Genomic DNA, 115,343 nt, shown 5'->3' with positions numbered 1-115,343 from the left:
ATTAGCAACAAGTGCGGTCAGGATTTCTCTTGATTCAACAAATAATATGGCTGAAGTTGAACAATTTTTGACTGTTTTTCGACAAATTTATCAAGAATTAGAAAAAGTAAGTGGTTAAATATTTTATAAAAGTGATTTGAAGATAATTTCAAACCACTTTTCTTATCCAAATCTTAAATTGTTCTTATTAAGTTATCATTAAACTTGGAGTGGTATAACTAGATATGGAAAAAAGAACAAGAGATTATAAAAAAAATGGCTCTAAAAAAATGAGTAAACAAGGGAAAGTACTTATTCTAGCTTTATTAGCATTTCTAATTTTCTTTGTTGGCTTTAAAATATATCATAGTAAAGATGTTCAGGCTTCAACGATTAAATTGGTTAATAAATCAAATGAGACTTATGCTTACTCTGGGTCAAAAAAATTAACGGGTCTTCAAAAAATTAATGGGAATAATTATTATTTTGATTCAACAACAGGTGTGATGAAGACAGGTTTGATGACTTTGGATGGTGGAACGGTTTATTTCAGTCCACAAACGGGGAAAATGGTTTATGGATTACAAAAAATTAATGGTTATTATTACTATTTTACAAAAAAGACGGGTAAAGATGATGTGGTTAAAGCTTATGAAGCGGTGGCCAGCCAATTGAAATCTGATAATTCAGTGATTGAAAAAACAATTTCATCAGGAATGAAACTGGTTGGGAAAAGTCCATATGTTTATGGTGGAGGGCGTACTGATGATTCGGTAGCTGCCAATGAATTTGATTGTTCGAGTTTTATTGCTCAAATGTTCCGGTTAGGCGGTCAATCTTTGGTTTATCAATTTGCGGCTTCAACCTCCTTGCTAGCTCAAACTGGCGAGGCTGAAGATTGGTCAGATAAGGCGCGTGGTGATTTATTAATTACAGCTGACGATGCAAGTGAGGATGAGCAACATGCGGCTATCTATCTTGGCGGAGGATTTATTCTACATGACTCAACAAGTACTAATGGAGTGAGCATTAGTCGTTTAAATCAGGTCATCAATAAGAAAGTTTTAGGAACAATGACTTGGGGACAACTTTTTGAGCCAGGACATGTTCGTCGTGAAGTTTAAAATTTACTGACAGAATAAAAAAATTACTGACAAAAATCTGTCAGTAAATTTTTTTATTATTTAGCGATTTCAGCATGACGTAAATCAAAAATCATGGCTGAATTATAAGTTGAAATTCCTTTAAGTTTTGGATTTAATAATAAAGAAACAGATTCAGTGGCTAATGGATTGACATTAGCGGCCTCATATAGTGCATTCTCAGCATCTTTATAATGAGCATAACGTTTATCAGCTGACAGAACGTCAGGAGCTGTAGTCGCTGCTTGATAGGCTTTATCAAAGTTAGGGTTTTTGACTAATCCATGATTCATTGTACTTCCTGATACAAAATTCATCAAGAAATCAGAGGGTTCATTGTAATCTGCACCCCAACTTGTCAGCAGAATTTGAAAATTATTATTTTGAGCATCTTTTTGACGTTGAGCTGAAGAAACGAGTTTCTCATTAATGGTTAAACCTGGTAAATCTTTTTCGAGATTGCCTTTAAGATAGTCAACCGCTGCCTTGGCAAAGGAATTGTCATTTGCTCCTTCAAGTTCAAGAGTAATTGATGTTTTTCCTAATTCTTTTAGACCTTCTTTAAAAAGTTCAGCGGCTTTTGTGGCATCATATTTATAAGGTTGGGCAGCGTAAGTTGCGAAATCTTCTCCATTTGGTGCTTGATCTAATTTTTTAGGAGTCACAGTATTCGTAATTGAAAAACTTGGCGCCGCAATTTCTAACAAGTTTTTTCTATTTGTTGCTAAGTTTAAAGCTTGACGAATTTTTAAGTTTGAAAGTTCGGGAACTTTACCAGATTGATTGTATTCTAAAACATCAATTCTTGGTGAAGTTAGTGCTTTATAATCTTTATTTTTCTTATTTGCAGAAACTAATTCCGGAGTGGCCAAATTAGCGACATCAAGTTTTCCAGATTTGAAAAGATTAACAGCGGTGTTAGGATTATTTACAATTTGATAAGTTGCTCCAGAAAGCTTAACATTTTTGGCGTCATAGAATTGATCATTTTTTACAATTGAAAAAGTTTCATTTGAACCAGTCCAATTATTTTTTCCTTTGACAAATTTGAAAGCACCATTATAAAGACTGGTGTCTGAACTTGTTCCATATTTATTTCCCATTTTTTTAACGAAAGCTTCATTGACAGGATAATAAGCTGGAAGTGTCAGCAATTTATTGAAGTAAGGAGTAGGTGTTGCTAAAGTGATGACTAATTTCGTATCAGATTCAGCTTTAATTCCAAGGGTATCAACTGGTTTTTTGCCAGTCATTATTTCGCTGGCATTAGCAACAGGTGTTAAGGCATATGCGTATTGTGAACCAGTTTTTGGGTCAACGGTTCTTTGCCAACCATAAACAAAATCAGCAGCTCTTAATTTAGCACCGTTTGACCACTTTAAACCGTCACGCAAAGTTACATTATAAGTTTTGCCATCTTTTGAAATGTCAATTGATTTTGCCAAATCGTTGACAACTTGCGCTTTGGGATTCCAACGGACAAGTCCAGCATCAACATTGAGAAGAACATCAATGGAATTGACGTCAGCAGCCATGCTAGTGTCAAGGGTTAAAATATTGCTTGCAAAGCTGTATTTGGCTTCCTGAGCGGAATCTTCAGATTTACTGACAGAATTTCCACAGGCTGTCAGTAAAAGGGCAGCAGAAAGTGAAAATGCAGAGAAAGCAAAAATTTTTGATTTATTCATGAAATTGTTTTTTCCTTATTAAAATTTTCCAAGAGCAAAGCGCTCCCAAAATAACTTTACCCTAAAATAGTGAAATATAAAAATATGTTGTTTGGATTTTAGATAAAAAATACTGACAGGAAAATCAGAAAATTTTGTCAACCTTTTTAGCTGATTTATCTTCTCAAATTTCTGTCAGTAACTTTTTTACTTTCTGTCAGTGAAAATTATTTATTTTTCAGACTCAAAATCATAAAGAGCCGTTGATAAGTAGCGTTCTCCATTATCAGGAGCAATCGCTAACACTTTTTTACCCTTACCTAATTTTTTAGCTACTTCAAGGGCAGCATAAATGGCTGCGCCCGAAGAAATTCCAACTAAAAATCCTTCTTTTCCTCCAAGATGACGAGCCGTTAAAATGGCATCATCTCCTTTGACCCGAATGATTTCATCATAAGATTTAGTGTCAAGATTCCCAGGAATAAAACCAGCAGAAATACCTTGGATTTTATGTGGGCCAGCAGCCTCACCCGAGAGAATAGCAGATTCATCAGCTTCGACAACATAAGTTTTGATAGTTGGATTTGCTTTTTTGAGGGCATGCGAAACTCCTGTTATCGTTCCACCAGTCCCTGCACCTGCCACAAAGGCATCAAGTCCAGTTGGCCCAAAAGCATCAATAATCTCAGCTCCTGTTGTTTTTTCATGAATTTCAGGATTTGCGGGATTTTCAAATTGCATGGCAAGAAAATAACCTTCTGTTTCTGAGAGTTCTTTTGCCTTAGCAATTGCTGCTTTCATTCCACCACTAGCGGGTGTTAAAACTAATTGAGCCCCGTAAGCTTGAATCAATTTGCGACGTTCAAGTGAGAATGACTCTGGCATGACAATGACAACTTTGTAACCCAAAGCAGAGCCAACGAAGGCGAGTCCAATTCCTGTATTTCCAGAAGTCGGTTCAACGATTGTTCCACCAGGTTTTAAACGTCCATCGGCCTCAGCCGCCCGAATCATTGCAAGGGCAATCCGATCTTTCACAGAACCACCAGGATTGAAAGCTTCAAGTTTGACATAGACATCAGCACTCTCTGCTGGAACATGTTGAAGTTTAACAATTGGAGTTTGTCCGATTAATTCAGTAATGTTATCATAAATTTTAGTCATTTTTTCGCTCCTTTTACTTTATTATAGCTCAAATAAAAAGATTTGCCTCCTAATATTATAATCATGGCTCTAAAAAAAATTTATGATGTGAAATTTAAAAAATAATAAAGAAAAGACTTTACAAATCGCCAGAAAATTTTTATACTAGTAAGTAACAATAAAAATACAATTGGCATATTTTAGTCAAAAAATTATCTAATATTAAAGAGGAGACTCGATGAAACAGAAACATAAATTAGCGCTTGGTGCGTCAATTGTTGCTTTGGCAAGTCTTGGTGGGATTAAAGCACAAGCTTCATTTGTTCAAGAAATTATTAACGCTGCGGTACCAGTGGCAAATGACTACGGACTTTATCCATCAGTAATGATTGCCCAAGGGATTTTAGAATCAAGTGGTGGACAAAGTGCCTTAGCAAGCAATTATAATAATATTTTTGGAGTTAAATACACTTCTGGTACACCTGTTTATCTACCAACACAAGAGTATTTGAATGGAACAATGACAAATGTTGTTGAACCCTTCCAAGCTTATAGCTCAGTTTATGACGCATGTGTTGCCCAAGCTAAAATGTTACGTGCTTCATCATATTATTCTGGGGCTTGGCGTGAAAATACAAGTTCTTACTTAGATGCGACAGCTTGGCTTGAAGGACGTTATGCCACGGATCCAACTTATGCTTCTAAATTGAATAGCGTGATTTCTGAACTTGGTTTAAGTGTTTATGACCAAGGAGGAGAAATATCAGGAGGAACTGCTGTTACAACTAGTTCATCAGCCTCAACAAATTCAGCTGGCACATACAAAGTACAAGAGGGTGATTCATTATCAGCAATCGCTGCTCAATATGGTACAACTGTTGATGCACTTGTGTCAGCAAATAGTTTAGAAAATGCGAACGATATTCATGTAGGAGAAGTTTTGCAAGTTGCTGGTGCTAGCACAACTACAACAAGTACCAATACAACTTCCAATGTATCGTCAAGTTCTACTTATACCGTCAAATCAGGAGATAGTTTATATTCGATTGCGGAACAATATGGAATGACTGTTTCATCACTGATGTCAGCCAATGGAATTTATGATGTTAATTCAATGCTTCAAGTAGGACAAGTATTGCAAGTAACTGTAAGTACTAGTGCAACAACTTCAAACACAACGACTTCAAACAGTTGTACAATTCAAAATGGTGACAGCATTTATTCAATTGCCACAGCAAATGGTATGACAGCTGACCAATTAGCAGCCCTCAATGGATTTGGAATTAATGACATGATTCATCCAGGACAAACAATTAGAATCTAAATAAAAAAGTTACTGACAATAGAATCAGTAACTTTTTTTTATTGGAAAAAAGGATTATTTTGTTTTTCAGTACCAATACTTGTTTTGGGACCATGACCAGGAAAGACTTGAGTATTTTCATCAAGTGTGAAGAGCTGCTCACGAATTGATTTTAAAAGTTGCGCTTGATTTCCAGTAGGTAAATCCCAGCGTCCTATAGCATTCTTAAAAAGTGCGTCTCCACTAAATACAAAAGACTCATTTTCCAATTTAAAAAGCAGACTTACTCCACCAATAGAATGTCCCGGCGTTTCGAGCACTTGAAACTTGAAAGCATCAATATCGTAAAACTGATTAATTTCATAAAAATAATCAGCTTCAGGGCCAGTCACAGCAGTTCCTAGGAAAAAGAATGATGCATTTAATTTAGGATTTTTCATCCATTCTTTTTCAGCTGAATGAAGATAAATAGGAACATCAGGAAAATGTTTCCTTAGTTCATTCAGCCCTATAATGTGGTCGAAATGAGCGTGTGTCAGTAAAATAGCGGAGATTGTTTTGTCAGTAATTTTAAGACGTTCAAGAAGTGCTGACGAATCACTTCCAGGATCAATAATGAGATGTGAAGTAGAATTGCTCAGGAGATATGTATTCTCCTGAGCAATTTTATTAACAATTTTTTCAATTTTCATTTAACTACCATTAGCGGAGGATTGACTTATTGTTTGACCAGAACTATCTGTTTTAACAAGAGCAGTTCCTTCTTGACTAACACCCTCAGGCATTGTCCATGTCGCAACAGATGAAGGATCAGGAGTAAGTTGAGTCATCATAGATGAGAAAACTTTGGTTGCAATCTGAGTACTTGTACCATAAATTGGCGTCATTCGATTTGAATAACCGGTCCAAACAGCCATTGAATACTGAGGAGTATAACCAACAAAGTTTTCGTCTGGAGAAACCATACCTGGAAGGGAACCGTATTTCTCAGTGATTTGATCCATTTCACTATCTGTATAGTTAGATGTACCAGTTTTACCAGCGGCTGCTAAGCCGGGAACAGCAGCGTAAGAACCAACAGATTCAGAAAGTGGCAATGTTAAAACACTTTGAAGAATATTGGTCATGATATAAGCGGTTGAGGCTTGCATTGCTCGTGAGCGGTCCGGTTTGTATTCAACTGTACGACCATCGGGGAAGACAACTTTGGAAACATAATAAGGTTTAGTGTAAATCCCACCATTTGAGAAGGCAGCATAAGCAGCAGCCATTTTTTCAGAACTTGCTCCACCATTTTTAGAGTTACTAGAGATGGCATTAGAGTATTCCAGAGGATCTAAAGTAATTCCTAGACCATTAACAAATTTGCTAGAATTATCTAGTCCAACATTGATTAAAGTTTTAACAGCTGGGATGTTACGTGAAAGTGCTAAGGCACTTTTGACAGTCATTGAACCAAAATAAGTATTATCCCAGTTTTTTAAAGGCGTTCCATTTGGATAAGTAGTTGGGGAATCGGAAACATAATTATTAGTTGAAGTATAAATATTATTTTCAAAAGCTGGACCGTAGTCGACAATTGGCTTCATGGTCGAACCCCAATCTCGGTCTGTTTGCACGGCTTGGTTAAAGCCAAAAGTAACATTGCTTGGTTGATTACGACCACCAATTTGTGCAATTACAGCACCTGTTTTGACATCAGTAACAGTTGAAGCAACTTGCATTGTATCATCTGGATAAGTGATATAGTTGCCAGTGTTAACAATATTATATAGATTTTGTTGGGCTGTTGTATCAAGAGTAGTATAAATTTTAGCTCCCTCAGTCAAAATATCATCTCCAGCCAAAGTTTTAGCTTGAGCAATTGCCTGTTTGAGGAAATTATCAGCATAACTTGGAATAGTTACACTTTGTTTTAAAGGTTGAAGTCCATCATCAATTGGGGTAGCCAGTGCTTTCTTTTCTTCTTCAGCTGTAATTTTATCGTAACGACGCATTGCACGGATAACCATATCACGGCGCCATTTAGCAGAAGTAGGGTTAGTATATGGATTATAAGTATTAGGAGCTTGAGGCATTCCAGCAAGTAGGGCAAGTTGAGCGATTGAAAGCTGAGTTAAATCTTTGCCATAATAGGCTTGGGAAGCAGTTCCCATTCCATAATAACCATTTGCCATATTAACCTTATTAACATAAGCTGTAAAAATTTGCTCCTTGGTCCATTTTTGGTCTAATTTTAAGGCCATCCAAGCTTCTTGAATTTTAACACTCAAAGTTTGGTCTGATTCATCGGTTGAGAAGAATGAAAGCTTAATGAGCTGCATATCAAGTGTAGAACCACCGTTTAAAGAACCACCTTTTAAATTATTAACAAAAGCTCCAGCAATCCGAATGGGGTCAATTCCACGAGTATTGAAGAAACGATGGTCTTCAATAGAAGTAACCGCATTAACCAACATTACTGGAATATTATCAGTTTTAACCAGATTTCTTTGTTCAGCTCCTAAAGTTGCCACCACTTTTTCGCTAGAGTCATAAACTTTAGTAGAAGGTTTAGATTCAAGTTTGTCCAAAGTGAGTGCAGGTGCATCCTTAGCATAATAAACGAAAACGGCGCCCCCAGCGGCTAAGGCTAGGATAATTAAAGAAAAGAAAGCAATTAAAAATAATTTTACTGCCGTCCACATTTTAGATTTGGCGGAACCGCGTTTCGTACGTTTTTTTTGTTTATTTTTCTTAGATTTAGTAGAAATTTTACTGTACCTCACAAAGTTTATTCACAATTTCTAGATAAGGAATTCTAGGAATGTGGTTCGTTTCAATTTTATAGCCATTTTCGCGAATATGAGAAAGCGGAATTGACTTTAAACCGCCTTTTTCGTAATAAAAAGTAATCAAACACGAAGATGGAAGAAGATATGTTTCATTTAACCTTGCAAAGTGCAAGAGGACAAAAGCAATTCCCCCTTGAGCGAGAACATTACTCATGTGAACAATTTGATGCTCATGGAAATTTTTTAGAGGGAAAACAGTTTTTTGCTGTGTTTCCTTTGCTTCAAAGTCGATGTAGTGACCTTTATAGACTCCAGAGTAGTCAGTAGTAGATGCTTGCCTGAAGTAAGCTTCTGTAATTTTTGCACGACTCCTTTGTGGATAATCTACTTTAACGATTTGAATTGGTGTTGGCTTTTTGTGAATAACTGCAAGTCCACGAGAAAGATAATACTCATTTGTTGCATTAATTTCAGCTTCAAAATTCATTCCCCGCTTCCCGAAGGCAACCATCCCTTTGGTTTTTGAGGTGCTTTTTTTAGTTACTGACAGCTCTGTCAGTGATTTTTTTTTCTTAGGAACAGTGCTGTAAGCTCGCGACCTTCCATTAGGATAATTAACCATTCTGTTTTCTACCTTTATAAAATTCTCAGTTAGTTATATAATGTCTATTATAACATAAATTTTACAAGGGGAAAATATTTATGAATTCACTACTAATCATGGGTTATACAAGTTTTGACCTAGGTATTTTCAATGAAAAAGACATAAAAGTATCAATAATAAAAAAAACAATTAGAAGAAAATTAATTAACTTTTTGGAGGAAGGCCTTCGTTGGATTATTTTTACAGGTAATTTGGGTTTTGAATACTGGGCGTTGGAAGTAGCAAAGGAACTTCAGACAGATTATGACTTTCAAATTGGGACAATTTTTTCTTTTGAAACACATGGCCAAAATTGGAACGAAAGTAATCAAGTTAAGTTGGCAGCTTTCAAACAAGTAGATTTTGTGAAATATGCTTTTGAAACTTATGAAAGTCCAAGCCAATTCCGCCAGTACAATGATTTTATACTGGAAAATACCGAGGGAGCTTTTGTTTTTTACGATGAAGAAAATGAGACAAAATTAAAATATATGGTTGAAAAAATGAAACAAAACACTAATTATGAAGTTTATTTGCTTGATTTTGAAGATTTACAAGAAACTTTTGAAGAAATGAATGAGTGATTTCGTAATTTTTAGAAGAAAATAATTACTAAAAATCATAACGTCACTTTTTTTGCGATATTAATTTTGATATAATACTTAGCAGATGTAAATTAGTTTTTATCCAATGAGGAGAAAAATAAACTTACTGATAATTTTAAAAGGATGGGAAATAGGACTGTGATTGATTTATATTTGTCGCCATCATGTACCAGTTGCCGTAAAGCGCGCGCTTGGTTGCAAAGCCATAAGGTTCCCTTTGTAGAGCACAACATTTTGACACAACCGATGACAACAAACGATTTGCGTCATATCTTGACGAAAACGGAAAATGGAACAGAAGATATTATTTCGACACGGTCAAAAGTTTTTCAAAAATTGGCTGTGGATGTTGATAATTTGACTATTAATGAATTATTAGACTTGGTAACAGAATTTCCAAATCTATTAAGACGTCCAATTATTACTGACTCAAAACACCTACAAATTGGCTTTAACGAGGATGAAATTCGTGCATTTTTGCCACGTGAATATCGTCGAGCAGAAATGTTAAGTACAATAGATTAAGATTTAGGCAGCAAAATTTACTGACAACAATTCTGTCAGTAAATTTTTGCTGAATTTTATAGATTTTTTAGCCTGAACGGGCAGGAGAAGCATGAAAGAAAATTATAATTATCCTCTTGATTTAAGTTGGAGTACTACTGAAATGACAGAAGTGCTCTCTTTTTTCAATCAAGTTGAAAAATTTTATGAAAGCAAAGTTGAAAAAGAAGTTTTTTTAGAATCCTATAATGCTTTCAAAAAGATTGTTCCCTCAAAAATGCAAGAAAAACAGCTTGGGCGTGATTTTGAACTAAGCAGTGGTTACTCACTTTATCATGCAGTCAAGGAGGTAAAAGCTAGTGGAAAACGATTTGTCAGTGCTGACAAGGCTTGAATTAGCTAAAGATTGGGTAAGAGATGCTGGAAATTTCTTAAAAGAAAATATAGCTGCTCCGTTGGAAATTACTGAAAAGACTCGCTATGATGACTTAGTGACAAATTTTGACAAAGAAGTCCAAGAGCAAATAGTAGCCAATATTCTCCATCATTTCCCGGAAGATAAAATTTTAGCCGAAGAAGACGAAGAAAAAATAAAGTTCGATTCAGAAATTCCGCATCTCTGGGTCTTAGACCCCATTGATGGAACAACAAATTTTATTGTTCAAAAAGATAATTTTGCCGTGATGCTTGCTTATTATGAGTATGGTGTTGGTAAATTTGGTCTGATACTAGATGTAATGAAGGATAAACTTTATTGGTGTGATAGCCACAAAGCCTTTTGTAATCAAAAAGAATTGGAACTCAAAGAAAGACCTTTGGCTCAAAGTTTACTTGGAGTGAATAGTTACATGTATAGATCTAATAGTGGAGGCTTGTTAGATTTAAGCCATCAAACTTTAGGGGTTCGTATCATTGGCAGTGCAGGTATCAGCTATGGTCAGCTTCTGGAAGGAAAAATAATTGGGTATTTCAGTAGTCTTCAACCTTGGGATTATGCAGCCGGAAGTATTATTGCTGAAAGAATTGGCTATGTTACATTGACCATATCGGGTGAAAGTCCCCATTTTAACTGTAGAGAGCGAGTGTTCACTGCTCCCTCATACTTAATTTCTGAAATACAAAAATACATCAAAAAATAAACAGAGTGAAATATTTCAGAAAAATGGAAGGTACTTTTGTGTTATAATCTAAAAATATAAAATAAAATTTAGAGGAAAAATAGGATTTAAATGATGGATAAAATAATTGTAAAAGGTGGGCAAACAAAACTTCAAGGTGAAGTTGAAATTGAAGGAGCAAAGAACGCCGTTCTTCCTCTTCTTGCAGCAACATTACTCGCTAGTGAGGGTGAAGTTGTACTTACTAATGTCCCTATTTTAAGCGACGTTTTTATGATGAATAATTTGGTAAATCATCTTGGAACTGCGATTAGCTTTGACCAAGAAGCAAAGAAAATTATTGCTAAATCAAATTCAGAAATAAAAACAACTGCACCATATGAGTATGTCAGCAAAATGCGTGCCTCAATCGTTGTTATGGGACCAATCTTAGCCCGCAACGGACAAGCACGTGTATCAATGCCAGGTGGATGTTCCATTGGATCTCGACCAATTGATTTACATTTACGCGGTTTTGAACAAATGGGAGCAACAATCACTCAAAATGCTGGTTATATTGAAGCTAAGGCTGATAAATTAAAAGGAGCTCATATTTATCTTGACTTTCCATCAGTAGGAGCTACTCAAAATCTTATTCTTGCTGCGACACTAGCTGACGGGACAACGACACTTGAAAATGCAGCACGTGAACCAGAAATTGTTGACTTAGCAAACCTCCTAAATAAAATGGGAGCAAATGTTAAGGGGGCCGGAACAGATACAATTATTATTAAAGGTGTTGAAAAAATGCATGGGGCAAACCATTCAGTTGTTCAAGACCGAATTGAAGCAGGAACTTTCATGGTTGCGGCCGCAATGACACAAGGTGATGTTTTAATCAAAGATGCGATTGCTGAACATAACCGTCCATTGATTTCAAAACTTAGCGAAATGGGTGTTAATTTTACCCAAGAAGAATCTGGACTTCGAGTTGTTGGGCCTGAAAAACTAAAAGCAACAAGCGTTAAGACTTTACCACACCCAGGATTTCCTACAGATATGCAATCACAAATGACAGCTGCTCAGGCCGTTGCCGTGGGAGAATCAGTGATGGTAGAGACAGTATTTGAAAATCGTTTCCAACATTTGAAAGAAATGCGTCGTATGGGATTGGAAGTTGACATTACTAGAAATACAGCGCTTATTCAAGGAAATTCAAATTTACAAGGCGCTGCGGTAAAATCAACAGATTTACGGGCAAGTGCCGCATTGATTCTTTTGGGATTGGTTGCCAAAGGGCAAACAACTGTTAGAAGATTAAGTCATTTAGACCGAGGTTACTATAAATTCCATGAAAAATTAAAAGCTCTGGGAGCTGATATTATTCGTGTAGAAGACGAAGACGGAGAAGGCTAATGTTTAAGAAAACCATAAAATTTTTAGGACTAAGACTCTCTATTATTATTTTTGTTATAGTTCTACTAGTTCTTGCCGCCGTTTTAGGACTTATGGTTGGTTATGGTTTTCTAGGTGGAGGAAATCCTTCCAACGTTTTCAACCATAATTTATGGAAAGAAGTTATGGATAAACTTAGCCCTGCAAAATAATAAAAGACTTGATTCGGAAAAATCAGGCCTTTTATTTTGCTAAGAAATTACATTTTATAAGTCAAAAAAGCTAGTCTTTCTTGAAATATAGCGGATTTTATGCTATTCTTGAAATGTATGAATTTCTGAGCTCAGGCTCAAAATAAGGAGAAAAAAATGACTGTAAGTTTTGAAAAAACTAGTGATACTAAAGGTACACTCTCATTTTCAATTGACCAAGAAACAATTAAAACTGGGCTTGACAAAGCCTTTAATAAAGTAAAAGCTAACATTAGCGTTCCTGGTTTCCGTAAAGGTAAAATCAGCCGTCAAATGTTTAATAAAATGTACGGTGAAGAAGCACTTTTTGAAGAAGCTTTAAACGCTGTTCTTCCAACTGCTTATGATGCAGCTGTAAAAGAAGCTGGTATCGAACCAGTTGCACAACCAAAAATTGATGTTGCAAAAATGGAAAAAGGTTCTGACTGGGAATTGACTGCAGAAGTTGTTGTAAAACCAACCGTTTCACTTGGTGACTACAAAGACCTTACAGTTGAAGTAGAAGCAACAAAAGAAGTTTCTGACGAAGAAGTTGAAACACGCTTGACTAACTCTCAAAACAAATTAGCTGAACTTGTAGTAAAAGAAACTGCTGCTGAAAATGGTGATACTGTTGTTATTGACTTCGTTGGTTCAGTTGATGGTGTTGAATTTGAAGGTGGAAAAGGTTCTAACCACAGTCTTGAACTTGGTTCAGGTCAATTCATTCCAGGATTTGAAGAACAACTTGTTGGAACTAAAGCTGGTGAAACTGTAGAAGTTAAAGTTACATTCCCAGAAAACTATCAAGCTGAAGACCTTGCTGGTAAAGAAGCACTCTTTGTTACAACTGTTAATGAAGTAAAAGCAAAAGAATTACCAGAACTTGATGATGAACTTGCTAAAGATATTGACGAAGAAGTTGAAACTTTGGATGAGCTTAAAGCTAAATTCCGTAAAGAACTTGAAGAATCAAAAGCAGAAGCTTATAATGATGCTGTAGAAACTGCTGCAATCGAAGCTGCTGTTGCCAATGCTGAAATCAAAGAAATTCCAGAAGAAATGATTCACGAAGAAGTTCATCGCGCTATGAACGAATTTCTTGGTGGAATGCAACAACAAGGAATCTCTCCAGAAATGTACTTCCAAATTACTGGAACTTCTGAAGATGATCTTCATAAACAATATGAAGCAGACGCTGACAAACGCGTGCGTACAAACTTGGTAATCGAAGCAATTGCTGCTGCTGAAAACTTTACAACTTCAGATGAAGAAGTTAAAGCAGAAATTGAAGATCTTGCTGGTCAATACAACATGCCTGTTGAACAAGTTGAAAAACTTCTTCCAGTTGATATGCTTAAACATGATATTGCAATGAAAAAAGCAGTGGAAGTTATTGCAACAACAGCAAAAGTAAAATAATTTCATATAATAATGATAAAAAAATAAGTGTCAGTAACTACTGGTACTTATTTTTTTATTATTAATTCGAATTTTGAGTGAGATTTAGTTCATGGATTTATCATAATAAGTGAAAAATCGATCCGATTATGAGTATAAGTTATAAAAAGTATACATGATAAAACATGACAACCGTGGGATTTTCCGGATGTAAGATAAAAAAAGGTATAAAAGTCACAGTTAATTCTTGACAAGTTTAGTTAGGTTTGATAGAATATAATAGTTGTCGCAAGAGACGAGAGTCTTGAAGCGATAAGCTAGACCATTGAAAACTGAATAAAGAAGAATGACTCATGTGATGTAGTAAGATACATCAAAAATCTGTCAATCAATAATGAAAGACAAGCCAGTCACTAAGGTGACTTAAATACTTTATTTGAGAGTTTGATCCTGGCTCAGGACGAACGCTGGCGGCGTGCCTAATACATGCAAGTTGAGCGCTGAAGGTTGGTACTTGTACCAACTGGATGAGCAGCGAACGGGTGAGTAACGCGTGGGGAATCTGCCTTTGAGCGGGGGACAACATTTGGAAACGAATGCTAATACCGCATAAAAACTTTAAACACAAGTTTTAAGTTTGAAAGATGCAATTGCATCACTCAAAGATGATCCCGCGTTGTATTAGCTAGTTGGTGAGGTAAAGGCTCACCAAGGCGATGATACATAGCCGACCTGAGAGGGTGATCGGCCACATTGGGACTGAGACACGGCCCAAACTCCTACGGGAGGCAGCAGTAGGGAATCTTCGGCAATGGACGAAAGTCTGACCGAGCAACGCCGCGTGAGTGAAGAAGGTTTTCGGATCGTAAAACTCTGTTGGTAGAGAAGAACGTTGGTGAGAGTGGAAAGCTCATCAAGTGACGGTAACTACCCAGAAAGGGACGGCTAACTACGTGCCAGCAGCCGCGGTAATACGTAGGTCCCGAGCGTTGTCCGGATTTATTGGGCGTAAAGCGAGCGCAGGTGGTTTATTAAGTCTGGTGTAAAAGGCAGTGGCTCAACCATTGTATGCATTGGAAACTGGTAGACTTGAGTGCAGGAGAGGAGAGTGGAATTCCATGTGTAGCGGTGAAATGCGTAGATATATGGAGGAACACCGGTGGCGAAAGCGGCTCTCTGGCCTGTAACTGACACTGAGGCTCGAAAGCGTGGGGAGCAAACAGGATTAGATACCCTGGTAGTCCACGCCGTAAACGATGAGTGCTAGATGTAGGGAGCTATAAGTTCTCTGTATCGCAGCTAACGCAATAAGCACTCCGCCTGGGGAGTACGACCGCAAGGTTGAAACTCAAAGGAATTGACGGGGGCCCGCACAAGCGGTGGAGCATGTGGTTTAATTCGAAGCAACGCGAAGAACCTTACCAGGTCTTGACATACTCGTGCTATTCCTAGAGATAGGAAGTTCCTTCGGGACACGGGATACAGGTGGTGCATGGTTGTCGTCAGCTCGTGTCGTGAGATGTTGGGTTAAGTCCCGCAACGAGCGCAACCCCTATTGTTAGTTGCCATCATTAAGTTGGGCACTCTAACGAGACTGCCGGTGATAAACCGGAGGAAGGTGGGGATGACGTCAAATCATCATGCCCCTTATGACCTGGGCTACACACGTGCTACAATGGATGGTACAACGAGTCGCGAGACAGTGATGTTTAGCTAATCTCTTAAAACCATTCTCAGTTCGGATTGTAGGCTGCAACTCGCCTACATGAAGTCGGAATCGCTAGTAATCGCGGATCAGCACGCCGCGGTGAATACGTTCCCGGGCCTTGTACACACCGCCCGTCACACCACGGGAGTTGGGAGTACCCGAAGTAGGTTGCCTAACCGCAAGGAGGGCGCTTCCTAAGGTAAGACCGATGACTGGGGTGAAGTCGTAACAAGGTAGCCGTATCGGAAGGTGCGGCTGGATCACCTCCTTTCTAAGGAATATATACAAAGACATGAGCATTCAACTTTATTCAGTTTTGAGGGGTTTAGTGATAAACCTAAGCAAGAATCAAATTCTTGATTGTGGGGCCTTAGCTCAGCTGGGAGAGCGCCTGCTTTGCACGCAGGAGGTCAGCGGTTCGATCCCGCTAGGCTCCATTGTCAGACAAGACGTTAAAATCACTTGAACATTGAAAACTAAATAACAATATCTAATAACGATAAATAAACCAAAAGCTGTGAATTTTAAAGAATTTACAAACTTATACTTGAAAAACGATGATTATAAATCATCATGGCAAAGTTAATAAGGGCGCACGGTGGATGCCTTGGCACTAAGAGCCGATGAAGGACGTGACTAACGACGATATTCTAGGGGGAGCAGTAAGTACGCATTGATCCCTAGGTCTCCGAATGGGGAAACCCAGCTGCTACTAGCAGTTATTCATGAGTGAATACATAGCTCATGTAAAGGTAACGCAGAGAACTGAAACATCTAAGTACCTGCAGGAAGAGAAAGTAAAAACGATTTCGTAAGTAGCGGCGAGCGAACGCGAAGAAGGGCAAACCAAGAAGCTTGCTTCTTGGGGTTGTAGGACTGCAACGTGGACTTAAGCATTATAGTCGAATAACCTGGGAAGGTTAATCAAAGAGGGTAATAATCCCGTAGACGAAATAGCGCTTATACCTAGCAGTATCCTGAGTAGGGCTGGACACGCGAAATCCAGTTTGAATCCGGGAGGACCATCTCCCAACCCTAAATACTCCTTAGTGACCGATAGTGAACCAGTACCGTGAGGGAAAGGTGAAAAGAACCCCGAGAGGGGAGTGAAATAGCACCTGAAACCGTGTGCCTACAAGAAGTTCGAGCCCGTTAATGGGTGAGAGCGTGCCTTTTGTAGAATGAACCGGCGAGTTACGTTATGATGCGAGGTTAAGTTGAAGAGACGGAGCCGTAGGGAAACCGAGTCTGAATAGGGCGACTTAGTATCATGATGTAGACCCGAAACCTAGTGACCTATCCATGAGCAGGGTGAAGGTGTGGTAAGACGCACTGGAGGCCCGAACCAGGACACGTTGAAAAGTGTTTGGATGACTTGTGGATAGCGGAGAAATTCCAAACGAACTGGGAGATAGCTGGTTCTCTCCGAAATAGCTTTAGGGCTAGCGTCGAAATGTAAGTGTATTGGAGGTAGAGCACTGTTTGGGTGAGGGGTCCGTCTAGGATTACCAATCTCAGATAAACTCCGAATGCTAATACACATGTTCGGCAGTCAGACTGCGAGTGCTAAGATCCGTAGTCGAAAGGGAAACAGCCCAGACCAACAGCTAAGGTCCCAAAATATATGTTAAGTGGAAAAGGATGTGGGGTTGCACAGACAACTAGGATGTTAGCTCAGAAGCAGCTATCATTCAAAGAGTGCGTAATAGCTCACTAGTCGAGTGACCCTGCGCCGAAAATGTACCGGGGCTAAACATATTACCGAAGCTTTGGATTGATATTTTATCAATGGTAGGAGAGCGTTCTTAACCGCGATGAAGGTATACCGTGAGGAGTGCTGGAGCGTTAAGAAGTGAGAATGCCGGTATGAGTAGCGCAAGATAAGTGAGAATCTTATCCACCGTAAGACTAAGGTTTCCAGGGGAAGGCTCGTCCGCCCTGGGTTAGTCGGGACCTAAGGCGAGGCCGAAAGGCGTAGTCGATGGACAACTGGTTGATATTCCAGTACTAGATATGATCGTGATGGAGGGACGCAGTAGGCTAAGAGATGCCAGTTAATGGATTCTGGTCTAAGCAGTGAGGTGTGAGATGTGTCAAATGCATTTCTCTTTAACATTGAGCTGTGATGGGGAAGCAACTACGGTTGCGAACTCTCTGATGTCACACTGCCAAGAAAAGCTTCTAGCGTAAAGTCATATCTACCCGTACCGCAAACCGACACAGGTAGTCGAGGCGAGTAGCCTCAGGTGATCGAGAGAACTCTCGTTAAGGAACTCGGCAAAATAGCCCCGTAACTTCGGGAGAAGGGGTGCTGGTGTAAAAGCCAGCCGCAGTGAATAGGCCCAAGCAACTGTTTATCAAAAACACAGCTCTCTGCTAAACCGCAAGGTGATGTATAGGGGGTGACGCCTGCCCGGTGCTGGAAGGTTAAGAGGAGTGCTTAGACGTAAGTCGAAGGTATGAATTGAAGCCCCAGTAAACGGCGGCCGTAACTATAACGGTCCTAAGGTAGCGAAATTCCTTGTCGGGTAAGTTCCGACCCGCACGAAAGGCGTAATGATTTGGGCACTGTCTCAACGAGAGACTCGGTGAAATTTTAGTACCTGTGAAGATGCAGGTTACCCGCGACAGGACGGAAAGACCCCATGGAGCTTTACTGTAGTTTGATATTGAGTACCTGTAAGTCATGTACAGGATAGGTAGGAGCCATTGAAATAGGGACGCTAGTTTCTATTGAGGCGTTGTTGGGATACTACCCTTGACTTATGGTTACTCTAACCCGCTGGCATAATCGGCCAGGGAGACAGTGTCTGACGGACAGTTTGACTGGGGCGGTCGCCTCCTAAAGAGTAACGGAGGCGCTCAAAGGTTGGCTCAGATTGGTTGGAAATCAATCGTAGAGTGTAAAGGTAAAAGCCAGCTTGACTGCGAGAGCTACAACTCGAGCAGGTAGGAAACTAGGACTTAGTGATCCGGTGGTACCGCATGGAAGGGCCATCGCTCAACGGATAAAAGCTACCCTGGGGATAACAGGCTTATCTCCCCCAAGAGTTCACATCGACGGGGAGGTTTGGCACCTCGATGTCGGCTCGTCGCATCCTGGGGCTGTAGTCGGTCCCAAGGGTTGGGCTGTTCGCCCATTAAAGCGGCACGCGAGCTGGGTTCAGAACGTCGTGAGACAGTTCGGTCCCTATCCGTCGCGGGCGTAGGTAATTTGAGAGGATCTGTCCTTAGTACGAGAGGACCGGGATGGACTTACCGCTGGTGTACCAGTTGTTCCGCCAGGAGCACGGCTGGATAGCTATGTAGGGAAGGGATAAGCGCTGAAAGCATCTAAGTGCGAAGCCCACCTCAAGATGAGATTACCCATTCGTAAGAATTAAGAGCCCAGAGAGATGATCTGGTAGATAGGCTGGAAGTGGAAGAGTTGCGAGACTTGGAGCGGACCAGTACTAATCGCTCGAGGACTTTACCAAAAGAGTCAAATATAATATGCTTATGGTTTAAAAGTTAGAAGAATTGTTATTTAGTTTTGAATGTTCAAGGTAACATTTAATGATTTGGTCATCATTGCGATGGAGATACACCTGTTCCCATGTCGAACACAGAAGTTAAGTCCATCTACGGCGGAAGTACTTGGGGGTTGCCCCCTGGGAGATAGGCGAGTGGCCAAGTTTTGGGAGTTTAGCTCAGCTGGGAGAGCATCTGCCTTACAAGCAGAGGGTCAGCGGTTCGATCCCGTTAACTCCCATTGGTTGTTTCAGCCATTAAGTGAATAAAGGTTCTGTAGTGTAGCGGTTATCACGTCGCCCTGTCACGGCGAAGATCGCGGGTTCGATTCCCGTCAGAACCGTTAGTAGAAATACTAATGACTCGTTAGCTCAGTTGGTAGAGCATTTGACTTTTAATCAAAGGGTCGCTGGTTCGAGCCCAGCACGGGTCATAATCCTAGCGGATGTGGCGGAATTGGCAGACGCACTAGATTTAGGATCTAGCGCTTAACGGCGTGGGGGTTCAAGTCCCTTCATCCGCATACTAGGTATTAGCCGACTTAGCTCAGTTGGTAGAGCATCTGATTTGTAATCAGAGGGTCGCGTGTTCGAATCATGTAGTCGGCATTGTCGTAAGACACAAAGTTTAAGTGCGAACGTAGTTCAGGGGTAGAACACAACCTTGCCATGGTTGGGGTCGCGAGTTCGAATCTCGTCGTTCGCTTACTAGTATCCTTACTAGTTGTTTATATAATGTTATTTGCAGGCGTGGCTCAACTGGATAGAGTACCTGACTACGAATCAGGCGGTTGTAGGTTCGAATCCTACCGCTTGCATATAACGGGAAGTAGCTCAGCTTGGTAGAGTACTTGGTTTGGGACCAAGGTGTCGCAGGTTCGAATCCTGTCTTCCCGATTGATGTTTTTACATCAATTTGACTTATGTCAAAAATGGCGGTGTAGCTCAGCTGGCTAGAGCGTTCGGTTCATACCCGAGAGGTCGGGGGTTCGATCCCCTTCGCCGCTATATTTATCAGCTGGATCTTTAGCTCAGTTGGTTAGAGCTATCGGCTCATAACCGATCGGTCGCTGGTTCGAATCCAGCAAGATCCATATCTTTGGCTCGGTAGCTCAGTTGGTAGAGCAATGGATTGAAGCTCCATGTGTCGGCGGTTCGATTCCGTCTCGCGCCATTCTTTGTTAGCGGATGTAGTTTAATGGTAGAACCCCAGCCTTCCAAGCTGGCTACGCGAGTTCGATTCTCGTCATCCGCTTAGTTTTCAATTGAAAACAATAAATTGGGAGTTTAGCTCAGTTGGTTAGAGCACTGTGTTGATAACGCAGGGGTCCCAGGTTCGAATCCTGGAATTCCCATAATGGATATGTAAGGTATCTATTCATTGTTAATAAGCCTATGGGGGGTTACTCAAGAGGCTGAAGAGGACGGTTTGCTAAATCGTTAGGTCGGGAAACCGGCGCGAGGGTTCGAATCCCTTACCCCCCTTTGTTCGACGTCTATTCTTTAATAGGCGTCTTTTAGACTTTAAAGCCATAAAATCAGTAAGATTTCGTAAGTTATATTTATTTTAGAAAATGAATGATGATTAAGAACCTTTCTGAAGTGTTATACTTATTTTATGAGATTACTTTTATGATTAATCGTAGGGAAGAAGGGGGAGATTATGGTTTCACTTGACACTGAGGTTGTTAATGATTTAAAGTCAAAAGTTAATATTGCTGATTTAATTTCACAGTATGTTGCTTTAAGTCGTACAGGTAAGAATTATATTGGTTTATGCCCTTTTCATGGTGAGAAAACTCCTTCCTTTAATGTAAATGCTGAAAAAGGTTTTTATCATTGTTTTGGTTGTGGGCGCTCTGGTGATGCGATTGAGTTTTTAAAAGAATACAATCAAGTTGGATTCGTTGATGCTGTTAAGGAACTGGCTGATTTTGCAGGAGTTACTCTTAACATTTCTGATGATAGAGAAGAAAAAAATAATCCAAATGCACCATTGTTTGAAATCAATAACCAGGCTGCTCGTTTATACAATATTCTATTGATGTCAACGGAGTTGGGTGAACGGGCTAGGAAATATCTTGAGGAGCGGGGGATTACTGATGATGTAATCAAGAGATTTAATATTGGTTTAGCTCCTGAAGAAAATGATTTTATTTTTAAAAATTTATCAAATAAGTTTGATGAAGAAATTATGGCAAAGTCTGGTTTATTTCATTTCTCAAATAATAACGTTTTTGATGCTTTTACGAATCGAATCATGTTTCCAATCACCAACGAATATGGACATACAATTGGTTTTTCTGGACGTAAATGGCAGGAAAATGATGATTCTAAAGCCAAATATATTAATACTTCAGCAACAACTATATTTGATAAATCTTATGAACTTTGGAATTTAGATAAAGCAAAACCAACAATTTCAAAGCAGCATGAAGTCTATTTAATGGAAGGTTTTATGGATGTTATTGCGGCTTATAAAGCTGGAATAAATAATGTTGTTGCCTCAATGGGGACGGCTTTAACCGAAAAACACATCCGTCGTTTGAAACAAATGGCAAAAAAATTCGTATTAGTTTATGATGGAGATTCTGCTGGGCAAAATGCAATTTATAAGGCCATTGATTTGATTGGTGAATCTGCTGTGCAGATTGTAAAGGTTCCGGAAGGACTTGATCCAGATGAGTATTCTAAAAATTATGGTTTGAAGGGATTATCTGCCTTAATGGAAACGGGGCGTATTCAACCCATTGAATTTTTAATTGATTATTTGAGACCTGAAAACCTTGCTAATTTACAAACGCAACTTGATTTTATTGAACAGATTTCACCAATGATTGCAAAGCTTCCATCGATTACGGCTCAGGATGCCTATATAAGAAAATTAGTTGAGATTTTGCCTGATTTCGAGTATAATCAAGTGGAGCAGGCTGTAAATTTACGGCGTGAAAATATGACAATTACTGACCATCCTGTCAGTAATTTAGATGCTTCAAGTTTGACCGAAAGTTTTACTGACGAAAATGATTATTCTAGTCTTGAATCAGTCATGCCTGTAGATTTTGAGGAGGCTTATTATGAGAATAATGTTAAAACTCAACAAACTTACAGAAGAAGTGAATCGGCTCAAGTTGTTCAACCATCTGTTCAGGTTCCTAAGTTGTCACGTTCGGAAAAAGCCGAAGAAATGCTACTCCATCGAATGATTTATCATTCATCAGTTTTGAAAAAATTTTCTCAAGATGAAAATTTTAGATTCGTCCATAAACGTTATCAGGATTTATTTGATAAAATCTTGCTTGAAGCAATGGTTTATGAACAAATTGATGAATCACACTTAGCAAGTGAGCTGTCAGACGAAGAACGTAGTCTGTTTTACCAGATTATAAGTTTAGATTTGCCTGATACAGCATCAAGTCAGGAAATCAAAGACTTAGTTTCCATTTTTTCTAATGAAATGGAACAAATAAAATTTGAAGAACTCATTCAACAGTTGGCAACTGCTGAGAAAGCAGGAAACAAAGAACGTGTCTTAGAGTTAACCCTTCAGATTATTAACCAAAAGAAAAAATTATGATAATTTTTTACTGACAATTGGCTAGTCTATTTAATGACAGTTTTGTCAGTAGTTTTACCCAAAGAGGAGGAGCGAATTGGCAGCAAATAAAAAAAGAATAAGTCAAATTTCAAAAGAAACTGGCGTTCAAAACCGTGTTTTGGTTGAGAAGGCTCAAGAAATTGGCTTACTTGTAAAATCACATTCAAGTTCAGTTGGACCTGGTGAAGAACGTCGTCTTCTTGAAGCATTAAATGTTAAACCTGTTGTTGTTGAAAAGATGGATAGTCCTAAAACATTAGCAAGAGTTGAAGTCAAAGAAAATGGTGATACTTTTAACGTAAAAGCTTATGAAAAAGCAGTTAAAAGCTATATTACCAAACGTAAACCTTTGGGCGAAGCACTTGATGAAGAAATCATGGATGAACTTTCTGTTAAATTTGGGATTGTTGATGATGCGCTTGAAGACTTGTTTAAACAAATTCAAGATGCAGGAATTTCAATTGTGGATAAAGATGGAAATCCAAGTCCTTTGGCTCTTGTCACTGATGAAATTGAAAAAGAAGAAGTTTCAGATACTGCAATGGATGAAATTGTTACGAATGTTCGTATCGATGATCCTGTTCGCATGTATCTTAAAGAAATCGGTCGTTATCCATTGATTTCTCTTGATGAAGAAACAAAACTTGCTGAAGCAATTATTGCTGGTGGTGAAGGGGCAGAATTTGCGAAACAAATGCTTGCCGAAGCCAACTTGCGTTTGGTTGTTTCAATTGCAAAACGTTATTCTGGACGTGGAATGCAATTTTTGGACTTGATTCAAGAAGGAAATATGGGCTTGATGAAGGCTGTGGATAAATTTGACCATACAAAAGGATTCAAGTTCTCGACTTATGCCACATGGTGGATTCGCCAAGCAATTACACGTGCGATTGCTGACCAAGCCCGCACGATTCGTATTCCAGTGCATATGGTTGAAACAATCAATAAATTGATTCGTGTTCAACGTAATCTTTTGCAAGAACTCGGACGCGATCCTTCACCAGAAGAAATTGGTAAAGAGTTGCACATGGCGCCAGATAAAGTTCGTGAAGTTCTGAAAATTGCTCAAGAACCAGTCTCACTCGAAACACCTATCGGTGAAGAAGATGATTCACATCTTGGTGACTTCATTGAAGATGATGTAATCGAATCACCTGTTGATTATACAAACCGTATTCTTTTACGTGAACAGTTAGATGAAGTCATGGATACTTTGACTGACCGTGAAGAAAATGTTTTGAGAATGCGTTTTGGTCTTGATGATGGACGCATGCATACTTTGGAAGATGTTGGTAAACAATTCAAAGTGACACGTGAACGTATTCGTCAGATTGAAGCAAAAGCAATCAAAAAACTTCGTCACCCACGTCGTTCTAAACCGTTGCGTGACTTTATGTAATTTAAAAACTTACTGATGAAACTGTCAGTAAGTTTTTTTATATTTTTTAGAGATAGTATGTATTATGATTCAGTTTGTATTATATAAAATTATTTTTTATTCAGAGGAGTTTTATGAACCATTTAACTAGTGTCGAAATTTATATTTGGAATTATTTAGAAGAAAATAAAGCAAAAATAATTCAAATGACGGTTGCTCAAATTGCTGAATCTGCCCATGTCAGTCCTTCATCAATTATTCGAACTTTGAAAAAGAAAAATTTTTCTGGTTTTTCTGAATACAAAAATATGGAAAAACAAAAATTAAATAGACATGATTGGATTTATGGGCTGACAAAAGATGCAAATCAAGTTGTCTCTGAAAATATTGAAGAATTATTAATGACAGTAAGGCTGCTAGAGAGTGAAAACTTAGCTAAAGTTGTTGAAAATATTTTTCATGCAGCTTCAGTCGTGATTATTTCAAGAGGATTATCTGTTCGGATAGCTGACTCATTTGCGAGAGATTTGCAATTTTTAGATGTTAAAGCTGTCAGCTTATATCAAGATAATATGCAAGCATATCTTGAAAAATTGCCTAGAAATACATTTGTAATTGGTCTTAGCTTATCAGGTGAAACAGATTTGATTGTGGCAACAGCACAGAAGGCCAAAAGAGATGGAAAAAAGGTTTTAGCTATTACTGGTAACTATAGGAGTAGGCTGGTTGAACAAAGTGATTTGCTTTTGCTTGCTTATCAAAAGAACATGTCAGGGAAAATCCTTGTTGATTATAATAATATGCTCCCCTTAGAATTAATTATTCACCTTTTAATCCAACTTTACAAACAGTATAAAGAATATGGTGCAATTGTTTGAGTGCTAGAGATTTACTGACAGATTGTAATGTAAGCTGACGATTATATTCTGTCAGTAAATTTTTTTGATTTAAAAATAAATTCCTGAAATTATGGCTTAATCAGGAATTTATTTCAAATAGGAGTGGGTTATAATTAATTCATCAAAATGAAAGGGGATTCGAAATGTTTGGATTCTTAAAACCCGCTCCAGATGCGGAGCAAAAAATATCAGAGGAAAAAGTTCCCCGATTGTATAAAATGTGGCAAACTCGAGTTTTAATTTCGACGGCATTCGTTTATATTGGTTATTATATTATTCGATTGATCTTTACCGTTCAACAAAATGATATTTCCAAGGCTTATGGTTTTTCGATGGGACAAATTGGGACAATTCTCTCCATGTTTGGGATTGGCTATGGAATTTCAAAGCTTATTATGGGAACATTAGCTGACCGGGCCAATCCAAACCGTTATGTGGCAACAGGATTGATTGTGTCAGCGATTATCAATGCGCTTTATGGAACAACCCAAAGTTTTGGGATGATAGTCTTTCTGATGTTGCTTAACTCGGTTATGCAAGGTATGGGAGCTGCGGCTTGTCAGCGTTTAGTCGGTTTATGGTTTGGCCGAAAAGCAAAAGGTTCGATTATGGCGCGTGGGACAGCATTTTCAATCTGGTCATCAGCTCATAATGCTGGAGCTTTCATGTGTGTGGCTGTCATTAATTTATCTGCTTTCTTTTTCGGCGCTTCGCTTCAATGGAGTTTTTGGACAGCATCAATTGTTTCGATTGTCATTGCTATTATCGTTTTATTTCTGGGTTCTGACCGTCCAACGACGAAAGGATTACCGACAATTGAAGAATATTCTGGCGACAAAGTGGTCATTAAAGACGGAGAAATTGTTGAAGGCGATGTTTCTAATGACAATGTTTTTAAAATATTTTTTGAATACATTGTCAAAAATAAACTCGTGTGGGCGGTCATTTTGACCTCATTGTCAATCTATGTCGTTCGTTATGGAATTATGAGTTGGATTCCAAACTATCTGGTTAATATCAAAGGATTTGATAATTCAACAGCAAAATGGCTGACAGGAATTTTTGAACTTGCAGCTGTACCTGGGGTTATTATCATCGGATTTATCACTGATTTACTTAAAGGTCGTCGGGCCATTATGGTTTTGGTTTCATTGATTGCAATGCTTGCCTGTCTGATTACTTATTTTGCAGCGACCAATCATACTATGATTATTATTGTGTTATTAATTATGGGAACTTTCATTTATGCTCCAGCAACAATTGTCGGGCTGATGGTCAATGAAGCTGTCCCAAAATTTGCCAATGGAATGTCAACGGGTACGATGGGGTTCTGTCAGTACATTATTGGTGAAGTGACAGCAACTCTGGTTATTGGTTGGCTTGTTCAAGCATACGGCTGGTCAGCAGGAAATATCATTGTTTATATTTTTGCCGGCATTGCCATTCTTGCTTCAATTTATATCTTGGTTCATCAAAATCGATTATATAAGAAAATTGATGATGCAGGCTAGCTGACAAAATAAAAAATTACTGACAAACCTAGAAGGAAAAGCTAAATTTTTTATATTATATTTTGGCTCTACTGACAGCTTTGTCAGTATTTTTTATTAAAAATTTATTTATAAAGTTCAAAAGACTTGCTAAATTTTCCTAAAATGATTATAATAAATTTATCAATGGTCAAATATGGTCAAACTTTTTATTTTAAAAGGGAGAAATGATTTATTGATTTTTTAAATTTGATGTAAAATAAAAGTAACCGTTATCACTTAGATTATAAATAAGGAGAGAAAATGACGACTACTGTCTATTTTGAAAAAAATGGTGGCATTGATATTGAACTTAGAGGAGCAAGAAAAGTTCTTTCTTTAAGAAAACATATCAAGATTGACCCGGAAAATTTGGAATCTGTTCAACTTGTATCTGATATGAAAAAACCAAAATTCTATAAAAAAGTAGCAGGAACTAACGCTTGGTACTATGGCGGTTGGTTCAGAGAAAACGGTGAAAATGAGTTTTGGGATGTCCGAAATAATGAGCGAGTTCTAGTCATCACCACAAAAAATTTCAAATATAAAAAACTTTACATCGAAGTTGGTCCTGATTTTAGATTGAATCCTTCCAAACTGTGAAGGGAAAATTAGTTTAAAATTAATTACTGAGAATTAAGAGGAGGAAAGCGATGCTTTGTCAAAATTGTAATATTAATGAAGCGACGATTCACCTTTACACAAGTGTAAATGGTCAGAAAAAACAAATTGATTTGTGCCAAAACTGTTATCAAATTATGAAATCTGGCGGTCAAGAAGCTTTATTTGGCGCAGGAAATGCCTCAAATGGAAATTCTGATGAACCATTTAATCCATTTAATGATATCTTTAGTGCTTTGCACGGTCAAGATTTTAATGGAGCAGCAAGCACTCAAACTCCACCAACACAAACAGGTGGACGTGGTCCGCGCGGTCCACAAAATCCTCGGGCAAAACAACCTAAAGGAATGTTAGAAGAATTTGGAATTAACATCACAGAGTCAGCTCGTCGTGGCGAAATTGACCCAGTGATTGGGCGTGATGAAGAAATTAAACGTGTCATTGAGATTTTAAATCGTAGGACTAAGAATAATCCTGTATTAATTGGTGAACCTGGTGTTGGTAAAACAGCAGTTGTTGAAGGTTTAGCGCAAAAAATTGTGGACGGAGATGTGCCGCAAAAACTACAAAATAAAGAAGTGATTCGTCTTGATGTTGTTTCTCTTGTTCAAGGAACAGGAATTCGTGGACAATTTGAAGAACGGATGCAAAAATTAATGGATGAAATCAGAAAACGTAATGATGTGATTATGTTTATTGATGAAATTCATGAAATTGTTGGTGCTGGTTCTGCCGGTGATGGCAATATGGATGCAGGAAATATCCTAAAACCTGCGCTTGCGCGTGGTGAGCTTCAATTGGTCGGAGCAACAACGCTCAATGAATATCGCATCATTGAAAAAGATGCTGCGCTTGAACGCCGGATGCAACCAGTTAAAGTCGATGAACCATCAGTTGATGAAACAATTACTATTTTGCGAGGCATTCAAGCACGTTATGAAGATTATCATCACGTGAAATACACTGATGAGGCTATTGAAGCAGCCGCTCATTTGTCAAATCGTTACATTCAAGACCGTTTCTTACCAGATAAAGCCATTGACCTTTTGGATGAGTCTGGTTCTAAGAAAAATCTAACCTTGAAATTTGTTGATCCTGAAGATATTAATCGTCGGATTGCGGATGCAGAAACGAAGAAAAATGAAGCAACACAGGCTGAAGATTTTGAAAAAGCCGCTCATTTCCGTGACCAAATCACTAAACTTCGTGAATTACAAAATCATGAAGTTTCAGATGATGAAATTCCTGTCATCACTGAAAAAGATATTGAACAAATTGTTGAGCAAAAAACACATATTCCAGTTGGTGATTTGAAAGAAAAAGAACAAACCCAATTGATTAATTTGGCTGATGATTTGAAAGCACATGTGATTGGTCAGGATGAAGCAGTGGATAAGATTGCTAAAGCTATCCGTCGTTCTCGTGTGGGACTTGGTAAACCTAATCGTCCAATTGGTTCTTTCCTTTTCGTTGGTCCAACAGGTGTTGGTAAAACAGAACTTGCTAAACAATTGGCTAAAGAATTATTTGGCTCAAGTGAAAGTATGATTCGTTTTGACATGTCGGAATACATGGAAAAACATTCGGTGGCCAAATTGATTGGAGCCCCTCCAGGATATGTGGGTTATGAAGAAGCTGGTCAATTGACTGAACGTGTTCGTCGTAATCCCTACAGTTTGATTTTATTAGATGAAATCGAAAAAGCACATCCAGATGTGATGCACATGTTCTTGCAAATTCTTGAAGATGGACGTCTGACAGACGCACAAGGACGGACAGTATCCTTTAAAGATAGTTTGATTATTATGACTTCTAATGCCGGAACTGGTAAAGTTGAAGCCTCTGTCGGATTTGGTGCTGCTCGTGAGGGACGAACTAAATCAGTGCTTGGTCAGCTTGGCGATTTCTTTAGCCCTGAATTCATGAACCGTTTTGACGGAATAATTGAATTCTCTGCTTTGAGCAAAGAAAATCTCCTTAAAATTGTTGATTTGATGCTTGATGAAGTCAACGAACAAATTGGACGTAATGATATTCATCTTAGTGTCACTCAAGCAGCAAAAGAAAAATTAGTTGATTTAGGTTACAATCCAGCAATGGGTGCTAGACCACTTCGTAGAACAATTCAAGAAAATATCGAAGATTCAATTGCTGACTTCTATATTGAACACCCTGAATACAAAGAATTGGTTGCTGATTTGATTGATGATAAAATTGTTATCTCTAATCAAGCTCAAGAAACAGCAGAAACGACTGATGAAGAAGTTCCTGCTGAATAAAAAATGTCTGTCAGTAAAATTTTTAGTGATAGAAAAAATAAAATAATGAAATAAAGAAATAATGAAATAATGAAAAATTGCTGACATGAATCTTGTCAGCAATTTTTCTATCTACAACTTCAATGCTCTCCGTAGTCGCATTGAACTGACATGAATCTTGTCAGCAATTTTTTCTATCCCCAACTTCAATGCTCCCCTTGGTCGCATTGAACTGACGTGAATCTCGTCAGCAATTTTTCTATCTACAACTTCAATGCTCCCCGTAGTCGCATTGAACTGACATGAATCTTGTCAGCAATTTTTTTTATCCCCAACTTCAATGCTCCCCTTGGTCGCATTGAACTGACGTGAATCTCGTCAGTAATTTTTCTATTTGTAACTTCATTGTTCGTAATGAATTGCAGCTCTGTCAGTAAATTCTTTAATCCATTTCATCAATCCACTCATCAAGATAACCAAGATTATAATTATATTGAGTTTCGTCAGCAACTTGGGCTAGTGAAACATTTGATAGTGTTCTGACAAGTGTATTTTCAATTTCATCAAGAGCGCTTGTAATGGCACAACGCTTTGCTTTGCCAGACTCTGAACCAATAAAATTTTGCAAAAGACCTTGACTTTGAAAAATTCGACCCCGTCCTTCTATGGCCAAAAAGACATCGTAAAAACTAATATCATGAAGGTCTTTATTGAGTGAAAAACCGCCATTTTTCCCTGGAGTAGAGCGTAAAAGGCCCTCATCAACTAAAGATTTAATAATTTTTTTGAGATATGAAGGCGAAACTTTGAGACGATTGGCAAGTGCAATTGATGACATGGTCCGATTTTCAGGAAGTCGTGCCAAAATAAGTAATACATAAACAGATTGTTCCCAACCAGATGATAATTTCATGATGAAGCTCCTTAAACATTTTAAATTAAAAAAGATTGACACTAGGGTAAAAAAGTAGTATCATTTATATTAGAGATAAGAGATATCTCTAATAGCTATAATTATTTATTTCTATTATAGCAAAAAAAGAGAAGAATCTCATCATCTAAATAAAAAAACGGAGGACTACATCATGGTAGTTAAAGTTGGTATTAACGGTTTTGGTCGTATTGGACGTTTGGCATTACGTCGAATTCAAGAAGTCGAAGGAGTTGAAGTTGCGCATATCAACGATTTGACAGACCCAGCAATGCTTGCACATTTGCTAAAATATGATACAACTCAAGGTCGTTTTAAAGGGACTGTTGAAGTCAAAGAAGATGGTTTTGATGTCAACGGAAAATTTGTGAAAGTTACGGCTGAACGTAATCCGGAAGACATTCAATGGGCTGATTCTGGTGTTGAAATTGTGCTTGAAGCCACAGGTTTCTTTGCGACTAAAGAAAAAGCTGAAAAACATTTGCATCCTGGTGGAGCTAAGAAAGTTTTGATTACGGCACCTGGTGGAAATGATGTTAAAACTGTTGTCTTCAATACAAACCACACAATTCTTGACGGAACTGAAACAGTTATTTCTGCCGGTTCTTGTACTACAAATAGTTTAGCACCAATGGCCGATGCCTTAAATAAAAACTTTGGTGTTAAAGGTGGAACAATGACTACTGTTCACTCTTATACTGGTGACCAAATGACCCTTGATGGTCCACATCGTGGCGGAGACTTCCATCGTGCGCGTGCTGCTGCCGAAAACATTGTTCCAGCATCAAGTGGAGCGGCTAAAGCAATTGGTCTTGTTTTGCCTGAACTTTCTGGTTTGATGAAAGGTCATGCTCAACGTGTTTCAACTCCAACAGGCTCAATTACCGAACTTGTTACTGTACTTGAAAAACACGTTACAGTTGACGAAATCAATGAAGCAATGAAAGCTGCCGCTGATGAAAGCTTTGGCTATAATGTTGATGAAATTGTTTCATCTGATATTATTGGTATGGCTTACGGTTCACTTTTTGATGCTACATTAACTGAAGTGACTGACCTAAAAGACGGTGGACAATTAGTTAAAACAGCTGCTTGGTATGATAATGAAATGAGTTTCACTGCTCAATTAATTCGTACTCTTGAATATTTTGCAAAAATTGCTAAATAATAATTTACTTTTATCATTTTCTAAAAACTTGTCAGTAACTTTTACTGACAAGAATTAAAAAGTAGAAAATGAAATAAAAAATTACTGACGGAAATTCTGTCAGTAATTTTTCTATTCATAAATTCATCAGTAAATTTGGCGATTATTTAACAATAATCATACCGTCTTTAATTTCCCAAGGGTCATTCATATTGATGTGGTCATAGAACATAACACCATTAGTGTGATCAATCTCATGTTGAACACAAATTGCTGGGAAATCTTTTAAGCGAATTTTTTTCTTTTCGCCTTCCTTGTTGTAGTATTCCACAGTTACACGAGCATGGCGAACGACGTAACCTGGAACTTCACGGTCAACAGAAAGACAACCTTCGCCACCTTCAACAGCCGCATCTTGAACAGAGTGACTAACCACTTTTGCATTATACATGATTTCGCGCATTTTGTAAGCTTCTTTAGGTGGAATTTCATTTCCATCTTCATCAACTTCAGGTTCATTTGGAATCAAAACGGCAATGACTTTTTTGAGCAAGCCAAGTTGGTTTGCTGCAAGTCCAACTCCACCACGGAGTCCCATTTTTTCAGCCATGACAGGATCTTGAGAATTATGTAAGAATTGCAACATTTTTTCTCCTAAGATAATGTCTTCATCTGACAATGGCAAGGTTACATCATTTGCCACTTCACGTAAAGTTGGATAACCTTCACGAATAATATCGTCCATGCTAATCATGTGACTTGCTTTGATTAAATTTGCTTGAATTTCATCACGATTCATTATTAATAAAACTTCCTTATCTTTTTTTGAATATAGATTAATTATAGCATATTTTTAGCGATGAAAATGGTAAAATTGTATTAGAAGATTAATAATAAGACAAATTTTACATCTATAGAATTCAGTAAACCTAATACTAAAAAGAGGATAAAAATGAAAGAATACAGACAAAATGTTGCAGCCATTATTCTCAATAAAGAAAACAAAATTTGGCTAGGTAAACGAGCAGATGGGATGAGCTGGGGCTTCCCACAAGGTGGAATTGAAGCTGGTGAAAAACCAGAGACAGCCATTATTCGAGAACTCTCAGAAGAAATTGGCACAAAAGAGTTTGAAATCATTGGACAATATCCAGGAACTTTAAAATATGATTTTCCTAAAGAGATGAAATTTCCAACTTGGACTTATGCTGGCCAAGAACAACATTATTTTCTTGTCCGATTGCATGAAGAAGCAAAAATTAATCTTGAAAGCCATCCTGAAGAAATTGAATTTTCAACTTATCAATTTTTAGGACTTTCTGAAATTCGTAAAATGGATTTTGGCTTTAAAAATGATGTTTATCATCAAGCATTAGATTATTTTTCAAAGATAATAGAAAAGAATTAAAGGAAAAAGAATGGCTATAGAAAGAATAACAGATAATAAATTTGAACTTGTTTCAAAATATGAGCCAGCCGGTGACCAAGGTGAGGCGATTGCTGAGTTAGTAGATAATATTGAGAATGGGGAAAAAGCTCAAATTTTACGTGGAGCAACAGGAACAGGGAAAACTTACACCATGAGTCAAGTGATTGCACGGACAGGTAAACCTACTCTTGTTATGGCTCATAATAAAACACTGGCTGGTCAATTATACAGTGAATTTAAAGAGTTTTTTCCAAATAATGCAGTCGAGTATTTCGTATCCTACTATGATTATTATCAACCCGAAGCCTATGTTCCAAGTTCTGACACCTATATTGAAAAAGACAGTTCGGTCAATGATGAAATTGATAAATTGCGTCATAGTGCGACCTCAAGCTTATTGGAACGTAATGATGTGATTGTTGTGGCCTCAGTTTCTTGTATTTATGGATTGGGTTCACCCAAAGAGTATCAAGATTCGGTGGTTTCATTGCGCCCAGGTCAAGAAATTTCTCGTGACCAACTTTTAAATGATTTGGTAGGAATTCAATTTGAGCGAAATGATATTGACTTTCAACGGGGCTGTTTCCGAGTTCGCGGGGATGTTGTAGAAGTTTTTCCAGCCTCTCGTGATGAACATGCCTTTCGTGTTGAATTTTTCGGTGATGAAATTGACCGTATCCGTGAAATTGAAGTTTTGACCGGACAAGTTTTAGGTGAAGTAGACCATTTGGCAATTTTCCCAGCGACACATTTCATGACAAATGATGACCGTATGGAAGAATCAATTGCCAAGATAGAAGCAGAATTAGAAGAACAATTAAAAGTTTTCCGCTCAGAAGGAAAACTTCTTGAGGCTCAACGTTTAGAACAAAGAACCAACTACGATATCGAAATGCTCCGTGAAATGGGTTATTGTAATGGGGTCGAAAACTATTCACGTCATATGGATGGGCGCGAGGAAGGCGAACCTCCGTATACTTTACTTGATTTCTTTCCTGATGATTTCATGATTATGATTGATGAATCACACATGACAATGGGGCAAGTAAAAGGAATGTATAACGGTGACAGAGCCCGTAAAGAAATGCTTTGTAATTATGGATTCCGCCTGCCTTCAGCCCTCGATAACCGTCCTTTAAAAAGAGAAGAATTTGAAAGTCATGTGCATCAAATTGTTTATGTTTCAGCAACCCCTGGGGATTATGAGATGGAGCAGACCGATACCATTGTTGAACAAATTATTCGTCCAACAGGTCTATTAGATCCTGTCGTAGAAGTTCGACCAATGATGGGACAAATCGATGATTTAGTTGGTGAAATTCATAAACGAGCTGAGAAAAACGAACGAGTATTCGTCACGACTTTGACTAAAAAGATGTCAGAAGATTTAACTGCCTATTTCAAGGAAATGGGGATAAAAGTTAAATATATGCACTCGGATATCAAAACATTAGAACGAACCGAAATTATTCGGGATTTGCGTTTAGGAGTCTTTGATGTTCTGGTGGGAATAAATCTGCTTCGCGAAGGGATTGACGTGCCAGAAGTTTCTTTAGTCGCGATTTTGGATGCTGATAAAGAAGGATTTTTACGTAATGAGCGTGGCTTGATTCAGACCATTGGTCGTGCAGCACGTAATAGTGAAGGTCATGTTATTCTTTATTCTGATATGGCTAAAGCCCTTGATGAAAATGATCCTGTGGATAAAGAAATCTTAGATAGTGGTTATTATACAGAATACGAGGGTCAAAAGTATAAAATAACGCGTTCAATGAAACATGCGATGGATGAAACAGCCCGTCGGCGTGAAATTCAAATGGCTTATAATGAAGAACATGGAATCACACCTCAAACGATCAAAAAAGAAATTCGTGATTTGATTGCCATTACTAAGAAAACTGATTCTGGTGAGATTGAAGAAGTTGATGCAAGTGCGATGACTAAGAAAGAACGTAAAGCATTAGTCAAAAAACTTGAAAAAGAAATGCAACAAGCGGCTAGCGCCCTCGACTTTGAAGGAGCTGCTCAGTTACGTGATATGGTATTAGAATTACGTGCAATGGATTGATTAATAATTAATAAAAATTCACTCATTGAGTGAATTTTTATTTTGAATCAAGTATAAAAGTACAGTTTTTATCTAAAAATCTTTGTTTATTAAATAATTATAATATAAATATGCAAAAATTCTTGACAAAATAATTTTAAAATGTATAATTATACTTATTCTATTTATAAAAGAGGTTTAAGGATGAACAAGAAGATGAAAAAATTAGCATTGGGAATGGTCGGTTTGGCCGCAGTAGCAACATTAGCAGCTTGTGGAAATGGAAAATCGGCTACTAATCAAGTGGATAAAGTAAAAAAAGCTGGCGTATTGAAAGTTGCTTTATCTCCAGATTATCCACCCTTTGAATTCCAAATTATTAAAGATGGTAAGAATACAGTCGTGGGTTCTGATGTTGATTTGGCCAATGCTATTGGTAAAAAACTAGGGGTTAAAGTGAAAATTGAAAGCATGGACTTTAACAATGTTTTAGCTAGTTTAAATACAGGAAAAGCAGATATTGCGATTTCGGGCATTTCAAAAGAACCTAGTCGTGAAAAATCTGTCAATTTCTCAGATGTATATTATACAGCAAGTAATTATTTAGTTGTAAAAAAATCTGATTTAAGTAAATATCGTTCAGTAGATGATTTCAAAGGTAAAAAAGTAGCGGCACAAAAAGGGTCAACTCAAGAAGGAATTGTAACCAGTCAATTCAAAGGAGCAACAGAGATTGCCTTGCCACAAATTGGCGATGAAATCAATGAAGTCAAAGGAGGACAAGTACAAGGAGCCGTGATTGAAAACCTTATTGCTAAGAGTTATGTCGCAGCTAATTCAGATTTAGCGATTGCTAATGTGGATGTAAAAACGCCAAAAGATAGTTATGGTTCAGCGGTTGCACTTCCTAAAGGTTCAGATGAATTAACAAAGGTTGTCAATTCTGTCATTAAAGAAGAATTGAAGAACGGACAAATTAATAAAGATATTCAAAAGAACTACACGCTTTCTGAAAATAATAAATAGTTTGGTGGAAATTTATGGAAAAAGCTGTAGACTTATTAAAAAGTTTGGTTAATATTCCGTCAAGTTCAGGAAATGAAGAAGAGATTTTAATATTTCTTGAAAAATGGTTTATTGAGAAGCAATTTGATTTTGTTATTCGCAAAGAAACTTTTGTCGCCGGACAAATTAAAGCAAAAGGTAAAAAAGAACAAAAAAAAGAAGCCATTATCTTAACTGGGCATGTTGATACTGTCGTTTCAGGTCATTTAGCTGACTGGAAATTTTCGCCTACCGATGCAAGAGTAGAAGAGGGAAAACTCTTTGGACTTGGTGCGAGTGATATGAAAGGTGGCGATGTTGGAAACTTACTTGCTGCTGCAAGTTTTATTGGTAAAGATTTAAGTCAAGATATTTGGGTCGTGGGGACGGCTAACGAAGAACTTGATGGTAAGGGTTCAGAAGATTTTGCTCGTTATTTTAGTGAAAATTGGAGCTATGACTCAGCTTGTTGCATTATTGCAGAACCAACTGATTTAGAGAAGATTTATATTGGGCAACGTGGAAGTCATTTTATGAAGCTACATTTTTCTGGGAAGGCTGGTCATGCTTCGGTACAAGAACATTTTCAGCAAAGCGCTTTAGGGGCGGTTACTTATTTTCTAGAAAATATTGAGCAAATCGTTGAAGACTTGAAAATTTACAAAAATAGTCAGCTTGGTTTGCCAACTTTTGTAGTGACATCAATTCTCTCTGGGGATGAAAATTCTCCTAATAAAACAGCCGACTTCGCTGAACTCGTGGTTGACTGTCGTTTAACTCCTGAATTGGAAGAGGTATTTGAGCAAGTCATGAGTGAGTTAGCTGTGCAGTATCATTTTACTCATGAAGATATTGTGACACCTGTTTTATCAACTTTGACCGATAATCAAGCTCCATTCATTCAGTTACTGACAAACTTATCTGGCGCGAAAACAACGGCAGCTTCGGGTTCTAATGATCAAGGATTTTTTGAAAATGTTGGGATTAGAACGGTTGTTTTTGGACCAGGACAGCATGAACAATGCCACATTGCAAATGAATCTATTATTCTTGAAAAGTTGGAAGAACATATTGAAATTTTACAATCCTTTATTAAAAAAATGCAGGAGAGTTAAGATATTTACTGACAAATCCTGTATATAATAAAAAAATTTACTGACAAAGACTGTCAGTAAATTTTTTTTAGTTTGTTTGTTCAGCTGCTTCATCAACGATGAAAGTGAACTGACAAGTGGTTACTTTTTTACCATCAACATAAGCTGCGGCATCAGCAGTTCCTACTTTTCCACGGAATTTTGTAATTTCAAATTCAAGTTTCATTACATCACCAGGAGTGACTTTTTGACGGAATTTTGCTTTATCAATTCCACCAATATAAGCCATTTTTCCTTGAAATTCTTCTTTTTTGAGAATCAAAATTGAACCAGCTTGAGCGAGTGATTCAAGAATCAAAACACCAGGGAAAGTTGGATTACCAGGGAAATGTCCATTAAAAACTTCTTCGTTAATCGTTACATTTTTCGTTGCAACAATTTTATTTTCAGAAATTTCATCAACGTAGTCAATAAACATGATAGGATAGCGGTTCGGAATAACTTCCATCACTTCTGTAGCAGTCATAGCGTATTTTTTAGTCATTTTTTATTCCTTTTCTTATTAAAAATTAATGAAAAGCCCGAGTAATCAGGGAAAAAGAGCCATCACTCTAACTTGACAGTTCAACATTTTTAAGTTAAAATTTTATGTATCAAGTATTTTGATATACAAAACCTTTTACAATTAATATTATCAATTTCTTGTGAGAGTGTCAACTTTTTTATATGACTTGTAAAGGTAAAGTGATTAAATTTATTTTTTTTTATTTGCTAGTCGCTTAAACCTGATTATTTTAAAGAAAAGGACTTATTTTATTTATGTTTTTAGAAGGTAAAAAAATTGTTATCATGGGTGTTGCTAACAATAAATCTATTGCTTGGGGCTGTGCTAAAGCAATGAAAGATCAAGGTGCAACATTAATTTATACTTACCAAAATGAACGAATGGAAAAACAATTAGCTAAATTGGCTGAACCAGAAGATTTGCTCATTGAATGTGATGTAACTTCTGATGAATCTATTCGCCGTGCTTTTGGTACAATTGAGGCACGTGTCGGTAAAATTGACGGACTTGTTCATGCCATTGCTTACTCTAAAAAAGAAGAGCTTGGTGGGAATGTTACAGATATCTCTCGCGATGGTTATGCCCTTGCTCAAGATATTTCAGCTTACAGCTTGCTTGCTGTTGCTAAAGCAGCAAAACCATTGCTTAAAAAAGGTTCTGGTATCGTAACTTTGACTTACATGGGTTCAGTTCGTGCCATTCCTAACTACAATGTTATGGGAATTGCTAAAGCAGCTCTTGAATCTACAGTTCGTTATCTTGCTGCTGAAATGGCACATGTAGGTGTTCATGTGAACGGAATTTCTGCAGGAGCAATTAAAACACTTGCGGTTTCTGGAGTTTCAGGTTACAAAGATTTGATTAAAGAATCTGACAGCCGTACAGCTGATGGTGTTGGTGTAACAATTGATGAAGTGGGTCAAACTGCCGCTTTCCTTGTTAGCCCACTTGCCTCAGGTGTCATTGGTGATATCGTTTATGTTGATAAAGGTGTTCATTTAACATAAGAATAAAGAGAAAAATACTGATTATTTTTATCGAGATTGATAAAAATAATCAGTATTTTTTTGACTTCAAGTAACACAAAAGAAACTTAATGTTAACAAAAAATATATTGAAGCAAATCATTTAAAGCGCTATCATTGTTTTGACGAATGATTGTTATTATCCAGAATATTTTTGAATATAGTGGATTATCTCTTGCTTTTGTAGAAAAATTGGATTAAAGAAGAAATGTCAATTTAATTATTTAATATGAAGGTATAAATATGAAACTCATGAAGAAAACTCTTGTAACTCTCGCAGTCACCCTGGGAATATCAGGTGCTCTAAGTCCGGCTGTAAATGCGGCAACTAAAACAACTAATGCTTCTATTTCTGTTTTAAATATTATCACAATGGCGGATCGTGTCTATTTTCAGTATAATGGAAAAGCGATTAGTACAGCTACAGCTTTTCAGAGTGCTCATAGCTTTACTCCGACAAACTGGGTCACTCAAAATGGAATTTCACTTATTAATAAAAATGGTTCTTGGGGACGAATTTATCAAGGAAAATATACTGTGGGCTCAGGTATAAATGCTGGAAAATTTGGACATGTGGGAGTTAGTTTTAATAAGTATATACGGACAACTATTCTTGGAAATGGTCAATGGACCTATTCTACATTTAATTGATAATATTAGTGAAAATATGTACATGATTAAAATTTAGTTGTGTACATATTTTTTATAAAGGAGAATAAATGGAAATTGACATTCAAAATTTATCTTTTAATTTCAAAACACAAAATATTTTTGAGAATACAACGGTTTCTTTCGCAGAGGGTAAAATCTCGTTTATTATGGCACCAAACGGTAGAGGGAAGACAACACTATTGAAACTTATTTTAGGAAGTCTGCATGCGAGCCAAGGCCTTATAAATAATTCAGCTAAAAATAATGATACATATGTCCTATTTGATAATTTAGAACTCTATAAAAATCTAACTGGAATGGACAATATTCTTTTTTTTACAAATTTTAGATATTCTAAATTGACAATTAAAAAGAGAGCTCAACGGTATCTTTCAGAAGAAAGACTGTCAAAACGGGTATCAACCTATTCTCTTGGTGAAGGGAAAAGATTATCATTGATTATATGGAACTTATTAGAACCTTCTTTAACGATGATGGATGAAGTGACAAACGGATTGGATTATGAGAGTTTAAATATTCTTAAGGAAGACCTTATCAGGTCAAAAAACGAGAAAATTATTTTATTAACAGGTCATCAATTTGAGTTTTATGAAGAGATTATTGATGATTTATATGTGATAAAAAATAAAAAAATTTTAAAGGTGGATAAAGGAGGTTTGAAAAAAATTTATGAAAGTAACTTTAATTAAAGAACTTTTCTATCTTACCAAATCCAAAATTTATCTAGTAATTTCTGGAATAATAATCGGTTTATTGATCGCAAATTGCAAGTCCAAGTTAGCCAGCCAAGCTCATCTCATATGAACTCTTATAGTTGAACATTTTTCTTGGATAATGGTTCATCCAATACTCGATAGCGGCGACTTCTTCAGGGGTCGTCTTTGTTGTGCCTTTTGGCAGATGCCTACGAATCATTCGGTTATGGTTTTCATTCGTCCCTCGCTCAAAGCTCGCGTAGGCGTGTGCATAGTAAACTGGACAGCTTACGACCTCAGAGAGCCTTGCAAATTCATGGCCATTGTCAGGGGTAATGGATTTGAAGTCATAACTTTTTTGAAGTTCCACCAGCTCATCATTGACCGCCTGTGCTGTTTTCCCATCAATCAAGCGAATGATCTCCGTGCGGTATTTTCGCTCTGTGAGCGTCAAAAGCACCTTGTTCTTAGCTCTCGTAAGAATGACCGTGTCAATCTCGTAATGCCCCACTTCTAAGCGATTGTTAATGAACTCAGGCCGTTCTTCAATAGACTTGCCAAAAGGATGCTTTGGCGCACGAGGTTTGATTTTCTTTGCCGCCTTATACTGCGGATAGAAAAGATGATGACGCTTGGCTTCTAACCAGCCCCAGTTGACCCAATTGTAGAGGCTGCTCAGAGAAACTCCTTTTAGAGCCTGATGAATGACTTCCAAAGAGTCCTTGTCTTCTTTAAGACGTGTACTCACATAACAATCAATCTCAGTCGTGAGTTTACTCGGACGAACACTGTGAGCCCTCAATCCTTCATAATTTTCTTGAGCCTTTTTAGCAGAGTATTTTACCTTCCGCTTGAGCTGGATTTCCCCTCGCTTCATCTCTCTGTCAATCGTCCCATGAGCTTTATTCAATAAGCGCGCAATCTCACGGTTGCTCAGTCCTTCTTTATTGTGCCAACGTTCAATGTTTAAACGGTCTTGATTGGTCAGGTGTTTCCCTTTGCTCTGGCTTGTGATAGAATAGTCTTGCATCTGAATTTCCTTTTTATACTATTTGGTCGAACTTCTAGTATAAGAGATTCAGATGTTTTTTGCTTGACTCAAGGTGGCTAACTTCATTTTACAATTTGCGATCGGTTTATTGATTTTAGGCACATTCCAAGCAAGCCTTAATTTAAAAGGAGCTGAGAGTCTTTTTGTGGAGGACAAACAATCAGATATTAATTTTCAAAAAAATATCCATAAAGATTATTCTATTTCTAATAATGGCAATCAATCTATACTTAATAATGCCACTCGCTATGATTATGAGCAATTAAATCAAGCCAACCAAGCAATCAGTTTTGTGGGATTTCCACAATTCATATTTAAATCTTATGGTATGACAATTATTTCTTTACTTGCTGGTTTCTTTGGAGTACTTGTTGCAAACTATGATTATAAATTTGGAACCTTCAAAAGGAGACTTGGGCAACAGAGTTGGAAGATAATTTTATTAGGAAAATCTGTTGGATTAGTTGTATCATTAATTGTAATGTATTTGCTTATTTTTAGTTTGGCAGCTTGTTCTGGTGAAATTTTACACTTATTCTTTAAGTCTGAAAATGCTGGAGAATATGGGCAATCATTGTATCCCCTTATTAATTCAGATAGTTTTTATTTACTATTTTTTAGCTTTATGATTGGATTAGCATTAGCAATGATGTGTTTTGCGTTAACTTTAGCCAGTAAACGAGCAAACCTGATAGGGAGTGCTTTTATGATTTATTTATTTATCTTACCAAATACTGGTTGCTTCGATTGGAGTAATATGACATTAAATATTTTTGCACCATTTGGTAATCATCTAGGTGTGCCACCTCTTTCAATGACCCAAATCTCTCCTTTATTTATTTTAGTGCTATTTGTGACTTATCTTTTAATTATTCTTACTGGAGGAATGTTGATATTTTTTAAGCATACACGCTATAATATATAAGAAAAGTTACTGACAGAACTCTCATTTTAATCTGAACTAGAAATTATAGATTCAATAAATAAAAAAATCACTGACAGAAATTTTATCAGTGACTTTTTATTTTTTTATATCTTGTCAGTAAAAATTACTTACGATTTTGTTTACCAGCATTTCGTCCGCCAGATTTACGTTCCTTTTCATTGCGTTCACTTGTGATTTCTTTGAAATTTTCTTGAACAGAAGTAGGTGTAACATCTTTGAGACCTTCATTATTGATTTTTGGAGGATTTTTTGTAAATTCTTCATCAATACGACGGCGCATTCTTGGTTTCATGATGAAGGTAATGATGATTTGTTGGATAACAATAACAAAACCACCAACTGCCCAATAAAGTGCTACTCCAGCAGGTGACATGAATGAGAAGACAACAATCATTGCCGGACTCATAATCAACATTGCCATTCCTGATTTCTTTTGTTCAGGGGTCATTGACAAAGTTGAAATCCAGGTTTGGATGAAGTAAAGCACCCCAGAGATAATAACCAAGACCACACTTGGATGTCCTAAAGGAATCCCATAAAATGTTGAACTTGAAATTCCCGTTGTATAGGCTGCAGCATTATAAAGAGCGATAAAGAAAGGCCATTGAATCAACATTGGTAAGCAACCAATTGATGAAAGCATGTTAATTCCATTATCTTTTTGGGCTGCCATCAATGCTTGTTGAGCTGCCATTTTTTCTTCAGGAGTTTGTGCTTTTTTGAGTCGTTCTTGCAAAGGAGCAAATACAGGAGCAAGATAAGCCATTTTTTCTTGCATATAAGTTGATTTGTAGGCTTGATTCAAACCTAAAGGCAAGATGAGAAAACGGATAATCAGAGTAACAAAAATAATTCCCCAACCATAACCCATGTGCAAGTTATTAGCGAATAAGTCAACAAAAGCAGACATTGGACGAACCAAAAAATTATAGGTAATTCCATGAGTAGCTGCTTCGGTTGGAACGCGGACTCCATCAACAACGTGTGTTTGAACACAGCCAGATAGGAATAACAATCCGGCTGTCATTAAACCAGTCAATGTTAATTTCTTTTTCAAATTTTTCAATATAAGTTCACCTTCTATAAATTAAACATACTCATCTATTCTACCTAAAATTCAGATGAATTTCAATAGGACTAAAGGATGAAAAGCCATTCTGTAGTTTAAAATCTTCAATAATATTTTCTGTCAGCAAAAGAAAAAAGCTGTCAGTAGTGACAGCTTTTTATCAGTGGAAAATTAAGCTTCTTCCATCGCAATAATTGCTTTTAGAATAGCTGCAGTTTCTTTCCAGTCACGAACAGTGATTGTTTCAATTCCCATTTGAACAACAGGGTAATCATTTCCGCCAGGTTGAGTCATGTCACCAAAGTAAAGAATTTCTTCTTTAGTAACATTAAGTTCTTCCATCAAATGATTCATCCCAAATTCTTTATTTTGACCTGGAACAAAACCGTTAATAGTTGTTGTTCCAGCAACTTCAAATTCAAATTCTGGAGCATATTGGCTAGCCAATTTAGCAATTTCATTACGTTTTGTCATGTCTGGGTCCCAAGCTTGTTTAGCTTCAACACCAGCTTTTTGACCGATTGCTGAGTAAGCAATCATCGATTCACGATTTTCATTAATTTCATCACCAGGGGCAAGAACAGATTCATCCCAATGTCCAAGCTCTTTAGCAGCTTTTTCAAGTGCACCCATAATTGCGTTAGCTTGTTCATCAGTCAAAGCGTAATTGAAGACCTGTTTCCATTCGCCATCTTTGTGAGCATAATATTGAGTCCCTTGGGCAACAAACAAATGGAAATTATCCAGATTTGCAGATTCAGGCAAATTATTAATAATTTGAATCAAAAATTGATCATATTTTTGACCAGAAATTGGTGCAATGATATATTTTTGAGACAAAGTAGCCAACAATTCAGCCATCTCAGGGAAAATCGGCATTTTTGGTTCATTGAGTGTGTTGTCAATGTCGAAACTTAATATTTTTTTCATAAGTTTTCTCCTATTTTTTTCTTATCAACGCTTACATTATAACATTTTTTTAATAAAAAAAACAATCTAATAAAAATAGATTGTTTTTTTTCAATTATGAATTGCCTCTTGCTTTACTTAAAGCAGGGACAATTGCCATTGTTAAAATCACAGCGATGATCACTTCTGCAATAGAATTTCCTGTGATAATTGAAGCAAGCAAAGCTCCGAAGGTTTGTTTGGTTACATCATGAAAGAAGAGGAAGATGAAACTTAAAACCAAAAGTGTATTAGTTGCTGTTCCAACAAAAGCGGCTAAACCAGCTCCAAAACGATTTTGTGCCAAACGATAAACGAGGGCAGGAAGAATTCCGACTAGAACACGCGGAACGATGGCAATAACCAATGCCCAGATAGAACCATGATTTGTTCCAGGAACAGGCTGTAAGGGACTAAACATAAAGCTAGAAGGTAGGGTCACGATTGTTGAATTAATAACACTAATCAATCCCATCACTAGACCCAGAAATGCTCCTTTACGAACTCCAAGAACAATTGAACCAATGATTACTGGAATATGGAGCAAAGTTGGAACGATTGGTAAAGGCCAAACGCTATAGATAATTTGACTCAAAAGTTGGACAACGACCATAATTGCGATAAAAATGGACAAGATTGCCACATCAGACGCTTTTGATTTTTTCATAAATACCTCATTTATTTTATAAAGAATTTTTTAAATCCGATAGAATATCAGGTAAGTCGGCGAGTGCTCCCTCACCAAAATCTCCACAAGCGAGCAAAGATTTTTTCGGTTGAATCATATTATAATCTATTTTCTTAAGAATCTCAATGTTTTTTTGCGTCAAAGGATGTTGATACATTTTAGTATTCATTGCAGGGGCAAAATATTTTGGTACAGAAGGTTCAAGAGCAAGGGCTACAGAAGTGACAATATCATCAGCTCGGCCTTGCGCCAAACGGCTAATTGTATCAGCAGTTGCAGGTGCAACAAGGAAAAGCTCAGTATTTTTAGCTAAATCAATATGATTAACCAATTCAGGACGTTCTTCGTCCATAATATCCAAGTGAACCTTATTTTTGGACAAAACTTGTAGAGTTAAAGGAGTGATGAACTGAGTAGCGCTTTTTGTCATTAAAACTGTCACATCATGTCCCTCTTTTGTCAGTAAAGAAGTTAAATCTGCTGCTTTGTAAGCTGCAATTGAACCTGTTACCGCAAGTGTAATTTTAGTCATTTTTTAATTCCTCCGAGGTTTTTAAAAGTCTGTCAGCAATTTCAGCCTTTGTTTTTAAAGTAATTTCATGATTTTTACTGACCAAAAATGCTTGATGGTCATTTCCATGAATATTTTCTAAATCATTCGCTAAAATAAAATCAGCATGATTTGTCAGTAATTTTTCTCTGGCCACAGAAAGAAGCTCAGATTTTTCTACACCAACCAATAATTTAAAACCAAAAAGTAAAACATTTGGATTCCATTCTTTAATATAAGAAATAATTTTTGGTGTTTTTTCTAGGAGCATGATTTGATAATCAGATTTTGAAGAAATTTTCCCAACTTTTTCAGGACGAAAATTTAAAAGCTCCTCTTTAGAAAACTTGTCAGTAAAATTTTCAAGACCTGTCATATAAATAGGACGATAATCACTGACAGCCATACTATGGATAACAACATCCATGTCAGGGACTAAGTTTTTCATCTGTTCATAAAGGTCATGAGTTCCTTCAATCGGAATATAGGTCAGTCTGTCAGTAAATTCAGGAAGTTTAGCCTGAAGTCCAGCTAATAAATAGACTTCATGACCAGCATTTAAAAAATTTTCAGCAGTCACTTTTCCGAGACTTCCTGTTGCAAAATTACTGATGCCACGAACGTTGTCAATAGGTTCCGTTGTTCCACCAGAAGTAATCAAAACTTTCATTTTTCACCAGTTTCTTTTAGAGTTGCTTTCATTTTATCCTAATAAAAATATTTTTTCAAGAGAAGTTTATTTACTAAAAATTTACTGACAGCTTAAATAAAAAAGCCATCAATTACTGACAGCTTTGATTGGCTCAAATGAAAACTTATTTCTTCTTTTTCATTTCTCCGCCTTGATAGAGCATTCCTTCTGGAAGGTCATTAAAGATGACATGAATTGCTGAAGTAGGTGCTCCAGCATGTTTAGAAATTGATTCAGTAATTTCTTTAGCAATTATAGCTTTTTGCTCAACTGTACGACCTTCAAAAAGTTCAACATGGACATATGGCATAATAAATTCTCTTTTCTATATGATTATGAGCATATTTTATCATATTTAAATAGAAAAAAGTTTAACGAATCAAAAATAACATTTTTACCGTTTGCAGGACTTCTCAGAACTATGTTAAGATAGAACAAAGTATTCTTAAAAATACTATATAATTGAAATCAAAAATTGAAATTGAGAAGAAATAGAGAGTAAAAAATATGTCTTTAAAAGGATTAACAAGTTTTGAGGTTGAAGAACGGATTCGCCAAGGGAAGATAAATAAAAATATAGATGAGACGGATCGTCCTGTTTGGGAAATTGTAAAACGAAATACTTTTACATTTTTCAACTTAATATTTGCAGTCATTGCGATTCTAATCAGTTTAGTTCAAGCATGGAATCAGCTTATTTTCCTTCCAATAATTGTCATTAATACAATTGTCGGAATTTATCAAGAAATCAAAGCCAAACGATATTTGGACCAAATGACTCTCCTGCACGCTCCGCAATCCACAGTGATAAGGAATGGTCAACAAGAAAAAATTGCTTCAGATGATTTGGTTGAAGAAGATATTATTATTCTTAAAACAGGAAATCAAATTGTCGCTGACGCTCGCATTGTCGAAGGAAGTATTTTTGTCAATGAATCACTTTTGACAGGTGAAGCTGACGAAATTGAAAAAAATGTTGATAACAAACTTCTGTCAGGAAGTTTTGTTGTGTCAGGAGAAGCCAAAGTCATTTTGGAAAAAGTCGGAAAAGATTCCTACATTTCCAAATTAACAGAACAAGCCAAATTAGTTGACCATGGTGAAGACTCTGAGATGTTACGTGCCCTCAATAAATTATTAAAGTGGGTCAGCTTTATTATTCTTCCGATAGCAGTCATTTTATTTACCCAAAATTACTTTGTCAATCATAATACACTTCAAACCAGTGTTGTAGCAATGGTGGCAGCGGTTATTGGAATGATTCCAGAGGGGTTGTATCTTTTAACAACCATTGCCTTAACCCTCAGTAGTGTAAAATTGGCTCGTAATCAAGTGCTATTGCACAATATGAAAAGTATTGAGTCCTTAGCGCGTGTAGACGTTCTATGTGTTGATAAAACAGGAACAATCACAGAACCCAGAATGTCAGTTGAGCAAGTATTTGTTAGCCCAAGTAGTAACATAAGCGAAGCGAAATTTATGTCTCTTTTATCTGACTACATCTCAGCAAATACTGATGACAATGATACCATGAAGGCAATTCGAGAGTTTATGCTTGCAAAAGGTGACCTTCAAAATAAAATGACCGGCGTTAAAAAAATTATTCCATTTTCATCAAAAGTAAAATATAGTGCTGTTTGTTTTGAAAATGAAAGTTATCTTTTAGGAGCACCAGAAATTGTTTTAGGGAAAACTTATGAAAAAGTTAGCTCTGAAATCAATCATCTCTTAGAAGAAGGCTTTCGTGTCCTAGTTTTAGCGGGAACAAAAGAAAAAATTTATGACCAACTTAATTTGGGGGCTTACGCACTTGGCTACGTTGTGTTAGCCAATCCCATCAGAGAAAATGCTAAATCGACCTTTAACTACTTTGCAGAGCAAGGAGTCAATATCAAAGTTATTTCAGGTGATAACCCTCAAACCGTGTCGGCAGTTGCAAAAAGAGCAGGAATTACTGGAGCTGAACGTTTCATTGATGCAAATTTATTGAAAACGAAAGAAGATTTAGACCAAGCGGTTGAATCATATACCGTTTTTGGACGTGTGACACCTGACCAAAAACGCCGTCTCGTTCAAGCCCTTAAACGTAAAGATCATACTGTCGCAATGACCGGAGATGGTGTTAATGATATTTTAGCCATGAAAAGTGCTGATTGTAGCATTGCCATGGCTTCCGGAAGTGATGCCGCGACCCAAGTTGCACAAGTTGTCTTATTAGATTCAGATTTTGGACATATGACACAAGTAGTCACAGAAGGACGTCGAGTCGTCAATAACGTCCAACGTTCAGCCATTCTTTTCCTTGTAAAAAATCTCTTTTCAATCATCTTGGCAATTATCTCAGCAATCTTTGTCTTCACCTATCCCTTACAAGCTTCACAACTTTCACTTATCAGTTTATTCACCATTGGGATTCCGGGATTCTTACTCTCTTTAGAAGAAAATGACAAACGAATTGAAAAAGATTTTATTAAAAATGTTATCTTAAAAGCATTACCAGCCAGCTTGACTGAAATTACGGCCGTTTTAGGAGTCGTTATTGCTGGAGCTGCCTTCAAATTGACGGCATCAGAAATTTCAACTTCAGCAGTTATCTTACTAGCTGTTGTTGGATTTATGATTTTAACTAAAATCAGTGCACCACTCAACCGTTTTAAAATGGGAATTATCATTTTTAATATTGTTGGGATAATTATCTCAGGTTTCATGTTCAATTCCCTCTTCTCTATCAGCAAAATTTCTTTGGATAGTTTTGTTCTGGTCGCCTTACTCTCACTATTTTCAGAATCACTATTTAGAAATTTTGATTCACTATTAAAAAAGTTTTTCAAATAAGAAAGGATTAAAATGAAAGAAATAAATAAAGATATGAGAAATAATGAACTCATAGAAGAATTGATAAGTTTATGGGAAAATTCAGTTAAAGAAACACATTCTTTTCTGTCAGTTAAAGAAATTGAAGATATAAAACAATATGTCCCGCAAGCCCTTAAAGCTATCGAACATTTAATTGTGGAATTTGACGATAATGAAAAACCAATTGCTTTTATGGGAATTGTTGGTGAGAAACTTGAAATGTTGTTTATTAGCCCTAATCGCATGAAAAAAGGACTCGGTAGAAAGTTGCTTGAAGAAGCAATAAAAAACTATTCGGTAAATGAACTTGTAGTGAATGAGCAAAATCCGCAAGCCAAAGGATTTTATGAGCATTTGGGCTTTAAAGTTTATAAAAGAAATCCAATTGACGAACAAGGAAATCAATATCCAATTCTTTTTATGCATTTGGGTTAATAATCAAAAATCTCACATTTGAACAGTGGGATTTTTTTAATACATGCAAAGAGATTAGGATAGAAGGCTATGTTATAATGGAATAGATTAAACACAAGGAGTTTGAATGGCTTTTTTAATAATATCCCTGATTATCATGCTAATTGGCCTGCTAAGATTAAAAATCAATAAACGAAGTATAATAGGAGGAATTTTTCTAGCCTCAGGTCTGATATTGAGCCTAGCCTCTCTGTTTTTTGAATTATTAAACCTTATTTATCTTTATCTTCCGTCGGGTGATTTTGCAACCTTGATCATTGCTTATGGAATCCTTCCCTTAATATTTTTATTGGTCTGTGGATATTTCATTTTTAACTCAAAAACAATGAGAACTAAAGAAGGTAAAAGTGCCACTGCAAAATTATCTGCTCTATTTGGCTTAAATTTACTTATTGCCTTTCCAGCACTCTTTATGTTATTCACATTTTCAACAAAAACAATACCACAAATAATCTGGTATATTCTTCTTTATATTTTACTTATTGATATAATTCTCTGTTTTTTGTTTGCAGCCTATATTTTATATTCATGGATGAGCCAAATGATTCCTTTACAAAAAAAGATAGATTATATTATCATTTTGGGTTCAGGTGTTAGAAGTGAAGAAGTTCCACCCTTGTTAAAGAGTCGATTGGACAAAGGAATTGAATATTACCAGAAAAATCCTACAGCCAAATTTGTTGTTAGTGGCGGACAGGGGGCGGATGAGCCTGTATCAGAAGCCTTCGCCATGCGAAAATACCTCCACTCACAAAACATTCCTAATCATCAAATTCTTTTTGAAGATAAATCCACCACTACTTATGAGAACATGTTATTTTCTAAAAGGATAATTAATGAGGATTGGTCAGATAAAGAAATGCTCCCTTCAATCATTTTTTCAACCAATAATTATCATGTTCTCAGAGGAAGTTTATATGCGCAAAGAGTAAAATTAAAAGCCCAAGGAGTAGGGGCACCCACAGCACTTTATTTCTTACCTACGGCCTTAATTCGTGAATATATCGCATTACTTCTACATAGAAAAATTATTCTTTTTAGTGTATTGGGAGGTGTCTTACTATTCATCATTATTTCCCTTCTTCCTATTTAAAAAAGTTAGCAAACCTCAAGAAAGAATCTCTTTCTTGAGGTTTTTAGTACTCATTTTTTCATTACAAAAATGTAAGAAGGAGGCATCGGACTTGATGTTAGAATGAAAGAGTAGCTAAATTGTAAAAAGAAAAAAAGGAAAGATATAGAATGAAGAAAATACTAATAGCGCTAATTATCATAGTACCAATTGCCATTACCGGATTTCTCGGTTATGACTTTTTCAAAAAAATTTTGCTCATGTTCACGGTATAATCATGTATAGTGATAATAAGGATGAAGCAGACACTATATTAGAAAATAATAAAAAATATATTGATAAAAGTTTAACTGTAGAAGGTAAATACAGTTCAAAATCAGATGTCTTAGTCTTGAATACTCAAGCTGCTAATAAATTAATAAATGAAAAAGTTTTTAATAACGTAACCAAAAAAGGAGACAAGTTTAAATTTAAGACAGTAGAAAACTTATCAGCCGAGCCAGCTTTGTGGACAGGAAAGGAAGATAAAACAATAACTGATGATAAAGGACAGTCAGTGAAACCTAAAAGTACAAAATATATTGTTCTAGGAGAATACAGTGCTACTTCTAAGCTATTGATTCTTAATGATGAAGATTATCAAAAATTTGATGCAAAAGCTAAATTTGTAAGTGTAATAAAAGAAAAACGAGATGCTGATAAAGTCCTTAAAAGCTACATTACGAGTGGTTCAATTCCCTCACAGATATTCCCTTACAAATAATAAAAACTACTAAAAATAACTCTTATAAAATGTTACTGGAAATTTTTCCAGTGACATTTTTATTTTTTAACAAATTAAAGATGATTATACTAAGTTATAAGGTTATCAAGCGAATAAGACAGCTTGACTCACTATTTATGTAATAATATAAGTATAGTAATCAAAAGAACTCATGTATATTAAAAGGGAGAGAAATTATGACTAGTAAAAAACTAAAAGCATTGGGACAACTAATATTATTTATTGTAGGAATTGAACTAATTGGTGGCCTATCTGGCCTCTTGGCGGGGGATATTAAGGGGATTTATAATAATCTTAAACTCCCACCCCTAGCTCCACCAGACTATCTTTTTGGGATTGTTTGGCCTGTATTATATGCTCTTATCGCCATTTCCGCCTATTTGATTTTTTATAAGCTGAAAACTCAAAGAAGTGAGGGACAAAATGCTTTATTCTATTTTGGAATACAACTTATCTTAAACTTTATTTGGAGTATTATTTTTTTCAAAGGCTATTTTTGGTTAGGAGTTATTATTATTCTCTTACTAGATTTTATTGTTTATCTCTGCATCATTAAATTTTCAAAAATTAATAAGTGGTCTGCATTCCTTCTAATTCCTTATTTTATTTGGATTATTTTCGCAACATATTTGAGTATATCAGTTGCTATCTTGAACTAAATAATTTGAGGAGAATCTGATGGTTTGGGCAATAAATAATGATTATATAACATAAAAATTTTGATATTTATAAGTATATACATCTGTAAAACTGAAAGCTATAGATTGGAGAAGAATAATGAATTTTATTAAACCCTTTATTATAAGTGGAGTAATTTTTTTAATTTTAGATATTTGCTGGCTCTTTTTTGCAAATAAAAAAATCTATCAGCCAAATATTGGTAACTTGATGGGAGATTTTAAAGTTATTCCGGCCATTATCTTCTATATTATTTATCTAGGAGCACTAACATTTTTTGTATTAATGCCCGGACTTGAAAAAAATAGTATAACTTACGTCTTACTGAGTGGTGCTCTACTAGGATTAGTATGTTATTCTACATACGATTTAACAAATTTGGCATCAATTAAAGACTGGTCACTAATGGTAACAATAATTGATATTATTTGGGGGACTTTTGTAAGCTCTTTGAGTGCAAGTCTTTCATTTCTTGTGATTACAAAGTTTATGGAAGGATAAAGAATGGAAAAGGTAAAATCTGAAGACCGTCTACTAGAAAGTATCATAGCAGGAGCGCAAAAGGTTATTAACGGAAAGGATGAACTAAACAAAATAAATGTATTCCCAGTTGCCGATGGGGATACAGGGAGTAATTTAGCATCTTTAATGCAAACAATTATTGATAATTTATCTAATAATAATTATTCAACGAACCTTTTATTTGATGAAGTAGCTTCGGCAGCGCTCATTGGGGCTCGGGGAAATTCTGGAATTATTTTTGCCCAGTACTTAAATGCCGTTTCAGATTATTATAGTGTATATGAAACTAACTTAGAGATACTTGTTTTAGCTTTCAACAGAGCAGTAAAGAGCGCCTATGATTCTTTGATTGAGCCCAAAGAAGGAACGATTTTATCAGTTATGAAAAGATGGGCAGAAGTATTACTGATTACTTTTAAAGAAAGTACATCTTTTGAAAAAGCCTTGCTAGAAGCAAAAGGAGAAGCTTGGAAAGCTCTTAAGGAAACACAATTTCAGATGTCAATTTTAAAAAAGAATAAACTCGTTGACTCTGGAGCGAAAGGTTTTTACTACTTTATATCTGGTTTTACTGACGCTTACTGTGGAGAAAAAGTAAGTAAGATACAAGAAGGACTTATCCCCAGCATAAAAGAATTAAATACAGAAGATATTAAAGAACACTTTATATCTGAAGCACCTAAAAATAGGTATTGTTCAGAATTTATTATCAAAGAACCCCTAAAACAAGAAAAGGACTTAAAAGAATCACTAAGGAGATGGGGAGATTCTTTAGTTATTGCTGGAAATAAAAAACAAATAAAGATTCATATCCATACTAACCATCCGGAAAATATATTAGCACTGTTAGAAAAAACAGGAACGATTATCTATCAAAAAGTTGATGATATGCAATTACAATATGAAATATCACAAAATAGAAAATCATCCATTGCTATTGTCACAGATTCTGTTGCCGATCTATCTGCTGATTTTATACTTGAAAATCAAATTTTTGTTTTACCTTTGAATGTTTCAGTAGGTGAGCAAGCCTTTTTAGATAAACTTACAATCAATCCTCAAATTTTTTCAGAAAAGTATAATAAGAATTTAAAAATGACAACTTCTCAACCAAGCATTCAATCTGTTGATTCACTTTTCTCCTTTTTAGAAGGAAAATATGAACATATCATCGTGATTTCAGTTTCTTCAAAACTAAGTGGCACTTATCAACTTCTCAACCAAAGAATTACAGCAAAGAAATCCTTAGAAAACCGAGTACATCTTATAGATTCCAAATTAAATTCAGTGGCTCAAGGACTACTAGTTAAACAAGTTGCCAAATTGATTAGTGAAGAGCGTTCTATTGAATCAGTACTTAATGAAACAGAAAAAATAACTGACCGGATATTTATTTATGTGGTAGTAGAAGATTTATCGCCAATGATAAATTCGGGAAGAATTCCAAAAATTTTGGGAGAAACCGCACAAAAACTTTCAATGCATCCAATTATTAGTCTTGATAAAAGAGGAAACGGAAAGCTGATTGGTGCTTCTTTTAGTCAAAATAAGAGTATGGATAAAATTTTGAAAAAAATTAACCTATTGTCAAAAGAAGGACAAATCGAAGAATTAGCTTTGACACATGTTTTATCCGAAGAATCAGCCTTAAAGATAAATGAACTATTGAAAGAAAAAACTACTAAAAACTGTGAAATTATAGACAGTTCAGCAGCAATTGGAATTTCTGCAGGGATTGGAAGTTTAGCAATTGCCGGACTATTAAAGGAGGTCAAATGAATTATATAGCCGTTTTGGTAACTTTATTACTTTATTTCATCTGTTGGTTTCTTATTGCGACATCTAAGAAGAATTACGGATTGATAGATATTGCTTGGGGCGGAGGATTTGTTCTTACAGCTGTGGTCTCTTATTTATTTTCTCCGAGAATTACGATTCAAAATAGCCTAATCTTAGTATTAGTCATATTATGGGGAGTACGTTTAGCAATTCATTTAGGAAGACGAAATTGGAATAAACCCGAGGATTATCGCTATACAAATATGCGTAAGAGGTGGGGCAATAATTTTCCAAAATTGAAAGCTTTTCTAACGGTATTTATGGTGCAATATCTTTTGTTAATCATTATTTCACTCCCAATTATTCAAGTCAATTCAAATGTTAATTCTCAATTTTATTGGTGGCAAATTTTAGGTATAATAATTTGGATATTTGGCTTTATCTTTGAAGTTTTTGGAGATCGTCAGTTAGAAGTCTTTAAAAAACTACCCCAAAATAAAGGAAAACTATTGACTAGTGGCCTGTGGTCACTAACACGACATCCTAATTATTTTGGCGAGTCAATGTGTTGGTGGGGAATATTCTTAATCTCTTTGACGACTTTATCAACGCTTTGGTTGGTTATTAGTCCACTATTGATTACTAGTCTCCTTTTATTTGTATCTGGTGTACCAATTCTTGAAAAAAAATATAAGAATCGTGAAGATTTTAAAGAATATGCAAAAACTACCCCGAAGTTTGTTCCTTTTATTGGTAAAAAGGGCTTGTAGACTAAGTTCTCAATCATAAAGGCCCATAATTTTAGTAATTTCCTTTTTATTCTTATATAAAACAACATTCGTATGCTTTCAAAATTGTAAGCTTATTAATCCAGCTCCTTGATATAATAAGGGTATAAAATAAAGGAGAATATATTGTGAAGAAAGTATTAGTAGGATTGTTAGCTATTATGGTTATGATAATCGCTTCTGGATATACATATTATAAAATGAATTATGGTGGGGAAAGTTACTATGTTCAAATATTAGTTAATGGTGAGCGGGAAGAGACGACTGCTGATGATCATACACCAATGGTAATTTATCACTACAAACTTGATTCTTTCAATTCAAAAGGAGATAAAAAGTTAGTAAAGTTTATGGCTAGTCATAATTTAAGAAACCAAGCCTATTTAGAACTGACTTATAACAAGCATAAAGGTGTAACAAACTGGAATGAGGTCCAAGAGAAAGAAATACCAAAACCTGCATTAAAAGAGCTACAAAGCTTAGAAAACTAATTTCTATTTTCCTTATCTAGATAAAGAATTTGTAAGCTAGGGAGCTAAAAGAAGTTAGTGGATAGATTAAATATTTTAGCGATATAATGATAGTGTGAAAGGAAAAAAGGAAAATAAATATGGCTTTTAATATCTGTGTAAATCTTTATGTAAAAGAAGTAGATTTTTTCAGGTCAATCGGTTTTTTAGAAATTGAAAGACATAAGATGGAAAACTCAGATTCAGTTGTAATTTCACCGCTATCAGATGGCAATGCTTTTTTACAAATTTGGGATATCGAGTTTATAAAAAAAGTCTCACCCGAAGTTGCGAATGATAAACCTTCATTACTATTCACAGTATATAATATAGAAGAGATGAATGAAAAATTAAAGAAGATTACTCCTACAACAAGCGACTTGATGGATGCTAACGGGAAAAAAGCATTTAATTTCCAAAGCCCTTCGGGTAACTATTATGCTTTTATGGAAATTTAATCATATCTAATTTTATAATAGTACTTAAAAACTGTCATTAAAGGCAGTTCTTTTTATTTAAATGAGAAAATGAAGAAATCATATAAATTTTTATTCTGTGTAATCTAAAATATTTGCAAAAACAAGTAAAATATTTTATTATATGACTTATCAATCATTGACTCGTCAAGTATTTATTTTTCCAAAAATTGAAAAATAAACATTAATAAATAAAAAGGAATAAAAATTATGATTATTGTAAATGCTAAATTTTATATTAAAGAAGATAAAAAATCTCAATTCTTAAAAGAGATAGAAGGTCTGATTTCAGCTTCCAAAAAGGATGAAGGATGTCTGGAATACTCTCTTTATGAATCTACGGATAATCAGCTAGAATTTGTGATGATAGAAAATTGGGAATCACAGGAAGCTATCGAAAAACATAACACTAATCCCCTTTTGCTAGCATTCGCTAAGAACTTGAGCACTTATAGTTCAAAAAAACCAGTTCTACAAATTGCGGAAACAAAGTAAAAAATAATTAACAATATAAAAAGATAGAGCAAGAAAAGTATTGCTCTATCTTTTTATATTATAGGGAAAGAAATTAGTGAAGAATTGATGTTATCCTTAAATCTTAGAGTCACTATTGTATAATTTAGACAAAGGACAAAAACATGCAAAAACGCTACTCAAAAGAATTTAAAGAAACCCTTATCGCTTTCTATCATTCTGGTCAATCCGTCACCCAGCTGTCTAAAGAATACGACGTGGCCCCTGCAACAATTTATAAATGGATAGACCTCTACTCTAAATCTAATGAAAGCTCCGTCTCTAAAGCTGATTTTCTAGAATTAAAAAGACAACTGGCTAAAGTTAAGGAAGAACGAGACATCTTAAAAAAAGTATTGACCATATTCGCCGAGAAAAAGAAGTGAGTGCTGCGGATATGGCTCAAACCATACAAACTTTAGCACTCAATGTCAGACTAAGCTGTCAACTCCTTGATGTTCCTGAATCAAGTTATTATGAACGGATTAACCGACATCCATCTAAAACTCAATTAAGGAGACAATACCTGTCACTCAAAATTTCTCAACTCTTCAATGCTAACCGAGGAATCTATGGTGCTCCTAAAATTCATCATCTTCTACTTAAACAAGGGGAAAAAGTCGGGTTAAAACTGGTACAGAAGCTAATGAAACAACTTCAACTCAAGTCTGTAGTCATTAAGAAATTTAAGCCTGGATACTCACTAAGTGATCACATCAATCGAAAAAATCTCATACAGACTGAACCTACAAAGAAAAATAAGGTTTGGTCAACCGACATTACTTATATTCCTACTCAACAAGGATGGGGTTATCTCTCAACCATTATGGATCGTTATACTAAAAAAGTCATTGCTTGGGATTTGGGCAAGCGAATGACTGTAGAATTAGTGCAAAGAACTTTAAATAAGGCCATTAAATCACAAGACTATCCAGAAGCTGTTATTCTTCATTCTGACCAAGGAAGCCAGTATACGAGTCTAGAGTATGAAGAGTTGCTTAAGTATTATGGGATGACTCACTCTTTCAGTCGAAGGGGATACCCTTATCATAATGCCAGTCTTGAATCTTGGCATGGACATTTAAAAAGAGAGTGGGTGTATCAATTTAAATATAAGAACTTTGAAGAAGCCTATCAGAGTATTTTCTGGTACATCGAAGCCTTTTATAATTCAAAACGAATCCATCAAAGTTTAGGGTATCTTACACCTAATCAATTTGAAAAGGTAAGTGCTTAAAATAAATAGATTAAAATTCTACGTTTGTTACTCTAAAAACTTGACTTAACGTCAAATCTTCTAAGGTTTAGAAGGTAAAACTGGGAAAGGAAAAGTAATCGCTCAACTATATTTTAGATATGGAAATATTACTGGATTCCTTTATAACAATGCATTATAGAAACTAAAATAAAATTTAGTGTGCAGAATTTAAAAGACATAAAACAACAAGATATTATTGAAAAATAAGGAAACTTATAAAATAAAAAGCCACTAAAGTTTAGTGACTTTTTATTTATCCTTTACTTGGTATGAATGGAATGATTGACTGTGCGAGGGCTTCAACATTTCTACTTTGAATCAGGATTTTTCCCTTACCTCGAAATTTATTAACTAACCCTTCTCCTGTCTTAAAACCAAATGTTCCGGAAGCAACTTCAATTGAATAACTCAAAGATTCAGTCCATGCTAAAACATGTTGATTATCAACTACAAAATCTTCTGTTCCATCAAGATCTATTTCTACAATATCCCCGTAACCGCTGATTAACATCTTTCCGCTGCCCTGTGTTTTCATCACAAAAAGACCACCAGTTCCTCCAAATAATGCTCCATCTAATTTTTGACGTTCCATTATGTAATGGACACCACCCTCACTAACGAGGAATGCCCCTGTGTTAAGATTCCACTGCTCTTTACCGACAAGAATTTCCTTGATCGAACCAAGGCTAGCAGGAGCAAGCGAAATTTTACCATTTGCACCTATTGCGCTTGCCTTAGTAATAAAGAAACTTTCTCCACTTGTAATTGAACGACCAAGAGCTTTTAAAGCACCTCCAAGTCCTCCTTTTCCATTGCTGTTCATTTTTCCTTCAAGTTTAACAGCAGCGTTATGATAGACCATCGCTCCAGACTCAATTTGAATCTCTTCATTATTGTCAAGACTAATCTCCACTAGTGGTGCCATTGATGTTGAACTTAGTTGATATTCCATAAATCTTCTCCTTTTTGAACTTATTCTTTAAACAATTATATCATGAGATGTCATCTGAATAAATATTAAAAATTATTCTTATTTATGAAATTATTGTATTCAAAGAAGCTATAGTAATAAAAAAGCATGTTTGGACATAACATGCTTTTTTCATTAATTATGAAATATTTATAATTTTTTCGATAGATATGAGGTGAATTTTATCTGTGGATTTTATTCTAACTTGATTATTGATAAATTCTGATACAAAACCAAAAACTTCAGTTATTTTAACCTTAGATTGATATTTAATTTTGACTTGTACTTGATTAGTAAATGACTGGTTGAGAAGATGAAGTATAATGTGATGTGATAAAGGTTGTAAGATTTTATCACTATTTTGCTCTTTAACAAATGCATTTTGGGCCTCGGTTAACTCTCCGGTCGCAAATGATCCCCATTTCATCATTCCTCTATCCTGATATGCTCGAATGACTTCATAGGAACTATAAGAACGGTCAACTGACATCTTTATCCTCCTTATTTTGACTTGCTGCATGACCTCCAATAAGTTTATTTCGATAAATCACACGTGAACCTTCGGATAAACTACTTGCTTTTTGAATGGATAGAAAATCGAATTTTTCTCTGATTTCGTCAATGGCTTTTTGAAGGGATTCCTGCTTTTCGTTGAATTGATTTTCTTCAACAGTTTCAAATAAAGAAAGTTGTTTGACCGAATTATCAGAGAGTTGATTGCCACTTATTCCTATTTGCCTTACTGCTCCACCTTGATATTTTTCACGAAATAAAAGAATTGCGAGGTCTTGCAGTTCCTTTGTATTTTGTGTTGCTTCAATATTGCGTGAAATCTTAATAGAAGAGTGTTCAGAGCTTGCTGCAGCACCCACATAAAGTGAAAGATTGCTTGCCATTCTTCCTCCCTTTCTTAGCCTTATCGCTAAGTTTTCAGCCATTTCTTTAATCACAAGTTCTATTTCTTTTTGTTTATGGTAGTCACGAGGTAGAATTTGAGAATTGCTGAAGCTAGAAGATTTAGGAATATATTTTTCCCTTACATTACTTTCATCAATTCCATTTGCATGGAAAAAATGTTGGAGTCCAATTGTGCCTAATTTTTGTTTAAGGAGAAGAGGGTCAGCATTTGTAAGCTCTTTAATAGAACTGATTCCTAACTTGTTCAAACGTTTCTCAGTTCGTTTTCCAATTCCCCAGAAGTCAGTCATCTTAGGAAGAGTCCAGAGTTTACTAGGCACATCTTCATACCGTATTAATGCTCTCATATTCTGATTATGTTTGGCATAGTTATCCATGGCAAGTTTTGCAAGTAGAGGATTATCACCCATCCCTACAGTTACATAAAGCCCTAACTTATCCAAAATCTCACGTTGTAAATCTAAAGTAATCAGATTCATTTGCTCATATCGGTTTCTAATATCAGGATAGAAGAAGTTAAGAGATTCTGTGATATCTAAAAATGATTCATCAATTGAGTAAGAGTGAATTTCTTCAATTGATGTGTAATTGGTTAGAATTTCAGTAACTTTGATTTTATAATCTACATAGAGCTGCATTTGAGGCGGAACAAGCCATGTTCGTTTTGCCCAGGATTCGATGAAAGCGACATGCTGCAAAGTTGGTTCAGTCCGTTGTCCGTAAATATCCGTATGTGTTCGATACCATTGTGGGAAATTGAATTTCCTTGTTTCAATAATAAAGGGTAAATCACTGGCACGACTTATGTTTTTCATTCCAAAGACTTTTTTAAAAGTAGGACTAGAGGCAAGCGTTAAACCTTTAGTGTTATCTGCACGACTCATGACGCAAAGAGAAGTTGTCAAAGGGTTAAGATTTCGTTGAACGCACTCAATAGAAGCGTAATTTGATTTGACATCTTCAAAAAGGATAGCTCTGCGAGGTTCAAGTGAGTAGTCAAAAAAGTTATTTAATTTATGTTTATCCATCTCTCCCCTTCAGTAACATATTTAATACAAAACATCTGTTTATCTGATATTATACTCTAAAAAAAACCATTAATCAATGGATAATATCAGAAAAAATAGTAAAAAGATAAAAAATATCTCAGTTTGTTCCTTCCCCAAAAAAAGAGCTTATTTTCTGCTATAGCTAGATTTAGAGAAGGCAAAGAAGTTGTGTATTTGATTCATTATTTAAAAATATTTAAGAATAATTGATGTAAGTTTTAGGAAAAATTACAATTTTTGAGAAAGATATTTAATCAGTTAAAATATGCAAATATTACTAGTCCTCTTAGTAGCAATGAATTAAAGAAACCAAAAAAAATTTAATGGATAGAATTTAAAATAAATTTAAAAATATTGTTAAAAAAAAAAGAAAGTTTATAAAATAAAAAACCACTAAAAGATTAGAGGTTTTTTACTAATTTTTAGATTTTCAATTATTTAAGACAAAATTCATAAAATACGCAATCGTCCCATCCTTTGTTATCAAAGCTCTTGAGATTGGTTCTCCCGCGAAATACAAATTGATGTTTTTCATAAAGTTTCTGTGCAGGTGTATTTTTAAAATTAGTATCTAATCTAATAGTTACCATACTATTACTTTTGCCAAAATCTTTAATAAAGTTGATCATGGCACTTGCAATTCCTTGATTTAATTTTTTAGGATCTATAACTAAAGTATGGATTATCAATATTTGATTAGGATCAAGCTCTGGAGTGCTCCAGGTAATATTTTCATACTCTTTATCTGATTGATTATTTAGAATCACAGTTCCTGAAACAATATCATTTGAATCATAACAAACAAAGAGCTGAGATAAGTCAATTGCTTTTAGAGCTGTATCAATTGAGGGATAAATATTTTTTATCCAACTCGTTTGTTTTTCATCAATCAATGGTAAAGAATTATCATAGAATTTAGCAACTGCGGGTTTATCTTGCTCTGTAGCAAGGCGTACAAAGTATTTCATCTTATATTCTCCTATTTTGAGGTTGGAAAATTATAGCATAAAAAAGCATGAATGTAAACCTTTTCTTTGGTTTTTATCTGGGATTTTCGTATATGTTATCAAAGTGGTATAATGCATGCTTTATATGTTATGCATTTCGTGTTGTTCTTAAGTATTGTTTAACAAGCATTTAAGGGGTATAGTTTTTTTATATAACTAAAAAAGTCAGTTTTTTTCATAATTGGTATTGTTTTGATGTAATGTATATGGTACAATGCTCTTTGTGTGTGTAATTTGAAAAAAATAAAGGAAAAAATAAAAATGAAAATAAAAAAAATTATCATAGCAGCCACCACTTTTGCAATAGTTTTTAGTACGTGTATTGGTATTAAATCATTAGCGGATAATTATTGGACTGGACATGGAGAAATTCAGACAATTAACAACAATATTGATACACTATCAAATCGGGTTAAAAGTAAAAATCAAGTAATTTCTGATTTAAATCAGACCATAGCAAACTTAAAAAGTTCAGTTGATTCACAAAGTTCACAAGTCAATTCTTTGCAAACTCAATTAACGCAAGCTAATGTTGACAAACAAAATGAAATTAATGCAAAGATAAATGAAATCAATACAAAAATTGCAGAAGGGAATCAAAAAGTAGCTGATAAACAAAAAGAGGTTGATACAGCAAACCAAACAATTTCTCAATTAAACCAACAACTTAATGATTTAAGGCAAAAGTCTGGACAGGACAATGATCAAGCATTGCGAGAAGTTCAAGATACTCGAGCAAAATCTGATCAGGCTGTAAAAGATGCACAATAAATAAAAAAACCTGACTTAGGTCAGGTTTTTTTATATAAATAAGCATAAATATTTAAATTTCTGTTTTCAAACTTTTATTTAAAGTAAGTAATTGCGAGAGAAGTAAGTCATAATTAATATTCTCGTTGCAAGAAACTAAACTGTCACCAATTTCAAGAGAGATAGAAGGTAATTCCTTTTTAACTTGTGCTCCCTTATCTGTGAAAAATAACTCAACACTTCTTTCATCTTTATCAGAACGTTTTCTTACAATGTATCCTTTTGCTTCCAATCTTTTTAGCAGAGGGCTTAATGTACCAGAATCTAAAGAGAGTTCTTCGCCTAATTTATTTATTGTCATCTTGTTTTCAATTGCTAACATAGCGATAAATCCAGTATAAGTAAGCGAATATCTATTTAAATAAGAATTATATTTTTTTATGATTTCCTTTGAAGCAATGTATAATTGAAAACATAATTCCTTGCTAAGAATATTGTCTGTCATATTTTCTCCTATCATTTCATTATATCTGAATCTATATATTTGTCAAACGTAATTGTATTCAGTACAATTATATTGTAAACAATTTAAAAAGGAGATTTCAATGAAAAAAATATTTTCTACAAAAATGATAAATATTGGCGGTCGAAATGGCGAAGTCCATTCTCCAGATAAAAGTTTTAATTTAGATATTGTTGCACCAGGCAGAAAGGTTGAAGGAGCAACAAATCCAGAGCAATTATTTGCTGCAGGATATAGCGCTTGTTTTAATAGTGCTTTAGACTATATTAAGAAATCAAAAAATATAGAGGGTGAATCAACTATTGAAGTTACAGTTTCTCTCTATAATTTAAGTCAAAATGAAATTCCAGATGTAGTATTAGGAGTTGATATTACAGGACATATCGAAGGAGTGGGTACTGAAGAAACAGAAGAACTCTTGAAACTAACACATAAAACTTGCCCATATTCCCGCGCTACTCAAGGTAATATTGAAGTAACGATAAAGGCTATCTAAAAGATTATTCTAAAATCAGTTTTCCAAGATTAAACTTTTTACTAAGTTTAGGGAGCGCAAAACTCTTATTATTTTTTGTTTTGATGATATACTGAAAATAAAAGATAACAATAATTAATGCAGGATTTAAAATACAAAAATCAGCGAGGAGCTTATTAAAAATTTTAAAAGTAAAAAAGCCAATAACAAAAATATTGGTTTTTTTACTTTAAAAAATTCCAGAATAGGTGTTTTCATCTCGAGTACAATAAAGAATAAGAAAATAGATAAAAGGATCTTATTACTAAGAAATTATAAAGATATACATTAAATGAAGTAACCTTTCCAACCTTTGATGGATTAATAAAACAGAGAGAAGGGTTAAAATATAAATGAAATATGATATAATTTAAGTTGTGTTTTAATTTGACCTCATTGAGTAAAAATTAGAGAAATCGAGAAAGTTTATGAAGTAATCTTTAAAGATTTTGAAGTACAGAACTTTTGATATCAATGGTATAGAAGCTAAAAAATAAAAGGAAAAGTAATGGCGCAATTATATTTCAAATATGGGACGATGAATTCAGGGAAATCAATTGAGATTTTGAAAGTGGCTCATAATTATGAGGAACAGGGTAAGCCTGTTTTATTAATGACTTCTAGTCTAGATACACGCGCAGGGGTTGGGACAGTTGCTAGTCGAATCGGGATGAAAGCTGAAGCTGTCGCAATTGATGAGGAAATGTCTGTTTTTGATTATGTGAACAGCCTGCCAGCTAAACCTTTTTGTGTGCTGATTGATGAGGCACAATTTTTAAATAAAAAACATGTCTATGATTTTGCGCGTGTTGTGGATGAACTAAATGTTCCAGTCATGGCTTTTGGTTTGAAAAATGATTTTCGTAATGAGCTTTTTGAAGGCTCAAAATATTTACTTTTGCTTGCGGACAAAATCGAAGAAATTAAAACAATTTGTTGGTATTGTAGTAAAAAGGCAACAATGGTGATTCGGACAATTGATGGAAAACCAGTTTATGAAGGTGAACAGTTGCAGATTGGTGGAAACGAAACCTATATTCCTGTTTGTCGTAAACATTATTTTAAGCCAGAAATTTAAAAAATAAGATTAGAATTTTACACGAACAGACTTTATATCAAGAGGGAGGAACTCGATGTTTTATCATTTTAAAGGAACGATTACTGGTGAGGATTATCAAAGAATTCTTGGTCAAATGACCAAGCGGATGATGCTTGTTTTTTCAGGAATTATGCTTATTTTTTTGGTTATTAATTTATTTATGAGTAAGGGGCAATGGCTTTGGCCGGTTGTTTCTGCTTTACTTGTTCTTGTTTTAGGAAATCTTTTTTTACATTGGCAATTGAAAAGTCGTTTTTTGAAAAATTTTAAGCCACAAGAACTTGATATGTATGTGACAGAGGAACAAATTAAAGCTCAAATGAATGTACGTAACGTTGAAATTTTTTCAGATCGTGTGCACTTTTTTCAAGGTAGAAATCAAGTGATGATTTTTAAAAAAGACATGCTGCAAGATCTGACACAATGGGATTCGTTTGTCAATATGGCCAAAAATTTACCATTACAAACTAAAAAATAATTAAAGGAAATAGAGAAATGTTTGATCAGTTAGAATCAATAGTTGGAAGATATGAAGAATTGGGTGAGTTATTGTCTGACCCTGAGGTGGTTTCGGATACAAAGCGTTTTATGGAATTATCGCGTGAAGAAGCAGATTTACGTGATAAAGTAGCGACTTATAATGAATACAAAAAAGTTCTTGAAACAATTTCTGATAGTGAAGAAATGCTTGGCGAAGGTGGACTTGATGATGATATGAAAGAAATGCTCAAAGAAGAACTTTCATCAGCAAAATCACAAAAAGAGCTTTTGGAAGAAGAAATCAAAATTTTGCTTTTGCCAAAAGACCCAAATGATGGAAAAAATATTATTTTAGAAATTCGTGGAGCTGCTGGTGGTGATGAAGCTGCACTTTTTGCTGGTGATTTGTTGAATATGTACCAACATTTTTCTGAATCACAAGGTTGGAAGTTTGAAATTATGGAAGCAAACATCACCGGAATTGGTGGATATAAAGAGGTTTCAGCTTTAATTTCTGGTCCATCTGTTTATTCAAAATTGAAATATGAATCTGGTGCTCACCGAGTACAACGTGTTCCTGTAACCGAAACACAAGGGCGGGTCCATACATCAACGGCTACTGTTCTTGTTATGCCTGAGGTTGAAGAATTTGAGATGACAATCGACCAAAAAGATTTACGTGTGGATATTTACCATGCCTCTGGTGCTGGTGGACAGAATGTCAATAAGGTTGCTACTGCGGTACGTATGGTCCATTTACCAACTGGGATTAAAGTGGAAATGCAAGAAGAACGGACGCAACAAAAAAATCGGGATAAAGCTATTAAATTGTTGAATACAAAAGTCTTTGATTACTATCAACAAATTGAATTGGATAAGCAAAATGCAGAACGTAAATCAACTGTCGGAACTGGGGATCGTTCTGAGCGGATTAGAACTTACAATTTCCCACAAAACCGTGTGACTGATCACCGGATTGGCTTAACTTTACAAAAGTTGGATAGTATTTTATCTGGGAAAATGGATGAAGTGATTGATGCTTTGATTGTCTATGACCAAACTAAAAAATTAGAAGAATTAAATAAATAATGGATTTTGAATTTGAAGGTTTTGTTATTCGAGAAGTGGGACATGAAAATAGGAAAATGCAAACTTCAAAAAAGGTGAATAATGTTTCAACAGATGTGACTATTTTTAAAGTCAAAGGCTTTGATTTATCTTTTGATTTACTTTATTGTAGGGGGGAAAATGGAGATGTTTGGGTAGTTGCGGAAAAGATAGAGTCTCTTTCTAAACATTTGCACCGAGCGCAAAGAACTCGGATGTCAATTGAAAATTATAAAGAAAAGCAATATTGTCGACTTTGGCAAGAAGTAAAAAAAGATGAAGACTGGAGTCGGACCAAGAAAAGTTTACCTTTGTCTGAATTGGGAAAATACAGTAAAAATCCTTTACGTCAATCTTTCTCAGAACTTGGAGCAAAACTTGGAACTTTAGAAGAGTTGGTTTCCGAAACGAATCAAAATCGAAAGCAGTATGCTTTGCTTTTTCCAGCTCAAGAAGTAAAAATCCCTTTATGTGCTTATCTTTTAACTCGAATTTCACCTCTTATTTAGTAGAGAATCTTGTAAAATAATGATTATTTATAAAAATTATTAGTAGTGAGGAACTTATTTTGATGAATGATGAAACAATCATGAATCCAACGATTGAAAAAATGTTGCTCCACGCATCAGTTCGTGATTTTAAAGCAGAGCCTTTGTCAGCTGATGTCAAGGAGTTGTTGATAAAAGCTGCACAGTCTGGAGCTTCATCTAATTTTCTACAAGCTTATTCAATCATTGAGATAGCGGATAATGATTTACGTCGTGAACTGGCTAAGATATCAGGTTCAGATGATTATGTGAATCAAACAGGTGTTTTTTATATATTTGTGGCTGACTGGTATCGACAAGCTCAGATTTTACAAACGGAAAATAAGGATGTGAAGGCTCTCCAGAATATGGAAGCATTGACGGTTGCCATTGTTGATACTACAATTGCTGCACAGAATATGGCGATAGCTGCAGAATCTATGGGGCTTGGAATTTGTTATATTGGTGGGATTCGTAATGATATTGCTAAAGTGGCAGATTTACTGGATTTACCAGAATTGACTGTTCCACTTTTTGGTCTTACAATTGGGATGCCAAAAACACGAAATGAAGTTAAACCACGTTTACCAAGAGCAAATATTTTGTCAGTAAATGCTTATAATCGTGTGACAGTGAGTGATTTACAGGCTTATAATGAACAAACTTCAGATTACTATGCCAATCGGAGTCATCATCAAAAGTCTACTGATTGGACGCAGGAAATGAGCAATTTTCTGACAAAGCCACGGCGTGAGGATGTTGCCAAATTTTTGAAAAAGCAAGGATTTACATTAAACTGAAAAGTTGATTAAGCCTGATTTTATTGGGCTTTTTTGCTATACTTGGAAGAGTAATTTAAAAAGATATTAGAAAAATAATTAATATTGGAAAGTAGAAAAAGAAAAATGCTTTGGATTGAAGCTGTGCGAACTTTGTCAGCAGATTTAGAAGACCCTTTTGAGTTGGAATTTGTCTGGCGAAATTTACATGAACTTAATAAATTATCTTGGTTGAATTTAATGCGAGAAAAAATTACTGACCAAGAATTAAAATTACTGACAGAAGTGTCAAAACGTCTTCATCAAAATGAGCCTCCACAATATATAGTGGGTTGGGCAGAATTCCGTGATTTGAAATTGAAGGTCGATGAGCGTGTTTTAATTCCTCGTCCTGAAACTGAAGAATTAGTAGAAATGATTTTGGCTGAAAATGAGAAAGATTCCCTCAAAATTTTAGATATTGGAACAGGGTCAGGAGCGATTGCCATTTCTCTAGCTCAAGCGCGTGAAAATTGGTCAGTAAAAGCTTCTGATATTTCTAAAGAGGCACTAACTTTAGCAGCTGAAAATGCTGAAATAAATCAGGCTAATTTGGAATTCATTCAATCAGATGTACTAGATAAAATTACTGACAGCTTTGATATTATCGTTTCTAATCCGCCATATATTGCTTTTGATGAAACTTACGAAATGGATAATTCTGTCATTAAATATGAACCTGATTTAGCGCTTTTTGCGGAAAATCAGGGATTAGCAATTTATCAAAAAATTGCTGACCAAGCGGTCAATCATCTGACTGATAATGGAAAAATTTATTTGGAAATCGGCTATAAGCAAGGGCAAGCTGTGCAAGCTATTTTTCAAGAAAAATTTACTGACAAGCTTGTTAGTATTCATCAGGATATATTTGGAAAAGATCGAATGATTAGTGTCAAGTGATAAAAGCTACTGTTGCTATATTTAAGGAGAAAAATGAATTCTTTAATTTTTGAACAAGTATTTCAGCAAAAAGAAGATTTTTTACCAATATTATTATTAGCTGATGATGGACCACATTTAGAAAATTATCTGGAAAATGGAGATTTATTTACTCTGTCTTTAAAAAATGGCAAGACCGTTGCCTGTGCTGTAGTCATAAAAAAACAAAAAAATACTTTTGAAATTGAGAATTTCGCGGTAGAAACTAGTTTTCAAGGACAAGGATTCGGTCAGCAAATGATGAAACAACTCATCACATATTTGAAAGAAAATTTAGCAGCTGATGAGCTAATTCTTGGAACAGATGATGTTTCAAACAATGTAGCTTTCTATGAAAAATGCGGCTTCACAATTACTCATAAAATTTCCAATTATTTTCTTGATAATTGTGATCATCCTATTTTTGAAGGAAAAGTTCAGTTAAAAGATAAAATATATTTAAGAAAGAAGTTAAAATGAAAGTTGAAAATGATTTACGAACAATGTCCTCTTTTTTGCAAGTGCAATTAAAAGATATCAAAACTTTGGTTGAGTCAAACAAGATAGACCAAGCTAAAGAAAATTTGAAGTTTGTGCAAGGGGGACTCAATAATTTTGCTAACGAACTTGAAAAAGTCGAAGGTGGATTTTATGGTATTATTGGTTTTCTCTTTCGTCGTCCCTACAAAGTACCAGATGATTTGAAAAATATCAGAGAAAATCTTTTTATTGAAGCAAAAACATTACAAAAAGAACTAGACAAGCAGTCAGAAAAAGAGAATAATAATAAAAATCGTTTATCAGCTAGAGCTATCAAAGCACTAAAATCTGGTCAGTTAGCTATTTTACCGACAGAAACAGTTTACGGTCTCTTTGCAGATGCGATGAATGAAGAAGCAGTCCAAAAACTCTATTCAGTTAAAGGACGTCCAACAGAAAAAGCTTTAAATATGAATATTTCAAGCTTTGAAGATATTTTAAAATATTCAATCAATCAACCAGTTTATCTCCAAAAAATTGTGGAAGCCTTTCTTCCTGGCCCTTTAACCATTATTTTAGAGGCATCTAAAGATGTTCCTGAATGGATTCATATTGGAAAAAGTACTGTTGGTTTTAGAATGCCAAATATTGCAGTAACTCAAAAAATTATCAAAGAAGTCGGTGTTTTGGTCGGACCTTCTGCCAATTTAAGTGGTTCTAAAAGTCCAAGTTTCTTTGCCGATTTAAGTCCTGAAATTTTAGAAAATGCCGCAGTCGCTGTTCAAGATGATAGCATCTATGGACTAGATACAACAATCATCGATTTGACGCAAGAAAAACCAAAATTACTGCGTCAAGGGGCTGTTACTAAAGAAGAATTACTTAAAAAAGTTCCTGAACTTGGTCAAATTGAATAAAATAAGCTGAAAAAAGTAATCTAAAAATTTCCGAACATTCTTTGGCAATGATGAGATTTACAAGCCAACTTATTTCAAAAAAGAGCCTTTAGCCGATATAATAGTTTTAGAGTTGAAAGTTTGCTTGCGAAAGTAAACTAAAATTAACTGATTAAGTTTATAGCGCCAATGACTATAAAATTCTACTTATATTTTTTAAAATATCCCAAAAGACATACAAGGAGAACCAATGATTTTTGATAAAGAAGATTTTGAAAGTTTTGACCCAGAATTGTGGGCAGCCATTCATGCTGAGGAAATTCGTCAGCAACAAAATATTGAATTAATTGCTTCAGAAAATATTGTTTCAAAAGCAGTTATGGCAGCACAAGGTTCTGTTTTGACAAATAAATATGCCGAAGGTTATCCTGGGAAACGTTATTATGGCGGAACAGAAGCGGTTGATGTTGTAGAAAATTTGGCTATTGAACGAGCAAAAGAACTTTTCGGTGCAAAATTTGCCAATGTTCAACCTCATTCAGGTTCTCAAGCCAATGCGGCAGCTTATATGGCATTAATTCAACCTGGAGACACAGTCTTAGGAATGGATTTAAATGCTGGCGGTCACTTGACTCATGGGGCTTCAGTCAATTTTTCAGGAAAAACTTATCATTTTGTTCCTTATGGAGTTAATTCTGAAACTGAGCTTTTAGATTATGATGAAATTTTAAAAATTGCTAAACAAGTTCAACCTAAACTGATTGTTGCTGGCGCTTCTGCCTATTCACGCCTGATTGATTTTGCTAAGTTCCGTGAAATCGCTGATAGTGTTGGAGCAAAATTAATGGTTGATATGGCACATATTGCTGGATTGGTAGCGACTGGTGCGCATCCTAATCCACTTCCTTATGCTGATGTCGTTACAACAACAACTCATAAGACACTCCGTGGACCACGTGGTGGAATGATTTTGACTAACGATGAAGCTTTGGCCAAGAAAATTAACTCTGCAATCTTCCCTGGAACTCAAGGTGGGCCTTTAGAACATGTCATTGCAGCAAAAGCAGTAGCTTTTAAAGAAGCACTTGATCCAGAATTCACAACCTATATTGAACAAGTCATTAAAAATACGCAAGCAATGGCTGAGGAATTTGCTAAAGTGGAAGGCTTACGATTGATAGCTGGTGGTTCAGATAATCATTTGCTTAATCTTAAAGTTTTAGACTTAGGAATTAATGGGAAAGAAGCTCAAGATTTATTGGATAGTGTTCACATCACACTTAATAAAGAAGCAATTCCTGATGAAACATTATCACCATTTAAAACTTCAGGGGTGCGAATTGGAGCAGCAGCAATTACATCAAGAGGATTTAAAGAAGTTGAAGCGAAAAAAGTCGCACAATTGGTCTCAGAAGCTTTGGTTAATCACGATAATCAAGAAAAACTTGCGGAAGTTAGGAAAGCAGCTTTAGAACTGACTCGTCAATTTCCCTTATAATATCAAAAATTAGACAAAGAAAATTTGTCTAATTTTTTAATGTTAAGCTAAATTTAAAAGAGAAGTGTTATAATAGAGCTTATATAAAAAATGACTGCAAAAAAAATAATGATATGTGCTAGTAAAGAATAAGAGCAGTCAGAAAATTTAGGTAAGTGAAATGTTTAAAAAATTAATTGGATTAATAGTACTGATACTTCTTGTATTCAGTGGTTTTTATGTTTACCGTATGCATGAAAATGTGAAAGACGTAATGTCTTATGAGGTAGAGGTCGAAAAAAGCCTTAAAGCACAAGGCTTGAGTGGTGATACAAAGTTGGCTTTGGCAATTATTTATACAGAAACTAAAGGAAAACAAGTTGATATTATGCAATCAAGTGAAAGCTTGAATGGCACAACAAATACTTTCTCAACAGAACAAGAAAGTATTAAACAAGGTATTTCTAATTTGTCAAAAGTTTTAGAATATGCTTCACAAAAAAAGGTCGACGCTTGGGCAGGGGTTCAGGCTTATAACTATGGGAAGGCCTATGTTGATTACATAGCTGCTCATGGTGGAAAGAACACTATCGCTCTTTCTAAGGATTATTCTCGTGATGTCGTTGCGCCAAGTTTAGGAAATACAACGGGTGAAACTTATTATCATTTGACTCTGGATTCATTGATTTATAATAAAGGAAAGCTCTACTCTAATGGTGGGAATATTTTCTATGCCAAAGAGGTTGAATGGAACATGCTCTTACTTGATTTATTAAATTGGTAAATTACTGTTAACACAAAAAAACACAGTTGACTGTGCTTTTTTGTCGAACAGTATTTTTTTATATTTGAATTATCAGAAAATTATACTATAATAGTGATTAATAAATAATTTGAGGAAGTGAAATCGATGATTTATAATTTTGGCGCAGGACCCAGTGTACTTCCAAAGGAAGTCTTGAAGAAGGTTCAAGAAGAACTGTTAGACTTTGAAAAAAGTGGTATGTCAGTGATGGAAATTTCGCATCGCTCCAAGGCTTTCCAAAAAGTAATTGATGAGGCTGAGAACGATTTGCGTGATTTGATGTCAATTCCTCAAAACTATAAAATTTTGTTTTTACAAGGGGGAGCTTCCAGTCAATTTTCAATGGTTCCAATGAATTTGGCAATTGGCAAAAAGGCTTATTACAATATTTCGGGCGCCTTTGGTGAAAAGGCTTATGATGAAGCGGTGAAATTGAGTCATTTCCTTGATTTGATGGCGATTAGTTTGGGCTCGACTAAAAAAGATAATTATAATCATCTATTGAAAATTGATAAATCTAAAATTGATGAAAAAAATGGGGCCTATCTCCATTTGACAACGAATAATACGATTGAAGGAACAAGTATTTTTCCTGAAAATTTGCCTGAGTTTGCAAGCCTTCCTTTGGTTGCTGATATGAGTTCAAATATTTTGGCGGTTGATTATGATGTGAGTAAATTTGGATTAATTTACGCTGGAGCTCAGAAAAATTTAGGTATTGCTGGTTTAACCATTGTCATTATTCGTGAAGACTTATTGAATGAAGCTGAAAGCCTCTCATCAATGATGGATTATCAGATTTTGGTTGAAAATGGCTCGATGTACAATACCCCGCCGACTTTTGCTATTTATGTGGCCGGGCTGGTTTTCAAATGGGTAAAAGCGCAAGGTGGCGTAAAAAAACTCGAAGAAATGAATCAGAGAAAAGCTCAATTGTTGTATGATTTAATTGACCAATCTGACTTTTATCAGAACCCAATCAAAAATAAAGATGAGCGGTCGATTTGCAATGTTGTTTTTACAAGTCCAAGTCAAGAATTGGATGAGCTATTCACCCAAAAAGCTGAAGAAAAAGGTTTCAAATCACTCAAAGGTCATCGTTCCGTGGGAGGAATGAGAGCAAGTATTTACAACGCTTTTCCTTTAGAGGGGGTTGTTGAATTAGTGAAATTTATGAAAGAATTTGAAGAGGGATATAAATGACTTATCATATCAAAACAATTGGAAATAATATCGACCAAATTGCATTAGATGAAATTGGCGAAGGCTTTCTTGTTAATCAAGTGTCAGAAGCTGAATCTGACGCATTTATTTGTCGGGCTCAGCCTTTCCACGATTATGAATTTTCCAAAGCGCTTTTGGCGATTGGACGTGCTGGTGCTGGTTTTAATAATATTCCGATAGAAAAGTGTGCCAGTAAAGGGATTGTAGTCTTTAATGCGCCTGGTGGGAATGCCAATGCGGTTAAAGAATTAGTTTTGTCAATGATGATTTTTGGAACACGTAATTTAAAACCAGCAAACAAATGGTTGACTGGTCAAAAAGGCGATGATAATACCATTGATGGGGCGGTTGAACATGGGAAAAAGGCGTTTTCTGGTTCTGAAATTTCAGGAAAAACTTTAGGGGTAATTGGCCTTGGGAATATTGGTTCAAAAGTTGCCAATGATGCACAGCGTTTAGGAATGAGAGTTATTGGTTATGACCCTTATCTTTCAATTGAGCACGCTTGGAACTTGTCACATCATGTTAAAAGAGTGAATGATTTGGCTGAGATTTTTGAGAAGGCAGATTATATCACGGTTCATACGCCAGCGACGGATGAAACGACGAAAATGCTCAATTGGAAAAATTTATCTAAGTGTAAAAAGGGAGTGATTTTGCTCAATTATGCACGAGATGAGATTACGGATAAAGAAGCAGTGCTTAAAGCGATTGATGAGGGAATTGTCCGCTTTTTTGGAACGGATTTTGGTTCTGAAAAATTTTATCATCATCCACAAGTTTTTTTAACTCCTCATTTAGGTGGTTCAACGGCGGAAGCGAGTTTAAATTGCACAAGAATGGCTCTGGATTCTGTTCAAACTTATTTGAAAACTGGCGAAATTATTAATTCAGTCAATTTTCCACGTGTTTTGCAAGAGTTGAATACGCCTTATCGTGTGACCTTAATCAATAAAAATGTGCCTAATGTTGTGGCTCAAATTTCACTTGCGGTGGCAGCAGAAAATATTAATATTGCTAATATTGTTAATCGTGGTCAAGGAGATTATGCCTATACTTTACTTGACTTGGATGAAAAAGATGAAGGAAAGTTGGCGGCTTTAGTTTCACGTTTTGAGGCTGCTGATAATATTATTCGTGTTCGCTTAATTGAAAATCAGAGTTTAGTTTAAAAAACGAATGGAAAAGGAAGAAAATGGCTGCAAAAGGATTACTTGTGATGGATGTGGATAGCACATTGATTGAAGAAGAGGTCATTGATCTCTTAGGGGAAAAAGCGGGTATGGGTGATAAGATTTCAGAAATTACGGCTGCCGCTATGTCTGGCGAAATTGATTTTAAGGAATCTTTGAGAGAAAGGGTGGCTTTGCTTTCTGGTTTGCCCACAACTATTTTTGACGATGTTTACAAAGAAATTCATTTAACTAAGGGTGCAACGGGATTAATTGAAACTTTGCATGCGAAAGGCTGGAAAGCTGGCCTTGTTTCTGGTGGTTTTCATGAAATAGTGGATAAAATCGCAAGAGATTTAAAAATAGATTATGTTTTTGCTAATCGTTTGTCTGTGGAAAATGGCCATTTGACTGGAAAAACGCATGGGACAGTTGTGGATAAAGATTTCAAAGTTGATAGGCTCAAACAATGGGCAAATGAAAATAAGTTGAATTTATCTGAGGTTATTGCTGTAGGTGATGGCGCAAATGATATTCCAATGCTAAATACAGCTGGTATTGGGATTGCCTTTTGTGCAAAACCTGCGGTTAAAGCTGCTGTTTCCTATCATATTGATAAGCGAAATTTACTGACCGTTTTGGAATTTGTGGATAAACTTGCTGATAAAGAATAAAATGTAAATGTAAAAAATTACTGACGGAATTTCCGTCAGTAATTTTTCTTATCTGCCGCTTCAATGCTCGTTTCAGTCGCATTGAACTGACAAGCTTTTTGTCAGTATTTTTTAATTTCTAATATTTGATATTGAAGTCTGTGAAATCAGGGAAATTTGCAGGGCTTGATTTGACATCAGTGACTTTAGCAAAGGGTGAAAGACGTCCTTTACTTGATTTTTCCCCACGAACAATGGCAGTGAATTCTTCTAATTTTTTTTCGTCCTCTGTTTGCGCGAGAATTTCAACTGTACCGTCATCATTATTCCAAACACGCCCTAAAATGCCCAGTTCACGCGCACTTATGATAACAAAATAACGAAATCCGACACCCTGAACGCGCCCAGAAACAATCATTTTTACTTTGAACATCTTAAGACCTCCTAGCTTTATGTTGTTGAAATGATAATAATTAAAACGTTTTCTTTTATTATAACATAAGCACCAGCAAGATTGACAAAAATCTGATAAAAGTTTCACTGCTTATGCTTTGCTGTCCAAACCAAAGGGATCTATGTTTTTCATAAGTCACAATCACTCAGTGGGAAATTATCCTTTTTAGATGAACAACTAGCATATCTGTAAGCCAGTAAAGTGGCAACAGCTATCTTACACTTCATTTGATTATCAATGCAATGGGATACTGGCAATGTAAAACTTTGTTTCGCCTTACTGGCTATGATATAATTGGAGAATGGAAATCATCAGTTCAAAAGATAATAAAAAAATTAAAGAAGCAAGAAAATTGCTGACAAAAAAATACCGCAAAAATTCATATCTCATCGAAGGATTTCATTTGTTGGAGGAAGCGCTGAAAGCTGGTCGTTCAATAAAGCAAATTTTTGTTGAAGAAAATAAACTGACTAAACTGACAGAAATGATTGGGTCTGAAAAATTACTGACAGACTTATCTGTAAATCTGGTCAGTAAAGAAGTGTTGAAATCTTTAGCTGACAGCGAAAGCCCACAAGGACTGATTGCTGAAGTGACAAAAATTGAAGAAGTCATTGATTTTTCAGCAGCAAAATTTTTACTTTTAGAAAACGTACAAGACCCAGGAAATGTAGGGACAATGATTAGAACAGCTGATGCGGCTGGATTTTCGGCTGTTATATTACTTGGCGAAACCGCAGATATTTACAGTCCAAAGGTCATGCGGTCTATGCAAGGCTCAAATTTTCATTTGCCTCTTGTACGAATGGCTAAAGAAGATTGTTTTGCTCAACTTAAAAAAGCAGGCATTTCAATATTGACGACCACGCTGTCAGCAAATTCTGTGTCTTATAAAATAATCAATGAACCACACTTCGCATTGATTATGGGAAATGAAGGGGCCGGAGTCTCTGACGAAGCCGTTAAAGCTGCTGACAAACTCGTTCATATTGACATGCCAGGACAAGCAGAATCTTTAAATGTGGCTGTAGCAGCTGGAATTTTGATGTTTTCATTATAAAATTACTGACAAATCAGTCCAAACAACCGAATCTCAAATTGGTAGACAAAAAAATTACTGACAGAACCTCCGTCAGTAATTTTTTTGCATTTATATTTATTTTTCCGTCTTTGTCAGTAATTTTTATCACATATCTTAACTCAATCAGTTAAAGTGAGCCGCCAAAGTTTCCGCAAAGGCTTCGAGATGAGCTTCGTCTTCATCTTCAGGAGACAAGTCAACACGAACAAGTTCAGCTCCTTTTGTTGCGCCAGTTTTTTCAAATTGCGCTTCAAACATATCGACACAGATACAGAAGTCATCATAGAAAGTATCACCTGACCCGAAACAACCGTAAATTTTACCAGATAAATCAACCTCAGCTAATTCTTCATAAAAATCGACAATTTCGTCAGGTAATTCACCGTCACCGTAAGTGTAAGTTCCAACGATACAAAGATCAGCATCAGCCATCTCATCGGCATCAACAGAAGAACATTCGTCAAGTTCTACTTCAAAACCTAATTCTTCAAGTTTATCAGCGACAATATCGGCACAAGCTTCAGTATTTCCTGTCATACTTGCATATACAATTTTTGCTAATGGCATTTTTTCACTCTCCTATAAGATGCAAGGAGCCATACAATTTAGCGCTCCAAGCTCAGTTAATTGATTAAAGTTCATCTATCTATTATTGAGATAATTCAATTCAATTATATCAAAAAACAAGTGAAATCAAAGCTAAAAACTACGAATTTTATTTGTTGACCTTCTTTTGTGAAAGGAACATGGCTGGAATAGCAATCACAATTAAAACAATCGAAGAGACAAGAAAGCCAAGTTGATAACCATTAAGCGTGACCGCTTTTTCAACAGAAGTTTTTGCTTTTGCAATGACAGTCGGTGTTAAATTGGTGTGCATCGCCGCTAATTGATGTAGTTTAGTTGTCATCTGTCCAGCAATTTCAGACGTCACAACCGCCGTCACAACTGCCAAGATGACGGCTGAACCAAAAGATGAACCAACGTTTTGAATGATTCTTTGTCCTACTGATGCACCAGGGATATCTTGTTTGTCTAAACCAATGAAAATATCAGTCATCATTGGCATTTGCAAACCACCAATTCCCATTCCACGAACAAATAAAACCAATCCCAACCAAATCAAATTTGTATTTTCGTGAACAAAAATGAAAGGAAGTGTTCCAAGAAGGGAAATAGCCAGGGAAACAAGTACTACAGGACGAGCTCCCATACGGTCAATCATCTTCCCAATCAAAGGTCGAGTCACCATCATACCAAGCCCTTGGGGAATCAACATTAGACCTGCTTCAACGGCTGTAAAGCCTTTTGTATTTTGAAAGAAAAGTGGCAGTAAAAGCATAGGTCCATTAGAAGCAATTCCAGCTAAAAAGATTCCAATATTCGCTGCAGTGAAGTTTTTAGATTTGAAAAATCTGAGCGGAAGAACAGTATTATTTTTGCGAATGCGATTATAAATTCCGTAAATAACAAACAAGGCTAAGCCAATGATGACAAAAGTAATCATTTGACTATTGAAAAAATTTTTAGCATTAGTTGAACCCTTCATCATTCCGTAAATTAATCCCACAGAACCGCCAGCCAAAAGGAGTGTTCCAAACCAATCTAGTTTAGCTTTAGGGTTGAAAGGTTTGAAAGAACTTAGATAAAAATGATTAAGGAGGACTGCAATAATTACTACCGGAATATTGATATAGAAAATCCAGTGCCAATTTGCTCCAGATACAATTGCACCACCAAGTACTGGCCCGATAATTGGTCCAAGAATAATAGGAGTTGAGACAACAGCCATCAATTGACCAAGTTTATCTGGAGGCGTAATTTGCATTAGCAGGGTTGTCATCAGTAAAGTGATAAAACCAGCTGAAAATCCTTGAACAGCTCGGAAAATGATAAAACTATCAATATTCCAAGCAATTCCAGATAAAAAGCTAAAAAGTCCAAAACTAAGGAGTGACCACTGCATTACTTTTTTTCCATCAATGTGATTGACAACATAACCACAGACAGGGACGGCTACAGCAAGTGCAAGAACGTAGCCTGTAATTGCCCACTGAATCATGTCTAGTGAAGTATGTAAGTCACTTTGAAGTTTGTTGATTGCGATATTGACCATGGTTGAATCAAGCATTGGAGCAATAGCACCAACGACTAAAATCCAAGCATTTCGCGTCAATTCCTTTGGCAATTTTTCTTTTTCATTCTTTTTTGATTTTGCCATGTTAATCCTTTCTTTCGTCTGAGCGAAAACTAAGTTATCAAAACTTAGGAATTATAATTTAAAAATAACATACATTTTGTATCTTAAATACAAAATTATTATAAACCTAAGAATAAGTTTTGTCAACAATAAGATTCTTTTTGTATCTAATTTGATTTGTTGGTATTAGATAAAGATGATGTTATAATAGAATTAAGAAACACGAGGTCTCTTATGTTTGAAGAAAAAGAAAAAAAATCACCTAATCATTCTCGAAGAAGAGGGGATGAACTTAAGAAAGCAATTTATAAAGCGGCAGTTCATATTTTAGAAAATGAAGGCTATGAAAAAGTAACCTTTCAAAATGTCGCAAAAGAAGCCAAAACCACACGAAGCGTACTTTATCGTTATTGGGATGATGTTTTTGACTTAATTTTTGAAGCTGTCCGTTTCAATATTTCACAAAATCCTGAGTGGCGAGGAAATGTGATAGACCAAGAAATTAACAGTGGGAGCTTGCGGCAAGATTTAATTGAACTTTTAACCTTTATGAGAGAGAATTTTAAACTCTATCCCAAAGGATTTCTGGCCTTCGTTTCATTTATGCAGTCACAAGGAAAAAATGTTCTTGAATCGACCGTTGGCAATGTCCTTCCAAGTAATCTGATTATTATGGAACGCTTGCTTGCAAGGGCTCAGGAAAGAGGGGAAGCGCGTGAAAAAATTGGGCAAACAGCTAAGCTTTTACCTTTCCAGATGACCCGTTATCATATGCTCCTTGAAGGTCAATCCATGAATGATAAGCAAATTAATGAATTGGTAGATGAAGTTTTACTGCCAATTTATATAAAAAACACCTAGTTATAGGGAAATTTATGGTAAAATAAAGTGTATTTATACTAAATAGACTGTTTTGGATTACAAAAAAATCTGTTCAGTTGAATTAGCATTCAAAGTAATTTTGAAAAGGCTCATGATTGTCGAAGAAAATTCTTATAGATAAAGTCATAAATACTATCTTATAAGGATTCAGTAACCCCAGTAAATGAAAATTTATTTTTCGATGAAGTATGAGTCACTTCAAAACATTAATTTAAATAAAAAGAACTGAGTTTTTCTCAGAACTTTAGAAGGAAAGAATAAATTGATTACATTAAAATCGCAACGTGAAATCGAGCAAATGGAACGTAGTAGCAAAATTTTGGCAGATATCCACATTGGGCTTCGTGAGTTGATTAAACCAGGGATTGACATGTGGGAAATTGAAGAATATGTCCGCAAAGTTTGTAAAGAAAAAAATGTTTTACCTTTACAAATCGGAGTGGATGAAGGAAATTATAATCCATTCCCTTATGCTACTTGCTGCTGTTTGAATGATGAAGTGGCTCACGCATTTCCACGTCATCAAATTCTTAAAGATGGTGATTTGATTAAGGTTGACATGGTTCTCGGGTTGGTTGAAGATGGTTCTGTTGATGTTTCAAAACTTAATTTTGACGATGCTGAATCAATGGTTAAATATCAAGAAGAATTCCGCGGTGGTGTTGCTGACTCTTGCTGGGCTTATGCTGTAGGCCAAGTTTCTGACGAAGTAAAAAACTTGATGGATGTGACCCGCGAATGTCTCTATCTTGGAATTGAACAAGCCAAAGTAGGCAACCGCATTGGTGATATTGGGGCAGCTATTCAAGAATACGCTGAAAGTCGTGGCTATGGTGTCGTTCGTGACCTTGTAGGACATGGCGTTGGACCAACAATGCATGAAGAACCAATGGTGCCCCACTACGGACGTGCTGGACGTGGACTTCGTTTACGCGAAGGAATGGTCTTAACCATTGAACCAATGATTAACACTGGGGGTTGGGAAATTGACCATGATGGTGAACGTGGTTACGTTACACTTGACGGAAGTTTATCATGTCAATACGAACACCAGTTTGTTATCACTAAAGATGGTCCTGTGATTTTGACTTCTCAAGGCGAAGAACGGACTTATTAAGAAGTAAAAGGAAAAACAGATGAGAGGAAAGATGAAAAAAGTTATACAAAAAATTGCTGAACTAACGACAACTTTTATGACTTTTTTCAAAAGTTCAGAAATGAGTCTGTCTTCAATTGCTGTTGCTTATTACCTTTTACTTGCAATCTTTCCTCTAGGATTGATTGTCGGAAATATTTTACCCTTCTTACATATCAATACAACAGCTTTATTGAGCTTTTTGTCTGAGCAACTCCCAAGTGATGTTTACAAAGGAATTGAACCAGTCATTAATAATCTCTTAAATCAAAGAAATACAGGCTTACTTTCACTCTCTGTTTTAGCAGGATTTTGGACCTTTTCAAGAGCCTTATCTGCTCTACAAATGTCAATGAATAAAGCTTATGAAGTCTTTAATCATCGAGATTTTATTGTCAGTCGAATTATCGGTTTAGCTGCCGGATTTGCGATTTTACTCTTTCTTTACTTTTCAATTGTTCTCTCTACTTTTGGACAATTAATTCTTGAACAAGTTCATCGCTTATTTCCTTTTGATGATCATCTCTACCGAACTTTACACAATATGACTTTACCAGCGATTGCTGTAGCGACCTTTCTATCTTTGATGATGCTTTATTTTATCCTACCAAATGTTAAAATAAGAAAATTGAGATACACCATGCCTGGAACAATATTTTCAACCTTTGTTCTTGTTTTTCTAACCAACTGGATTGCAAAATATGTTAGCTTTGCTCTTCAGCGATTAGATGACTTGAAATTGATTGGGTCATTGGTTGTCTTTGCACTGATGATTTGGTTTATTTTCATCGCCCGCGTTTTGATTATTGGTGCCATATTAAATGCTGTTTATCAAAAAACAAAAGTTGGTAAGATTGAGACACGACGTGGTGAAATTGTTGAATTCATCAAGGAAATTAGAAAATAAAAATACTGATAAAAATGAGAAAAAATACTGACAGAAAATCTGTCAGTATTTTTTTTATCCGCCGATTCAATGCTCACTTTGCTTACATTGAACTGTCAGTATTTTTTCATCTTGTCAGTAAAAAATTAGTTTATTCTGTTAAATTTTTATCTTTTTTGAAGACAAAGAATTTTGAATAAAGATAGTTAATAACAATAATTAAAACTTGAACGACGAGGTTAAGAGCAGCAACCATATTATTTTTAGAAAGTCCAAAAAGATTCATCAAAATATCAGGATGTTGATCAATGAACCACCAGTTAATAAAGATGGATAGGAGTAAAAGAACAATTCGTCCTGAAGTAAAATTGATGAAATCACGTAATAAGTTTGATGATTCATGTTTGAAAACAAAAAGTTTATTGGTAAAAAATGCAAAAATAATACTTGAAGCTTGAGCGGCAGTTTCTGAACCCCAACCAGAATGCCAAGCTTGCCAAGTTAACCATTTGACAAAGGCATAAACTGCTGTTGCTAGGACTCCGAAAATGAGATATCTAACAGTTTCAGATTTAAAAAGATTCATGAGTTTTTTCATGAGGTAATTATATCACACTCTTTTAATAGACTCCACTAAAAGTAGCAATTTAACAGATGTTTCAAATAAAAAGGGAAATAGGGTATAATAACAAAATATATATAATAAAATCAGTGACAAAGAAAAGGAAATAATTTTTGAATCAAATGATGAAGAAAGTGGTTATTTTATTGCTCATCAGTGGCTTAGTTTTAGTCACACCTCATGCTTTTGCAACAGCAGGAGGATTTCGAGGGGGAGGAAATAGAAGTACAAGAACTGGCGGCAATTTTGGAGGTGGAAATACTAACAGCCATTATAGTAATACTGGTTCTAATAGCTATACTTCTAATTCGAGTACATCTAGAATGGGGAGCAGGTATAATAGAGGAAGGATTTGGAAATGGCTGATTGTGCTTGCCGGTCTCGGATTTTATTTTATAAGAAATAGAGTTAAACTTCCCTTTAAAAAAAGAGGTTATTTTCAAGAAAAGACATTAAATGATTCAGCTTTGGAAGCAGAAATAGAAGCAATTTTTCTAAAAGTTCAAGATGCTTGGGATAAACATGACTTACGAGCTTTGTCCGAATCTTATGGTGATAATTTATATGAAAAACATGAAAAAATTCTCCAAAAGATGAGTGACAAAGGTCAAATTAATCACACGCGTAGTGTAGTTTTGGATGGAATCATGCGTTATAAAGAAGTAAAAGATAATCAATTTGAAGTTGACCTCTATTTTGTAGCTATTGACTACCTTGTTTCTGTTAATTCTGGTCAAATTATTGCGGGAAATACTCAGGAAAGACGGGCGTTTAAACAACGTTGGACTTTTAGTGGTCAAAAAGGGGCTCTTCGAGTTGAGAAAATGAAAGAATTTAAAATCTAATGATATTTAGTATAGATATGAAGGGAGAAAAATGATTCTTTATTTATTAGTTTTATTAGCAGTTTGGAATCTTATTGTTTTTGTTTTTTATGCGGTGGATAAGTACAAGGCCCAACATCATCTGTGGAGAATTCCTGAAAAAGTTTTACTTGCACAAGCACTTTTAGGTGGAGGGACTGGAGCAATTTTGGCTGGGCATCTCTGTCATCATAAAACTAGAAAATGGTATTTCAATTTCTCATGGTATGTGGGACTATTGGTTGATGCTGGACTTATCTTTTTAATTATCAAATTCTTTGCTAAATAAATCATCAAATTGAAAAGCTTTTTAGAAAATAAAATGCTTTTTTTATTAAGTATTATTCAACACAATCCATTGACATTTCTGGTTTAAAAATGTCATAATAGAGGCATGCCTAAACAACGATTTTATTCTTTTATGATTGGAACGGTACTTGAAGCTTGGATTTTTAGCTGGTCCTTCCTATCTGCTTCGTGGTTTTTAGCCACGTTTTTCGGCTTTCTTTTAGTACGCCGAATCTTCCTTGCTTATCGCTTGGATAAATTTATACGTGATATGAAAATGTGATTTTTATCACAATTTTTATTATAAAAGTACTGACAAAGTTTTATGACGAAAAAATATTCTCTGTCAGTTGTTCTTATTTATGAAATAATAGGGGAGACTTACAATGGCGGTTTCAGTTCAAGATTTACTTGACAAAATTCATTTTCATGTGATTTACTCAACAGAAACAGCATTACAAAAAGAAATTACAACTTCAGAAATTATGCGCCCAGGTTTAGAAATGGCTGGGTATTTTGATTATTTCACACCCGAACGAATTCAACTTTTTGGGATGAAAGAATGGTCATACATGATGACTGTAGTTGGAGATAATCGCTATGATCTCTTGAAAAAAGTCATGGCCAAAGAAACACCGGTTGTTATTGTTGCACGTAATTTAGAAATTCCTAGTGAAATGGTGGCAGCAGCTAAAAAGTCTGACATTGTTTTACTTCAATCGCGTGAAGCAACCAGCCGATTGAACTCAGTATTGACCTCATTTCTTGATGAACGTTTAGCTGAAAGAACGACTGTTCATGGTGTTTTGATGGATATTTTTGGGGTCGGCGTTCTTATTCAAGGGGCTAGTGGGATTGGTAAATCAGAAACTGGTCTTGAGTTAGTCAAACGTGGCCACCGATTAGTTGCTGATGACCGTGTAGATGTTTTTCAACGGGATGCATTCACACTTTCTGGGGAACCCGCAGAAATTTTGCGCAATATGATTGAAATTCGTGGCGTTGGGATTATTGACGTGATGAGTCTTTTTGGTGCTGGTGCTGTTAAAGATTCAACGGATATTGATATGGCTATATATTTAGAATACTACGATAAGGAAAAAGCTTTTGACCGTTTGGGAAATGCACCGACTATAGTTGAATTTTCTGATGTTGAAGTCCCACAAACCCGAATTCCTGTAAAAACTGGGCGGAATGTGTCAGTAATTGTTGAAGCTGCGGTTATGAATTTTAGAGCTAAGCAAATGGGCTTTGATGCAACAAAAACTTTTGAAGACCGTCTCACTGATTTAATCAGTCATAATAAAGAATCATAAGATAAAACTTAGAAATTACTGACCGAAAATTCTGTCAGTAAATTTAGAAAACTGATAAAAAATATGAATAATCTATTTCCCTTTTTAGCTTTAAATAAGATTGCACTCCAATTAGGGCCGCTAGCCATTCACTGGTATGCTATTTTTATTGTGGGCGGTGCCGCATTAGCCGTTTGGCTCGCATGTAAAGAAGCCCCAAAGCGTAATATAAAAACTGATGATATTATTGATTTTGTTCTATTTGCTTTTCCTTTAGGAATCGTTGGAGCGAGACTTTATTATGTCATTTTCCAATGGTCTTACTATAGTCAACATCCTTCACAAATCATTGCCATGTGGGATGGTGGCGGAGCCATCTATGGAAGTTTAATCGCTGGAGCAATTGTCCTCTTTGTCTTTAGCTACTATCGAATGATTCATCCGCTAGATTTGCTTGATATTACTATCCCGGGTGTTTTTCTCGCTCAGGCAATGGGACGTTGGGGGAATTTTGTCAATCAAGAAGCCTATGGAAAAATTGTTTCAAATTTAGACTGGCTACCTGCTTTTATTAGAAATCAAATGTTTATTGATGGTCATTATCGAATGCCTACCTTCCTATTTGAAAGTATTGGTACACTAAGCGGTTTTATTCTGGTCATGGTCTTTAGACATCGAATTAAAGGATTAAAACGTGGGGATATTTTTAGTTTCTACCTCGTCTGGTATGGAGCCGTTCGTTTTATTGTTGAGGGAATGCGAACAGATAGCCTAATGTTAGGACCTGCTCGTGTGTCACAATGGCTTTCAGTTTTATTAGTAATTGTAGGACTTGTTCTCTTTATTTATCGCAGAATGAAAAAAAATTAAGAAGTCTATCCTGAAGGATAGACTTCTTGTCATAAAAAAATGTAAGTTATATTAGAAAATAGCGAAACAATTTGTTATAATGAAGTCAAATAGAATCGCTTTCATCAAAATGAAAGAAGATTGAAAAAATGGGTGCTGATTTTATACCCGAATAAAGAGGAGGAAACGTGGGAAATATTGCATTATTGATTATCGCGATAGCATTTGCTGTATTGGTGGTCTTCTTAGTTATTGTATTACATAAAGTTTCTAAGGTTGTTGAAGAAGCCAACCGTACGGTTAAATTAGTTTCTAGCGATGTAGATGTCTTACTTCATCAAGCTGATGGCATAATGACTAAAGCCAATACCTTGCTTGATGATGTTAATGGGAAAGTCGCCACGATTGACCCTTTGTTTACAGCGGTTGCTGACTTGTCTGAAAGTGTTTCAGACATCAATGCTTCAAGTCGTAAACTTGTGACGCGTCTTAATAGAGGTTCAACAAAACGAAAAACAACTTCAGCTTCAGCCGTCGTTTTGGCAAAAACAGCCAAAAAATTCTTTGTTAAAAAAGATAAAACTGAAGCGGGTGTAAAAGTAAATTAAACTTGCTTACGAAAGAAAGGACTTAACCGATGTCAAAAAAAACAGGATTTCTAGTTGGTGCTTTAGTTGGTGCCGCAGCTGCTCTATTTTTAGCTCCTAAAAAAGGAAGCGAACTCCGCGAAGGGGCTGGAAAAATTTATGATGATTTAAAAGAAAACCCTCAAGAAACATTGACTGGAATGAGAGATACTGCTCTTGATTTCTCAGCTGAAAAATTTAATGAGATCAAAGAAAAATTTGATTCAGGTGAAATTTCAGCTGACAAGGCCAAAGAATTTTTGCTTTCAAAACGTGATTTAATTATGGAAAAAGTTGACTCAGGTGAACTGTCTAAAGATTCAGTTGTTGATTTCTTCAATGATACTAAAGATGCTGTCGTTGAAAAAATTAATTCAATGAAAGACAGTGGAGAAGAACTCTTCGATGAAAATGAATCAGACATCTCAGAAGAAGCCGCAGAAGTTGTGGCTAAGTTCAGAGATGCCAAAGATGAAGTGAAAGAAGATATTGATACTGAGTCTCTTGCTGAAGAAGCGAAAAAAATTGCTGACAAAGCCAAAGAATTAACAAATTTTCCAGACGAAAAAGAATAAAATTTAAAATCTGTCTTTAAGGCAGATTTTTTTGTCATGTAAAATATTTACATACTTAACTATGGTAATTGGAAATAAATTGCGTTATACTATATAGTATAGAATATAAAGAAATACTCTGGAGGATTTCAAATGGCACAAGCAAACTTTGGTGTTGTCGGAATGGCTGTAATGGGGAAAAACCTTGCACTCAACGTAGAGTCACGTGGTTATACCGTTGCAATTTACAACCGTACGACTTCAAAAACTGAAGAAGTTTATAAAGAACATCAAGATAAGAATCTTGTTCTCACTAAAACACTTGAAGAATTTGTTGGAAGTCTTGAAAAACCACGTCGTATCATGCTCATGGTTCAAGCAGGAGCAGCGACAGATGCGACAATTAAATCACTTTTACCACTCTTGGATAAAGGCGATATCTTGATTGATGGTGGAAATACTCATTTCCCAGACACAATGCGTCGTAATGCTGAACTTGCAGACTCAGGTATTAACTTCATCGGTACAGGAGTTTCTGGTGGTGAAAAAGGTGCGCTTTTAGGCCCATCAATGATGCCTGGTGGTCAAAAAGAAGCCTACGATTTGGTTGCACCAATTTTTGAACAAATCGCAGCTAAAGCTCCTCAAGATGGTAAACCATGTGTGGCTTACATGGGAGCAAACGGTGCTGGACATTACGTTAAAATGGTTCACAACGGAATTGAGTACGGCGATATGCAATTGATTGCTGAATCTTATGATTTGTTGAAACGTGTTCTTGGTCTTAGCAATGCAGAAATTCAAGCCATTTTTGAAGAATGGAATGAAGGCGAACTTGATAGCTACCTCATTGAAATCACTAAAGAAGTATTGAAACGTAAAGATGATGAAGGCGAAGGCTACATCGTTGATAAAATTCTTGATAAAGCAGGAAACAAAGGAACTGGTAAATGGACTTCAGAGTCTGCCCTTGACCTTGGTGTACCACTTCCATTGATTACAGAATCAGTATTTGCTCGTTACATTTCAACTTATAAAGATGAACGTGTTAAAGCAAGCAAAGTTTTATCTGGACCAGCGGTTAATTTCTCAGGCGATAAAAAAGAAGTCATTGAAAAAATCCGCAAAGCGCTATATTTCTCAAAAATTATGAGTTATGCTCAAGGATTTGCTCAACTTCGTAAAGCTTCTGAAGAATTTGATTGGGACTTGCCTTACGGTACAATTGCACAAATTTGGCGTGCTGGATGTATCATTCGTGCAGAATTCCTCCAAAATATTACTGATGCTTTCGACAAAGATAGCGAACTTGAAAACCTCTTGCTTGATGACTACTTTGTAGACATCACAAAACGTTATCAAGAAGCTGTTCGTGATGTAGTTTCACTTGCTGTTCAAGCAGGAATTCCAATTCCAACATTCACATCAGCAATTAGCTACTACGATAGCTATCGTTCTGAAAATCTTCCAGCTAACTTGATTCAAGCCCAACGTGATTACTTCGGTGCTCACACTTATGAACGTACAGACAAAGCTGGAATCTTCCACTACGACTGGTACACAGAAGATTAAGTTGAAAAATAATTAATTAAAAGCTAGAATTTTCTAGCTTTTTTTCTTATAAATTTTGCAGTATTCTTTAGACCATTTTTTAACAAAAAATCAAGAAATTGTTATATGATTTAGGTAATCAAATGTGAATTATTTACTTTGATAAATTTTATGGAACTAGAGAAAGTTGAGGAAATTAGAATGGGTTATGAATCTAATCGCTCATTTAATAAAGCAACAGGTGCCGGTTTCATCATCGCAATGGGAATTGTTTATGGCGACATCGGAACGAGCCCTCTTTACACAATGGAATCAATTGTCCAAGGCCAAGGGGGGCTTGAGCGAATCTCAGAAACGTCAATTATTGGGGCACTTTCGCTCATTATCTGGACGCTGACATTAATTACAACAGTCAAATATGTGTGGATTGCTTTAAAAGCGGATAATAATCATGAAGGCGGAATTTTTTCATTATTTACTCTCGTTCGCAAATATGCAAAATGGTTAATTATTCCGGCAATGATTGGTGGTGCTGCTTTGCTTTCTGACGGAGCCTTAACACCTGCCGTAACGGTTACGTCAGCAATAGAAGGCTTGAGGTCAATTCCAGCTTTTCATGAAGCTTTTGGTCAGCAGCAATTACCGATTGTTATTATTACTTTAGCGATTTTAGCGGTCTTATTTTTAATTCAACGATTTGGAACTTCAATCGTTGGTAAAGTGTTTGGACCAGTCATGTTTATTTGGTTTAGTTTTCTTGGAATTACGGGTTTGATTAATCTCTTTGGTGATTTTTCTGTTCTTCAAGCAATTAATCCTTATTGGGCAATTCATTTACTTTTAAGCCCAGAAAATAAAGCTGGAATTTTTGTTTTAGGTTCAGTCTTTCTGGCAACGACGGGCGCAGAAGCTCTTTATTCCGATTTAGGACATGTTGGTCGGGGAAATATTCATGTCAGTTGGCCTTTTGTTAAAGTTTGTATCATCCTATCCTATTGTGGGCAAGGGGCTTGGCTTTTACAAAATCGCGGAAAATCATTAGGAGATATCAATCCATTTTTTGCTGTCCTTCCTCAAAATTTAATCATTTTTTCAGTAATTTTAGCAACTTTGGCGGCAATTATTGCCTCACAGGCATTGATTTCTGGTTCATTTACTCTTGTGTCAGAAGCTATTCGTCTTAAACTCCTTCCTCGATTAAGAATTTTTTATCCAGGAGAAACTTTCGGACAATTATATATTCCAGCCGTAAATTTGGGACTCTGGTTGGCAGCGAGTTTTATTGTTGTCTATTTCCAAAGTTCTGCTCACATGGAAGCGGCTTATGGTTTAGCAATCACAGTAACCATGCTTATGACAACAACATTGTTAACTGTCTATTTAAGTCACTATCAAAAAGTTAAAAAAGTATTGGTTGGCCTATTTTTCACCGTTTTTATCTTTATTGAAGGCTTGTTTTTTGCAGCTTCCGCTGTAAAATTTATGCATGGCGGGTATGTCGTTGTGATTATTGCTGCCATGATTCTATTTGTTATGGCAATCTGGCATAAATCTGATCAGCTTTTTTATAAATATCTTAATTCTTCAAATCTTAATGATTATAAAGAACAAATGGACAAACTCCGCAAAGATGAAACTTACGACCTTTATCATACGAATGTCGTTTATTTAACGGCTAAAATGGATAAAGAATGGATTGACCGTTCAATCTTGTATTCTATTTTGGATAAGCGTCCTAAAAAAGCTAAAGTTTACTGGTTTGTGAAGGTTAATGTTACAGATGAGCCTTATACTTCTGAATACGAAGTGGATATGCTAGGAACTGATTTTATTGTCTGTGTTAATCTATATCTCGGTTTTCATATGCGTCAAGAAATCCCTCGGTATTTACGGACGATTGTGACCAACTTGATGGAGTCAGGACGATTACCACAACAAAATCAAACTTATAGTATTACACCAGGACGAAAAGTTGGAGATTTCCGTTTTATTATTTTAGAAGAAAAACTAATTAATGCAAGACAAATGCCTGGCTTTGAACGATTTGTTCTTCAAACAAAAGAGCAAATTAAAAAAATTACAGCTTCGCCAGCACGTTGGTTTGGTCTTCACTTTTCAGAAGTGACGGTTGAAACTGTTCCTTTGGTTCTCTCGGATGTTAAAAATTTGGAAATTCACGAACGAATTTCAGAAGAAAATCAAGGAGAATCATAATAAAATAAAAGCAATCAAAAGATAGCTTACGGTTGCTATCATCGCTTTTGTGATGATTACTGTATTATATATAAAACTGTGAGAAATAAATAAATATAATTTCCCGCAGTTTTTTTTGAATAAACAGGGGATAATCTGCTATAATAAAGCTATTAAAAAACGAGCTACGCTTCGTTTTATTTTATTTGACTATTTTCGTTGAAGAAAGTTGAGGAGTTACAAAAGTGGGTCAAGTACACTTACATAATCGGTCGTTTAATAAAGCGACATCTGCAGGGTTCCTGATTGCATTAGGGATTGTTTACGGTGATATCGGAACAAGTCCACTTTATGCCATGCAGGCCATTGTTCGAGGACAGGGAGGATTAGCAAATCTTTCTGAAAGCTTTATTTTGGGGGCTGTTTCTCTTGTAATTTGGACTTTAACATTAATTACAACTGTTAAATATGTTCTGATTGCTTTGAAAGCAGATAACCATCATGAGGGGGGAATCTTTTCACTCTTTACCCTTGTGAGACGGATGAGAAAATGGCTGATTATTCCAGCAATGATTGGTGGGGCGACATTATTAGCGGATGGAGCATTGACTCCTGCGGTGACGGTCACGTCAGCCATCGAGGGTTTAAGAGGAGTAACACATGTTTACTCAAATCAGACGGCAGTCATGGTAACAACTTTGATAATCCTTGCCTTTCTCTTTTTGATTCAGAGGTTTGGAGCAAGTTTGGTTGGTCGTTTATTTGGACCAATTATGTTTATCTGGTTTGGCTTTTTGGGTGTAAGTGGATTGATTAATTCTTTTCTTGACTTATCAATTTTAAAAGCAATTAATCCATATTATGCGATTCACTTATTGTTTAGTCCAGAAAATAAAGCTGGTTTCTTTATCTTGGGTTCTATTTTCTTGGTAACGACAGGGGCAGAGGCACTTTATTCTGACTTAGGACACGTTGGGCGTGGAAATATTTATGTCAGCTGGCCATTTGTTAAGATTTGTATTATCTTATCTTACTGTGGACAAGGAGCTTGGCTTTTAGCTCACCGTGGTGAACACATTGAAAAACTTAATCCTTTCTTTGCTGTTTTACCTGATAATATGGTTATTTATGTCGTTATCTTATCAACATTGGCGGCGATTATCGCCTCTCAAGCACTGATTTCGGGTTCATTTACTTTGGTGTCTGAAGCGATTCGTTTGAAACTTTTGCCATTGTTCAAAATTTATTATCCAGGGCAAACTTTGGGACAACTTTATATCCCAGCAGTTAACTTTGCTCTTTGGGTAACGACTTCATTCTTTGTTTTGTATTTTAAAACTTCAGAACATATGGAAGCCGCTTATAGCTTGGCCATTACCATCACTATGTTGATGACAACAACACTTTTGACTTATTTCTTAATTCAAAAAGGAACTCCAAAAATTGCAATTGCAATTATTTCTATCGGTCTCTTTTGTATTGAAGGCTCATTCTTTGCTGCTTCTCTTGTCCAATTTATCAACGGAGCATATATTGTGGTTCTGATTGCCTTGGCAATTATCTTCGTGATGTTCATCTGGAACAAGTCACACAAGATTGTCATGAAATATATCAAATCATTGAATATTAATGAGTATAAAAATCAACTTAATGCTTTGCGTCATGATGAATCTTATGATTTATATCAAACAAATGTGGTTTATTTAACAAGCAAAATGGACCATGAATGGATTGACCGTTCAATCTTATATTCAATCTTGGATAAACGACCAAAACGTGCAGAATGTTATTGGTTTGTAAATGTAAAAGTTACTGACGAGCCTTATACTTCTGAGTATAAAGTAGACATGATGGATACTGACTTTATTGTTCGTGTGAATCTCTATCTTGGATTCCGTATGCGTCAAGAAGTTCCGCGTTATTTAAGAACAATTGTGACGGATTTGATGGAATCAGGACGTTTGCCACGTCAGCATCAACATTACAGTATCACTCCAGGACGTAAAGTTGGAGATTTCCGCTTTGTCGTTGTTGAAGAAAAGCTAATGAATGCACGTCAAATGCCAGGTTTCGAGCGTTTTGTTCTTCAAACTAAAGCACAAATCAAGAGAATTACGGCTTCCCCAATTCGTTGGTTTGGTCTTCAATTCTCGGAAGTAACTGTTGAAACAGTTCCCTTGGTTCTTTCAGATGTACGTAATTTGGAAATTCATGAACGATTGGAACAGGTGGATGAAGCAGAAGCTTCAGCAACTCATTAAAGAATATAAAAAAACTTACTGACAAAATTTCTGTCAGTAAGTTTTTATTTCTGTAAGTAAAATTTTTAACGAGCAAGTCGTTTTCTAGCGGCTTCTTTTCGTTTTTGAGCGATAAATTCGGTCTTGTCAGCAGAAGGAAGATAACCTTTTTTCTTGGCAATTAACAGGGCTGTACCTGCAACAAGAATTTCGACAGATTTTCCAATGAGATAGCCTTGGATAAATTTATTTTTCATTTAGTGGACTCCTTTATATTTTATTTAAAAATTGCTCTATCTTCATTATAAATCAAAAAATGTGAAAACGCTAACGAAGCACATTTTAAAAAGAAAGACTCTTTAATAATTAACTGGTTAAGGTTAAGATTAGGTGCATGTGATATATTAGTAGCAGTTGTAATAAATAAATGATAAAGAAAGAAGGTAAGAAATATGACAATTATAGGTGTAAAAATTGACAAAAAGTTTATGAGGGACTTACTCATACTTATTTTAGGTGTCGGACTTTATGTACTCTCAGTTCAGTTATTCGTCATCCCTAATCGTCTAGCAAGTAATGGTGTCGCTGGTTTTTCTGTACTTATGGATTTTGTTTTTGGCATCAACCCAGCCTTGACTTTCTTTTTGGTAAATGTACCACTTTTCATTTTCGGAGGACGTTCGCTTCCGCGGAGAATTTTACTACTGAGCATTCCTGGAGCGCTTGCCATGAGTGGTTGGTTAATGATTTATGAAGCATTAGGAGTTACTGGTTTCCAATTCTCACATGTTATTTTTGCTGGAATTTTCGATGGACTTCTTTCAGGATTCGGGGCAGGATTAGTTATTATTTCTGAAGGAACATTTGGAGGATCAATCTTATTGAGCCGAATTTTGGAGGAGCAATGGAACTTTAAAATTGACAAGGTTTTGTTTATGGTCGATGTGGTCGTTTTAAGTGTTTCCTTATTAACATTCTTGTCACTTCCTAACTTTGCGGTCACACTACTTTCATGCTATATCTTTAGTAAAATGACTCTGATTGTGGGACGTGAAGATTATCGGAAATCTTTAATGAATCGTGGAAAAAGAATTTATCAAAAAGTTTTTGCTGCATAAAAACTTTAAGAATAATAGAATAAAAATTACTGACAGAAATTGAGCTGTCAGTAATTTTTTCTTGTCAGTGCTTGAATTTACAGGCTATTTCTGAAATAATAGAGAATGAAAATGGTGAGAGTGAGTCATAAAAATAAATGAAAAATAATAAAGTTTTAGTGGTTGTCGGGCCTACAGCTGTGGGGAAAACAGCACTTGGCATTGATTTAGCAATCAAATTTAATGGTGAAATTATTTCTGGTGATTCTCAGCAAGTTTATCAAGGATTAGACATTGGAACCGCTAAGGTGACTATGGCTGAACAAGCTCAAGTTCCTCATCATTTGATTGATGTACGTAAATGGACAGAAAATTTTTCGGTTCATGATTTTGTCATTGAAGCTAATCAATTAATTAAAGAAATTCTTGACCAAGGAAAAGTGCCAATTATCGTTGGAGGAACTGGCTTATATATTCAATCTCTTATCGAAGGTTATCATCTTGGCGGACAGGAAAATCATGAGGAGATGATGAAACTTCGTGAAGAATTATCTCTTTTATCTGATGAGGAATTGTTTGCAAAAGTGATTAAAATAAATCCAGATATTTCTGAGTTAAATCGTAGACGGGCGATTCGTTTTTTGGAGCTGCAAACTTTCGGCTCTCAAGATGAAAATTTGGGTTCTGATTATGATTTTTTGCTTATTGGATTAAATGCTGACAGAAAAGTGCTTTATGATCGAATTAATCAACGGGTTGATCAAATGATGCGTGAGGGCTTATTAGATGAAGCTAGAACTTTGTATGAGCAAGCACCAGAAGTTCAAGCGGCAAAAGGGATTGGTTATAAAGAATTTTTCCCTTATTTTTCAGGGGACATTAGTTTGGAAGAAGCTGTTGAGTTGGTCAAAAGAAATTCAAGACGCTATGCCAAGCGACAATTGACTTGGTTTAAAAATAGAATGTCTGTCGAATTTGAAGATGTTTTTTCAAAAAATTATCCTGAACCAATTTTTGATAAAGTCACTCAGTTTTTGAACTGACGCATTTTCTTAAAAATGTTATAATGAAAAAGATTGAAAAAAGGACTTTACAAGTAAATTTTATTAAAAATGGAGAGAAAAAATGACTGATAAAAAATGGATTGATTTGGGAATGAAATATGGTGGCTTCATGGCTCAAGACCATATCTTTTTAGAAAATAGATTAGCTGCCTTAACCGATGTAAAAGATAAAAGACTTTTGGTGACTCCACCAGCATCAGTTTTAAATGCTTATTTTGCTGAACTTTATCAAAAACGCTCACCGAAAGATGCAACAGATTATTTCTTTGAACTTTCTAAAGCTTTTGATATTTTTGAAGAAAATCCAGATTTTCAACTTGAAGGAAAAAATGGTTATGAAAATTTCAGATTTATTCGACTCAATCTTTCTGGAAAATCATTTGGTTTTTCATATAAAAATGACGCAGAAGAAGCAATTATTTTCAGTGAATTTCCGGTAAAAGTGACAGCCGAATTGATGTTTGAAATTGCACAGATTTTCCCGCATTATCTATTAGTGGAAGAAGACGGAAAATTGACAATGAAACCTGCTCAATTTCAAAGTGAATTTGAGAAAGTGAAAGACCTAACAGCATTAACAGAACAAGCAGAAAATGGGGAATATATTCGCTTAGCCGGCTATAATATTGAAGATTTATTAGAACAAGCCGAAGAAATTGGCTTCTTAAGTCCTTTATGCTTTGGGCGTGACGGACGTAAACACTTTATCTATATTACAAAAGGTTTTTAATCGTTAGTTAATAAACTATCAAAAAAATTGCATTTCTCTTTGATAAGTGATAGACTATGTGAAAACGATTACTGGCGATGCTGTCAGTAATTAATAAGACTGAATTTTTCATAATTACTGACAGAAAAGTTTGTCAGTAACTTTTGGTCAAATATAAGGAGGAACTTTTATGATTTTTATTCCACTCGTTGTTTTAGCAATTATCCTGCTCATTTTAATCTTTAGTTTGAGTACAATTGTATTTGTTGTTAAACAACAAACTGTTGCAATTGTTGAACGTTTTGGGAAGTATCAATTTACTGCAAACCCTGGTTTTCATTTGAAACTTCCTTGGGGAATTGATCGGATTGCTGCTCGAGTTCAATTGCGCTTATTACAAACAGAGATGACAGTTGAAACTAAAACTGCGGATAATGTTTTTGTTACGATGAATATTGCAACGCAATATCGAGTAAACGAACAATCCATCAAAGATGCATACTATAAGTTAATGAATCCAGGTGAACAAATTAAGGCTTATATTGAAGATGCCCTTCGTTCAGCAGTACCAAAATTGACTTTGGATGATGTTTTTGAGAAAAAAGATGAAATCGCTCTTGAAGTTCAAAAAACAGTTGCTGAAGAAATGCAAACTTACGGTTATATTATCGTAAAAACATTGATTACTAAAGTAGAACCTGATGCTGAAGTTAAGCAATCTATGAATGAAATCAATGCGGCACAACGTAAACAAGATGCCAGCCAAATGTTGGCAAATGCTAATAAAATTCAAGTTGTAACTGCCGCTGAAGCAGAAGCTGAAAAAGACCGTCTGCATGGGGTAGGGATTGCTGAACAACGTAAGGCTATTGTTGACGGTTTGGCTCAACAAATTACCGAAATCAAAAAGCTTGGTGTGGCGCTTGATGAAGAACAAATTATGGCGATTTTGTTAACTAACCAATATTTAGATACCTTGAATCAATTTGCTGCAGGTGGAAATTCAACCATTTTCCTTCCAAGCGGAGCTGAAGGAGCAGAAAGTTTAAGGACTCAGATTTTATCAGCTATTAAAGCAGGTAAATAAAGTAAAAATGGAAAGCTATCGATGGATAGCTTTTTTTATTATAGCAAGCTTCTTCTTGCAATTTTTTTTGAAATTAGGTAGAATAAAGTGATTGTAGCGCGTCCGTAGTGTAATGGATATCACGTAAGATTCCGGTTCTTGAGATGGGGGTTCGATTCCCTCCGGACGCATTTAATTAAGTAAATAAACCGCTCGGTTGAGCGGTTTTTGTTGTTTTTGTGCCAAACATGTGCCAACGACTGTGTTTTAGAGAATACGAAATATGTTATAATAAGATATTGACTCGAAGGCAAAAAGACTAGGTTTTAAATTTAAAAAATAGTTAGAATGAAACCGAGAGTTTTTTGATATTATCATTTTACAGGAGGGCTTTTATGAATCAAGAGAAATTTATTAAGTATTTAAGTTGGGTAGCGACTGGGATGTCGGTAATGATGTATGTATCATATCTTCCGCAAATTGCTAATAATCTTAGTGGAATGAAAGGAAATCCTATTCAACCCCTTGTTGCTGCAATTAATTGTACACTTTGGGTCACTTATGGAATTGGCAAAAAGCCTAGAGATTTAGCTTTGGCAACGGCAAACTTTCCAGGTATAATTTTTGGATTGGTCACATTTTTTACTGCCCTTTGATGATAAAAAAATTGATTAATTGGACCTGTGTGTGGCCATTATCAGAGATAAATAAATAATAAATTTTTAAAAAAATAAAAAAATTACAGCTGAGACTAGAAATTTCAGAAAGTCTGTGTTATAATATATTTCGTCGTGAAAATGACGCTTTAAGCATGACTCGTTAGCTCAGTTGGTAGAGCATTTGACTTTTAATCAAAGGGTCGCTGGTTCGAGCCCAGCACGGGTCACTAATTTATTGAAGAAAAGATTGTGGGGAAGTTTCACAATCTTTTCTTGTTTTGGAAAATAATTCTCATTTTTGAGAAAATAAAGTTTTAATTTGCCTTAAGGTGAGTTGAAACTGATGGAGGTTCAATGGAAATCCAATTTTTAGGGACTGGGGCTGGTCAGCCTTCTAAATCAAGAAACACTCAGGCAATTGCCTTGAAAATGCTTGATGAGCGTAATGAAATTTGGCTTTTTGACTGTGGTGAAGCAACGCAACATCAAATTTTAAATACGACAATTAAGCCACGAAAAATTACTAAGATTTTTATTACACATTTACATGGGGATCATATTTTTGGCTTGCCTGGTTTTTTGTCTAGTAGGAGTTTTCAAAGTTCAGATGAACAAACTGATTTGGAGCTTTATGGCCCTGTGGGAATTAAAGATTTTGTTTTGACCGCTCTTAGAATCTCGGGTTCACGCTTAGCTTATCGTATCAATTTTCATGAAATTGATTCGGCTGGAAAAATCTTTGAAGATGATAGTTTTGAAGTCCATACAGATTTGCTTGACCATACTATTTTCTGCTTGGGTTATCGCGTCGTAGAAAAAAATCGAATAGGTGAACTCGATGCCAATGCTTTAAAAGAAGCTGGGCTTCCTTTCGGACCCCTTTTTGGTAAAATAAAAAAAGGTGAGATTGTTCAGTATGAAGGAAAAACTTTCGATCCTAAAGATTATATCGGAGCGGATAAAGCTGGTAAAATAGTCACGATTTTAGGCGATACAAGAAAATCGAATGTTGCAGTACGCTTAGCTTATGGAGCAGACTTATTGGTTCATGAGGCAACTTATGAAGCAAATGAAAGTAAAATGGCAAAAGCACATGGTCATTCAACGACTAAACAAGCAGCAGACGTCGCCAAAGAAGCCGGAGTTAATCGATTGTTATTGACTCATATTAGTGCACGCTATGTTGGACCTTTGGTTGGACAATTGGTGCGTGAGGCACAAACTGTTCATTCCAACACTTTTGTGGTTAAGGATTTTTACGAGGAAAAAATTGGTTAGAAATATTGTAATTACAGGTGCAACTGGTGATATTGCTAAAGAAATTGTCAAATCTTTATCTAAAGAAAATGACCATTTAATTTTGGTTTCACGTAGCCGTAAGGCTCTGATTGAACGCTATGGTCAGCTTGAAAATGTTACATTACTGACCAATGATGAACTTTTGACTAATGAACAATCTTTTGTTGTGGATATTTTGATTAATAATGCTGGTTTTGGTATTTTTAAAGAATTCACTGAACTTACTGATGGGGAAATTACAGAACAGTTTGTCATTAATACGTTAATGCCAATCCAGTTGACCAGATTATTAGAACCGAAAGTTCAATTGATTAATATTGCTTCAATTGCTGGAAAGTTACCAACAGGTAAATCATCAATTTATGTTGCCTCTAAGGCGGCTTTGATTATATTTTCAGATGCTTTGCGTATGGAAAATCCACAATTAATTGTGACAACTGTGAATACTGGACCTGTAAAAACCAAATTTCACAAAGATAATGGAGATTATCTGGAAAAAGTGGGGAAAAATGCAATTTCAGCATCTAAAGTTGCTGACAAAGTTGTGAATAACTTGGGAAAAAGGAAAAGAGAAATCAATTTACCTTGGACTTTATCCACAGCGGCCAAATTGCGAGCTATTTTTCCTTCGCTTTTTGATTTTATATCTGCCAAATTTTTTAATTTCAAATAGAATTTTTTTACTGACAGAAGCTTAATGCTATTTGTGTCAGTAAATTATAGAAAAGTTTAGGATTTTATTAAATAAAAGAAAAATAATCTCTAAACTTAGCCATTTTTTTCGAGTAATTTATGCTAAAATAATTGAATTGAGCATAGAAAAGATAAAGAGAATTAAAATGATAAAAGCAAAATATGATTGGAAAGTGGCTGATACAGCCATTTCCGAAGATTTTCTAAAGATAGCGAAAAAACATAAATTAGATGAATTGACAAGTCGCGTGCTTTATCAAAGAGGAATTCATGCAGAAGCTGAAATTGAGCAATTTTTAAAGCCAAGTTTAGAAAATTTACATGACCCTTTTCTACTTCATGATATGGAAAAAGCAACAGGGCGTATTTTATCAGCAATTGAGCAAGGTGAAAACATCTTAATTTATGGTGACTATGATGCTGACGGAATGACTGCATCATCAGTCATGAAATCCGCTCTGGATGAATTAGGAGCTGAGGCTCAAGTTTATTTACCCAATCGTTTTACTGACGGTTACGGGCCAAATCTTGACGTTTATCAGTACTATATTAAGAATGAAAATATCAATCTTATTATTACTGTAGATAATGGGGTTGCTGGCTTGGAGGCAATTACCTGGGCACAGGAAAATGGAGTGGATGTAATTGTTACCGACCATCACTCAATTCCTGACCAACTTCCCCCTGCTTATGCCATTGTCCACCCCGAACATCCTGACAGTCAATATCCTTTCAAATATTTGGCAGGAGTTGGTGTCGCCTTCAAAGTTGCCTGTGCTCTTTTAGAATATGCACCCAGTGAAATGCTTGATTTAGTTGCAATTGGTACAATTGCTGACATGGTCAGTTTGACTGATGAAAACCGAATTTTAGTGGCTCATGGTCTAAAAGTTTTGGCCCAAACAGAGCGTGCCGGCCTACAAGAATTAATGAAGTATGCCGGGGTTGATTTTGATAAAATCACTGAGGAAACGGTTGGTTTTCAAATTGCTCCCCGTTTAAACGCTTTGGGACGTCTCGATGACCCAAACCCAGCCATTGAATTGCTGACAGGTTGGGATGAAGATGAAGCGCATGAAATTGCCAAAATGATTGACCAAAAAAATTCAGAGCGAAAAGAAATTGTGGAAAAAATTCACAATGAAGCTCTGAGTATGCTGACAGATGAACCTGTTCAGATTTTATATCATAAGGACTGGCATAAAGGTGTCTTAGGAATTGTTGCGGGTCGCTTGCTAGAAGCCATACATAAGCCAGTAATCATGCTGGCCCAAGAAGATGGGATTTTGCGTGGGTCTGCTCGGTCAATCGAAAATTTTGATATTTTCAAGGCATTAAATGCCCATCGTGAACTTTTTATTGCTTTTGGTGGTCATAAACAAGCCGCAGGGATGACTTTAAGTCTGGAAAACGTAGAAGCAGTTAAAAAGGCGATGATTGATTATATCGTGGACAATCATTTAGATATGTCTAAAAAAAGTCCCTTAGAAATTGCTGACCGTTGCCACTTAGACGATATTTCGCTCTCAACAATCACTAATTTAGCAAAATTGGCTCCCTTTGGCATGGATAATCCTAAGCCTCGATTTTTAATCGAAGATTATAAGGTGATTCAAAGCCGAAGTATGGGGAAAGACAATGCTCATCTTAAATTAAAAATTCAGGAAGAAAAGCAACAAATTGATGCCGTTTATTTCCAACATGGTTCAGAAGAATTGGAATTCGAACAGGCACAAACAAAATTAGTCGCAACACTTTCAAGTAATAGTTGGAATGGAAATACGAGTCTTCAATTAATGATTGAAGATGCTGATTCAGTTGGTGTCGAACTTCTTGATATAAGAAGTAAACAAATTCCTATCCCAAAAGAGGCTAATATTTTTTCTCAAAATCAGCTAAAACATGGTATAATGGAAGATGTGCTTGTCATCGAAGAGACACCTGGAGATTTAGCAGGTTTGTCAGTATTAAAAGAAGCTGTCAGTAAAGCAGCGTCGGATGATTTTAAAATGATTTATTTTAAAAATAAAATCACTGATAGCTATTATTTAACAGGAAGTGGAACACGAGAAGAATTTGCAAGACTTTATAAAGCAATTTATCAATTTCCAGAATTTGATATTCGCTATAAATTAAAATCACTTGCGGATTATTTGAAAATCCCTCATCTCTTGCTTGTCAAGATGATAAAAATCTTTGAGGAACTTGAATTTGTCAGCATTGACAATGGCTTAATGACCGTTAATAAGACGGCCGATAAACGCGAAATTTCTGAGAGTACAATTTATCAAGAACTAGAAAAAATTGTAAAAATGCAAGAACTTTTTGCTTTAGCACCCGTCAAAGAAATTTATCAAAATTTATTAGAAAAATAATTTCGTTTTTATAAAAAGATAGTGACGAAATCAGCTATACTCATAATAATAAAGCTGTCAGTAAAAATAACGGACTTATGTTAGAAAAAAGGAGCACTGACAATTCTGTCAGTAACAAAAACATGGAATTAAAAGACTATATTGCAACAATTGAAAACTATCCTAAAGAAGGCGTAGTTTTTCGCGACATCAGCCCTTTGATGGCAGACGGAAATGCCTATAACTATGCTGCTACCGAAATTGTTCAGTATGCAAGAGATAAAGAAATAGATATGGTTGTAGGTCCAGAAGCACGTGGTTTCATCATTGGATGTCCAGTTGCTTTTGCACTTGGTGTAGGATTTGCCCCAGTTCGTAAGCCTGGTAAATTACCTCGTGAAGTCATTGAAGCAACTTACGAAAAAGAATACGGAACAGACACACTCACAATGCATTCAGATAGCATCAAACCAGGACAACGTGTCTTGATTGTTGATGATTTGCTTGCAACTGGTGGAACAATTGCCGCTACAATTGAACTTGTTGAAAAAATGGGTGGAATTGTTGTTGGATGTGCATTCCTTATCGAACTTGATGAACTTAAAGGTCGCGAAAAAATCGGAGATTACGATTATAAAGTTCTAATGCACTATTAATTTCTTTACTGTCAGTAGCCAATAAATGTTATTAGTATTCTTTTGATAAAAACAAGAGAGTATAGTTAAGCTAAAAGCAAGTAAACAGAGGTTTTTTGGCGTAAAATATTGACAGCAAGCTAATTTTGATATACACTATAAAAAGAAAATCCACATAGCGTTCGTTTTTAGGAAATGAGCCTATATTTTATATTAGGAAAAGAGAGAGTAAAAACTTGAAAATTACAGCCTTAGAAGGACAAAAAATCTCAGAACTTTCAATGATTGAAGTTGCTCATGCTTTATTGGAGCAAAATGGCAAAGAAATGCAATTCTCTGAAATCATCAGAGCGATTCAAGATTATTTGGAAAAATCAGATGATGAAATTAAAGCTAGTATTTCTCGTTTTTATACAGAAATCAATACAGACGGAAGTTTCATTCCATTAGGAAATAATATCTGGGCACTCCGTTCATGGTACGCCATTGATGAGATTGACGAAGAAGTTATCGCTCTTGATGAAATTGAAGACGAAGAAGAAGAAAAACCAGCTAAGAAACGCAAAAAAGTCAATGCTTTTGGTATCGAAGACGAAATCGATCCAGAAGATGAAGAAGGCACAAAAGAAACAACTGAAGAAGACATGTCATACGATACTCAAGCAGAAGACGAAGATAAAGATGACGTCGCTGCTTATGACGCTGAACTTGCAGAAGTTGAACTTGATAATGTAGATGAAGAAGTTGACATCGACGTAGAAGACGATGAAGATGATTCAGACGATACTGATGAAGACTAAAACACATAAAAAGTGAGGCATCAGCCTCACTTTTATGAATATTCCCTTTTTATTTGTAAAAAATTAAAAGAACGGTTACAATTAGGAAAAGTAAAATTTTATTATTGAGCGAAAGCTAATCATAAGGAGAAAAAATTTGGTGGACAAAGAAACAACTGAATTTTCTCGAGGAAGTTTTAAAGAAAAAATACTTCGCCAACTTGAAGAAAATGCAGCGAAACAAGCAGAAACTAAGTTCCCAGACCCTGAAGATTTCGAACGTCCCAGCAGGAGTGACTCAGAAGAACCTGAGCGAAAAATCGAACCAAGGAAAGTTGATCTTGAACCTTTCAAACTTCCCGTCTTTGATTTTCCAGCAGCGGATGAAAACGAAGAAGAACCTTTTGTAGAAAATGAAAACCTTTCAGAAGAAGGCGATTCATTGCGTAAAAATTTAGATGGAGTGGTTTCTGAGGAAATTCAAAACCAAGATATTCCTCCTCAATTTTCAAGAAGTGAATCAAAAGTTCAAGATGAAAAGATTGAACAAGAACAATTTTCAGAAAAAAAAGAATCAGAAAAAATGGTTAAACATCAACCTTCAAGAAGAACCAACAGTTCTTCTAAAAAAACTTCTTCTATCAAGAAAAACAAGAATAAGAACAAAAATAAGAAAAAGAAAAAATTAACAGCAGGAAAAATCATTGCTGTGATTGTTGTTCTTTTAGTTTTAGTTGTTGGAGGAACTGGTTGGTATGGCTATAACTTTGTAAAATCTGGCATTCAACCTTTGGATTCTAAGAATGCAACAGCTAAGTCAATCAATATTCCTGCTGGTTCAAGTAGTAAGCAAATTGGTGAAATTTTGCAAAGACAATCCATTATTAAAAATGGAATGGTTTTTCAGTATTATACAAAATTTAAAAATTATTCAGAGTTTAAAAGCGGCTATTATAATCTTGCACCAAACATGAGCTTATCTACAATTGCTGGTAAACTTGAAGAAGGCGGAACAGAAAAACCTGTTGCTCCAACTTTAGGTAAAATTTTAGTTCCTGAAGGCTATACGCTAACACAAATTGCTAAAGCTGTGACAGTTAATAGTGGAAGCAATGAAAAGAATGCAAAAACGCCATTTTCTGAAGCAGACTTCATGAAAACCGTTCAAGACCCAACCTTTATCGCTAAAATGGTTAAGGCTTATCCTAAACTGTTCGCAAGCTTGCCAACAAAAGATTCAGGAATCAAATATCAGTTAGAAGGTTACTTGTTCCCAGCGACTTATGATTACACAAAATCATCGACAGTTGAATCAGTCATTGAAAATATGATTCAAGCAGCCAATACTCAGCTCACTCCTTACTATGATACAATTGCTCAAAAGAATTTGACTGTCAATGAAGTTTTGAGTTTAGCAGCTTTGGTTGAAAAAGAAGCCAACAATGATGATGATCGACGAAATGTTGCTGGAACCTTCTATAATCGTATGAATGCTGGAATGACTTTGGGTTCTAATCTGTCAATTCTTTATGCCGAAGGTAAACTTGGTGAAAAAACAAGTCTTTCAGAGGATGCTAATATTGACACCAACCTAGATTCGCCATATAATTTGTATGCAAATACTGGATTTGGCCCTGGTCCTGTTGATAGTCCAAGTTTATCATCTATTAAAGCAGTACTTGATCCTGCTCAAAATGACTACTTATACTTTGTTGCTGACGTAACAACAGGGAAAGTTTATTTTGCTAAAAACTTAGATGAACAAAATGCAAATGTTCAAAAATATGTGAATGATAAGATAAGTAGCTAAGCTATCATTAATTTAGATTTGATTAAAAGAGAAAAAAGTTTATAAAAAAGGAAAGAAATATAATGGAAAAAACATTCCCAATGACCCAAGAAGGGCTTGATAAATTAAAATTAGAACTTGAAAATTTAAAACTTGTGAAACGTCCAGAAGTCATTGACCGTATCAAAGTTGCTCGTAGCTATGGTGACCTTTCAGAAAACTCAGAGTACGAAGCAGCTAAAGATGAACAAGCCTTTATCGAAGGACGTATTTCAACTGTTGAAACAATGATTCGTTATGCTGAAATTGTTGATAACGCAAAAATTGCTAAAGACGAAGTAGCACTTGGTAAAAACGTAACTTTTGTTGAAGTTGGCGAAACTGACGAAGAATCTTATCAAATTGTTGGTACTGCTGAAGCTGATCCATTTTCAGGAAAAATTTCTAATGAATCACCAATTGCTCGAGTTTTGATTGGAAAAAAAGTTGGAGACATCGTAAATGTACCACTTCCAGTTGGCGAAATGACAGTTAAAATTGTAAAAGTTGACTAATTATTTTAGAATATAATAAGTAAAAAAGCCGTCAGTTGATGTGCACCCCAAAAGTTAGACTTTTTATCCAAGTAGAAATACTTGGATTTTTTTAATTGTTTTGGTAATTCAAGCGAAATTGAATTGGACTCATCCAGTTCAATTTTTGTTTGATTCGTTTTGTATTATAGTACCTAATCCAGATTACAATAACCTGTTCAAGTTCTTCGAAAGACGAGAAGATATGTCCGTAGTAAATTTCTTGTTTAAGTAGCCCAAAGAAATTCTCCATAACTGAATTATCATGACCGTTTCCTTTACGGCTCATAGACTGAAAAATTCTATGAGATTTTAATTTAGAAACATAGTCTCTCATTTGGTATCCCCATCCTTGATCTGAGTGGAAAGTACGTCGATAAGGACAATCAGATGTCACAGCTAAGGCTTGATTTAGAGCAATATCAATTGATTGATAAGAGGGTTGTTTAGAGATATGATAACTAATCACCTCGCTATTAAATAAATCAATGTAAGGATTGAGATAACACTTTTTCTGAATTCCATCTTCATAATATTTGAATTCTGTCGTATCTGTTGTGATTTTTTGATGAGGAGTGGAAGTTCTGAATCGTCTGTGTAATTTATTTTTAGCTACCGTCCCTACTTTTCCTTTATATGAATTATATTTACGTGATTTGTGCCAATAAGACGTCACACGAAGCCCTAGCTTCTTCATTAAGCGCTGTACCTTCTTGTGGTTGACGTGATAGCCACGTTGCTTAAGTAATTCACTCATTGGACGATAACCTGCATTGGCATGTTCTTGACGTATTTTAAGCATTTCTTTTTCGATAAGCTCATCTTTGTTTACCCGTTCAAAACAGTTAACCCAATAATAATAAGTGGCTTTAGGGAATCCTGTAACTTTCAAGATTTCTTTGAGTTTGAAGGTTTTACGGAGACTGTAGATGAGTCTTGATTTTTGTTCATTAGAGCATTTTTCTCCAATCTCCGAAGTCCTTTTAAATAAGCTACCTCAATTTGCGCATAACGTAATTCTTGTTCAAGTTCTTTAATTCGTTGAGAATCATTTGGGTTCTGAGTCATAGACGATGCAATGCTTTCTAGTTTTTTACGCCGTCCTCTCTTTTTGCTTATTGGGACTTCTCCATAAATTTTGAAATGATTAACCCAGCTTGCAAGTAAGGTAAAATTAGTAATTTCGAATTTTCTTGCCACAGCTTCATACGTTAAATCAGTTGTTAAATAACATTGTACCGCATTTTCTTTCAACTCCATAGAATAATTTTTATTGACTTTGGAGTGAGCTGTAGGAAGTCCCTCTGCTCGATAATTGCGAATCCAGTGTCTAACCTGACTAGATGAACCTACGTTGTGCAGTTTAGCAAGATAGGTAGAGCCTCCCTTGCCAGATAAATAATCTTGAATAACGCGTTGTTTTAATTCTATGGAATATTTGACCATAAGAAAAGACCTCCGAAATATAGATTTGAAAAGTCTATATTTTGGGGGTCACTACAAGTAACGGTTTTTTTATTTTTCAACGCTTAAGTCTGTCAGTAAGTTAAAATTGCTATTTTTGGTAAAAATAATATTTTTCAGGTATAATAGTCAGTAATAGTCAAAGATTATTTAGAAAATGGATGAAAGAAAGGATGGAGCGATGGCAGGTCAAAAAAATACATCAGATATTATCGAAGCTTATCTGAGAAAGCTTTTAGAAGAAGCACAAGTCATTGAAATTAAACGAGCGGACTTAGCCAATCAATTTGATGTCGTGCCGAGTCAGATTAATTATGTGATAAAAACACGATTTACGGCCTCAAAAGGCTTTGATGTGGAATCAAAACGTGGTGGCGGTGGATACATCAAAATTGTGAAGTATCAATATTCTGCTCGTCATGAATTCTTAACGGCTCTTTACCAGAAGGTTCCAGCTAATCTCTCAAGTAAAGCTGCCCATGATATCGTTCAACTTCTCTTTGATGAGAAAGTACTGACAGAACGTGAGGGAAATCTACTTTTGTTAGTCATTACTGACGGAGCCATTAGTCCCTTTACTCGTGGTATAATGATGAAAAGTATAATAAACAGATTGGACCGTGACGATGAAATTTGAAAATATAAAATATACACCAACGCTTGACCGAATTTTAGAAAAAGCGGAAGAGTATGCTCACCAATATCAATATGGCACCATTGAAAGTGCTCATTTACTGGCTGCAATGGCAACGACCTCAGGTTCAATTGCATACAGCCTCCTTGCTGGAATGAATGTTGATTCTTCTGACTTACTGATTGATTTAGAGGATTTATCAAGTCATGTTAAGGTCAAACGTTCAACTTTACGTTTTTCACCTCGTGCAGAAGAAGTGATGACTGCGGCAAGTTTTTTAGCAATTCATAATAACTCAGAAGCCGTTGGAACAGAACACTTGCTTTATGCCCTACTTCAAGTAGAAGATGGATTTGGTCTTCAACTTCTGAAATTACAAAAAATCAATATTGTATCTTTGCGAAAAGAGCTTGAGAAAAGAACTGGACTCAAAGTTCCAGAAAGTAAAAAAGCTGTGACTCCAATGTCAAAACGCAAGATGGCAAAGGGAGTTGCAGAAAATTCAACGACGCCAACGTTAGACTCTGTATCCTCAGATTTAACCGAAGAAGCTCGCTTGGGTAAACTTGACCCAATGATTGGACGAGAAGCTGAAATTGACCGTTTGATTCATATTCTCAGCCGCAGAACAAAAAATAATCCTGTCTTAGTTGGAGAGCCCGGTGTTGGGAAATCAGCAATTATTGAAGGTTTGGCCCAAAGAATTGTCAATGGTCAAGTTCCAATTGGTTTGATGAATAGTCGAATTATGGCTTTGAATATGGCGACTGTTGTTGCTGGGACAAAATTTAGAGGTGAATTTGAGGATCGTTTGACAGCTATTGTTGAAGAAGTTAGCAGTGATCCAGATGTCATTATTTTCATTGATGAATTACACACAATCATCGGTGCTGGTGGCGGAATGGATTCTGTCAATGATGCCGCAAATATTTTGAAACCAGCGCTTGCTCGTGGTGATTTTCAAATGGTCGGAGCAACAACCTATCATGAATATCAAAAATATATTGAAAAAGATGAAGCTTTAGAACGCCGTTTGGCGAGAATAAATGTTGACGAGCCAAGTCCAGATGAAGCGATTGCTATTTTGCAAGGCTTACGTGAAAAATTTGAAGACTATCATCAAGTGAAATTTACTGACCAAGCCATTAAAAGTGCTGTAATGCTCAGTGTTCGTTATATGACTAGCCGAAAATTGCCTGACAAAGCCATTGATTTACTTGATGAAGCTGCAGCAGCAGTGAAAATTTCTGTCAAAAATCAACAAACAAAACGTCTTGATTTAGAAAAAGAATTAGCGGAAGCTCAAGAAGAATTATCAGAAGCTGTCATTAAACTTGATATCAAAGCGTCTCGTACAAAAGAAAAAGCAGTTGAAAAAATTGCTGACAAGATTTATAAATTCTCAGTAAAAGAAGATAAACGTCAAGAAGTTACTGACCAAGCTGTTGTTGCTGTTGCCTCAACACTGACAGGTGTTCCAATCACACAAATGACTAAGTCTGAAAGTGATCGTTTAATCAATCTTGAAAAAGAATTACATAAACGAGTTGTTGGACAAGAAGAAGCTATTTCTGCCGTTTCAAGAGCCATTCGTCGGGCACGTTCCGGTGTTGCTGACAGCCGTCGTCCAATGGGTTCTTTCATGTTCCTTGGACCAACAGGGGTCGGTAAAACCGAACTTGCTAAAGCACTGGCTGACAGTGTGTTTGGTAGTGAAGATAATATGATTCGTGTTGACATGAGTGAATTCATGGAAAAACATTCGACTTCACGCTTGATTGGAGCTCCTCCAGGGTATGTAGGTTATGATGAGGGTGGTCAATTGACAGAACGCGTTCGTAATAAACCTTATTCTGTTGTTCTTTTAGATGAAGTCGAAAAAGCTCATCCTGACGTTTTCAACATCATGTTGCAAATTCTAGATGATGGCTTTGTGACTGATACTAAAGGTCGTAAAGTTGATTTCAGAAATACAATTATTATCATGACTTCAAACTTGGGAGCGACTGCTCTTCGTGATGATAAGACAGTTGGTTTTGGCGCTAAAAATATCACAGCTGATTATTCAGCCATGAAATCAAGAATATTAGAAGAGCTTAAACGTCATTATCGTCCTGAGTTTCTTAATCGAATTGATGAAAATATTGTTTTCCACTCATTGGAAAGTCAAGAGATTGAACAAATTGTTAAAATTATGAGTAAATCTTTGATTAAACGTCTGGCAGAACAAGATATTCATGTTAAACTCACACCGTCAGCGGTGAAATTAATTGCTGAGGTAGGTTTTGACCCAGAATATGGTGCACGTCCGCTCCGCAAGGCTCTTCAAAAAGAAGTTGAAGACCTTTTAAGTGAACAATTGCTCTCTGGTGAAATCAAAGCAGGTAATCATGTTTCAATTGGGGCATCTAATAAAAAAATTAAAATCGCTCAAATTGTTTGAGATGAAAGCTATTTCATGTTATAATTAAATTAGAAATAAAGGAAAGGACAGTTCGAAAAGATTCAGAAGTCCTGAAAATTCCAAAAGTTTAAGGGCTTCATTGAAACAAAAAGAACTGTTGAAGAGGTACTCTTATGATCAAATTTAATATCCGTGGCGAAAACGTCGAAGTGACTGATGCAATCCGCGCTTATGTTGAAGATAAAATCGGAAAACTTGATAAATATTTTAACGATGGTCATGAAGTAACAGCCTATGTTAATCTTAAAGTTTACAGCGAAAAACGAGCTAAAGTTGAAGTAACTCTTCCAGCTAAAAATGTCACTTTACGTGCAGAAGATACTTCACAAGATATGTATTCTTCAATTGATTTTGTAGAAGAAAAACTCGAACGTCAAATTCGTAAATATAAGACACGTATGAACCGTAAACCACGCAATGCTGTCCCAACAGGACAAGCTTTTGGCGATGAGTTTGCACCATTAGAAAAAGCCGATGAAGTTGCTGAGGATCACGTAGATATTGTACGTACTAAGCATGTTGCTTTAAAACCAATGGATGCCGAAGAAGCAGTGCTTCAGATGGATATGTTGGGACATGATTTCTACGTCTTTACAGATGCTGATAGTAACGGAACCCACGTCGTTTACCGTCGTACAGATGGTCGTTATGGTTTAATTGAAACAGAATAAAAAAATAAGGATAGATTTTTCTATCCTTTTTTATTAATGTTCAGATAAAAAATCAAAATGTAAGCGCAAAACCTTTTGAAGTTTAGCTTTGCGAAGATTTTGACTTGAAAAATCTTTCAAAAAATAGTAAAATCAAAGATGTATTAAGAGTGCAGACGCACTTAAAAATAATAAGGAGACTAAAATGTCAATTATTACTGATATTTATGCTCGCGAAGTCCTTGACTCACGCGGTAACCCAACACTTGAAGTTGAAGTTTACACTGAAGACGGTGCATTCGGTCGCGGTATGGTACCTTCAGGTGCTTCTACTGGTGAACATGAAGCGGTTGAACTTCGTGATGGCGACAAATCTCGCTACAACGGACTTGGTACTCAAAAAGCTGTTGACAACGTAAACAACATCATCGCTGAAGCTATCATCGGTTATGAAGTTACTGACCAACAAGCTATTGACCGTGCAATGATCGCTCTTGACGGTACTGAAAACAAAGGTAAATTGGGAGCTAACGCTATCCTTGGTGTTTCTATCGCTGCTGCTCGTGCTGCTGCTGATGAACTTGGTGTTCCACTTTACAACTACCTTGGCGGATTCAACGCTAAAGTATTGCCAACTCCAATGATGAACATCATCAATGGTGGTTCTCACTCAGACGCTCCAATCGCTTTCCAAGAATTCATGATCGTACCAGTTGGTGCACCTACATTCAAAGAAGCGCTTCGTTGGGGTGCTGAAATCTTCCACGCTCTTAAGAAAATTCTTAAAGCTCGTGGACTTGAAACAGCTGTCGGTGACGAAGGTGGATTCGCTCCTAAATTCGACGGAACTGAAGACGGTGTAGAAACTATCCTTAAAGCAATCGAAGCAGCTGGTTACAAAGCTGGTGAAGATGGCGTTATGATCGGTTTCGACTGTGCATCATCAGAATTCTACGAAAACGGTGTTTACGACTACACTAAATTCGAAGGTGAAGGCGGTAAAAAACTTTCAGCTTCTGAACAAGTTGACTACCTTGAAGAACTCGTTTCTAAATACCCAATCATCACTATTGAAGATGGTATGGACGAAAACGACTGGGATGGATGGAAAATCCTTACTGAACGTCTTGGTAAAAAAGTTCAACTCGTTGGTGACGACTTCTTCGTTACAAACACTAAATACCTTGAACGTGGTATCCGTGAAAATGCTTCAAACGCTATCTTGATCAAAGTTAACCAAATCGGTACTTTGACAGAAACTTTCGAAGCTATTGAAATGGCTAAAGAAGCTGGTTTCACAGCAATCGTTTCTCACCGTTCTGGTGAAACTGAAGATTCAACAATCTCAGATATCGCTGTTGCAACTAACGCTGGTCAAATCAAAACTGGTTCACTTTCACGTACAGACCGTATGGCTAAATACAACCAATTGCTTCGTATCGAAGACCAATTGGCTGAAGTGGCTCAATACAAAGGTCTTAAAGCATTCTACAACCTTAAAAAATAAGGTTTACCAACGAATGATTTAGATTTAATCCTTCTCTTTATTTAGAGAAGGATTATTTTTTATAAAAAATATTCTATGAAAAAACTACTAGTAAGCTAGTAGTTTTTATTTTATTTAGATTTTTGATAAGAGTCCATCTTCAATCTTATAAATACTGTCACTATTTTTAATCATTCTTTGGTCATGAGTGACCATGATTGTTGCTTTATTCTTCAAATGAGCTTCTTGTCTTAATAATTCAACAACCTGATAAGCATGCTCAGTGTCTAAACTTGCTGTTGGTTCATCCGCCAAAATTAAATTTGGTTCATTAAAGAGAGCACGAGCAATAGCTGCCCTTTGTCTTTCACCACCAGAAAGATCACTAGGATGTTTATCTTTTAAGTCTAAAATATCAAGTGATTTAAGAAGTTCAATCCCTTTTTTAGAAGTTAGTTTTTCGTGATTGATTTTATCAATAAGGAGAAATTGTTCTTCAATAGTCAAATAAGGAATCAAATTAGAACTTTGGAGGATGAAACCTATTTCTTTAAATCTAAGTTTAGAACGTTTTTTTTCTGACAATGGTGTAAAATCTAAGCCATTGATTGAAATGTTCCCAGAAGTTGGACTTTGTAAACCACCTGCAATTGTGAGAAATGTACTTTTGCCTGAACCGGAGGGACCAATAATTGAAACAAATTCTCCTTGATTGACTGCTAAATCGATTCCTTTGAGTGCCTGAATCTCATTATGACCACTACCAAAAGATTTTTTTACATTTTCCATTTTAAGAATTGTTTTCATTTTTAACCTCCAATTGCTTTCGTTGGGTCAATTTTACGGATAGTAATGATTGAAAAAAGTGACCCAATAATTGATACGATGATGAGAATTAAAGCATAGAGCAACCAGTTTGTAAGACTAATTTCAAATGGCATTGCATCGGGTAAGATAAAGCTAGTTCCATAACTTGCTATAAAAGCAACGAAGACGCCAACTAAACTAATGATAAAGCTTTGACCAAGTAAAGAGTTCATTATTATGCGATTTGAAATTCCTTGAGCTTTCATTATGCCAAAAATCGGAACTTTTTGAAGAGTTATAACATACATAAAGACTCCAATAATCAACAGTACAATCAGAAATAAGAAGTAAATCATTGCGCTGAGTGTCATATTTTGAGCAGAATAACCTGGAATATCGTTAATTAAATCAGAAATAGACAGGACTTTATATTGATTTGAAATAGAAGAATCAATCTTAACTTTTCCAGATTTTACAACGACAGCATTAACAGAAGAAGTTGAAGTGCTTTTTTCACCAAACTTTATCTGATTCAAAGCGGAAAACGAAGTATAGATAACAGGCGAGGCAGAATAAGAAGAGGATTTTGAAATTCCGACAATTTTTATTTTAATATTATTATTTCCCACGGAAACTTCTTGACCGATTTTATATCCTTGATTTGCCAGCTTTTTTGAGATAATCATTTCTAAATGATTGTCAGTAAATTTTTTTCCCTCAAGAACTTCTGGCATGATTTTAGACTTATCAGGCAGGGCAATAATAGCAATATTGTCTCGCTCGCTCTTTGATTTGCGCATAGAAGTAGAAAACAATGATAATTCTGATCCATTTTCTATATGAATATTACTTAAATCATCAGAAGTAATTTGTGAAGCAGAAATAATATTATTTGAACTTGTTGATAAAACGACTTTTTCGGCCTTCCAATCAAGGACAGCTTGTTTAAATTGACTGGCAAGTCCTACAGATAGTCCGGACAGTATAAAGACTACATAAGCGATTAAAAAAATAATAGCTCCGATTAAGGTGTAACGAGCTTTATTATAACGTATTTCTCTTAGTGCTAAAAACATAAAATCTCCTTTCAGTTTTTTCTGTCAGTAATATAATTAAGTAAACCTTCGGTGACTAATTTGATTTCTTTATCATAATTTTCAATAAAAGTTTTCTCAGTCCAATTTTCACTGAATAATCTATAAACGAGATTATGAACAACTGATTTTAATACTTGTGAAATTGGATTATCATTTTCACTAGCTGGGACGGTTGCTGAACTTTGGGGTTTCCAATCTCTTTCAAGTTCATAAGTCCAATCTAAAAAGCGATATTTATAAAGTTTGTATTGGGGAGAATCAATTAAATTTTCAAGAAGGAGATATTTGTATTTATCTAGAGACTCTTCAATGGAATTATATTTTAATAAATTAAAAAATAAATCATGGATTTCAAGGGTTTCTTGCGAGAGGACATAGAAATAAGCATCTTTTAAATCTTCAAAATACTGATAAAAACTCCCTCTCGGAATATCAAGAGCTTTTACGATGTGCATAATTTTTGCCTCGTGAAAAGAATGAGTCTGAAATTCATTTAAACAGGCATCATATACGCGATTGCGTTTTTCGTCAGATAGACTGAAATAGGTTGATTTAGGCATTTTTTCTCCAATTCATTCAATTTATGACACTGTGTCATTTATTAAATTCTAACAAATTAATTGATTAACATCAATTATTTAATTTTTTTTTAAGCAAAAAAACTACTGACAGTTTTGTCAGTAGTTTTGATAATAAATTTGCTGATGAATAAGTGGCTGACAGTTCTGTCAGTAAAATTAGGAACACTTATTTAGCTAATTCTCTTTCAAGAGCTAATCGTTGAACTTTCATTGTTGCTGTACGAGGAATTTCATCGTAAGCCATAAGAATAGGTTCATTTAAAAATGGCAAATCAACAATTGAAGCCCACCAAGCTGACCAATCCATTTCCGCATTTTCAGCTAGAGCCAAAATAGGTTGTGGTTTACCAGATTTATCACGAATAATCACAACTTCATCTAAGAAGTCGTGTTGGTCTAACAGAAGATCTTCAATTGCCAAATTAGATTCAATTTTATCAATTAAATCAACTTGTCTGTCATGTAAAAAGAGAATTCCGTCTTCATTCATGAGACCCCAATCGCCAGTATCCCACCAGTCACCATAGACTTCTTTATTAAAACGTTCTTCTTCTTTATAGTAAGTCAAAGCTCTTCCTTTTGAGAGGAAGTGGATTCTTCCAGGCGTACCTGCAGGACATTCATTTCCATCTTCATCGGCAATACGTGCTTTGG

112 protein-coding genes, 17 tRNA genes and 3 rRNA genes (2 of these 132 running past the window's edge) are annotated in these 115,343 nt (G+C 35.5%); 102 read left to right on the top strand and 30 right to left on the bottom strand.

The annotated features are described in order from the left end of the window. Both MHB61_RS06325 and MHB61_RS06320 read left to right on the top strand, forming a co-directional pair. A protein-coding gene (locus MHB61_RS06325; protein WP_137015772.1) for a cysteine desulfurase family protein crosses the window boundary here: on the top strand, nt 1-118 show its 3' portion. Its footprint begins 1,028 nt before the window's first position; only the last 118 of its 1,146 coding nucleotides appear in the window; its start codon lies beyond the left edge, outside the window; the stop codon is at nt 116-118. Nucleotides 119-224: 106 nt separating this feature from the next. Next, nucleotides 225-1,103, top strand: coding sequence for a C40 family peptidase (locus MHB61_RS06320; protein ID WP_010905430.1), 879 nt, complete (start codon nt 225-227; stop codon nt 1,101-1,103). A gap of 56 nt (nt 1,104-1,159) precedes the next feature. On the opposite strand, the gene MHB61_RS06315 is transcribed toward MHB61_RS06320, so the two are convergent. Both MHB61_RS06315 and cysK read right to left on the bottom strand, forming a co-directional pair. Next, nucleotides 1,160-2,809, bottom strand: coding sequence for a peptide ABC transporter substrate-binding protein (locus MHB61_RS06315; protein WP_003131751.1), 1,650 nt, complete (start codon nt 2,807-2,809; stop codon nt 1,160-1,162). A 210-nt stretch (nt 2,810-3,019) separates the two neighbouring features. Next, nucleotides 3,020-3,952 carry a cysteine synthase A gene (gene cysK / locus MHB61_RS06310; protein ID WP_003131750.1) on the bottom strand — a complete coding sequence of 311 codons (933 nt, stop codon included), beginning with the start codon at nt 3,950-3,952 and terminating at the stop codon, nt 3,020-3,022. A gap of 217 nt (nt 3,953-4,169) precedes the next feature. Here cysK and MHB61_RS06305 point away from each other — a divergent pair, with 217 nt between their 5' ends. Beyond that, complete coding sequence (locus tag MHB61_RS06305; RefSeq protein ID WP_137015774.1) at nt 4,170-5,255, top strand: LysM peptidoglycan-binding domain-containing protein; 1,086 nt, start codon at nt 4,170-4,172, stop codon at nt 5,253-5,255. Nucleotides 5,256-5,293: 38 nt separating this feature from the next. Here MHB61_RS06305 and MHB61_RS06300 read toward each other — a convergent pair whose 3' ends face one another. The 3 genes from MHB61_RS06300 to recU form a co-directional block, all read right to left on the bottom strand. Next, nucleotides 5,294-5,926 (bottom strand): MBL fold metallo-hydrolase, encoded by a 633-nt coding sequence (locus MHB61_RS06300; RefSeq protein WP_003131748.1) that lies wholly within the window; start codon nt 5,924-5,926, stop codon nt 5,294-5,296. Further along, nucleotides 5,927-7,921 carry a transglycosylase domain-containing protein gene (locus MHB61_RS06295; RefSeq protein WP_003131747.1) on the bottom strand — a complete coding sequence of 665 codons (1,995 nt, stop codon included), beginning with the start codon at nt 7,919-7,921 and terminating at the stop codon, nt 5,927-5,929. It abuts the gene before it with no gap. A 67-nt stretch (nt 7,922-7,988) separates the two neighbouring features. Continuing rightward, entirely contained in the window at nt 7,989-8,630 is a 642-nt protein-coding gene (gene recU / locus MHB61_RS06290; protein WP_003131746.1) for a Holliday junction resolvase RecU, read from the bottom strand. A gap of 80 nt (nt 8,631-8,710) precedes the next feature. On the opposite strand from recU, the gene MHB61_RS06285 reads away from it, so the two are divergent. The 31 genes from MHB61_RS06285 (at nt 8,711) to MHB61_RS06135 (ending at nt 29,404) form a co-directional block, all read left to right on the top strand. Continuing rightward, nucleotides 8,711-9,235 carry a DUF1273 domain-containing protein gene (locus MHB61_RS06285; RefSeq protein ID WP_010905434.1) on the top strand — a complete coding sequence of 175 codons (525 nt, stop codon included), beginning with the start codon at nt 8,711-8,713 and terminating at the stop codon, nt 9,233-9,235. 159 nt (nt 9,236-9,394) lie between these two features. Beyond that, nucleotides 9,395-9,781: a transcriptional regulator Spx gene (gene spx / locus MHB61_RS06280; RefSeq protein WP_010905435.1), complete on the top strand. Its 387-nt coding sequence runs from the start codon at nt 9,395-9,397 to the stop codon at nt 9,779-9,781. Between the two features lie 91 nt (nt 9,782-9,872). Further along, entirely contained in the window at nt 9,873-10,154 is a 282-nt protein-coding gene (locus MHB61_RS06275; protein WP_003131743.1) for a UPF0223 family protein, read from the top strand. Then, a complete protein-coding gene (locus MHB61_RS06270) occupies nt 10,120-10,899 on the top strand; it encodes an inositol monophosphatase family protein (RefSeq protein WP_017864167.1) in 780 nt (259 codons plus the stop codon). The genes MHB61_RS06275 and MHB61_RS06270 overlap by 35 nt, the downstream gene beginning before the upstream one ends. A 93-nt stretch (nt 10,900-10,992) precedes the next feature. After that, complete coding sequence (gene murA / locus MHB61_RS06265) at nt 10,993-12,273, top strand: UDP-N-acetylglucosamine 1-carboxyvinyltransferase (protein WP_032398873.1); 1,281 nt, start codon at nt 10,993-10,995, stop codon at nt 12,271-12,273. After that, nucleotides 12,273-12,464, top strand: a complete 192-nt coding sequence (locus MHB61_RS06260; RefSeq protein ID WP_003131739.1) for a DNA-directed RNA polymerase subunit beta — start codon at nt 12,273-12,275, stop codon at nt 12,462-12,464. The genes murA and MHB61_RS06260 overlap by 1 nt, the downstream gene beginning before the upstream one ends. Nucleotides 12,465-12,620: 156 nt before the next feature. Next, nucleotides 12,621-13,904 (top strand): trigger factor, encoded by a 1,284-nt coding sequence (tig, locus tag MHB61_RS06255; protein ID WP_137015776.1) that lies wholly within the window; start codon nt 12,621-12,623, stop codon nt 13,902-13,904. A gap of 411 nt (nt 13,905-14,315) precedes the next feature. Then, nucleotides 14,316-15,862, top strand: a 16S ribosomal RNA gene (locus MHB61_RS06250). A 93-nt stretch (nt 15,863-15,955) separates the two neighbouring features. After that, nucleotides 15,956-16,028: transfer RNA gene (locus MHB61_RS06245), tRNA-Ala, on the top strand. Nucleotides 16,029-16,166: 138 nt separating this feature from the next. Beyond that, nucleotides 16,167-19,067 (top strand): 23S ribosomal RNA (locus MHB61_RS06240). 83 nt (nt 19,068-19,150) lie between these two features. Next, a 5S ribosomal RNA gene (gene rrf, locus MHB61_RS06235) occupies nt 19,151-19,266 on the top strand. The 16S, 23S and 5S rRNA genes sit together here with 15 tRNA genes alongside, the layout of an rRNA operon. A 3-nt stretch (nt 19,267-19,269) precedes the next feature. Beyond that, nucleotides 19,270-19,342, top strand: a tRNA-Val gene (locus MHB61_RS06230). 29 nt (nt 19,343-19,371) lie between these two features. Further along, a tRNA-Asp gene (locus MHB61_RS06225) sits at nt 19,372-19,444 on the top strand. 17 nt (nt 19,445-19,461) lie between these two features. Next, nucleotides 19,462-19,534: transfer RNA gene (locus tag MHB61_RS06220), tRNA-Lys, on the top strand. Nucleotides 19,535-19,542: 8 nt separating this feature from the next. Then, nucleotides 19,543-19,624 (top strand) — tRNA-Leu (locus tag MHB61_RS06215). A gap of 12 nt (nt 19,625-19,636) precedes the next feature. Next, a tRNA-Thr gene (locus MHB61_RS06210) sits at nt 19,637-19,709 on the top strand. A 25-nt stretch (nt 19,710-19,734) separates the two neighbouring features. Further along, nucleotides 19,735-19,806 (top strand) — tRNA-Gly (locus MHB61_RS06205). A 38-nt stretch (nt 19,807-19,844) separates the two neighbouring features. After that, nucleotides 19,845-19,918, top strand: a tRNA-Arg gene (locus MHB61_RS06200). A 5-nt stretch (nt 19,919-19,923) separates the two neighbouring features. Next, a tRNA-Pro gene (locus MHB61_RS06195) sits at nt 19,924-19,997 on the top strand. 37 nt (nt 19,998-20,034) lie between these two features. Continuing rightward, nucleotides 20,035-20,108: transfer RNA gene (locus tag MHB61_RS06190), tRNA-Met, on the top strand. A 12-nt stretch (nt 20,109-20,120) separates the two neighbouring features. Beyond that, nucleotides 20,121-20,194, top strand: a tRNA-Ile gene (locus MHB61_RS06185). 7 nt (nt 20,195-20,201) lie between these two features. Further along, nucleotides 20,202-20,274: transfer RNA gene (locus MHB61_RS06180), tRNA-Phe, on the top strand. Between the two features lie 10 nt (nt 20,275-20,284). Next, nucleotides 20,285-20,355 (top strand) — tRNA-Gly (locus tag MHB61_RS06175). A gap of 26 nt (nt 20,356-20,381) precedes the next feature. After that, nucleotides 20,382-20,455 (top strand) — tRNA-Ile (locus tag MHB61_RS06170). A gap of 42 nt (nt 20,456-20,497) precedes the next feature. After that, nucleotides 20,498-20,585: transfer RNA gene (locus MHB61_RS06165), tRNA-Ser, on the top strand. A 178-nt stretch (nt 20,586-20,763) separates the two neighbouring features. After that, nucleotides 20,764-22,677 carry a DNA primase gene (gene dnaG / locus MHB61_RS06160; protein WP_003130831.1) on the top strand — a complete coding sequence of 638 codons (1,914 nt, stop codon included), beginning with the start codon at nt 20,764-20,766 and terminating at the stop codon, nt 22,675-22,677. 76 nt (nt 22,678-22,753) lie between these two features. Then, nucleotides 22,754-24,097, top strand: a complete 1,344-nt coding sequence (gene rpoD / locus MHB61_RS06155; RefSeq protein WP_003130829.1) for an RNA polymerase sigma factor RpoD — start codon at nt 22,754-22,756, stop codon at nt 24,095-24,097. A gap of 113 nt (nt 24,098-24,210) precedes the next feature. Further along, nucleotides 24,211-24,954 carry a MurR/RpiR family transcriptional regulator gene (locus MHB61_RS06150; RefSeq protein ID WP_137016500.1) on the top strand — a complete coding sequence of 248 codons (744 nt, stop codon included), beginning with the start codon at nt 24,211-24,213 and terminating at the stop codon, nt 24,952-24,954. Nucleotides 24,955-25,118: 164 nt separating this feature from the next. Continuing rightward, nucleotides 25,119-26,486, top strand: a complete 1,368-nt coding sequence (locus MHB61_RS06145) for an MFS transporter (RefSeq protein WP_170959162.1) — start codon at nt 25,119-25,121, stop codon at nt 26,484-26,486. A gap of 282 nt (nt 26,487-26,768) precedes the next feature. Then, on the top strand, nt 26,769-27,107 hold the full coding sequence (locus tag MHB61_RS06140; RefSeq protein WP_003130824.1) for a hypothetical protein: 339 nt from the start codon (nt 26,769-26,771) through the stop codon (nt 27,105-27,107). Nucleotides 27,108-27,157: 50 nt separating this feature from the next. After that, complete coding sequence (locus MHB61_RS06135) at nt 27,158-29,404, top strand: ATP-dependent Clp protease ATP-binding subunit (protein WP_003130823.1); 2,247 nt, start codon at nt 27,158-27,160, stop codon at nt 29,402-29,404. Nucleotides 29,405-29,825: 421 nt separating this feature from the next. On the opposite strand, the gene MHB61_RS06130 is transcribed toward MHB61_RS06135, so the two are convergent. Continuing rightward, entirely contained in the window at nt 29,826-30,296 is a 471-nt protein-coding gene (locus tag MHB61_RS06130; RefSeq protein WP_003130820.1) for an Rrf2 family transcriptional regulator, read from the bottom strand. 172 nt (nt 30,297-30,468) lie between these two features. Between MHB61_RS06130 and gap the strand changes: the two genes are divergently transcribed. After that, the gene (gene gap, locus MHB61_RS06125; RefSeq protein ID WP_137016502.1) at nt 30,469-31,482 is read left to right on the top strand and encodes a type I glyceraldehyde-3-phosphate dehydrogenase; all 1,014 of its coding nucleotides are present in this window, start codon (nt 30,469-30,471) and stop codon (nt 31,480-31,482) included. A gap of 142 nt (nt 31,483-31,624) precedes the next feature. Here gap and def read toward each other — a convergent pair whose 3' ends face one another. Beyond that, entirely contained in the window at nt 31,625-32,260 is a 636-nt protein-coding gene (gene def, locus MHB61_RS06120; protein ID WP_003130816.1) for a peptide deformylase, read from the bottom strand. A 147-nt stretch (nt 32,261-32,407) separates the two neighbouring features. Here def and MHB61_RS06115 point away from each other — a divergent pair, with 147 nt between their 5' ends. The 4 genes from MHB61_RS06115 to MHB61_RS06100 all read left to right on the top strand — a co-directional run bounded on the left by MHB61_RS06115 (nt 32,408) and on the right by MHB61_RS06100 (nt 37,096). After that, nucleotides 32,408-32,869, top strand: a complete 462-nt coding sequence (locus MHB61_RS06115) for an RNA pyrophosphohydrolase (RefSeq protein WP_306171264.1) — start codon at nt 32,408-32,410, stop codon at nt 32,867-32,869. A 10-nt stretch (nt 32,870-32,879) separates the two neighbouring features. Next, on the top strand, nt 32,880-34,958 hold the full coding sequence (uvrB, locus tag MHB61_RS06110) for an excinuclease ABC subunit UvrB (protein WP_003130812.1): 2,079 nt from the start codon (nt 32,880-32,882) through the stop codon (nt 34,956-34,958). Between the two features lie 195 nt (nt 34,959-35,153). Then, complete coding sequence (locus MHB61_RS06105; protein ID WP_010905441.1) at nt 35,154-35,963, top strand: ABC transporter substrate-binding protein; 810 nt, start codon at nt 35,154-35,156, stop codon at nt 35,961-35,963. Between the two features lie 14 nt (nt 35,964-35,977). Further along, nucleotides 35,978-37,096: a M20 family metallopeptidase gene (locus MHB61_RS06100; RefSeq protein WP_003130809.1), complete on the top strand. Its 1,119-nt coding sequence runs from the start codon at nt 35,978-35,980 to the stop codon at nt 37,094-37,096. A 67-nt stretch (nt 37,097-37,163) separates the two neighbouring features. Here the strand turns inward: MHB61_RS06100 and fabZ are convergent, their stop codons facing one another. Beyond that, nucleotides 37,164-37,619: a 3-hydroxyacyl-ACP dehydratase FabZ gene (gene fabZ, locus MHB61_RS06095; RefSeq protein WP_003130498.1), complete on the bottom strand. Its 456-nt coding sequence runs from the start codon at nt 37,617-37,619 to the stop codon at nt 37,164-37,166. 275 nt (nt 37,620-37,894) lie between these two features. Between fabZ and fabI the strand changes: the two genes are divergently transcribed. The 3 genes from fabI to MHB61_RS06080 all read left to right on the top strand — a co-directional run bounded on the left by fabI (nt 37,895) and on the right by MHB61_RS06080 (nt 40,026). Next, nucleotides 37,895-38,647 (top strand): enoyl-ACP reductase FabI, encoded by a 753-nt coding sequence (fabI, locus tag MHB61_RS06090; RefSeq protein ID WP_012897290.1) that lies wholly within the window; start codon nt 37,895-37,897, stop codon nt 38,645-38,647. Between the two features lie 261 nt (nt 38,648-38,908). Further along, complete coding sequence (locus MHB61_RS06085; protein ID WP_003130500.1) at nt 38,909-39,316, top strand: hypothetical protein; 408 nt, start codon at nt 38,909-38,911, stop codon at nt 39,314-39,316. Between the two features lie 68 nt (nt 39,317-39,384). After that, the gene (locus MHB61_RS06080) at nt 39,385-40,026 is read left to right on the top strand and encodes an ATP-binding cassette domain-containing protein (RefSeq protein ID WP_003130502.1); all 642 of its coding nucleotides are present in this window, start codon (nt 39,385-39,387) and stop codon (nt 40,024-40,026) included. An 88-nt stretch (nt 40,027-40,114) separates the two neighbouring features. On the opposite strand, the gene MHB61_RS06075 is transcribed toward MHB61_RS06080, so the two are convergent. Further along, entirely contained in the window at nt 40,115-41,062 is a 948-nt protein-coding gene (locus MHB61_RS06075) for an IS30 family transposase (RefSeq protein WP_003130410.1), read from the bottom strand. A gap of 73 nt (nt 41,063-41,135) precedes the next feature. On the opposite strand from MHB61_RS06075, the gene MHB61_RS06070 reads away from it, so the two are divergent. Then, complete coding sequence (locus MHB61_RS06070) at nt 41,136-42,008, top strand: ABC transporter permease (protein WP_262652132.1); 873 nt, start codon at nt 41,136-41,138, stop codon at nt 42,006-42,008. Nucleotides 42,009-42,132: 124 nt separating this feature from the next. On the opposite strand, the gene yidC is transcribed toward MHB61_RS06070, so the two are convergent. The 6 genes from yidC to MHB61_RS06040 all read right to left on the bottom strand — a co-directional run bounded on the left by yidC (nt 42,133) and on the right by MHB61_RS06040 (nt 46,285). Further along, nucleotides 42,133-43,095, bottom strand: coding sequence for a membrane protein insertase YidC (yidC, locus tag MHB61_RS06065; RefSeq protein ID WP_003130506.1), 963 nt, complete (start codon nt 43,093-43,095; stop codon nt 42,133-42,135). A gap of 174 nt (nt 43,096-43,269) precedes the next feature. Then, a complete protein-coding gene (locus MHB61_RS06060; RefSeq protein WP_003130508.1) occupies nt 43,270-44,028 on the bottom strand; it encodes an HAD-IIB family hydrolase in 759 nt (252 codons plus the stop codon). A gap of 94 nt (nt 44,029-44,122) precedes the next feature. Further along, the gene (locus tag MHB61_RS06055; protein ID WP_003130510.1) at nt 44,123-44,713 is read right to left on the bottom strand and encodes an ECF transporter S component; all 591 of its coding nucleotides are present in this window, start codon (nt 44,711-44,713) and stop codon (nt 44,123-44,125) included. A 16-nt stretch (nt 44,714-44,729) separates the two neighbouring features. After that, nucleotides 44,730-45,266 (bottom strand): phosphopantothenoylcysteine decarboxylase, encoded by a 537-nt coding sequence (gene coaC / locus MHB61_RS06050; protein ID WP_003130511.1) that lies wholly within the window; start codon nt 45,264-45,266, stop codon nt 44,730-44,732. Continuing rightward, nucleotides 45,259-45,954, bottom strand: coding sequence for a phosphopantothenate--cysteine ligase (locus MHB61_RS06045; protein ID WP_003130512.1), 696 nt, complete (start codon nt 45,952-45,954; stop codon nt 45,259-45,261). Before MHB61_RS06045 ends, coaC begins: the two co-directional genes overlap by 8 nt. Nucleotides 45,955-46,099: 145 nt before the next feature. Beyond that, nucleotides 46,100-46,285, bottom strand: a complete 186-nt coding sequence (locus MHB61_RS06040; RefSeq protein WP_003130513.1) for a 2-hydroxymuconate tautomerase — start codon at nt 46,283-46,285, stop codon at nt 46,100-46,102. A 197-nt stretch (nt 46,286-46,482) separates the two neighbouring features. Here MHB61_RS06040 and MHB61_RS06035 point away from each other — a divergent pair, with 197 nt between their 5' ends. The 12 genes from MHB61_RS06035 to MHB61_RS05980 all read left to right on the top strand — a co-directional run bounded on the left by MHB61_RS06035 (nt 46,483) and on the right by MHB61_RS05980 (nt 57,663). Further along, nucleotides 46,483-48,810, top strand: a complete 2,328-nt coding sequence (locus tag MHB61_RS06035; RefSeq protein WP_003130514.1) for a cation-translocating P-type ATPase — start codon at nt 46,483-46,485, stop codon at nt 48,808-48,810. Nucleotides 48,811-48,822: 12 nt separating this feature from the next. Further along, nucleotides 48,823-49,266, top strand: coding sequence for a GNAT family N-acetyltransferase (locus tag MHB61_RS06030; RefSeq protein ID WP_137016302.1), 444 nt, complete (start codon nt 48,823-48,825; stop codon nt 49,264-49,266). A gap of 106 nt (nt 49,267-49,372) precedes the next feature. Then, nucleotides 49,373-50,398 carry a YdcF family protein gene (locus MHB61_RS06025; protein WP_014570391.1) on the top strand — a complete coding sequence of 342 codons (1,026 nt, stop codon included), beginning with the start codon at nt 49,373-49,375 and terminating at the stop codon, nt 50,396-50,398. A 256-nt stretch (nt 50,399-50,654) separates the two neighbouring features. Continuing rightward, nucleotides 50,655-51,140: a lipoprotein BA_5634 family protein gene (locus tag MHB61_RS06020; RefSeq protein WP_003130517.1), complete on the top strand. Its 486-nt coding sequence runs from the start codon at nt 50,655-50,657 to the stop codon at nt 51,138-51,140. A 197-nt stretch (nt 51,141-51,337) separates the two neighbouring features. Further along, nucleotides 51,338-51,820, top strand: coding sequence for a TspO/MBR family protein (locus tag MHB61_RS06015; protein ID WP_003130518.1), 483 nt, complete (start codon nt 51,338-51,340; stop codon nt 51,818-51,820). Between the two features lie 118 nt (nt 51,821-51,938). Next, nucleotides 51,939-52,340, top strand: coding sequence for a DUF2177 family protein (locus tag MHB61_RS06010; RefSeq protein ID WP_003130519.1), 402 nt, complete (start codon nt 51,939-51,941; stop codon nt 52,338-52,340). A gap of 3 nt (nt 52,341-52,343) precedes the next feature. After that, nucleotides 52,344-54,140: a DAK2 domain-containing protein gene (locus MHB61_RS06005; protein ID WP_010905447.1), complete on the top strand. Its 1,797-nt coding sequence runs from the start codon at nt 52,344-52,346 to the stop codon at nt 54,138-54,140. Continuing rightward, the gene (locus tag MHB61_RS06000; RefSeq protein ID WP_010905448.1) at nt 54,137-54,910 is read left to right on the top strand and encodes a DUF1295 domain-containing protein; all 774 of its coding nucleotides are present in this window, start codon (nt 54,137-54,139) and stop codon (nt 54,908-54,910) included. The genes MHB61_RS06005 and MHB61_RS06000 overlap by 4 nt, the downstream gene beginning before the upstream one ends. 146 nt (nt 54,911-55,056) lie before the next feature. Further along, nucleotides 55,057-55,419, top strand: a complete 363-nt coding sequence (locus tag MHB61_RS05995) for a YxeA family protein (protein WP_010905449.1) — start codon at nt 55,057-55,059, stop codon at nt 55,417-55,419. Nucleotides 55,420-55,538: 119 nt separating this feature from the next. Beyond that, entirely contained in the window at nt 55,539-55,895 is a 357-nt protein-coding gene (locus MHB61_RS05990; protein ID WP_137016304.1) for a glyoxalase, read from the top strand. 228 nt (nt 55,896-56,123) lie between these two features. Then, nucleotides 56,124-56,408 carry a putative quinol monooxygenase gene (locus MHB61_RS05985; protein WP_003130528.1) on the top strand — a complete coding sequence of 95 codons (285 nt, stop codon included), beginning with the start codon at nt 56,124-56,126 and terminating at the stop codon, nt 56,406-56,408. Between the two features lie 143 nt (nt 56,409-56,551). Further along, nucleotides 56,552-57,663 (top strand): IS3-like element IS981 family transposase gene (locus MHB61_RS05980; protein WP_124175202.1). Its coding sequence is split into 2 segments (ribosomal slippage): nt 56,552-56,768 and nt 56,768-57,663, totalling 1,113 coding nucleotides; the frame shifts between segments, so codons are not numbered across the junction. A 274-nt stretch (nt 57,664-57,937) separates the two neighbouring features. On the opposite strand, the gene MHB61_RS05975 is transcribed toward MHB61_RS05980, so the two are convergent. From MHB61_RS05975 to MHB61_RS05960, 4 genes are all read right to left on the bottom strand, one after another. Next, nucleotides 57,938-58,636, bottom strand: a complete 699-nt coding sequence (locus MHB61_RS05975; protein WP_137016042.1) for a TIGR00266 family protein — start codon at nt 58,634-58,636, stop codon at nt 57,938-57,940. Between the two features lie 157 nt (nt 58,637-58,793). Next, nucleotides 58,794-59,174: a hypothetical protein gene (locus MHB61_RS05970; protein WP_010905451.1), complete on the bottom strand. Its 381-nt coding sequence runs from the start codon at nt 59,172-59,174 to the stop codon at nt 58,794-58,796. Continuing rightward, on the bottom strand, nt 59,134-60,600 hold the full coding sequence (locus MHB61_RS05965) for a Y-family DNA polymerase (protein WP_058221776.1): 1,467 nt from the start codon (nt 60,598-60,600) through the stop codon (nt 59,134-59,136). Before MHB61_RS05965 ends, MHB61_RS05970 begins: the two co-directional genes overlap by 41 nt. A 455-nt stretch (nt 60,601-61,055) precedes the next feature. Further along, complete coding sequence (locus MHB61_RS05960; RefSeq protein ID WP_003130536.1) at nt 61,056-61,589, bottom strand: GNAT family N-acetyltransferase; 534 nt, start codon at nt 61,587-61,589, stop codon at nt 61,056-61,058. Between the two features lie 300 nt (nt 61,590-61,889). Here MHB61_RS05960 and MHB61_RS05955 point away from each other — a divergent pair, with 300 nt between their 5' ends. Next, entirely contained in the window at nt 61,890-62,399 is a 510-nt protein-coding gene (locus MHB61_RS05955; protein ID WP_010905453.1) for a hypothetical protein, read from the top strand. Nucleotides 62,400-62,451: 52 nt separating this feature from the next. Here MHB61_RS05955 and MHB61_RS05950 read toward each other — a convergent pair whose 3' ends face one another. After that, a complete protein-coding gene (locus MHB61_RS05950; protein WP_137016039.1) occupies nt 62,452-62,883 on the bottom strand; it encodes a MarR family winged helix-turn-helix transcriptional regulator in 432 nt (143 codons plus the stop codon). A gap of 100 nt (nt 62,884-62,983) precedes the next feature. Between MHB61_RS05950 and MHB61_RS05945 the strand changes: the two genes are divergently transcribed. The 14 genes from MHB61_RS05945 (at nt 62,984) to serB (ending at nt 75,092) form a co-directional block, all read left to right on the top strand. Then, a complete protein-coding gene (locus tag MHB61_RS05945) occupies nt 62,984-63,397 on the top strand; it encodes an Ohr family peroxiredoxin (protein WP_003129491.1) in 414 nt (137 codons plus the stop codon). Nucleotides 63,398-63,923: 526 nt separating this feature from the next. Beyond that, the gene (locus MHB61_RS05940) at nt 63,924-64,493 is read left to right on the top strand and encodes a thymidine kinase (protein ID WP_003129492.1); all 570 of its coding nucleotides are present in this window, start codon (nt 63,924-63,926) and stop codon (nt 64,491-64,493) included. 55 nt (nt 64,494-64,548) lie between these two features. Then, nucleotides 64,549-64,992, top strand: a complete 444-nt coding sequence (locus MHB61_RS05935; RefSeq protein ID WP_003129493.1) for a hypothetical protein — start codon at nt 64,549-64,551, stop codon at nt 64,990-64,992. Between the two features lie 17 nt (nt 64,993-65,009). After that, a complete protein-coding gene (prfA, locus tag MHB61_RS05930) occupies nt 65,010-66,083 on the top strand; it encodes a peptide chain release factor 1 (protein ID WP_003129495.1) in 1,074 nt (357 codons plus the stop codon). Continuing rightward, on the top strand, nt 66,083-66,610 hold the full coding sequence (locus MHB61_RS05925) for a hypothetical protein (RefSeq protein WP_003129496.1): 528 nt from the start codon (nt 66,083-66,085) through the stop codon (nt 66,608-66,610). Before prfA ends, MHB61_RS05925 begins: the two co-directional genes overlap by 1 nt. 62 nt (nt 66,611-66,672) lie before the next feature. Continuing rightward, nucleotides 66,673-67,428, top strand: coding sequence for an oxygen-insensitive NADPH nitroreductase (gene nfsA, locus MHB61_RS05920; protein ID WP_003129497.1), 756 nt, complete (start codon nt 66,673-66,675; stop codon nt 67,426-67,428). A gap of 105 nt (nt 67,429-67,533) precedes the next feature. Then, entirely contained in the window at nt 67,534-68,346 is an 813-nt protein-coding gene (gene prmC / locus MHB61_RS05915; RefSeq protein WP_010905456.1) for a peptide chain release factor N(5)-glutamine methyltransferase, read from the top strand. A 33-nt stretch (nt 68,347-68,379) separates the two neighbouring features. Further along, nucleotides 68,380-68,844 carry a GNAT family N-acetyltransferase gene (locus tag MHB61_RS05910; protein ID WP_003129501.1) on the top strand — a complete coding sequence of 155 codons (465 nt, stop codon included), beginning with the start codon at nt 68,380-68,382 and terminating at the stop codon, nt 68,842-68,844. A gap of 332 nt (nt 68,845-69,176) precedes the next feature. Further along, nucleotides 69,177-69,761: an L-threonylcarbamoyladenylate synthase gene (locus tag MHB61_RS13820; RefSeq protein ID WP_026138870.1), complete on the top strand. Its 585-nt coding sequence runs from the start codon at nt 69,177-69,179 to the stop codon at nt 69,759-69,761. A gap of 229 nt (nt 69,762-69,990) precedes the next feature. After that, nucleotides 69,991-71,238 (top strand): serine hydroxymethyltransferase, encoded by a 1,248-nt coding sequence (glyA, locus tag MHB61_RS05900; RefSeq protein ID WP_003129504.1) that lies wholly within the window; start codon nt 69,991-69,993, stop codon nt 71,236-71,238. A gap of 160 nt (nt 71,239-71,398) precedes the next feature. Further along, the gene (locus MHB61_RS05895; protein ID WP_137016037.1) at nt 71,399-72,001 is read left to right on the top strand and encodes a lysozyme family protein; all 603 of its coding nucleotides are present in this window, start codon (nt 71,399-71,401) and stop codon (nt 71,999-72,001) included. Between the two features lie 126 nt (nt 72,002-72,127). Next, on the top strand, nt 72,128-73,225 hold the full coding sequence (gene serC / locus MHB61_RS05890) for a phosphoserine transaminase (protein WP_003129506.1): 1,098 nt from the start codon (nt 72,128-72,130) through the stop codon (nt 73,223-73,225). Further along, nucleotides 73,222-74,418 (top strand): phosphoglycerate dehydrogenase, encoded by a 1,197-nt coding sequence (locus tag MHB61_RS05885; protein ID WP_003129509.1) that lies wholly within the window; start codon nt 73,222-73,224, stop codon nt 74,416-74,418. Before serC ends, MHB61_RS05885 begins: the two co-directional genes overlap by 4 nt. Nucleotides 74,419-74,441: 23 nt before the next feature. After that, nucleotides 74,442-75,092 (top strand): phosphoserine phosphatase SerB, encoded by a 651-nt coding sequence (gene serB / locus MHB61_RS05880; RefSeq protein WP_003129510.1) that lies wholly within the window; start codon nt 74,442-74,444, stop codon nt 75,090-75,092. Nucleotides 75,093-75,210: 118 nt separating this feature from the next. On the opposite strand, the gene MHB61_RS05875 is transcribed toward serB, so the two are convergent. Then, entirely contained in the window at nt 75,211-75,504 is a 294-nt protein-coding gene (locus MHB61_RS05875) for an acylphosphatase (protein WP_003129511.1), read from the bottom strand. A gap of 322 nt (nt 75,505-75,826) precedes the next feature. Here MHB61_RS05875 and MHB61_RS05870 point away from each other — a divergent pair, with 322 nt between their 5' ends. Beyond that, nucleotides 75,827-76,585, top strand: a complete 759-nt coding sequence (locus MHB61_RS05870; RefSeq protein ID WP_003129512.1) for a TrmH family RNA methyltransferase — start codon at nt 75,827-75,829, stop codon at nt 76,583-76,585. Nucleotides 76,586-76,729: 144 nt separating this feature from the next. Here MHB61_RS05870 and MHB61_RS05865 read toward each other — a convergent pair whose 3' ends face one another. Together MHB61_RS05865 and MHB61_RS05860 are read right to left on the bottom strand one after the other, a co-directional pair. Then, entirely contained in the window at nt 76,730-77,173 is a 444-nt protein-coding gene (locus MHB61_RS05865) for a flavodoxin (RefSeq protein WP_003129515.1), read from the bottom strand. 148 nt (nt 77,174-77,321) lie between these two features. After that, nucleotides 77,322-78,827 (bottom strand): MDR family MFS transporter, encoded by a 1,506-nt coding sequence (locus MHB61_RS05860; protein ID WP_003129516.1) that lies wholly within the window; start codon nt 78,825-78,827, stop codon nt 77,322-77,324. Nucleotides 78,828-79,040: 213 nt separating this feature from the next. On the opposite strand from MHB61_RS05860, the gene MHB61_RS05855 reads away from it, so the two are divergent. The 3 genes from MHB61_RS05855 (at nt 79,041) to MHB61_RS05845 (ending at nt 81,730) form a co-directional block, all read left to right on the top strand. Further along, nucleotides 79,041-79,667, top strand: coding sequence for a TetR/AcrR family transcriptional regulator (locus MHB61_RS05855; RefSeq protein ID WP_003129518.1), 627 nt, complete (start codon nt 79,041-79,043; stop codon nt 79,665-79,667). Between the two features lie 283 nt (nt 79,668-79,950). Then, on the top strand, nt 79,951-80,805 hold the full coding sequence (locus MHB61_RS05850; RefSeq protein WP_003129519.1) for a methionyl aminopeptidase: 855 nt from the start codon (nt 79,951-79,953) through the stop codon (nt 80,803-80,805). Between the two features lie 31 nt (nt 80,806-80,836). Next, complete coding sequence (locus tag MHB61_RS05845; RefSeq protein WP_010905463.1) at nt 80,837-81,730, top strand: YihY/virulence factor BrkB family protein; 894 nt, start codon at nt 80,837-80,839, stop codon at nt 81,728-81,730. Between the two features lie 130 nt (nt 81,731-81,860). On the opposite strand, the gene MHB61_RS05840 is transcribed toward MHB61_RS05845, so the two are convergent. Beyond that, nucleotides 81,861-82,307, bottom strand: a complete 447-nt coding sequence (locus tag MHB61_RS05840) for a GtrA family protein (RefSeq protein ID WP_003129522.1) — start codon at nt 82,305-82,307, stop codon at nt 81,861-81,863. A 146-nt stretch (nt 82,308-82,453) separates the two neighbouring features. Between MHB61_RS05840 and MHB61_RS05835 the strand changes: the two genes are divergently transcribed. The 10 genes from MHB61_RS05835 to MHB61_RS05790 all read left to right on the top strand — a co-directional run bounded on the left by MHB61_RS05835 (nt 82,454) and on the right by MHB61_RS05790 (nt 92,811). Next, a complete protein-coding gene (locus MHB61_RS05835) occupies nt 82,454-83,176 on the top strand; it encodes a TIM44-like domain-containing protein (RefSeq protein WP_223203860.1) in 723 nt (240 codons plus the stop codon). 31 nt (nt 83,177-83,207) lie between these two features. Beyond that, complete coding sequence (locus tag MHB61_RS05830) at nt 83,208-83,483, top strand: DUF1294 domain-containing protein (protein ID WP_003129524.1); 276 nt, start codon at nt 83,208-83,210, stop codon at nt 83,481-83,483. Nucleotides 83,484-83,588: 105 nt separating this feature from the next. Further along, the gene (locus tag MHB61_RS05825; protein WP_010905464.1) at nt 83,589-83,765 is read left to right on the top strand and encodes a DUF3272 family protein; all 177 of its coding nucleotides are present in this window, start codon (nt 83,589-83,591) and stop codon (nt 83,763-83,765) included. A gap of 103 nt (nt 83,766-83,868) precedes the next feature. After that, nucleotides 83,869-84,798, top strand: a complete 930-nt coding sequence (gene hprK, locus MHB61_RS05820) for an HPr(Ser) kinase/phosphatase (protein WP_003129528.1) — start codon at nt 83,869-83,871, stop codon at nt 84,796-84,798. A gap of 63 nt (nt 84,799-84,861) precedes the next feature. Then, nucleotides 84,862-85,647, top strand: a complete 786-nt coding sequence (gene lgt, locus MHB61_RS05815; protein WP_003129530.1) for a prolipoprotein diacylglyceryl transferase — start codon at nt 84,862-84,864, stop codon at nt 85,645-85,647. A gap of 167 nt (nt 85,648-85,814) precedes the next feature. Then, entirely contained in the window at nt 85,815-86,234 is a 420-nt protein-coding gene (locus MHB61_RS05810; protein WP_003129531.1) for a DUF948 domain-containing protein, read from the top strand. A 29-nt stretch (nt 86,235-86,263) separates the two neighbouring features. Continuing rightward, nucleotides 86,264-86,827, top strand: a complete 564-nt coding sequence (locus MHB61_RS05805) for a YtxH domain-containing protein (RefSeq protein ID WP_003129533.1) — start codon at nt 86,264-86,266, stop codon at nt 86,825-86,827. 132 nt (nt 86,828-86,959) lie between these two features. Beyond that, complete coding sequence (gene gndA, locus MHB61_RS05800; RefSeq protein ID WP_003129534.1) at nt 86,960-88,378, top strand: NADP-dependent phosphogluconate dehydrogenase; 1,419 nt, start codon at nt 86,960-86,962, stop codon at nt 88,376-88,378. A 180-nt stretch (nt 88,379-88,558) separates the two neighbouring features. Beyond that, nucleotides 88,559-90,571 carry a KUP/HAK/KT family potassium transporter gene (locus MHB61_RS05795; protein WP_010905466.1) on the top strand — a complete coding sequence of 671 codons (2,013 nt, stop codon included), beginning with the start codon at nt 88,559-88,561 and terminating at the stop codon, nt 90,569-90,571. Nucleotides 90,572-90,795: 224 nt separating this feature from the next. Then, nucleotides 90,796-92,811 carry a KUP/HAK/KT family potassium transporter gene (locus MHB61_RS05790; protein WP_003129537.1) on the top strand — a complete coding sequence of 672 codons (2,016 nt, stop codon included), beginning with the start codon at nt 90,796-90,798 and terminating at the stop codon, nt 92,809-92,811. A 65-nt stretch (nt 92,812-92,876) separates the two neighbouring features. On the opposite strand, the gene MHB61_RS05785 is transcribed toward MHB61_RS05790, so the two are convergent. Continuing rightward, a complete protein-coding gene (locus MHB61_RS05785) occupies nt 92,877-93,047 on the bottom strand; it encodes a DUF3042 family protein (protein WP_003129539.1) in 171 nt (56 codons plus the stop codon). 195 nt (nt 93,048-93,242) lie between these two features. On the opposite strand from MHB61_RS05785, the gene MHB61_RS05780 reads away from it, so the two are divergent. From MHB61_RS05780 to greA, 14 genes are all read left to right on the top strand, one after another. Continuing rightward, on the top strand, nt 93,243-93,908 hold the full coding sequence (locus tag MHB61_RS05780) for a YitT family protein (protein WP_003129540.1): 666 nt from the start codon (nt 93,243-93,245) through the stop codon (nt 93,906-93,908). Nucleotides 93,909-94,045: 137 nt separating this feature from the next. Continuing rightward, entirely contained in the window at nt 94,046-94,930 is an 885-nt protein-coding gene (miaA, locus tag MHB61_RS05775; RefSeq protein WP_003129541.1) for a tRNA (adenosine(37)-N6)-dimethylallyltransferase MiaA, read from the top strand. Between the two features lie 82 nt (nt 94,931-95,012). Continuing rightward, nucleotides 95,013-95,681, top strand: coding sequence for a hypothetical protein (locus tag MHB61_RS05770; RefSeq protein ID WP_003129542.1), 669 nt, complete (start codon nt 95,013-95,015; stop codon nt 95,679-95,681). Nucleotides 95,682-95,850: 169 nt separating this feature from the next. Further along, complete coding sequence (locus tag MHB61_RS05765) at nt 95,851-96,747, top strand: SPFH domain-containing protein (protein ID WP_003129543.1); 897 nt, start codon at nt 95,851-95,853, stop codon at nt 96,745-96,747. Between the two features lie 98 nt (nt 96,748-96,845). Further along, nucleotides 96,846-96,917 (top strand) — tRNA-Arg (locus MHB61_RS05760). Nucleotides 96,918-97,121: 204 nt separating this feature from the next. After that, a complete protein-coding gene (locus MHB61_RS05755; RefSeq protein WP_003129544.1) occupies nt 97,122-97,382 on the top strand; it encodes a SemiSWEET family transporter in 261 nt (86 codons plus the stop codon). A gap of 157 nt (nt 97,383-97,539) precedes the next feature. Then, nucleotides 97,540-97,612 (top strand) — tRNA-Lys (locus MHB61_RS05750). 127 nt (nt 97,613-97,739) lie between these two features. Then, nucleotides 97,740-98,663 (top strand): ribonuclease Z, encoded by a 924-nt coding sequence (gene rnz, locus MHB61_RS05745; RefSeq protein WP_003129545.1) that lies wholly within the window; start codon nt 97,740-97,742, stop codon nt 98,661-98,663. Next, nucleotides 98,656-99,357, top strand: a complete 702-nt coding sequence (locus tag MHB61_RS05740) for an SDR family NAD(P)-dependent oxidoreductase (protein WP_003129546.1) — start codon at nt 98,656-98,658, stop codon at nt 99,355-99,357. Before rnz ends, MHB61_RS05740 begins: the two co-directional genes overlap by 8 nt. Before the next feature lie 166 nt (nt 99,358-99,523). Then, complete coding sequence (recJ, locus tag MHB61_RS05735; RefSeq protein ID WP_003129547.1) at nt 99,524-101,752, top strand: single-stranded-DNA-specific exonuclease RecJ; 2,229 nt, start codon at nt 99,524-99,526, stop codon at nt 101,750-101,752. A gap of 122 nt (nt 101,753-101,874) precedes the next feature. Further along, the gene (locus MHB61_RS05730; protein WP_012897343.1) at nt 101,875-102,387 is read left to right on the top strand and encodes an adenine phosphoribosyltransferase; all 513 of its coding nucleotides are present in this window, start codon (nt 101,875-101,877) and stop codon (nt 102,385-102,387) included. Between the two features lie 215 nt (nt 102,388-102,602). Continuing rightward, nucleotides 102,603-103,166, top strand: coding sequence for a DNA-directed RNA polymerase subunit delta (rpoE, locus tag MHB61_RS05725; RefSeq protein WP_003129551.1), 564 nt, complete (start codon nt 102,603-102,605; stop codon nt 103,164-103,166). A 136-nt stretch (nt 103,167-103,302) separates the two neighbouring features. Next, nucleotides 103,303-104,955 carry an endolytic transglycosylase MltG gene (gene mltG, locus MHB61_RS05720; protein WP_014570395.1) on the top strand — a complete coding sequence of 551 codons (1,653 nt, stop codon included), beginning with the start codon at nt 103,303-103,305 and terminating at the stop codon, nt 104,953-104,955. A 59-nt stretch (nt 104,956-105,014) separates the two neighbouring features. Continuing rightward, nucleotides 105,015-105,488, top strand: a complete 474-nt coding sequence (gene greA, locus MHB61_RS05715; RefSeq protein WP_025016857.1) for a transcription elongation factor GreA — start codon at nt 105,015-105,017, stop codon at nt 105,486-105,488. 91 nt (nt 105,489-105,579) lie between these two features. Here the strand turns inward: greA and MHB61_RS05710 are convergent. Continuing rightward, a protein-coding gene (locus MHB61_RS05710) for an IS3-like element ISLla3 family transposase (protein ID WP_120784970.1) occupies nt 105,580-106,952 on the bottom strand; the annotation gives its coding sequence in 2 pieces (ribosomal slippage) (nt 105,580-106,493 and nt 106,493-106,952; 1,374 coding nt in all). Nucleotides 106,953-107,151: 199 nt separating this feature from the next. On the opposite strand from MHB61_RS05710, the gene MHB61_RS05705 reads away from it, so the two are divergent. The 4 genes from MHB61_RS05705 to eno all read left to right on the top strand — a co-directional run bounded on the left by MHB61_RS05705 (nt 107,152) and on the right by eno (nt 112,225). Then, complete coding sequence (locus MHB61_RS05705; RefSeq protein ID WP_010905471.1) at nt 107,152-107,607, top strand: CtsR family transcriptional regulator; 456 nt, start codon at nt 107,152-107,154, stop codon at nt 107,605-107,607. After that, nucleotides 107,597-110,047, top strand: a complete 2,451-nt coding sequence (locus MHB61_RS05700) for an ATP-dependent Clp protease ATP-binding subunit (RefSeq protein ID WP_012897346.1) — start codon at nt 107,597-107,599, stop codon at nt 110,045-110,047. The genes MHB61_RS05705 and MHB61_RS05700 overlap by 11 nt, the downstream gene beginning before the upstream one ends. Before the next feature lie 134 nt (nt 110,048-110,181). Next, nucleotides 110,182-110,739, top strand: a complete 558-nt coding sequence (hpf, locus tag MHB61_RS05695; RefSeq protein WP_003129564.1) for a ribosome hibernation-promoting factor, HPF/YfiA family — start codon at nt 110,182-110,184, stop codon at nt 110,737-110,739. 184 nt (nt 110,740-110,923) lie between these two features. Further along, on the top strand, nt 110,924-112,225 hold the full coding sequence (gene eno, locus MHB61_RS05690) for a surface-displayed alpha-enolase (RefSeq protein ID WP_010905473.1): 1,302 nt from the start codon (nt 110,924-110,926) through the stop codon (nt 112,223-112,225). A 114-nt stretch (nt 112,226-112,339) separates the two neighbouring features. Here the strand turns inward: eno and MHB61_RS05685 are convergent, their stop codons facing one another. The 4 genes from MHB61_RS05685 to MHB61_RS05670 form a co-directional block, all read right to left on the bottom strand. After that, nucleotides 112,340-113,011 carry an ABC transporter ATP-binding protein gene (locus MHB61_RS05685; protein WP_010905491.1) on the bottom strand — a complete coding sequence of 224 codons (672 nt, stop codon included), beginning with the start codon at nt 113,009-113,011 and terminating at the stop codon, nt 112,340-112,342. 2 nt (nt 113,012-113,013) lie between these two features. Further along, nucleotides 113,014-114,087, bottom strand: coding sequence for an ABC transporter permease (locus tag MHB61_RS05680; protein WP_003129569.1), 1,074 nt, complete (start codon nt 114,085-114,087; stop codon nt 113,014-113,016). Nucleotides 114,088-114,098: 11 nt separating this feature from the next. Next, entirely contained in the window at nt 114,099-114,668 is a 570-nt protein-coding gene (locus tag MHB61_RS05675) for a TetR/AcrR family transcriptional regulator (RefSeq protein ID WP_137016540.1), read from the bottom strand. 187 nt (nt 114,669-114,855) lie between these two features. Continuing rightward, a protein-coding gene (locus tag MHB61_RS05670; protein ID WP_010905493.1) for a class I adenylate-forming enzyme family protein crosses the window boundary here: on the bottom strand, nt 114,856-115,343 show its final stretch. The gene runs 1,036 nt beyond the window's last position; only the last 488 of its 1,524 coding nucleotides appear in the window; its start codon lies beyond the right edge, outside the window; it ends in the stop codon at nt 114,856-114,858.

The sequence above is a fragment of the Lactococcus sp. FSL K6-0773 genome, assembly GCF_038006485.1.
Lineage (GTDB): Bacteria > Bacillota > Bacilli > Lactobacillales > Streptococcaceae > Lactococcus > Lactococcus lactis.
The sequence above is the reverse complement of the archived record's forward strand: the minus strand, read 5'-3'. Positions and strand labels throughout refer to the sequence as shown.

Excerpts from the sequence above, each read along its gene's own strand:
- MHB61_RS06320 (WP_010905430.1), top strand. The coding sequence starts at position 225 with ATGGAAAAAAGAACAAGAGATTATAAAAAAAATGGCTCTAAAAAAATG.
- MHB61_RS06315 (WP_003131751.1), bottom strand. The coding sequence starts at position 2,809 with ATGAATAAATCAAAAATTTTTGCTTTCTCTGCATTTTCACTTTCTGCT.
- cysK (WP_003131750.1), bottom strand. The coding sequence starts at position 3,952 with ATGACTAAAATTTATGATAACATTACTGAATTAATCGGACAAACTCCA.
- MHB61_RS06305 (WP_137015774.1), top strand. The coding sequence starts at position 4,170 with ATGAAACAGAAACATAAATTAGCGCTTGGTGCGTCAATTGTTGCTTTG.
- MHB61_RS06300 (WP_003131748.1), bottom strand. The coding sequence starts at position 5,926 with ATGAAAATTGAAAAAATTGTTAATAAAATTGCTCAGGAGAATACATAT.
- MHB61_RS06295 (WP_003131747.1), bottom strand. The coding sequence starts at position 7,921 with ATGTGGACGGCAGTAAAATTATTTTTAATTGCTTTCTTTTCTTTAATT.
- recU (WP_003131746.1), bottom strand. The coding sequence starts at position 8,630 with ATGGTTAATTATCCTAATGGAAGGTCGCGAGCTTACAGCACTGTTCCT.
- MHB61_RS06285 (WP_010905434.1), top strand. The coding sequence starts at position 8,711 with ATGAATTCACTACTAATCATGGGTTATACAAGTTTTGACCTAGGTATT.
- MHB61_RS06275 (WP_003131743.1), top strand. The coding sequence starts at position 9,873 with ATGAAAGAAAATTATAATTATCCTCTTGATTTAAGTTGGAGTACTACT.
- murA (WP_032398873.1), top strand. The coding sequence starts at position 10,993 with ATGGATAAAATAATTGTAAAAGGTGGGCAAACAAAACTTCAAGGTGAA.
- MHB61_RS06260 (WP_003131739.1), top strand. The coding sequence starts at position 12,273 with ATGTTTAAGAAAACCATAAAATTTTTAGGACTAAGACTCTCTATTATT.
- tig (WP_137015776.1), top strand. The coding sequence starts at position 12,621 with ATGACTGTAAGTTTTGAAAAAACTAGTGATACTAAAGGTACACTCTCA.
- dnaG (WP_003130831.1), top strand. The coding sequence starts at position 20,764 with ATGGTTTCACTTGACACTGAGGTTGTTAATGATTTAAAGTCAAAAGTT.
- MHB61_RS06150 (WP_137016500.1), top strand. The coding sequence starts at position 24,211 with ATGAACCATTTAACTAGTGTCGAAATTTATATTTGGAATTATTTAGAA.
- MHB61_RS06145 (WP_170959162.1), top strand. The coding sequence starts at position 25,119 with ATGTTTGGATTCTTAAAACCCGCTCCAGATGCGGAGCAAAAAATATCA.
- MHB61_RS06140 (WP_003130824.1), top strand. The coding sequence starts at position 26,769 with ATGACGACTACTGTCTATTTTGAAAAAAATGGTGGCATTGATATTGAA.
- MHB61_RS06135 (WP_003130823.1), top strand. The coding sequence starts at position 27,158 with ATGCTTTGTCAAAATTGTAATATTAATGAAGCGACGATTCACCTTTAC.
- MHB61_RS06130 (WP_003130820.1), bottom strand. The coding sequence starts at position 30,296 with ATGAAATTATCATCTGGTTGGGAACAATCTGTTTATGTATTACTTATT.
- gap (WP_137016502.1), top strand. The coding sequence starts at position 30,469 with ATGGTAGTTAAAGTTGGTATTAACGGTTTTGGTCGTATTGGACGTTTG.
- def (WP_003130816.1), bottom strand. The coding sequence starts at position 32,260 with ATGAATCGTGATGAAATTCAAGCAAATTTAATCAAAGCAAGTCACATG.
- uvrB (WP_003130812.1), top strand. The coding sequence starts at position 32,880 with ATGGCTATAGAAAGAATAACAGATAATAAATTTGAACTTGTTTCAAAA.
- MHB61_RS06105 (WP_010905441.1), top strand. The coding sequence starts at position 35,154 with ATGAAAAAATTAGCATTGGGAATGGTCGGTTTGGCCGCAGTAGCAACA.
- MHB61_RS06100 (WP_003130809.1), top strand. The coding sequence starts at position 35,978 with ATGGAAAAAGCTGTAGACTTATTAAAAAGTTTGGTTAATATTCCGTCA.
- fabZ (WP_003130498.1), bottom strand. The coding sequence starts at position 37,619 with ATGACTAAAAAATACGCTATGACTGCTACAGAAGTGATGGAAGTTATT.
- fabI (WP_012897290.1), top strand. The coding sequence starts at position 37,895 with ATGTTTTTAGAAGGTAAAAAAATTGTTATCATGGGTGTTGCTAACAAT.
- MHB61_RS06085 (WP_003130500.1), top strand. The coding sequence starts at position 38,909 with ATGAAACTCATGAAGAAAACTCTTGTAACTCTCGCAGTCACCCTGGGA.
- MHB61_RS06080 (WP_003130502.1), top strand. The coding sequence starts at position 39,385 with ATGGAAATTGACATTCAAAATTTATCTTTTAATTTCAAAACACAAAAT.
- MHB61_RS06075 (WP_003130410.1), bottom strand. The coding sequence starts at position 41,062 with ATGCAAGACTATTCTATCACAAGCCAGAGCAAAGGGAAACACCTGACC.
- MHB61_RS06060 (WP_003130508.1), bottom strand. The coding sequence starts at position 44,028 with ATGAAAAAAATATTAAGTTTCGACATTGACAACACACTCAATGAACCA.
- MHB61_RS06055 (WP_003130510.1), bottom strand. The coding sequence starts at position 44,713 with ATGAAAAAATCAAAAGCGTCTGATGTGGCAATCTTGTCCATTTTTATC.
- coaC (WP_003130511.1), bottom strand. The coding sequence starts at position 45,266 with ATGACTAAAATTACACTTGCGGTAACAGGTTCAATTGCAGCTTACAAA.
- MHB61_RS06045 (WP_003130512.1), bottom strand. The coding sequence starts at position 45,954 with ATGAAAGTTTTGATTACTTCTGGTGGAACAACGGAACCTATTGACAAC.
- MHB61_RS06040 (WP_003130513.1), bottom strand. The coding sequence starts at position 46,285 with ATGCCATATGTCCATGTTGAACTTTTTGAAGGTCGTACAGTTGAGCAA.
- MHB61_RS06035 (WP_003130514.1), top strand. The coding sequence starts at position 46,483 with ATGTCTTTAAAAGGATTAACAAGTTTTGAGGTTGAAGAACGGATTCGC.
- MHB61_RS06030 (WP_137016302.1), top strand. The coding sequence starts at position 48,823 with ATGAAAGAAATAAATAAAGATATGAGAAATAATGAACTCATAGAAGAA.
- MHB61_RS06025 (WP_014570391.1), top strand. The coding sequence starts at position 49,373 with ATGGCTTTTTTAATAATATCCCTGATTATCATGCTAATTGGCCTGCTA.
- MHB61_RS06020 (WP_003130517.1), top strand. The coding sequence starts at position 50,655 with ATGTATAGTGATAATAAGGATGAAGCAGACACTATATTAGAAAATAAT.
- MHB61_RS06015 (WP_003130518.1), top strand. The coding sequence starts at position 51,338 with ATGACTAGTAAAAAACTAAAAGCATTGGGACAACTAATATTATTTATT.
- MHB61_RS06010 (WP_003130519.1), top strand. The coding sequence starts at position 51,939 with ATGAATTTTATTAAACCCTTTATTATAAGTGGAGTAATTTTTTTAATT.
- MHB61_RS06005 (WP_010905447.1), top strand. The coding sequence starts at position 52,344 with ATGGAAAAGGTAAAATCTGAAGACCGTCTACTAGAAAGTATCATAGCA.
- MHB61_RS06000 (WP_010905448.1), top strand. The coding sequence starts at position 54,137 with ATGAATTATATAGCCGTTTTGGTAACTTTATTACTTTATTTCATCTGT.
- MHB61_RS05990 (WP_137016304.1), top strand. The coding sequence starts at position 55,539 with ATGGCTTTTAATATCTGTGTAAATCTTTATGTAAAAGAAGTAGATTTT.
- MHB61_RS05985 (WP_003130528.1), top strand. The coding sequence starts at position 56,124 with ATGATTATTGTAAATGCTAAATTTTATATTAAAGAAGATAAAAAATCT.
- MHB61_RS05975 (WP_137016042.1), bottom strand. The coding sequence starts at position 58,636 with ATGGAATATCAACTAAGTTCAACATCAATGGCACCACTAGTGGAGATT.
- MHB61_RS05970 (WP_010905451.1), bottom strand. The coding sequence starts at position 59,174 with ATGCAGCAAGTCAAAATAAGGAGGATAAAGATGTCAGTTGACCGTTCT.
- MHB61_RS05965 (WP_058221776.1), bottom strand. The coding sequence starts at position 60,600 with ATGGATAAACATAAATTAAATAACTTTTTTGACTACTCACTTGAACCT.
- MHB61_RS05960 (WP_003130536.1), bottom strand. The coding sequence starts at position 61,589 with ATGAAATACTTTGTACGCCTTGCTACAGAGCAAGATAAACCCGCAGTT.
- MHB61_RS05955 (WP_010905453.1), top strand. The coding sequence starts at position 61,890 with ATGAAAATAAAAAAAATTATCATAGCAGCCACCACTTTTGCAATAGTT.
- MHB61_RS05950 (WP_137016039.1), bottom strand. The coding sequence starts at position 62,883 with ATGACAGACAATATTCTTAGCAAGGAATTATGTTTTCAATTATACATT.
- MHB61_RS05945 (WP_003129491.1), top strand. The coding sequence starts at position 62,984 with ATGAAAAAAATATTTTCTACAAAAATGATAAATATTGGCGGTCGAAAT.
- MHB61_RS05940 (WP_003129492.1), top strand. The coding sequence starts at position 63,924 with ATGGCGCAATTATATTTCAAATATGGGACGATGAATTCAGGGAAATCA.
- MHB61_RS05935 (WP_003129493.1), top strand. The coding sequence starts at position 64,549 with ATGTTTTATCATTTTAAAGGAACGATTACTGGTGAGGATTATCAAAGA.
- prfA (WP_003129495.1), top strand. The coding sequence starts at position 65,010 with ATGTTTGATCAGTTAGAATCAATAGTTGGAAGATATGAAGAATTGGGT.
- MHB61_RS05925 (WP_003129496.1), top strand. The coding sequence starts at position 66,083 with ATGGATTTTGAATTTGAAGGTTTTGTTATTCGAGAAGTGGGACATGAA.
- nfsA (WP_003129497.1), top strand. The coding sequence starts at position 66,673 with ATGAATGATGAAACAATCATGAATCCAACGATTGAAAAAATGTTGCTC.
- prmC (WP_010905456.1), top strand. The coding sequence starts at position 67,534 with ATGCTTTGGATTGAAGCTGTGCGAACTTTGTCAGCAGATTTAGAAGAC.
- MHB61_RS05910 (WP_003129501.1), top strand. The coding sequence starts at position 68,380 with ATGAATTCTTTAATTTTTGAACAAGTATTTCAGCAAAAAGAAGATTTT.
- glyA (WP_003129504.1), top strand. The coding sequence starts at position 69,991 with ATGATTTTTGATAAAGAAGATTTTGAAAGTTTTGACCCAGAATTGTGG.
- MHB61_RS05895 (WP_137016037.1), top strand. The coding sequence starts at position 71,399 with ATGTTTAAAAAATTAATTGGATTAATAGTACTGATACTTCTTGTATTC.
- serC (WP_003129506.1), top strand. The coding sequence starts at position 72,128 with ATGATTTATAATTTTGGCGCAGGACCCAGTGTACTTCCAAAGGAAGTC.
- MHB61_RS05885 (WP_003129509.1), top strand. The coding sequence starts at position 73,222 with ATGACTTATCATATCAAAACAATTGGAAATAATATCGACCAAATTGCA.
- serB (WP_003129510.1), top strand. The coding sequence starts at position 74,442 with ATGGCTGCAAAAGGATTACTTGTGATGGATGTGGATAGCACATTGATT.
- MHB61_RS05875 (WP_003129511.1), bottom strand. The coding sequence starts at position 75,504 with ATGTTCAAAGTAAAAATGATTGTTTCTGGGCGCGTTCAGGGTGTCGGA.
- MHB61_RS05870 (WP_003129512.1), top strand. The coding sequence starts at position 75,827 with ATGGAAATCATCAGTTCAAAAGATAATAAAAAAATTAAAGAAGCAAGA.
- MHB61_RS05865 (WP_003129515.1), bottom strand. The coding sequence starts at position 77,173 with ATGCCATTAGCAAAAATTGTATATGCAAGTATGACAGGAAATACTGAA.
- MHB61_RS05860 (WP_003129516.1), bottom strand. The coding sequence starts at position 78,827 with ATGGCAAAATCAAAAAAGAATGAAAAAGAAAAATTGCCAAAGGAATTG.
- MHB61_RS05855 (WP_003129518.1), top strand. The coding sequence starts at position 79,041 with ATGTTTGAAGAAAAAGAAAAAAAATCACCTAATCATTCTCGAAGAAGA.
- MHB61_RS05845 (WP_010905463.1), top strand. The coding sequence starts at position 80,837 with ATGAAAAAAGTTATACAAAAAATTGCTGAACTAACGACAACTTTTATG.
- MHB61_RS05840 (WP_003129522.1), bottom strand. The coding sequence starts at position 82,307 with ATGAAAAAACTCATGAATCTTTTTAAATCTGAAACTGTTAGATATCTC.
- MHB61_RS05835 (WP_223203860.1), top strand. The coding sequence starts at position 82,454 with ATGATGAAGAAAGTGGTTATTTTATTGCTCATCAGTGGCTTAGTTTTA.
- MHB61_RS05830 (WP_003129524.1), top strand. The coding sequence starts at position 83,208 with ATGATTCTTTATTTATTAGTTTTATTAGCAGTTTGGAATCTTATTGTT.
- MHB61_RS05825 (WP_010905464.1), top strand. The coding sequence starts at position 83,589 with ATGCCTAAACAACGATTTTATTCTTTTATGATTGGAACGGTACTTGAA.
- hprK (WP_003129528.1), top strand. The coding sequence starts at position 83,869 with ATGGCGGTTTCAGTTCAAGATTTACTTGACAAAATTCATTTTCATGTG.
- lgt (WP_003129530.1), top strand. The coding sequence starts at position 84,862 with ATGAATAATCTATTTCCCTTTTTAGCTTTAAATAAGATTGCACTCCAA.
- MHB61_RS05805 (WP_003129533.1), top strand. The coding sequence starts at position 86,264 with ATGTCAAAAAAAACAGGATTTCTAGTTGGTGCTTTAGTTGGTGCCGCA.
- gndA (WP_003129534.1), top strand. The coding sequence starts at position 86,960 with ATGGCACAAGCAAACTTTGGTGTTGTCGGAATGGCTGTAATGGGGAAA.
- MHB61_RS05795 (WP_010905466.1), top strand. The coding sequence starts at position 88,559 with ATGGGTTATGAATCTAATCGCTCATTTAATAAAGCAACAGGTGCCGGT.
- MHB61_RS05785 (WP_003129539.1), bottom strand. The coding sequence starts at position 93,047 with ATGAAAAATAAATTTATCCAAGGCTATCTCATTGGAAAATCTGTCGAA.
- MHB61_RS05780 (WP_003129540.1), top strand. The coding sequence starts at position 93,243 with ATGACAATTATAGGTGTAAAAATTGACAAAAAGTTTATGAGGGACTTA.
- miaA (WP_003129541.1), top strand. The coding sequence starts at position 94,046 with ATGAAAAATAATAAAGTTTTAGTGGTTGTCGGGCCTACAGCTGTGGGG.
- MHB61_RS05770 (WP_003129542.1), top strand. The coding sequence starts at position 95,013 with ATGACTGATAAAAAATGGATTGATTTGGGAATGAAATATGGTGGCTTC.
- MHB61_RS05765 (WP_003129543.1), top strand. The coding sequence starts at position 95,851 with ATGATTTTTATTCCACTCGTTGTTTTAGCAATTATCCTGCTCATTTTA.
- MHB61_RS05755 (WP_003129544.1), top strand. The coding sequence starts at position 97,122 with ATGAATCAAGAGAAATTTATTAAGTATTTAAGTTGGGTAGCGACTGGG.
- rnz (WP_003129545.1), top strand. The coding sequence starts at position 97,740 with ATGGAAATCCAATTTTTAGGGACTGGGGCTGGTCAGCCTTCTAAATCA.
- recJ (WP_003129547.1), top strand. The coding sequence starts at position 99,524 with ATGATAAAAGCAAAATATGATTGGAAAGTGGCTGATACAGCCATTTCC.
- MHB61_RS05730 (WP_012897343.1), top strand. The coding sequence starts at position 101,875 with ATGGAATTAAAAGACTATATTGCAACAATTGAAAACTATCCTAAAGAA.
- MHB61_RS05705 (WP_010905471.1), top strand. The coding sequence starts at position 107,152 with ATGGCAGGTCAAAAAAATACATCAGATATTATCGAAGCTTATCTGAGA.
- MHB61_RS05700 (WP_012897346.1), top strand. The coding sequence starts at position 107,597 with ATGAAATTTGAAAATATAAAATATACACCAACGCTTGACCGAATTTTA.
- hpf (WP_003129564.1), top strand. The coding sequence starts at position 110,182 with ATGATCAAATTTAATATCCGTGGCGAAAACGTCGAAGTGACTGATGCA.
- eno (WP_010905473.1), top strand. The coding sequence starts at position 110,924 with ATGTCAATTATTACTGATATTTATGCTCGCGAAGTCCTTGACTCACGC.
- MHB61_RS05685 (WP_010905491.1), bottom strand. The coding sequence starts at position 113,011 with ATGAAAACAATTCTTAAAATGGAAAATGTAAAAAAATCTTTTGGTAGT.
- MHB61_RS05680 (WP_003129569.1), bottom strand. The coding sequence starts at position 114,087 with ATGTTTTTAGCACTAAGAGAAATACGTTATAATAAAGCTCGTTACACC.
- MHB61_RS05675 (WP_137016540.1), bottom strand. The coding sequence starts at position 114,668 with ATGCCTAAATCAACCTATTTCAGTCTATCTGACGAAAAACGCAATCGC.